This window comes from Dactylosporangium sp. NPDC050588 (assembly GCF_040654975.1).
Taxonomy (GTDB): domain Bacteria; phylum Actinomycetota; class Actinomycetes; order Mycobacteriales; family Micromonosporaceae; genus Dactylosporangium; species Dactylosporangium maewongense.
Window position 1 is genome coordinate 53,528 of sequence record NZ_JBFAJA010000007.1, and the last position, 114,129, is coordinate 167,656.

Sequence of the window (114,129 nt, forward strand, 5' to 3'; positions counted from 1 at the left end):
GGACGAGCATGAGCCGTTCGAGCACCGCGCCGAACGTCACGGTCGCCGGTGGCGCTGCCTGCTGGCGCGGGTTGGGTGATGGGGGCAGCGCGCGGGCGTACTGGCGAATCGGACCCAATTCCTCAGCGGTCAGCCGGCAGGCTTCCTGGAGCACATGCCGGACCTGGCGTTTCGCGGTGGGGTCGGCCGGCATCAGCTCGCCTGGTATCGGCAGGCCGGCGATCGCAAGCATGTCGGCGAGGCGCCATCCGAGGTCGTCCGCAAACTCGGGTAGCCGCTCCTGGTCCGGCACTGCGACGCCGCGGTGTGCTGCCAGCCGACGCAGTAGCACGCTTTCCACGTCGGCACGATAGCCGAACACTGCCTCGACAGCGCCACGACTGCTCATCGGCAGCTCAGTGAACGCCGGTCGTCCCCGGGCTTGCGCTCCCAGACGGAGAGTCACACCGGCGCGGCTGGCGGCGCGCCCGCCCGGCGGCCCAGATCCGGACGTCAGCGACGGTCGTCGAGAGGTCGCGGCGCGGATCGTTCGTATCTGCAGACCGACTCGATGAACGCTGTCAGCGCAGGTACCTGGGCGCCTGCTGCGGCTGTCACCGCTTCAGCGGTTCGTGCGGGTGTCTGCGCGTGTTGCTGGGCAAAGCGACCAGCGCAGGAATCGGTTCCGGCTCTCGGTGCAAGCCGAACACCACCTCCAACGGTCCAACGCCGCTTGCCAACAGCCAGAGGTAGTCGCTCAAGTTGCACGCGATGACGTCGATCCCGCCCTCTGAGCTGAGAAACACGATCGGTTGGGTCTCGACAGGCGCCTCCGGCTCGCGGAGCCAGAACGCAGACAGCCCGCCGGAGGCATCACGCCCGAACACCCTGAACGGGGCGACGTCCGCCACTGGATTGTTCGTATTCTCGCGTCACCACTCAGTGGTCTCTGCTGAACTCTCAAATATGTCGCCGGGTTCAAAGTCGTGCCAGTGGTGAAACTCCTGTAGCCAGATCAGGTGGGCTTGTACAAGCATGACCGGAAGCGCCCGGTCTTCGTCAACCACCGAAAGATCGTACGCGCACCGGCATCCCGGTGGCGGATGGCACCGAGGAGGCGTACCGGCGCGGTGTGTACGTGGTGTCCGTGGGCGATGATTGGATGCTCGCTCACGGAGTCCAGCATCTGCGCGGGCACGGGCTGGACGGTTCGATGGACGGGTTCTCCGAGACAGGTACAGCGAGACTTGGTCCGTCACGATTCTCGGTGATGCTGGTGAATACGATGCATCAACCGGTCCCACCCACAGGTCACCCGCCTGCACGGCCCTGACCGTGAGTCACCACATTGGCCGCACCACCGGCTTTGGTCTGAATATGGGCGCACCGGATCGGCCGGGTAGGCCAGACGCGTTGGTGCGCCGGCGGTCAGGTGGGTTCGGGCGGGGCGTCGGTGCGGTGGCGGGCGAGGAAGGCGGCGATGGGGAGCGCGGCGACGACGCCGCTGAGGAGGATGGCGGCGAGGGCGCCGAGGATGGCCGGGGAGTTGTCGAAGGCGAGGCTGACCGCGGCCAGGGCCGGACCGATGTTGCGGACCGCGGCGACGCCGCCCATGGTGGTGCGCCGGCGCGGGGGGCCGGTGGACAACAGCGTGCCGAGGCCGAACGACGCGGCGGCGAACAGGAAGCCGGCGAGCAGGGTCCGGGTGCCGAGCAGGGCGACGACGTCGGCCCAGTTGCCCAGCAGCATGCCGGCGAGGACCATCAGGAACGTCGTGTCCGACACCTTGACCGAGGCGGGGTGCCAGGCGAGGGCGGTCAGCGGCGCGTACCGGCGCAGCGTCAGGCCGACCGCGAACGGCACCAGCTGCAGGAGCACGACGCTGCGCACGAGCGCGCCGACGTCCAGCGCGGCGCCGGTGCCGACGTGGGCGAACCTGAGCAGCGCGTTGGCGGTGAAGCCGAAGGTGACGCTGCCGACCGCGGCGAGGAGGACCTGCATCGCGGCGGCGGTGATGACGTCACCGGCCTGGATCATGCCGAGCTTGACGGCGAACGGTCCGCCGGGTGACGACGCGGTCAGCAGCAGGGCGACGAACGGGGCGGTGGCCAGGCCGAACAGCGCCGCCAGGCCCCAGCCGAGCAGCGGGACGACGACGAGGTTGGCCAGCAGCACGAGCAGCAACAGCGGCACGTCACGGAACACGGCGAGCAGCGCGGGAAGGGTCGCCCGGAGGCCGGCGGCGAACATGGTCGCGGCGATGAAGATGACGGTGACGGCGTTGAGGAGCTGATGCAGGTCCACGGCCGCGCCCTCAAGCCCGCCGCTCGCCGAGCCAGCGCAGCGCGGTGAGGCTGGGCAGGAACGCGTACTCGCCGCCGCGGGTGGTGACGAAGTTCGGCACGCCGCGCAGCTTGCGGCGCACGGGCCGGCGCGGGATCGGGTAGTCCGCCGCGCCCGGGCCGCCGGTGGCGGCGATCGGGTCGCGGGCGTCGCCGGCGCCGAAGAAGACGCCGTTGTTGAGCCACTCGGTCTGCACGAACTCGAACTGGCGCCCCAGGTGCGCGCCGACGAACGCGAACAGCAGGCCCCGGTCCGCGCCGTCGTCGTCGAGGACGCCGTCGGGCAGGGGCGGGCCGTAGGCGGTACCGCGGCGAATCATGCGATGCAGCCGGACCTCTCCCGCCACGGCCGAGTCGCGGGGGTTGGCGCGGCGGATGTGGGTGCCGCCGGGCGTCGTGAACCCGTCGGGGTCCTTACCGGCGAACAGGAAGGCGTTGGCGCGGCGCGGCGCGGGGTCCTCGCGTTCGGGGGCGAGCGCCAGCGGCGCGCCGCTGCGCCACCGGCCCATGAGCTTGGCGGCGACGAACTCCTCGTCGTCCGTGTCCGCGCTCTTGCGCAGGAAGCGGCGGAACGCGGCCACGTCCTGCCGGAGCTTACGGAACGCGACGTAGCTGCCGTTGCGGCCGAGGACGTCGGGGGTGGTGGTCTGCACGCCGCCGAGCTCGTCGGGGTACCCGAGGACGAACTCGCCGGCCTTGAGCGGCGACTCGAGCGGGTTCGACCCGGGGATGCCGCTGCCCTCGACCGCGGGGTGGCTGATGCCGTCGCGGTGGCCGAACGGCTCGGTCCCGGCCGGCGGCGCGTGGCAGTCCTGCCGCCAGATCGCGGTGACGCCGGGCAGCCGCTCGTACGCGGGACGGGCCCGGTCGATCGTGGCGTCCAGCAGCGCCGTGTCCGGCGCGACGGCGACCAGGACGACGTGCACGTCCGGTGACCCGAGGGGCGTCTCCCACGCCTCCGGCGCGCTCGGCCCGGTGTCTCCGAGCGCGGTCGCGCGGGCCGCCATGCCCTGGCGGAACTCCCACGCCATCGAGTCGAGGGATTGCTCCGGTACGCCCAGCGCCCGCAACCCGTTACAGGTGACGGCCGCGCTGACCCAGGTCTCGCCGAGCGGGCCGGCCGGTTCGGCGGCGGAGGTGACGACGGCCGCGGCGCGGCGCATCAGCTTCCGGCCGGCGGCGCGGTCGTCGATGCGGAACGCGAGGTACGCCGCCGCGTACGGCGAGGGGCGCGGGCTGAGCACGCCGCGCTGGATGTCGTGCAGGTCCATGGTCGCGGTCTCCCGTTACCTGGTGACGACGTTGCGCCAGAAGTTGCGGAGGCTCTCGTCGGCACCGAAGAGCGTGCTGAAGATCGTCGAGTCGGCCATGAGGATGTGACCGGCGCGCGGGCCGGCCGGCGGGAGCCATACGAACGTGGTGAACTCGGTGTTGCCCGCCTCGGCCGGGCAGCTCCACGCCACATAGACGCTCACGCGGCGTTGTCCCGTCGTGTACGGGCGCCAGTGTTGTAGACCCGTTGCCCATTCACTGCAGCCGGTCAAGCATCTTGGAGCAGGCGGCTTTCACCCGCTGCGCCTCGGCGTGCCCCGGCTTCACGTCCGCGATGATCGTGAACCCGTGACACGCGGGCGTGCGCGGAAAGACCGGACCGTACCTGCCCTGCTGGAGGTGACAGGTGTCCTTCGGCAGCACCACCGCCGCCGGCCCGATCTCCATGCGTCCCTCCGGTCACGTCCCCCCGGCTTCCCGAGCGCGACCACTGCCCCCGACCGCCACCCACAAACCCGCGACACCGCGCTTCGCCCCCTGCCCCACCACGTTGTGCCTGGCTGGTCGGCGCGAAGGCGTCCTTTTGCCGGATGGCGTCGGAGCGTTCCGTCCGTACGCTTGGCGCATGCCGCGCCCTGAGCAGATCCCGCCGCCCGCTGAGGACGCTGTGACGTTTCGCCCCGGGTTCTGGCGCGCGTTCGGTTTCGGCCTGGCGATCTCAGCGGCGGCATGGGTGGTGCTCTCGCTCATCATGCTGGCCGTGGCACCCCCTCCGCCGCCCGCCCGGAACCTGTTGATGTTGGGCGGCAACGCCGTTGTCTCAAGTTGCGTCTACGGCGCATGTTTCGCCTTCTTCCGGTGGCGGTGGTGCCGGGACTGGGTGCGCATCTCCAGCGCGGGCCTGGAGCTGGCCTCCCGGGGCTCGTCCCCGATGATCGTGCGCTGGCCGGCGGTCGAGTCGGTGCGCTTCACCCGCCGCTGGGGCACGCCGTTGCTGGAAGTGACACCGACCGGGCCGCACGGCGTCGCGGTGCTCACCGCCGGCGCGTCGATGCCTCCGATCCGGACCCGCGACGGACGCGACACGTTCGAGGTCGAGATCTGGCTCACCCGCCCCGGCCGCGTCGTGCTGCGCTCAGCCTTGGCGGATCACCTGCCGTCCGAGCATCCTGTACTGGCCGTGGCCGGCCCGACCCGGTAGGTCCGCTTGCCGACGCCGCGCTTCCCAGCCGCCGCCGTGCCCCCTAGGCTGCCCGGATGATCTCCGCGATCCTCGCCGGCGTCGCGCGTCACCCTCGCCGGGTGCTCGGCGCCGCGGTTGCCCTTGCCGGCGTGCTCGTGGGCGCGCACCTGCTGTCGGCGCCGGACAGCGACCTCAGGTACGCCATACCGGTGTTGCCGCCCCTGCTCGGCCTCGCGGCACTCGTCCTGGCGGTCGTCGCGATGACCCGGCGGCGACCGGCGGCGTTCACGGTCGACGCCGGCGCGTTCCGTGCCCCGTCACCGCCGAACCACGTCCTGCAGGCCGCCGGCGCGGCCTTCATGGGCGCGACCATCATCATGATCGCGGTCAACTCCCGTACGCTGCAACCCGACCGGCCGGCCGAAGACCCGGCAGGCTGGTTCATGGGTGACGCGTTGCTCGTCCTGGCCTGCCTGGTCGTCGTGTTGAGCGTCGTGCAGATCGCCGCGGCGTGGCGGGGCGTCGGTGTGCAGCTGGGACCGGACGGCGTGAAGGACCGGGGCCCGCTCGGCACGCTCACCGTTCCGTGGGACGCCCTGACGACGGCCTCGCTGCCGCCCACCACACCGACGGCGCTGTCGCTGCGGCTCACGTACGCCAGGCCCGACCTGGTCCGCGCGGCCGGCCTGCCGTTGACCCGGACCCGGATCCGCACCGACACCATAGACGCGCTGTTCCTGGCCCACGCGGTCCACCACTACCTCGTGCATCCCGAGCGTCGCCAGGGCATCGGCACGGCGGCCGGATACGCCGAGTTGATGACCGTGCTGTACGGGGCGCCACCTGATCTCAGCCGTTCCTGAGGTCCCGCACCAGCCGGCGGTACATCGGCCGCAGCTCGACGTCCGTCGCCGCGGACTCGTCAGGATCGGCCGCCGGCGTCGCCGGTGTCCCGGTGAGCGTCTCGATGCGCCGGCCGAGCGGGGGCGTGACCGCGAAGGGTGACGCGGCGCGTGCCACGTCGGCGTCGCACAGCTCGGGCATCGACGGCGCGTACTTCGCCACGACGCCGGCGGCGAGGGCGGGCCAGCCGGCGACGACCACCTCGGGCTCGTCGCGCCGGACCACGCCGGAGCGGTCACCGGCCCGCGCGTCGCGGCGCAGCACCGTCACCATCGGCTCGACGAGCAGCCGCGTGGCGAGGACCGACCGGACCTGTGGCGTGCCCGCCACCGCCGCCGCGCGGGTGTCGGCGGCCAGGACCGCCCGGAGCGCCTCGGGTTGCAGCAGCGTCAGGTAGCCGAGCCGTATCAGGCCGAACACGCCGTGCAGGAGCGCCACGAACGGCCGTACCAGGTCGCCGGCGAGGTTCGTGTACGACTGCGCGTGCTGCTGGCCGATCCGCGTCGGGTTCGCCGCCATCATCTTGGTGACGTCCTCCTCGCGGCCGGCGTGCAGCAGTTTGTCCGCGCCGGGTTCGAAGATGGCGACCATCGTCGCGAGGGTGCGTTCGACGGTGCCGGTGAGCACGGCGCGGCTCGGGTCGCCGCCGCCGAACCGGGCCAGCTCCAGAGCCACCAGCGCGGTGCGCTGCGCGGGGTCGAGCACCGCCCAGAGCGGGGCGCCGATGCGCAGGTACCGGCGCCGCAAAAGCCCGGCGTGGCCCGAGCCGGCGGCGAACCGGTCGTCCAGCACCACGAGGTGGGGCCGGGGCACGCCCAGCGCGGCGGCGACCCGGTCGACCATCGCGTGCAGCGCGGGCATGTCGGCGCGGCGGGCGGTGACGACGTCGCGGGGCAGGGTCGCGGGGCGGGGCAGGGTCAACACGCCGAAGAGGACCAGCACGGCACCGGGCAGCAGCGCGACGCTGGGGAACCGCACCGTGCACAGCCAGACCCCGCACACCAGCGTCGCGAGGGCACCGGCCTGCACGACAGCGGCGACGGCCGCGGTGGCGGCCCGGCGCAGGCGGCTCGGTGCAGGCAGGGCGCGGACCAGCCGGCGCGCCCGCCGCTGCAGCCGCACGTCGAGCCATCGCCATCCGACGATGCCGTCCGCGCTGTCCGTCATGCGTAAATTATGTGCCGTCGCCGTCAGAAGCGCTGCCCCGAGCATCACGACGGTCGTGGGCGCGGCACTCGGGGTCGTGAGCGTGGACGACCACGACGGTGCGGTTCGCGTCGTCCTGCGCCGCGAGGAGCCTGGTTGGCCGTCGCGGTGCGCGGCGTGATCCCGTAAGATTGCGGCTGGTGTGCCGGGAAGTCTGGTCGGCGTCGTTGCCCGACCGACCCTGGAGGACTGTTCATGACCGGCCTCACCAGCCGTTCGTCTCGCCGTGTCGGCGAGATCCTGCGCACCGAGACCGCCGGTGGCGTGCTGTTGCTCGCCGCGGCCGTGGCCGCGTTCGCCTGGGCGAACTCGCCCTGGGCCGGCGCTTACGAGGATCTGGCCGCTTGGCGGATCGGGCCGGCTGCCTGGCATCTGGACCTGACACTGGGCATGTGGGCCGCCGACGGGCTCCTGGCCGTCTTCTTCTTCGTCGCCGGGCTTGAGCTCAAACGCGAGTTCGTCGCCGGCGAGCTGCGCGATCCGCGGCGGGCGGTGCTGCCGGTCGCCGCCGCCGTGGGCGGCATGACCGTTCCGGCGTTGATCTATGTGGCGGTGAACGCGCCGGCCGGCGGCGCCCTGCGGGGCTGGGCGGTGCCGACGGCGACCGACATCGCTTTCGCCCTCGCGGTGCTGGCGATCAGCAGCTCGCGGGCGCCGGCCGCGCTGCGGACGTTCCTGCTGACCCTCGCCGTGGTCGACGACCTGCTCGCGATCGTCATCATCGCCGTCGCGTACACGGCCGGGCTGGCGCTGCTGCCGCTGCTGGCCGCGGCGGTCCTGCTGGCCGGGTTCGCCTGGCTGGTCCGCCGCGCCGGGACGGGGAGCGGTTGGTTGCTGCTGCCGGTGGCGGTGGCGGTGTGGGGGCTGGTGCACGCGTCCGGCGTGCACGCCACGGTGGCCGGGGTGTTGCTGGCGTTCACGGTGCCGGTGAGCCGCACGGGCGGCGATGATGCAGCCGGGCGGCTGGAGCATCGATGGCGGCCGGTGTCGGCCGGGGTGGCGGTTCCGGTCTTCGCGTTCTTCGCCGCAGGCGTGTCGCTGGCCGGTGGTGCCACCGTCGTCGGGGCGTTGCGGGATCCGGTCACGGTCGGGATCGTGGCTGGGCTCGTGGCCGGCAAGCCGATCGGGGTCCTGGGCGCGACGTGGCTGGCGCGGCGGCTGACCGGGGCCGGCCTGCCGGCCGGGATGCACCGGCGGGATCTGATGGCAGCGGGCCTGCTGTCCGGGATCGGCTTCACCGTGTCGCTGCTCATCGCCGAGCTGGCGTTCGCCGGCGCAGGCCCGGCCGGCGAGCATGCCCGGCTGGCGATCCTGCTCGCCTCCGGGATCGCCGCGGTCGCGGCCACCGTCCTGCTGCGGAGCGGCCGAGCATCGGCCACGGCCGCCGTGGCGAGCGGCCGGTCCGATGCGCACGCCGGTGCCGGTGGCTGAGATGCCGACCTGAGCGGCCAGGCTGCCGGTGGTCAGGTGTGATCTGGGCGCCGAGGTGCTGCTGGCGGAGGCGGCAGACCAGCCCGGCCCGTGATGGCCGCTGCTCGGCACGGTGCCGGCCGGGCAGCCTGGCCGGGACGCCGCGATTCGGCTGATTGTCGAACGAGGCCGCCGGCGGGGTGGTGAGGATGGTGCCGAGGCCGACGCCGGCGAGCAGCAGGCCCGGTACGGTGCGCCAGATGCCGGTGCCGCCGGCGACCAGCGCGAGCAGCGTGACCACGCCGGTCATGGTGAGGATGAAGCCGGCGAGGATCAGGGTGCGTTGGCTGCGGTGGAGGAGGCCAGGATTCCGGCCGTGGCCGGGGAGGGGCGGCGAGCGCGCCCTGGATGGTGAGCAGGGTGTTGCCGATCGCGACGGGACCGTGTAGCCCAGCACCGGCACGCGGCTCTTGGCGGTGTCACAGATGGCGCCGATCGAGGCGGTCGTGGTGCACGTCCCAGCTGTGACGCCGAGGTTCGCGGCGGCCGGGAGCCGCGAGTGTCAGGTCGCCAGGTCTTCCTGCTGGTAAACGTCAGGGATGCCGTCGGCGTCGAGATCGAGTTCCTCGATCTTGCGCAGGCGCCGGTAGTGGGCGTTGCGGATGCGCAGCACGACCGCGGCGAGGGCCGCGGCGGCCAGCGACCCGAGCAGGATACCGATCTTGGCGTCGGCGTCGCGTTGCGTGCCGACACCGAACGCGAGTTCGCCGATCAGCAGCGACACCGTGAATCCCATCCCGGCGAGGATCGACAGTCCGAAGACGTCCCACCAACTCAGCTCCGCCGCGAGCCGGGCGCGGGTGAACCGTTGTACCACCCAGGTCGTGCCGAGCACGCCGACGGTCTTGCCCAGCACCAACGCGGCGATCACGCCGAGGGTGACCGAGTTGGCCAGGCGGGCGCCGATCGGGCCGTGGCCGACGACGGTGACCCCGGCGGCGAAGAACGCGAACACCGGCACGGCGACGCCGGCGGACACGGGCCGCCAGCGTCGCTCGAACTGTTGCGCCATCTCGCAGCCGGTCCCGTCGGCGCGGCGCCGCACCGGGACGGCGAAGCCGAGCAGGACCCCGGCGATGGTGGCGTGGACGCCGGAGGCGTGCATGAGCATCCAGGTGGCACCGGCGAGGGGCAGCAGCACCCACCACGCGCGGACCTGCCGGTGGGTGAGCCACGCGAACAACCCGAGCGGGACCAGCATCAGCACCGCCGGGACGATCCGCAGGTCGTCGGTGTAGAAGACGCCGATGACCGTGATGCCGAGCAGGTCGTCGACGATCGCGAGGGTCAGCAGGAACGTCCGCAGCGCCGCCGGCAGGTGGGTGCTGATGACACCGAGAACGGCGAGCGCGAACGCGACGTCGGTCGCGGTCGGCACCGCCCACCCGGCGAGTGCCCCCGGCACGCGGGCGTTGACAGCCACGAAGATCAGCGCGGGGCCGATCATGCCGCCGACCGCGGCGAGGACCGGCAGCATCGCCCGCCGCGGGTCGCGCAGGTCCCCGGCGACGAACTCCCGCTTGAGCTCCAGCCCGGCCACGAAGAAGAACACGGCGAGCAGCCCGTCGGCCGACCACTGCGCCAGGGACAGGTCCAGGTGCAGCGAGTGCGGGCCGACCGTGACCGCGCTCAGCGTGTGGTAGGCGCCACGCCACGGCGAGTTCGCCCAGGCCAGTGCCACGACCGCCGCGACCAGCAGCAGCGCGCCGCCGACCGTCTCGGTGCGCAGGATGTCGCCGATCCGGCTGACCTCGCCCCAGCTGCCACGGCCGAGCAGCAGCAGTCGCGGTCGGCGGCGGTCCGGTGCGGGGTGCATGCGGCTCCTGCGGGAAGGGTCGGCAAAACCATCGCCGACCAGACTTCCCGGCACACCTGACGCAAGAGTACGCGAGCGTCCGGCGCGGCGAGGTCGCCGTCCCACGAACGGCAAGATCCTTCCCGGGCCGGGCCGAAGGGCTTCGCCTCCGTCGTCTACGGCCCGCTCGTCCCCGCCGCCGGCATCGCCGCCGCGCAGGAGGCGTTGAGCCGCGGCCCTCACCCAGGTGCTGCCATAGCATCGGCACAAGGCGCAACGCTGCCCGCCGGCGCGCAAGCCCATACCGCTCGCTCCGGGTCCACGGCATCGAACGACATCATGACGTCACGTACCGGACCGGCGTTGCCGGGTTCCGGCAACGCCGGTGGTCGATTGTCCGCCGGATCCCGACCTGGAAGTGCGGGGCGGCGACGGCGACGATGTCGGTATGACGAGCGACATCGCCGTGCACACCGAGGGCTTGACGAAGTTCTACGGTGCGCGTCGCGGCATCGAGGGCCTCGACCTGGAGGTCCGGGCCGGGGAGGTGATGGGGTTCCTCGGCCCGAACGGGGCGGGCAAGACCACCACCATCCGGCTGCTACTGGACTTCCTGCGCCCGACCCGCGGCCGGGCCGTCGTGCTTGGGCTCGACCCGCGCCGCGACAAGGCGGTCCTGCACCGCCGGATCGGGTATCTGCCCGGCGAGCTGGCGTTCCCGGGCCGGGGCCGGGCCGACGAGCTGCTGCGGTTCTTCGCCGACGCGCGCGGCGGGGTCGCCTGGTCCCACGTGACCGAGCTGGCCGACCGCCTCGAACTGGACCTGTCCCGCCCGGTGCACACGTTGAGCAAGGGCAACAAGCAGAAGGTCGGCCTCGTCCAGGCGTTCATGCACCAGCCGGCGCTGCTGATCCTCGACGAGCCGACCAGCGGACTGGACCCGCTGGTGCAGCACGAGTTCCTCGGCATGGTCCGCGACGCACGGGCGGCCGGCCAGACGGTGTTCATGTCCTCGCACGTGCTGGCCGAGGTGCAGCAGAGCGCGGACCGGGTGGCGATCGTGCGCGACGGCCGGCTCGCCGCAGTGGAGCGGGTCGAGTCCCTCGGCCGACGCGCCGTACGCACCGTCGAGATCCACTTCGACGACCCGGTCGACGCCGCGGAGTTCACTGTGCTGCCGGGCGTCAGCGACGTCGTCGTGTCCGGTCCGGTGCTGAGGTGCACCGTCGACGGCCGACTCGATCCGCTGGTCAAGGCGGCGGCCCGGCATTCGGTCGTCGACCTGCTGTCGGCGGAGCCGGACCTGGAGGAGACCTTCCTGTCGTTCTACTACCATTCGGAGCCTCACGGTGAAGGAGCAGTCGATGCTGCCCGCGCTGGTGCGTAAGACGTGGCGGGACGACCGCCGGGCGATGCTCGGCTGGGCCGTCGGCGTCACGGTGTTCACCGCCGTCTACACCGGGTTCTACCGCAGCTTCCAGGGCGCGGCCGAGCTCAAGCAGCAGGCCCTGCCGAAGGGGATGCTGGATTTCCTCGGCATCGCCGACATGCTCTCCCCAGCCGGGTACCTGCAGGCGACCGTATTCAGCCTCATCGGGCCGCTACTGCTGCTCATGTGCGCGGTGACCTTGACGGCCCGCACGATCGCCCGGCCGGAGGAGGACGGCGGGATGGAGCTGCTGCTGGCGAACCCGCTGTCGCGGCGTTCGTTCGCCCGGCAGCGACTGGCCGCCGCAGGCGTGGCCGTCCTCGCGGTCGCGGCGATCCCGTGGGCGGTGCTGATGGCGCTCGTCCCCGCGATCGGCATGCACATCAGCCTGTCGAACGTGGCCGCCGCCTGCGCCGGGCTGGTCGCGCTGGTGTGGTGCTTCACCGGTGTGGCGTTCCTCGTCGGCGCCGCCACCGGTAATCGGGGCACCGTTCTGGCCGTCACCGGGGTCGCCGCCGTCGCCACGTACATGCTCAACGCGCTCGGCGGCATGCTGGGCGGCTGGCACTGGCTGCGCTGGCTGTCGCCGTTCCACTACTTCATCGGCACCGACCCGCTGCACACCGGCTGGCACCCGATCCAGCTGCTCGCGCTCGCCGTCGTCGGTACGGGTACCGCCGCCGCCGGGATCATCATGTTCGACCGCCGCGACGTCGGTGTCTGATCCGCAGCCCGGCGGCTGGCTGGCGGACGGGTGCGCCGCGATCCTGGACCTGCCCCCCGGCGTCCGCCGGCTGCGTGCTGCCACCGACCTCGGCGGTCGGGCCGCCGACGCCGGGCTACAGCCACCGGACCTGGTCAACGGGTTCCTGCACGCCATCGCGGCGCACTGGCAGACGACCACGACCGGCCCCGTGGACACAGCAGCCGGTGTGCACGCCCGCGCGGCCGCCCTGCTGACCGACACACAGACGATCGTGACGGCGGCATTGCACGGCCACGCCCGGCAGACCCACGCCGAACTCGCCCGCCATGACCAGGCCCGCACCGCGTTCGTCAACGACCTGCTCACCGGCCGCGCCGACCCCGGACGGCTGGCCGAACGCGCCCAGCGGTACGGCATCCGCATCTCCGCCACCCACGTCGTCCTCGTCGCCCGTGCCACCAACCCCCGCAGCCGCGCCACGCTCACCGCCGACGTTGCGCACCGCGTCGACGCCGCACTCGCCCGCCGGTTCGGCGACGGCAACACCCTCACCACCCTCCGCGACACCGACCTCGTCTGCATCAGCGCCGGGGGCCTGCGCGGCATCGCCGCCGAGATCGCCCACCTGCTCATCACCGAGCTCGGCACCGACGGATGGCAGCTCGCCGTCGGCCGCGCCCACCCCGGCCTGCCAGGACTGGCGACATCACTCGACGAGGCCCGCAACACCCTCGACCACGCCGCGAAGCTCGGCTTCACCACCCCGGTACTCAATGCCGCCGATCTGCTCGTCTTCCCCGTCCTGCTCCGCGACCGCGACGCGATCACCGACCTCGTCGACACCGTCCTCGGCCCGCTCACCACCGCCCGCGGCGGCGCCCGGCTCTACCTCGACACCCTCACCGTGCTGTTCGACAACCAAGGCAACTACACCGCCACCGCACGGCAGATGCACCTGTCGGTCCGCACCGTCACATACCGCCTCGACCGCATCCAGCAACTCACCGGCTACCACCCCGGCGAACCCACCCAACGCTTCACCCTGCAGGCCGCCGTCCTCGGCGCACGACTGCTCGCCTGGCCACCCACCGACACTTGAGCCTCCCCCTCGCCCGACGCGGCTATGTATGGTCATCAGCGGAGCGCCGGGAAGTGGTGGGCACCTTCGCGCCGATGCTCAACCCGCGGCGGCGCCGGGCCTCGGCGCGGTGTTCGCCTGGAGGCAGAGCGCGGCGATGTGGTCGATCGCGACGCCCGGCAGGTGGGCGGTGGGGGTGAGGTCGTCGGGCAGGTCGGGGCCGACGAACACGGACATGCCGCAGGCGCGCAGCATCGGCACGTCGCCGTGGCTGTCGCCGACCGCGGCGACGTCGGCCAGGGACCAGCCGCGGGACGCCGCGTACCGCTCGAGCAGCACCGGCTTGGACGACGGGAACACGTGCCGGAAGCCGCCTCCGGCGAGGATCTCGGTCGCGATGACCGTGCCGACGCCGAGCTGTTCGGCGAAGTGCGTGACGTGCGGGGCGAAGCCCAGTGACACGATCACCACGTCGATCCCGGCGGCGTGCAGGGCGGCGATGCCGGCCGCGGCGCCCGGGGCGAGCGGGATGTCGGCCAGGGGAGCGGTCAGCTGCTCGAGCGTCCAGCCGCGCAGCAGCGCCCAGACGGCGTCGCGGATCTCGATGATGGCGTCGTCGCCGCGGGCCCGTTCCCAGATCGCCATCTGCTCGGCGAAGCCGTGCCTGGCCGCCGTCGCCTCCAGGCAAGTCGGCCCGCGGGTCAGCGTCCCGTCGAGATCGAACGCCACCAACCGCACCGTCATGCGGACCAGTCTGCCGGACCGCCGCCGGAAGGCGCCGCCCCCGGAGAAACCGTCGCGGGGGAAGAACGCCGCGTCCGATCGCCGCCAGACGTGGGCGGCGCGGCGCGGAAGGCTGGTCCGCATGACGACGAGCACGCTTGAAGGCAAGGTGGCCCTGGTGACCGGCGGAGGGCGCGGGATCGGCGCCGCCGTGGTGCGGCGCCTGGCAGCCCAGGGCGCCGATGTGGCGTTCACGTTCCAGCACGACGAAGGGCGGGCGAAGGAGACCGCCGACGCTGTCACCGCGACCGGGCGCCGGGCCGTCGCGATCCAGGCCGACAGCGCCGACCCGGCCGCGGTCGTCGGCGCCGTCGACCGCACCGCCGCGGAGCTCGGCCGCCTCGACATCCTGGTGAACAACGCGGGCGCCTTCCTGCTCGGCCCCATCGAGGAACTGGGCCTGGAGGCGTTCGAGGAGACGGTCGCGGTCAACGTGCGGGCGCCGTTCGTGGCCAGTCAGGCCGCGGTGCGGCACATGGCGGCCGGCGGCAGGATCGTCAACATCGGCAGCAACATGGCCGAGCGTCTCGTGTTTCCCGGGTTCAGCCTGTACGCCATGAGCAAGACCGCACTGGTCGGCCTGACGAAGTCGCTCGGCCGGGAGCTGGGCCCGCGCGCGATCACGGTCAACCTCGTGAACCCGGGTGCCACGGACACGGACCTGAACCCGGCCGACGGCCCGAACGCGGCCACCATCAACGGTTTCACCGCGCTCGGGCACTACGCCGACCCGGACGACGTCGCGGCGACGGTCGCGTTCCTGGCGGGCCCCGACAGCCGGTACATCACCGGCGCCACCGTCAACGTCGACGGCGGTTTTACGATCTGAACGTCAGGAGTCGAAGCCGAGGCCGAGCCGGTCCAGGGTGCGCAGCCACAGGTTGCGGCGGCCGTCATGCGCGTCGGCGCGGGCGATCGACCAGCGGGTCAGCTGGATCACCCCGGACCGGACCGGCTCCGGCGGGAACGGCACCGGCTTCGAGCGCACCATCCGCAGCCGGGTCAGCGGCGTCGGCTCGCCGGACAGCAGGTCCAGCATCACCTGCGCGCCGAAGCGGGTCGCGCCGACGCCGAGGCCGGTGAAGCCCGCCGCGTACGCGAGCCGGCCGCCGTGTCCGGTGCCGAAGAACGCGCAGAACCGCGAGCACGTGTCGACGACACCGCCCCACGCGTGCGTGAACCGCAGCCCTTCCAGTTGCGGGAACGTCTCGAAGAAGTGGGTGGCGAGCTTGTCCGATGTGGACGGTCGCTGGTCGTACGCGGGACGGATCGCGCCGCCGTTGTGGTAGACGGCGTCGTAGCCGCCCCACAGGATGCGGTCGTCGTCGGTGCGGCGGTACTAGTGGAACTGGTTCGCGGCGTCGGCGATGCCCTGCCGCCGGGCCCAGCCGATCGACGCCAGCTGCCCGGCGGTGAGCGGCTCGGTCATCAGCGCGTAGTCGTACACGGGGACGATGAACGGCCGGACCCGCCGCAGCGGCGACCGGAACGCGCCCGTCCCCAGCGCGACCTTCGCCGCGGTGACCGAACCGTCCGGGGTGCGCAGCCGCAGCCCCGCGCCGGCAGGGGAGACGCCGGTGACGCGGGTGCCCTCGTGGAAGCGCACCCCGAGCGCGGCGCACGCGTCGGCGAGCCCCCACGCGAGGCGCGCCGGGTCGAGCAGCGCCGTGCCGTCGCGGTCCCAGACGGCGGCCTCGTAGGTCGCGCCGTGGACCTCCGCGCGGATCGCGTCCCGGTCCAGGAGCTCGGCCCGCCGTCCCAGCCGCTCGGACAGCCGTTGCTGCTCGAGGAGCCCCGGCACCTGCCAGGGGGCGGTGGCGACCGACAGCTCACCGGTGCGTTCGAAGCCGCAGCGGATCGTGTACCGCTGGAGCGTGTCCTCGATGCCGTCGAGATTCTCCCGGCCCAGCGCCTCGAGGGTCTCGATCTCGTCGGGGAAGCGCTCGGCGCCGTTGGCGAGGCCGTGGGTGAGGCTGCCCGCGCAGAACCCGCCGTTGCGCCCGCTGGCGGCCCACCCGATCCGGCGGCCCTCCAGCACGACGACGTCGAGCCCCGGGTCGCGCTCCTTCGCCAGCAGCGCCGTCCACAGCCCGCTGAACCCGCCGCCGACGACCGCCAGGTCCGCCTCTGCCGCCCCGCGCAGCGGCGGGTGCGGTGGCCTCTGTGGCCGGTCCAGCCAGAACGGCGTGCCGGCGGCGTCGCGTAGCGCGGGGTGCCTCATCGCCGCACTGTACCGGCGCTTCACCCGGCGCCGGTGGTGTTCGTGCGCGTGGGTCGCCGGGCGCGTCGATACACTGGCGTCGTGGCCGCGGACGACCTGCTGTTCGTCGTGCTCGACGGTGCCGGCGGCTGTCTCGTGGCGCTCGACGAGCCGAGCTTCACCGAGCCGGTGTCCCGCACCGGCCGCGACGGCATCATCCACCTCATCCCGGCCCGCGCCGGCGCCCGTCCCGGTCCGCCCCGCCGCACCTCGCTGCGGCTGGCGACGGGCACCGCCGCCGGCGCGTCCGCCGCCGCGACCGTGCTGCTCACGCCGCTGGCCGGCGCCGCACTCGGCGCGGCCGCGCTCGCCCTTGGCACCGCCGGCGGGCGGGTGAGCTGGGAGGACCGGCGGGTGGCCCTGCACCGGCCCGCGGACACCGCCGTGTTCGCCGAGGCGTTCAGCGCCGTGCAGGCGACCCTGCTGGTGTGGCCGCGCCTGCGTGACCTGGTCTCCGTGCCCGCCCCGAGCGAGCCGCTCGCCGGGTCGCTGTGGACCCTCGCCGGTCTCCTGCACGACCGCGCCGCCGCCGGCCGGCGGCTCATCGACCTGACCCGTGCCGCGGCAGGCCTGCCCGCCGGGCCCGCGTCGGCGGCGCTGCACGCGTCGCTCGCCGACCGGCGCGCCCGCCTCGGCGAGACCCTGACCGGCCTCGACGCCGAGATCGGCCGCCGGGTGCGGGCCCTGGAGTCCCTCGCCGGGGAGTGCGTCGACCTGGTCCGCGACGAGCGGGCCGTCCGCGCCGCCGTCGACGCCGTCCGGCGGGCCGACGGCCTGCTCGACCGGCTGCACCCGGCCCGTGACCCGGGCGTCGAGTTCGCGGAGCTGACCAGCTCGATCATCGGCGCGTACCGGGACCTGACGCACCTTCCTTGACCTTGACACGGTGACAAGCCGTTCACTGTGTCGCAGGAGGTGGTCGAGATGACCATGCAGGCCGTCCAGGCACTGGAGCACCGGAGTTCGTCGGTACGGTTGAAGGCGGCCCTCGCCGTCGGCACCGCCCCCGACCCGTCGCTCGTCGACACCCTGGTCACCCGGTGCGCGGTCGAGCCCGACTTCTTCGTGCGGGACATGCTCACCTGGGCGCTCACCCGCCACCCGGCGGCGGCGACGGTCCCCAGGCTGATCGGCGAGCTGCGGTCGGAACGGGCGCAGGCGCGCAGCCAGGCGCTGCACACCCTGTCGAAGATCGGCGACCGGCAGGCGTGGCCGGCGATCACCCGCGAGCTGCTCACCGACGCCGACGACACGGTGGCGCGCACCGCGTGGCGGACGGCGGTCGCCCTCGTCCCGTCCGGCGCCGAGGGTGAGCTGGCCGGCGTGCTGGTGACCCAGCTCGGGCGCGGCGACCGCGAGACGCAGCTGAGCCTCAGCCGGTCGCTGGTCGCGCTCGGTGAGATGATCGAGCCGGCCCTGCGTGCCGCGGCGTCGAGCCCGGTGCCGCTCGTGCGGCAGCACGCCGCCGCCACGGAGCGGCTGCTGCGCGACCCGGACGCCGGCTTCGCGCTCGCGGTCGAGGAGGCGAAGCGCGTCAGGGCCCTCGGTCCTGCCGCCGCTGCCCAGGAGGAGTGACCCGCTTTGCTGATCGGTGACGTGGCCCGGCGGTCCGGCGTGAGCGCCCGCATGCTCAGGCACTACGAGTCGCTCGGCCTGGTGCGGCCGACCGGCCGGACCGTCGGCGGCTACCGCGAGTACTCCGACGACGACATCCGCCGGATCTTCCACATCGAGAGCCTGCGGACCCTGGGCCTGTCGCTGCGTGAGGTCGGCCGCGCCCTGGACGACCCCGGCTTCACCCCGTCGGACCTCGTCACCGACCTCATCCGGCAGACCACGGACCGCATCGCGGCCGAGACCGACCTGCTCACCCGGCTGCGCCGGATCGACGCCGCGGAGCCCGCCGCCTGGGACGACGTCCTGCAGATCGTCGCCCTCTTGCAGGCGCTGGGCTCCGACAGCGCCGGCCGCCGCCAGCGCGCCGCCCTGACCGCGGCCCCGGACGCCCCGACGGACGCGCTCGTCGAGGCCGCCCTGAGCGAGTCGGACCCGAACGTCGCCGGCGCCCTGCGCTGGGCCCTCGCCCAGTCGGGCGACGGCGGCCTCACCCTGCTCGCCGAGGGCCTCACCGCCCCGGACCCCGCCGTGCGGGACCGCGCCGTGCAGTCCATCGCGGAGATCCCGGACGCCGCGGCGACCACCCTGCTCCGGTCCGCCCTAGCCGACCCCGACGGCATCGTCCGCCGGCGCGCGGCCCTCGCGCTCGGCCCCCGCGGCGCCGCCGACGCGGTCCCGACCCTCATCGACATGGTCGTCGACGGCGCGAACGACGTCGACGCCGCCGACGCTCTCGCCTCCCTCGCGGCCGACCCCGAGCTGGCGGAGCGGATCGCGACCGGCCTCACCGCCCGCATCACCCCCGGCGCGGACGCGGCACCGGCCCGCCGGCGCCTCGCCCAGGCCCTCGCGGACATCCCGGGCCCCACCGCCTCGGCCGCCCTGACGGACCTCGCCGGCGACGAGGACCGCGGCGTCGCCGTCACCGCGACGTACGTCCTGCGGCTCCGCACCCGCTGACCGGCGGTGCTCAGTCCGGGCGGTCGAGGTCGGCGACGAGGCGGTAGAGCAGCGCCGCGGCCCGGGCGGGCGCCGTGTCGACGAACCCGCGGGCGCGCGCCACGACCGGGTGATCCTCACCGGCGAGGGTCTCCGCCGTCGTCAGCAGCTCATGTACGAACAGCGCCGGCGCGGGCGGAGCGACACCGGACGTCAGTCGCGTCGCCAGGGTCAGGGCGTCGACGGCGTGCAGCGTGTCGTGCCAGTTCGGCGCGTAGCCGGCCGGGAACAGCGGCAGATGCTGCCACAGCTGGTCGGCGAGGTCCTCGAACCCGGTCCGCAGCGGACCGTCGTCGACCGCGGTGGCGGCGCGGACCGCCACGCGGAACAGGATCGGGACGGTGGCGACGGCCCGCTGCGTCGTGCCGGGCAGGCCGGGACACGGGCAGCGGTGCTCCGGCAGCACCGCCGGGGGCGGCGCGGCGAGCGGCGGGCGGGCGACGCCGTGCCGGGCGGCCAGGCCGGCGAGGACCCGCAGCAGGTACGCGTACGGCAGCTGCTGGTTGCCGCGCCGGGTGCCGAGCTCCACGCTGGTGAGCGCGGCGACCACGGCGCTGTTGTGCAGCGACTCGTCGCCGTCGGCGGTGCGCCACGGGACGCGCTCCAGCGGCCAGCGGTGCTCGCCGAACGTGGCGACCCAGGCCCAGTACGCGCCGGTGAGGTCCGAGCGCAGCTGCAGTGCCCGGGCCAGGCGCTGCTGGTCCTCGGTGAGCAGGCCGAGGATCCTGGTGCGTTCCGTGAACAGCTCGTCGACGGCATGGAGCGCGAGGAGCGTGCTGTACAGCTGCGGCGCCATGGCGGGACCGGACCGCTGCGTGATCACCACGCCGTCCGGCAACGGATCGAGGTCGACGGACAGGGCGCCGGCGACGACCGTCCATGCCCAGCCGCATTCGAACCAGGCGCCCCGGTAGACGGCGTCGTGGTCCGGCAACGCGCCGATACTGATCTCCCGAAGGCCCGCCTGCACCTCGACGAGTCCCGCCGCGAACTCGTCACGGACGGCCTGCTCGTCACGCGGGCCCGGCCGCACGAGGTGCCGCAGGTGCGTGTCGTCGGCCGACGCGCGGACCGAGTACGCGCGCAGCAGGCCCGTCATCGCCACGGTCAGCCGAATCTCGGCGAGCCGCTCGACGTCGGCGGTCTGCTGCCGGTACACGCGGCAGAACCCGAGCATCGCGAGACACAGCCGCAGGTCGGCGCTGAACCCGGCGACCGTTTCGACGGCTGGTGCCGGCGGCTCCAGCGACGGGCCGCCGGGGAAGACCGGCGCGCCGGTGCCGTCGCTGTACCGGGTGAGGTACTCGCGCATCGCGACGACGAGCCGCTCGGGGATCTCGAACCGGTCCCCGAGCGCCCGCAACGCCCCGGCCGCGTCGTCGGCGGTCTCGCCGGGCACGTCCAGGCGCAGCCCGGGCAGGTTCGCGGCCGGCCCGAGGATGCACAGCAGCTGGTGCGCGTCCTCGAGCGCGTCACCGGTGGCCGGGTCGCCCCAGAGGAACCCGCCGTCGCGGAACGAATACCGCGCCACGGCCTCCCAGACGCGCAGCAGCTCCGCCCTAGGGTCCAGGCGCATGCGTCAGCCTCCCTCGGCAGGCGGTAGGTTGGCGTGCTCGCGCTCCTGGGCGGTCAGGCACCGCCGGTGGTGCCGTCCGGCGATCCGGGTGAGCCGGGCCGCGTCGAGGGCGGGCCGGATCCGCACGGTGTCGTCCAGGTGCGCGACCGCGAGGCCCGCTGTGCTCCAGGCGACGGCGGTGACGGCGACGCGGCCGGGGATGCGCTCGATCGGGGTGCCATCCGCGTCCCACAGCCGCACGTCGCCGGCGATCGAGCCAGTGACGAGACGGCCGTCCGGGGCGTAGGCGAGGGCCGTGACCGCATCGCCGTGCCGGCCGATGGGGCGCCGGATCCGGTCCGGCCGATCCCACACTGTGACGGTGCCGGCGTCACCGGCGGCCGCGAGGCGTCCGCCCGGTCCGGCGGACAGGAACTGTGCTTCGTTGTCCGTCGGCACGGTGGTGACGCCATCGGGGGTGACCGCGGCGAGCCGGTCGACGGCCGCGAACACCAATGCCTCGCCGGCGCAGGCGAGGTCGGACAGGCGGCCGGACTCGGCGGCCCGGCTCCATCTGCAGCGGCCGTCGAGGTCCCACAGCCGGACGACGCCGTGCATGTCGCCGGTCACGAGCCACTCACCGTCCGGCGAGAACGCCATCCGGGTCGCCTGGCCGGCATCGCCGACGATCCGCGGAGCCGCGTCGACGGTGTCGTACAGCAGCAGGCTGCCCGACTGGGAGACGACCGCCACCGGCCCGCGCCGCGACAGGGCGAGTGCCCGGATCTGGCCTGGTTCGCCCGGGACCGCCGTGACCGGCAGCCCCGGCGCGGACCAGACGTGCAGTCCTTCGGAGCTGCCGATGACCAGCCGCCCGTCGGGTGTCCAGCCGAGGTTGCGGGTGGGTCGGGACGCCAGGACGTGCTCGGTCCGGCCATCGAGGTCCCAGAGGCTCGCGGTCGAGTGGGCGGTCCCGACCGCCAGCCTGCCGTCGGTGGCGGTGGCCACCGAGGTCGCCGCCGCACCCGGCTCGCCGGGCCGGCCCGTCAGCGTCCCGTCCCGGCCGAGGACGACGATCCCGGCGAGTGTGCCGCAGACGAGCGAGCCGTCGGGGGCGACGGCGAGCGCGTTGACGGCGGCGGTCTGTTCGCGCCAGACGATCGCGGCCGAGGGCAGGTCCCACACGGTGATCGAGTTGTTGCGACCACCGGCGGCGAGCCGGCCGTCGGGGCCCGCCGCGACCGCCAGCACCCGATTGTCGGGGACGTCGCCGGCGAGCCTGTTCGCGATGCGGCCGGCGGCGTCCCACACCAGGACGCTGCCGTCGCCGCGGCCGGCGGCGAGGCCACCACCGGGCACGGCGCACATGGCGTACACGGGGACCTGGCCGTCGGACAGGACGCCGACCTCGCGCATGGTCGCGTCGAAACGGCGGATCCGGCCCTGCTCGTCGGCGGTGGCGAGCACGGCGTCGTCGGTCCAGCAGACGGCGGTGACCCGGCCGGCGCCGGTGTCGGCCGTGCCCTGCGGGTTGCCGGCGGTGTCCCAGACGTGCACGACGCCTCGGGCGACCGTGGCCAGGCGGCCGTCGGGGGCGAACGCGACGGGGCCGTCGCCGTCCGCGCGGAACACCAGACTGCCGTCGAGAGCCCAGACGTCGGTGACGTCCGCGGCCGTGGCGAGGCGGCCGTCGGGGGCGAAGGCCACGTGCACGGGGCGCCGCTCGTAGCGGATGGCGCGCAGCAGGCCGCTGGCCAGGGCCGACGAGACGGCATGGGTGGCGAGGGGGGTCGGGGCGAGCTCGCGGTAGGCGGCCCAGGCGAGCGCGAACGCCAGCTCCGGGTCCGCGTCGAGGGTGTCGAGCGCCTGGCGGGCGACGGTGTTGGCGCGGCGTTCGAGGGCACCGGCCTGGTTGCGCTCCGACGCGTCGAGGAAATCCGTGACCTCCGCGGCGACGGTACGGCCGGACCGGGCCCAGGTGAGGGCGTCGGCGAGGCGGGCGCCGCCGATGAGGTAGTCAGGCATCCGGCCGGAGCGGATCCACGCACGGGCGAGCGGCGCCAGCTCGGTGAGGCGTCGCAGGCTCTCCTCGTGCAGGAGGATGTGCTCGGCGAGGGGGCGCCACTGGCGCAGCAGGGCCTCGTGCGCGATGTCGAAGACGGGGCTGCCGCTGGCCTCGTCGCTGGTGAGCAGGCGGGCATCGACGAACGCGGCGACGACGGCGCGCTGCCGGTGGTCGAGGATCGCGGCGGGGACGCGCTGGCGGGTCGCGCCGCCCGGGCCGAGCGTGACGAACAGCAGCAGGGTGTCCAGGCACAGCGGCAGGCTGCCGTCGCCGAGGTCTCGGACCGCATCGTCGGCGCGCCGGCCGATGGCGCCGGCGACGCCGCCCGAGGCGTGGTACTCCCGCCGGGTGATCCGGCGGTCGGTGGCGGCGCCGCGGTAGAGGTCGTTGAGCAGGTAGCTCAGCAGCGGCAGGGCGTCGCCGCCGCCGGTGTCGCGGACGATCTCGTCGACCAGGCCGTCGTCGAACGTCACCGCGGCGAGGCGGGCCGGCTCATCCACGACGAGCCGCAGCTCATGCGGGCCCATGACGTTGACCATGAGCGGGTCGCGGAACAGGTCCCGGCCCGGCCCCTGCTGAAACTCGCCGATGGTGTCGGAGCGGACAGTGGCGACGACCCGTAGCCGCGGCTCGTGCTCCAGCAGCGCCTGGACGACCGCGAGCAGCCCGTGCCGGTCCTCCTCGACGCCCTGCGTGACGGTCTCCTCGAGCTGGTCGACGACGATCAGGACCCGGTGGGCGCCGTCGCGGCGGGCGGTGAGGGCGGCGATCGGCGCGTCGAGGCGGGGCGGCGGGCTACCGGCGCGGGCGGCGGCGAGGGCGGTCGCGGCGGCGGCGGTCAGGTCGGTGCCGAGCGCAGCGCCGAGCTCCCCGAGTGCGTCGGTGCCCGGCGTCAGCGGCGGCAGCACGCGGTACCCGTCGCCGAGGGCCGGCAGCAGACCGGCGAGGACGAGCGACGACTTGCCGGACCCGGACGGGCCGAGGACAGGCACGAACCGGCGGGTGGCCGAGCGGGCGTCCCGGATCCGGGCCAGGAGCTGTTCCGTCTCGCTGGTCCGGCCGAAGTAGACGCCGGCCCAGCGCGACGTGTACGCGGACAGGCCGGGCCACGGGTTGCCGTCCGTCCATGTCGGACGCCGGATGCCGGCCCGGCGGACGTCCCACGCCGCCTTCGCGCCGACGGCGACGACCAGCCCGGCGCCGATCGCGGGGGAGTACGTCGCGACCGGCTGCAGGACGGCCGGCCAGCCCGATGGGTCACCGGTGATCAGATTCGTGATCATGCCCATGCCGGTGCCGAGCAGGAACGTCCCGTACCCCGTGGCGCCCCACCGGCCCATGCCGCAGATGGTAGCGATCGGCGTCCAGAACGTCAGCCCACCGCCACGGGCTCGGGACGTGGAGTCGCCTCGGCAGGCCTGGTCAGGCGACCGGTGACGAACAGGGCGGTGGAGACCAGCAGGGAGCCGACGGCGAGGATGCCCATCGCGGTCGCCGGTGGGGTGTGCTGGGCGATGAGGCCGCCGAGGGTGGCGCCGACCGCCTGCATGGCGAGCAGCCCGGAGCCGAACAGGCCGAGGGCCTGGCCGTGCAGCGACTCGGGGGTGGTGGCGAGGAGGCGGTCCTGCAGCAGGAGCGTCGCGCCGTACCCGACTGAGGCGACGGCGGCGATCGCCACCGCGACCGGCAGCGGCGGGTCGAGGAAGAACAGCAGGTACGGGGCGGCCAGGAGCCAGCGCAGCGGGCCGCTGAGCCGGTAGCGCAGCCGCGGCGGCACGAACCGGCCCGCGATCGCGTCGCCGGCGAGCATGCCGATCGCGGCGGCGACGAAGAGGATGCTGGCCGCTGCGGGGGAGTACGGCACGAACAGCGCCTCGCAGCCGACGATGAGGCCGTTGGGCACCCACATGGCGATGTAGGTCGCGGGCCGCCACACCTTGCGGTTGCCGTGCCAGGTCGCCCGTACCGACGGCCGGTCCGTCGCCCGCGGCGGCCGCGCGGTCAGGCCGAACCGGGCGATGAGCGCCGACACCGCCTGCAGAGCCGCGCCGGCGACGAGCGCCCCGCGCGGGGACACGGCCGCGACGAGGGCACCGCCGGCGGCGAAGCCGAGGATCTGCATCGCGCCGATCGACATGTTCAGCAGCGAACGGCCCAGGATGTAGCCGTCCGCCGGGAGGATCTCGGCGAGCAGCCCGTACCGGACGCCACCGCCGACCGACGCGGCGAGGCCCTGCGCGAGCACGACCGCGAACACGGCGGCGATCGGCAGGCCCGGCACGGCCAGGACGGCGGTCGTGACCGCGGCGAACACGGCGAGGCCGGTGAGCGCGGCCCGCGGCGGCACCCGGTCCGCCCAGGACAGCAGCGTCGCCGCGCCGATCAGCTGCGCGAACGACGCGCCGAACATGCTCAGCGCCGACAGCAGCGGCGAGTCGGTGGCCGCGAAGACGAGGGTGCCGAGCCCGATGCCCGCCACGGTCCCCGCCGCGACCTGCCCGGACAGGGTCGCGAACAGGGCGGGGAACTCGGGCGTGCGGAACAGTTGCCGGTACGTGCGCATGATCGGCATCGTGCTGCGCCGGCACCGCCGCACGGTACAGTTTCGGGTGGAGGCGAAACGTGGGGTTCTGGCAGATCGGCACGGACGTGCTCGCCGGCAGCCGGTTCGTCGTGTCGCCGCTCGCCGAGACGGTCGCGTGCCTGTCCGCGCTCGGCGGCCAGCACGCGGTGTCGGCGCCGCAGCGGGAGTGGCTCGCCGCGCACCGGCCGGCGTTCGACGCCCACTACGTCGGCGACCCGTTCGTGCGGCCGTTCCTGCGCGCCGCGATCCGCCCGGGCTGGATCGCCGACTTCCTGGTCACGCCGCCGCAGACGCCCGGCGAGACGTTCCAGACCGAGCTCGCCCGGCTGCGCGCCACCCCTCCCGCGCTCGCGCAGGAACACCTCGGCCTCGGCGACGCCGTGCCGGACGTGCTGCGCGCCGGTGATATCGCCGACCGCGCCGCCGACCTCGTCGAGTTCGTGTGGTCGCAGCTGGTACTGCCGGGCTGGCCCCGCCTGCGCCGCGTCTTCGAGGCGGACATCGTGTCCCGCACCGACCGGCTCAGCACCGGCGGGTGGGCCGCCGTCCTGGACGGGATGCGGCCCGGCATGCGCTGGCTCGGCGACGGGCGCCTGCAGATCAACACGTACGACTACGCGCCGCTGGACGTCACCGACGCCGCGCTGCTGTTCATCCCCACGACCGCCGCCCGCGGCTGGGTCGGCTGGGACGAGGCGGCCACCTCGTACTCCGTCATCTACCCGTGCACCGGCTGGCTCGCCGACACCGGCGCGACACCCACCGACGCGCTCGCCCGCCTCCTCGGCCCGCTGCGCGCCACCGTACTGACGCTGCTGGCCGCACCGCTGAGCACCACCCAGCTGGTCGCCCTGACCGGCACCGCCCTCGGCTCCGTCGGCGGCCACCTCCGGGTGCTCCTCGACGCCGGCCTCGTCACCCGGCGCCGCTCGGGCCGCTCCGTCCTCTACTACCGCACCCCGACCGGCGATGCCCTCCTCGCCGCCGCGAAAACCCCCGGCGGACGCTCGCACGCGTCTGGATGATGGTGCCGTGACATGGACCGAAGAGACGCGGATCGGCCTCGAGGTGGCACTGAACGAGGCCGACGTGCTGGGGCTGCGGGTCTCGCCCGCGGACGCCGCGGCGGAGCTGCTGCTGCACGTGTGCGCGCAGTCGGAGCAGACCGCGTCCGATCCGGATCCCCGGCGGGTGCTCCGGCTGCTGGGCGCGACCCGGATCCGGGTGCTGCTGCGCGAGGACCCGCACGGCGGGTACGGCCCGATGATCCCCCTGGCGGGCCTGGACGACGTGGAGGCGTTCTACGCCGCGCTCGGCGGCTGGCACTCGATGTACGGCTGGGAGTTCCTCGACCGCCCGGCCCGGACCGCCGGCTGGCCCGCCGAGCCGAGCCTCACCGTCGACCTGCGCCCGGGCCCGGCGCCGCACACGCTGTTCTGGTTCACCGAAGGCTGGAAGGCCGGCGAGGGCACCGGCTACTGCATCGAGGGCACCGTCGAGTTCGCCGGCCTTGAGGTGACCCGCGCCGACGGCACGCCCGTGCCCGTCGAGGAGTGCATCGCCGACGCGCGCCACTACTGGGACGTGCTGTTCGGCCGGCGCGGCGCGCCCCCGCAGCCGCAGGTGGTCCCGGCCGCCGCCCCCTCCTGGCGCCAACCCGTCCCCTTCGACGACGAGGACTGAGTCCGCCGGCTTCCGCCGTAAAAACGTGGCCGCGGATGCATCCCCCCAGCAGGTGGCGGGTAGAGGGCCACTCCGGAACCCGTATCACGAGGAGGACGAGATGGGACTCATCGACAAGGCGAAGGACCTCGCCGGCAAGCACGACGACAAGGTCGACGAGGGCATCGAGAAGGCCGGCGAGCAGGCCGACAAGGGCACCGGCGGCAAGTACACCGAACAGATCGAGAAGGGCGTCGACGCCGCGCAGCAGCACACCGGTCAGGGCGACACCCGGCGGTGAGCCGGGCACCCTGATCGCGGGGCGGGCGCGGGAGTCACCGCGGCCGCCCGGCGCACGCCGCTGGACGAGCCGGGCTGCCCGGTCGGGATCCGGGTCCGGTGAGGTGCGTGGCACCGGTGCCGGCAGACACCGGTGCCACGCGCGCGTCATGCCGTCCGGGGTCCTGGCTCCGGGTGGCCCGCCGGAGGGGGACGGCGGTGACGGATCTCAGTGAACGCCACAGGACTTGCGAGCCGATTGCGCCAGGCTGTCGGCGATCCGTCACGGCGCGAAGGTCCGGCCACCACACCGCCCCGTGCTCCGGTGGTGGTGTGTCAGAAGTCGAACGCCTCGAACGCCTCGTCCGCCGGGACTCCGGCCCGCCCGGCCAGCACCGCGACGGCGTCGCCGACCTGCTCGCGCCGGAGTGTGTCCAGGGCGAGCAGCGACGCGTGGATGGTGTTGAAGCGGCCCACCATGGTGAGCAGGATCTGCCGCGGGTCTGCGGTGTTCGCCGCGATCGCCCGTGCCGCATCGGCGTATGCCTTGCATGCGACGGTGGCGGCGCGCGGGTGGTCGTCGGCCCAGTCGCGGAACGGGTTGTCGAGGTTCGCCGCGAGCCACGTGTCGGACTTGGCCCCGCGCAGCGTCAGCCGCACGCCGCCGCCACGGTGCCGCCGCCGTAGCTCGGCCGCCGCCGAGGTGCGCAGCCCGTCGGCGGTGAGCACCCGCAGTCCGGGCAGGTCCGGCAGCGTGTCGGCGTGCAGCCCGTACGCGCCGGAGAGCTCGACGACGGTGAGCCCGTCGAGCCCGGCCAGACCGGCGGCCCCATGGAGGTCTCCCGGCGGTCGCTGCCACCGTACGCGCAGCGACCGCAGCCCGGGCAGCGCTTCGCGAAGTCCCGCCACCGACACCGTGCCCGCACCCCGGAGGTCCGCCACCGGCACCTGGTCGAGACCGCTCGGCAGCACCGTGCCGACGCCCGCACCGTCGACCGCGAGCCAGAGCCGCCCCGGCGCGACGATCCTGCCGGGCAGGCCCGCGCCGTCGAGCATGAGGCGCTGCAGCGCGGCCGGAAGCCGCACCAGCGAGACCGCCGGGCCGGTCACCCGCAGCTCGGCCAGCGCGGTGCCGCTCAGGTCCACTGTGGACGGCGCGTCCGTCCACACGAGCGTGTCGATGCACGGCCTGGCGGCCAGCGCCGCGGCGAGCCCGCGGTCGGCGCCGGACCAGGCCAGCTCGGTGCAGCTGGGGAAGCCGTCCAGTGCCCGCCAGTCGACCGCGCCGGTGTGCGGCACGGCGCCGGGGGCGGTGAGGTCCAGCCGGCGGGCGTTCGTGCTGACCTGCAGCAGGCCGGCGCCGAAGTCGCCGAGCACGCCGGAGCGGCCCGACAGGTACGCCGCCCGCGCCGCAGCGGGCACGAGCGCGTCCCACCGCCGCTGCGCCGCGGCGGCATGCTGCAGGGTGGTCCAATCCGCGTAGGTCGCCGGCGGGTCGCGGAGTTCGGCGGGGACCGGGAGGTGGCCGAGCCACTCGAACTCGGGTGGGATCGGGTGGAGGGTGGCGTGGAGGTGCATGAGGAGGCCGCCCTGTCCGTGGTGGGTCGGCTCCAGGGGGCGGGCGGTGCGGAGGTCGTCGAGGGTCGGCGGGTCGTGCGACCACCAGGCCAGCGCGGCCACCGCGGAGCCGGACGTCACCTGGCACGCGCCGTAGCCGCCACCGGGCAATGGCATGGCCGCGACGCTGCCCGCGTCGCGTTCGGGCTCGTACATCCCGGCGATCCTAAGGAGGGCGGCGGCGGGGTCAGCCGGTCGGGTCCAGGGCGGCGGGGGGCGGTCATGTTGTGTTCGCGGATGAGGGCGAGGGCGCGGTGCTCGTCGCGGGCTGCGATGGCGTCGACGAGGGTGGCGTGCAGGTCGTAGCGGCTCTGGATGTACTCGGGGAGGGGCTGGTCGCCGAGGGGCTGCACGGCGAGGGTGTGCGACTCGGCCGATGCCGTCGATGCCACTGTACTTCTGGCGGAACCCCGACGGGTCGCGGTACCGGGAGGCGTACTTCGACGCCTTCCCGGGCGTGTGGCGGCACGGCGACTGGATGCTGACCACTCCGCGGGGCAGCGTCGTGGTGTCGGGGCGCTCCGACTCGACGCTCAACCGGCACGGCGTGCGCCTCGGCAGCGCCGACATCTACGCCGTCGTCGACGGCCTCCCGCAGATCCGCGACTCGCTCGTCATCGGCGCCGAGCTCGGCGACGGCGCCTACTGGCTGGTCCTGTTCGTCGTCCTCGTCGGCGACGCCCCGCTCACCGACGTGCTCGTCGCGCGGGTGAAGGCCGCGATCCGGGCCCAGGCGTCGCCGCGGCACGTCCCCGACGACGTCATCGCCGTGCCCGCGATCCCGCACACCCGCACCGGCAAGAAGCTCGAGGTGCCCGTCAAGCGGCTCATCCAGGGTCATCCGCTGGAGCAGGTCGCCGCCCGGGACGCGGTCGACGACTTCGCCGCGCTCGCCCGGTTCACCGCGTACGCCAGCGGTCGCCACTGACTGGAGTCGTTGTATATTGATCCGATAGGAATAGGCGGGTTATTGTCTGCGGCATGCAGACATCGATGCTCTCCCGCCGCCTGCTACTCGCCTCCGCGGGCGCCGGCGCCGTCGGCGCGCTCACGCTGCCCGGCCGCGCCGAGGCCGCCGGCGGTCGCGTGGACACCCTGCTGGAGTGGTACGACCTGACCGCCGCGACCATCGGCGTCATCACCGGCCCGCAGCAGGTCACCAACAGCCGCACCTGGGCGGTCGCCTGGATCGCCGCCGGCCGGGCGGTCGCCGCCACGCGCAGCGAGCTGGCGCTCGCCGCCGCCGTCCACCACACGCTCGTGACGATCACGCCGGCCGCCGCCGCGACCCTCGACGCGGCGCTCGCCGCCACCGTCGCACGGATCGGCGGCCGGCACGCCGACCGGGCGGTGCGTGCCGGGGTCGACGCCGCCACCGGCGTGCTCGCCGAACGCACCGGCGACGGGCTCGACCTCGCCTCGGTCAACCGGCCGTTCACCGTGCCGCCGGCCGCGCCGGGCGTGTGGCAGCCGACGCCGCCCGCGTTCGCCGCGCCCGTCCAGTCCGGCCAGGGCGACGGCCGGCCGTTCCTGATCCGCGACGTCGAGCCGCTGCAGCCCGGCCCGCCGCCGGCCCTGGCCGGCGCCGTGCACCAGCGCGACCTGGCCGAGATCCGAGCGGTCGGCGCCGCCGCGAGCACCGTGCGCACCTCGCAGCAGACCGCCGTCGCCAGGTTCTGGGCGCAGACGTCGCTCAACGGGTACACCGGCGCGCTGCGCACCACGCTCGCGCCGCAGGGCTCGCACAGCGCCGCCCGCCGTTCCCTCGCCGACCGGATCGCGCTCGTCGCGGTCTTCCACGCCGCCACCATCGACGCGCAGATCACCACGTACCGCGCCAAGTACCGCTACCTGGCCTGGCGCCCGGTCACCGAGATCCGCACCGGCGCGGTCGCCCCCGATCCGGCGTGGACGCCGCTGCTCGCCACGCCCGCGCACCCCGAGTACCCGAGCGGCCACACCACCTACGCCGGCGCCGCGCAGGCCGTCCTCGACACCCTGGCCGGCCCGCCCCGCGCGGCGTTCGACCTGACCAGCACCGCCGCGCCCGACGTGACGCTGCGCTACACCTCCTGGCACCAGCTCACCCGCGACAACATCGACGCCCGCGTCTGGGAAGGCGTCCACTACCGCACCACCGACGAGACCGGCGCCACCGTCGGCCGCCGCGCCGCCCGCGCCGCCCTGTCCCGCTGGCACGGCCGCACCCTGTAGTGCCCACGGTGTGGGCGCCGCCTCGCGGTGCCCACACCGCTATCTTGCGGTCGGCGAGCCGTCCACGTGGGTGCGCGAGGCAGGTGGGGCGTAGTTGTCGGCCAGGTGCTGCCGGAGCGCGTCCGACGCGTTCGCCGGCATGATCCTGTTCCTGCCGCTGCGCCCCGACCCGCTGCTGATCTCCCACACCCTGTCTGCCCCGGCCGCGCCCGCCGCTCATCCGCCCGCAACCCGGCCGGCGTCCGCGACCGTGACCGCCGGGGCCGCCACCATGGTCCACACCCGGCTCGTCATGGTCGCGGCCATGACCATGACTCCGGTCCACCTGCGGCCCACGACCTCGCCGTCACCGGCCTCGTCTCGGCCACCGCCCGACGACTCCGTCCCGCTGCTCGCCCTCGCCGTGATTCCGCTCGTCCTCATGCGCACCCGCACGTGACCACGCGCACTCCTCCCACGGCGCGGTGTGATGCAATCTCGAAGTGGCGCGTCAGAGTCAGGACCACGGCGTTCTCATCGGTCGCATGGCCCGGCTGCGCCCGGTCACCGAGGAAGACCTGGATCTTCTCGCGGGCTGGTTCGGCGATCCAAGCTTCATCGACCACTGGGGGGATGCGCCCCTCACGCGTGAGCAGGTGGCCGCGAAGTACATCGGACGGCGCCGGCCCGAGGTCGAGTCCTTCATCGTCCTGGCCGTCGACGCGCCGGTCGGGTACGCCCAGTACTGGCACGCCGGCGAGTTCGAGGGCGGGATCGACCTGATCCTCGAACCGCACGGGCGTGGACGCGGCTACGGACCGGACGCTGCCGACACGCTGGCGCGCCACCTCCTGCAGCACCTGCACTGGACACGCGTCACCGTCGACCCGGTCGCGACCAACGCCCGCGCGATCCGCGCATGGGAGAAGGCCGGGTTCCGCCGCGTCGGCCAGCACGGCGAGGCGCTCATCATGGAACGCCGACGTCAGTCGACAAGCACCGACCACTTTGGAATGTAGGTACAGGATGATCGCACGGACATGGCGGGGCTGGGCTTCGCCGTCGACGGCCGACGACTACCAGCATCACTACGAGACCGATGTCGCTGAGCACCTGGGGCAGGTGCCGGGATTCCGCGGCGCGCGGCTGTTGCGCCGTCGCGACGGCGGGGAAGTGCTGTTCACCTCCATCACGTTCTTCGCGAGCATGGACGACGTGCGTGCGTTCGCGGGCGAGGAGCCCGAGCGGGCCGTGGTGGAGCAGACCGCCCGCCGTGCTCTGACACGGTGGGACGAGTTCGTGACACACGACGAGGTCGCCGTCGTCGTCTGACCATCACGCTCGCTGCTGCCGCGGCGAAGGAGGCGCTGACGGCGAGGTGGTGCGTGGACGGTTTTCCGGCTGCCGTGCGAGTACGTTGCGGGCGCGCTCGTGGGAGTGCCGGCAGGGAGGACGGAGACCGGATGGCGCAGGTGTGGGCTCTGCTTGTGGGGTTGGTTGCGGTCGGGGTGCGGGAGGCCTTCGTAACGGTGCGGCATGTCTCGGCGGTGCGGGCCGCCGAGCGGGTGGCGCTGCGATCGCGGGGGAGGTGCGTGGTCAGGTGGAGTTGCACGGCCCGGGGCGCTGAGGTGGTCGTGGCCAGGCCGGAGCGGTGAGCCGGTACGAAGGTTACGAGACGTTCTACAAGGAGGCGTTCGCCCGGGTGCTGTTCCGGGCGTTGTGCATCACCGGCAACAAGGAGCTGGCCTGGGACGTCGCTCAAGAGGCCATGTTGGTGATGCTGGAGAAGTGGGACCAGCGTCGCGCGCGCACGTTCGATGACAACCTCAGGTACGCCGCCGGAGTCGCCGGGAAGCAGGCGCTGAGTGCTCGGCGGCGCATCGCCGTCCAGGTCAAGGCCCTCGTCCAGCTCGGCGGGCGGCGGGAGACGTCCGCGGCGCCCTTCGACGTCGAGGTGGAGTTCGCGCATGACCTGATGGCCGCGTTGGAGGGGATGAGCGTTCAGGAGCGGGCCGTGGCGGTGTTGAGCGCGTCCGGGATGAGTACCGGCGACGTGGCGGACGCGCTCAGGATCACGCAGTCGACGGTGCGCAGCCATAAGCAGAGGATCCGGCGGGGGCTGCACCTGCCGTCGGTTGTGCTTGCCCTGGGGGAGGGGGACGCGTGAAGGAGTTCGGAAGGCTGGCCCGCGAGGCCGAGGATCGGTTCGTCGAGGCGGCGTCCATCGACGCGGCGGCCGGGATCGCCGACGTCATGCACCGGCGTGCCGCGCACCGGCGCGCTGAGGCGTTCAAGAGGGTCGCGTGCCTGGTGTTGCTCGCCGGCACGCTGCTCCTGCCGGGAACGCGCCCCGCCCCGGGCGCCGCTGCCGACGTGCAGCGCAAGGTGGACCTGTACCTCGCCGCGAATCCCGGGGGACGGCAGACGGGTCCGGGACAGGTCAGCTACAACGGCGGTGCGGTGGTGATCACCGTGGCCGGCGGCAGGGCGGTCGACTGCCCGCTGGGCTCGGTGTGCTTCTACGATCGGCCCGACTTCGGGTTTCCCCGGGGCGAGGTCCACGATTGCGGATGGCAGGACCTGTCGACGTTCGGCTGGCAGGACCGGATCGAGTCCGCGGTGTTCAACCGCTCGCACGGGCTCGCACAGTTCTTCGACTCGGGAACGCCGCTGTTCTCAGTGGGCGTCGGGCATCGATCGCTGCCAGATGCGGGTACCGAGGCCAGGAACAGGGCAACTCAGGTGTATGTCCACTGCTGATGAGGCCACGCAACTCACAAGGTGATCGGGCGGGCTCGTCGCAGGACCGTGTGCGCTTCCACATCTGGTACATCGCGCAACCGCCCGTCCGCCGATGCGCCGGAGAGTCGCACGATGAAGCGGGTTCAGGGGCTGGTCAGCCATGCGACGATGGCGTCGGTGTCGGTCAGATCGCTCCATGCGGTGACAGCACCGGTGGTTTGGAGCTGCTCGACTGACTCGCCGCCTGAGGCGACACCGACGGCGTGCGCGCCACCCAGCAGCCCGGTGCGGATGTCGTGGCTGCTGTCGCCGATCACGATGGTGTTGTCCCGGTCGAACACCGTCCCGTACGTGGCTGTCGCCCGGCGTTGCGCGATGGCGACGAGCTTGGGCCGGTCGGTGTCGTCGTCGCCGTAGGCGCCGACGTCGAGATCGACGTACCGGTCAAGGTCGAACACCTCGAGTTTGATGCGGGCGACCTGCCGCAGGTTGCCGGTCAGTACCGACTGCACGATCTGCGGCTGCGCGGCGACGGCAGTGAGTGTCGCGGTCGCTCCGGGCAGGACCCTGCCGCGGCGGGCGAGGTCGTCGCGATGGCGGTCGTACTCGACGGGTAGCTCGGCCTGGTACCGCGACAGATACGGTTCGTCGGAGTCGATGCCGTGCAGCCGTAGTGTCGCGGTGAGGATCGACGGTTCGGTCTGCCCGGTCACCTCCGCCTTGTGCATCATGCGGACGCCGGTGGCGGTGTGGAACGCGTTCGCGTAGAGCTCGCCGCCCAGCCCGCGGGTCTCGATGAGCGTGTGGTCGACGTCCCAGAGGAGCAGCCGGCGGGCGGCTCGAGGCAGGATCATCACCCGAGTCTGCCAGGCGGCGGCGTAGCCTGCGGAGTACAACCGGTCACGATGCGCACGAGGGGTGGCGGCATGGAGATCGACGAATGGGCGATCGGACAGCGCATCGCCCAGTATCGTCAGCGGCGCGGTCTCACCCAGGACGAGCTCGCCGGCCTTGCCGGCATCTCACTGTCGATGATGAAGAAGATAGAAGCGGGCACCCGGACGGTGACCCGCTTCTCGCAGCTGGTGCTGTTCGCACAGATCCTGCGGGTGTCCGACCTGAGGGAGCTGACCGGCGTGCCGTTGTCCCTGATGCCGGACGGCCGGCGCGGTCATCCGGCGGTTGACGCAGTACGCACGGCGGTTCTGCAACGCGGTCAAGGTGCCGAGCCGGTCGGATTGGCGCGAGTGCAGCGGATGGCAGCTCGGGCATGGAGTACCTGGCAGGAGCCGTCGGCCTTCCGCTATGACGCGGTCGGGCAGTACCTCACCGAAGCGATCGGTCTGGCGCAGGTCCAGGTCGATGCGGCGTCTGGCGAGGAACGACGGCAGGCGCTGGCCACTGCCAGCTCGGTGTATCAACTGGCCCGGACCTGGACCAAGCGCGTCGGCGAGTACGACCTGTCGTGGGTGGTGGCAGATCGGGCCGTCGCCTGCGCGATCGACGCAGACGATCCCGACCTTGCCGCTGCGGCGGCGTGGAACCTCGCCATGATTCTTTCGGCGCAAGGCAAGACGGCGCAGGCCCGTAGCGTGATCCGCCAAGCGATCGTCCGGCTGGCCCGGCTCGTCGATGACCAGTCGGCTCCGGCACGGCTTGCGGTCTACGGCGGCCTGCACCTGCTCGGCGCCACCGAGGCGGCCCGGGAAGACGACGCTCGGGACGCGCAGTGTCTCCTTGACGCGGCAGCGGAGATCGCGGCACGCACAGGTGAGACGAACTATCACCGGATGGCGTTCGGGCCGACCAATGTGGCGCTGCATCGCATCTTCACCGCGATCGAGCTGGGCCGCACGCGGGAAGCCGCCGAACTCGTCGAGCGCACCGACGCCCGCAACGCACCCTCCGTGGAACGACGACTCACGTTCCACATCGACGCAGCCCGCTGCTACACGCGACGCGGCAACGTCGTGGCCGCCGTCCACATGATGGGTCGGGTGCTGCGCGACTCTCGTGACGAGCTGAGGTACAACCCAACTGCTCAGGAGACGCTGCGGCACCTCAGTGCCCGCTGCACGCCGTCGATCCGAGCCGACCTCGACCCGTTGCTCGAAGCCGCCGGTCTGGCACGGTAACCCTGACGCCGCGGCGTGGGGGAGACCGGCAGTGTCCCTCCCTCGCAGTGTCTTCTTCGACCTGTCACGGCACATACGGTCACGGCTGTTGCTGTGCAACGGCCTTTACACGGGTGGCGGCGAACCTGCCTTCGGGACGTGTCACCGTCCTGCGGCAGCCCGCAATGTACTGACGTGGGAGACCAGCAGGAGCGACCACCGACAACCCTTGCGGCTGGGAGGAACGAATGGACATGCAGAGCCATCCGAATTGGTGCACGCGGTCGGCGTGTACCGCCTACGGGGTCGAGGGCGACATCAACGATGCGTTCGAGCGGTGGCACCGCTCCGAACCGCTGCTCGTGCAGACCAGCGACCCGACGACCGGACTGGTTGTGCACAAGTTCGCCGAGGCGGACGGGACCGACGAACACATCGAGTTGGCAGCGGTGGCGCTGCCGGTGACGCGGCCCTGGTATCTCGCCGAACCGCAGCAGGGTCGGACGATCGTGCTCCGTCAGGAGTTCGCCGACGTCCTTGTGCAAGCAGTAGTTCAGCTTGCGTGAACCGATTGTTGACATCGTCGAGACTCCGCTGGACGACATGTGGGAGTGCGATGCCTGACATGGCCGGATGGCGTGCCTCGGGTCGCCTGACTGTGTGGCGCCGGCGGTGAGGGTCAGCGGATCTTCGGGCAGTACTGCTGCGCGGCCTCGACGCCCTTCTCCAGCAGGGTGACGGCGTCGCCGGAGGAGGGCTTGGTGTACCACTCGTCGACCGCGTCCAGGTACTGCTCCAGGGCCGCCCGCTGGCCGGCGTCCGGCGACTTCGCGACCTCGGCGCGGGCCGCCTTGCTCAGCCGCGGGACCATCTCCTCGAGCTTCGCCTTCAGTTCGGCGGCCTTGGTCGTGTCGCCCTGGTTCGTGGCGGTGACGTACTGGCCCCACGTGCTCGTCAGGATCAGCCGCTCTGGCGCGTAGACGTCGTCGATCGCCTGGCACACCGACGCGACGGTGACGCTGGGAGCGGTGCTCGCGGCGGGTGCCGCGCTCGCGGTGCCGGTCGTGCTCGCGGCGGGCGAGGTGACGCTGGGGGTGCCCTCGCAGCCGGCGGCGAGCGTCGCGGCGGCGGCCAGGGCGAGAGCCAGGGCGGTCAGTCTCCGGCGCGTGTGCAAGGCGGGCTCCCCGTGGTTGTGGATCTCGACAGGAGGAGGATGGCACACACGCCTCGATGTGACCGCACCGAAACAACGGCCGACCCGGCGATGGGGTCGGCCGTTGTTGTCGTGACGGTTACCGTCGGGACTTCTCCCACCACGTGAACGCCACTCGATAGGCTGACGGCGTGTCGTCCGCAGCGTGGTTGGCCAGCCCGTTCTTGCCGAAGTAGTAGTCGTGGACCTGGTTGGCCGCCCCTGTGGCCAGGTCGGTGTCGGAGATCGCGACGGCGTGGATGTGGTACGGCCAATCCCCCTGCGACGGGTTGCGCAGCCAGGCGGCGAACCCGACGGTCCGGAGCGCCTGGACGGTCTGCCATCGCTGCGTGGTGCTCAGGCTGGCGACCGAGATGTCCACCGCCCCGCCTGCGTCATGTGTACCGGCCGAGCTCGGGTTCGCCGACGTGTAGGACCCCTGGCTGAGCGTGATGCTCCAGGACAGCTTGGCATCGGCCGCGGCGAGCATGTCGCGGGTCCTGGCGTTGACCCGTTCGCCACCGTACGAGCTGGTCCGCGACCCGGTGCTGATCGGCCTGGTGACCGTGTACCGGCCGCTGCCGAGCGTGGTCAGCGACGACGGCCCCGGATACCCGTTGGCGTCCAGGCCCGAGTATCCGAGTGAGCGCTGCCAGGCCGCGTACGCCGCGACGGTCGAGGTGCCGTAGTGCCCATCGACCGAGGCCGAGGCCAGGAAACCCTTCGCCGACAGGGCCCGCTCGACCTCCAGCACGCTCGCCGCCGCGCCAGGAGTCTGCCCGGTGCCGCTCTTCGGCGGGTCGACCTGCGCGGCGAGCATGACCTGCTCCATGTCGACGACCGGCAGCGCTGCGGCGGCCGGTCCGCCGAAGGGCACGACGACCCCGAGCAGCACGAACACCACCGCCCCACGGGACAGCACGGCGGAAAGGTTCATGGCGAGCTCCGATCCAGGCATCGACAGTACGTGATGAAAAGAAGCTACAGGATCATCGATGCCTATGGAAGAAACCTGCGGAGCGGCGAACCTCCGGGTGATCGTCTGGATCGTCGTTGGAAATTGATCCCGTTGACGGCTGCGAGCAGTCGCCTGTCGGTAGCATCGAGCTATGACGATCGAGGATCGCCTCACGGCACTCGAAACGCTCTGGTCGGTCTGGGCGGAACACGGGCGTGCGCTCACCGACGAGCAATGGTGCCGGCCGACCCGGCTCGGCACCTGGGATGTGCGGAGCCTGTACGCGCACGCCGGTTCATGGCCGTTCGCTTTCACAAGCCTGGTGGACCGGGTCCGGGATGCCGAACCCACGCACCCCACGGCTGCCGCGCTCCTTCGGGACTTCAACACCCCGGACGGGGTCGCCAACCGCGGGCGGGACCGGACCGCGGCCGGTGCCCGCGAAGATGCGGCCACGTACAGTACTGCGCAGATGATCGAGCAGTTCGCCGGCGCCGGACCGCGGGCGATCGCGACCGCGCGCCGGCTCGGCCCCATTGCCGTGGACTACTTCGGGTATGCGATCCTGCGCCTCGACGAAGCCGTCAGCATCGGCATCATGGAGGCGACCGTGCACCTGCTCGACCTTCAACGCGCCCTTGGCCGGCCGCCGAACGTACCTCCCGACGGCTTGGCGCATACGACGGCGCTGCTCGCCGGGATGGCGCCGCCGGTCGACTTCATCGAGGCCGCAACCGGTCGGAGCTTGGTCCAGCTGTTCCCGGTCTTGACCTGAGCGGAACGGGCTGGCACGGCGCACATTCGGTTCGTGTTCCTGGGCGCCTGTCAATGCGCGCCCGGGAACGAGTGATTCACTGCACGGCAAGCCGCCGGTGCGCGTACCCGCTCCACGGGAGGTGGACGAACGGCTCCGCCGCGGGCCAACGCTGAGCGTGATGCGGGTGTATACCTCAAGGCATGCGCTGGTTGATGGGGATCTGGGGCACGTTCCTGGCGGTCGTCATGGGGATGGTGCTGTGGCAGACGTGGGAGGACGCCCACGGCGGCGAGGCCGTTGCCACCGCGCAGCGGGTCGAGCAGCAGCCGCTCACCGTCGGCTCGGTGACCGTCGACCAGCCGCCGCGGTACGCCGCGGTGTTCGTCCTGCCTGACGGCACCCGGTGTGAGGCCACCACCAAGGTCTTCCCGGACCGCGACGACATCTCGGCCGGCGACACCGTCACCGTGCACTACTCGCGTTGGCAGCCATGCGACAACGTCCGGAGGCTCGACCAGTGGCATCCGACGCTGGCCGGGGTGCTCGCCGTGGGTATCGCCGTGCTGGTCTTCAGCGGGACGGTGTTCGCCGCGCTGATCAGCCGCGCCCGGGCCCACGGCAACGACCCGGACGCCACCTCGGAGCACGACGGCCCAGGCTTCGAGACGGGACCCGAGGACCACGGGCCGGCCGGGCTCCTGCGGAAGCTCCCGGGTTGGCGCTCGTAGGGCCGGCCGGCGCCGATGTACCCGAAACGCGGTGCCGCGAGCTGTGGCCGCTGTCGATATTGTTTGCGACGTGGCGACCGACACGTTCTCGACCGCGACCGAGCGAGATGCTCTGTGCGGCTTTCTCGACCAGGCGCGGGATGCGTTGATCCGTAAGGTCGACGGTTTGTCCGACAAGGATGCGCGGGTGGCTGCGACCGTGAGTTCGCTGTCGTTGCTGGGTCTGCTGAAGCACTCGGCTGTCTGGGAGCGCCGATGGTTTCAGATCATCTTCGCGGGTCGAGACTTTCCGGACGAGTGGCCGACGGTGGCGGACGAAGGCCAGGACGCCACGTTCGCTCTCAGCGGCGATGACACGGTGGAGAGTGTTGTGGCGTACTACCTGGAGCAGATCGCGGTGTCCCGGGAGATCGTGGCCGGCGTCGACCTCGACGCGCGATGCGCGCGGTCGGACCTGGTTGACGAGAACCTGCGTTGGGTGGCGATGCACCTGATCCAGGAGACAGCGCGGCACGCCGGCCACGCCGACATCATCCGCGAGGCCATCGACGGCAGTCGCGGACTCTAGAACCGCGGCCGACGCCGGTACGGTCTTCCGATGGTGGCGGCTCTCTGAGATCGCCGACTGCACCGGGCCTGACGTGTTCTCGCCCCGTGACCTTGCCGCACCGCTGAGCGACCTGTTTGTGAGGAGACTCCGACGGGTGCCGCACGAGCGAAGCGTGGACTTTCTCGTCGCGCCGGGGTCGATTCGAGTCCTGACCCTCGGCTGAGTCCCGGTGTGGACGAACAGGAAGAGTGCCGGAGCCGGGAGCCCAGGGCCGGGGGTCAGGTGGCGAGCTGGCGGGAGATGGCGCGGGCGACGGCCTGGACGGCTGGGATGTAGGACGACGTCGTGAAGCCCGGGCTGGGGGCGACGACCGACACCGCGGCGACGACGCCGGACGGGCCGCGGACGGGGGCGGCGACCGTGCTGATCGGCCACGGGGAACTCTGGCGGGCGTACGCGTAGCCGCCGCGGCGGATCTCGGAGAGGGCGCGGCGCAGGTCGGCGGGGGAGTGGATGTCGTCGCCGCCGTCGTCGGGCAGGAATGCGGCGATCGCGTCCTCCTGCACCTGCGGCGGGGCCTCGGCGAGCAGGACGAGCCCGACGCCGGTCGAGGTGAGGGGCAGGCGGCCGCCGATGCGGTACCGCACGGGGCTGGCGTCGCGGGCGGACAGGCGCTCCTGCACCGCGTCACCGGCGTCGTGCGCGCCGGCGCGCACCTGTCCGCGGCGCACCTGGCCGCGACGAAGGACCGCCTCGCCGGGACGGTGGTCACATGAGCGGGCCGGAGCGCGGCGGGGAAGCCGGTCAGGTGGTGCTCCTGGAGCGCCAGGCCCACGACCGCGGCTGGTGGGACCAGATGCGCGCCTGCTACTGGCCGGACTCGACGGTCGCCCTCAGCTGGTACACCGGAGACGGCCCGGGCTTCGTCGACGCCTCCCGGGCCATGGCCGCCGCCGGCAACGCCAGCGTGCACCGCCTGTCGCCGCCGGTCGTCCAGGTCGCCGGCGACGGGGCGTTCGCCGAGGTCCCCGCCGCGATCGAGGTCCGCACCGACGCCGGCGGGACGCTCGCCGACCTGGTCTCCTACACGCGGATCGTCTACCGGCTCGAACGCCGCGGCGGCCGGTGGGGGATCGTGTCGCTCGTCCCGGTGTACGAGCGGGACACGCTCACGCCCGCTGTGCCCGGTCAGCGCGTGCACGTCCCGCCGGAGGAGCTCGCGCTGTTCCGGGCGCCGTACGCCCTCCTCGCCTGGCTCCTCGCCGGCCGTGGCCACCCCGTCGGCGCCGACCTCCTCGGCGACGACCAGCCCGACCGGACCGCGGCCTTCTACGCCGACACCCTGCGCTGGCTGTCCGGCTGACCGCCGGCGGCGGCTCAGCGGTCGGCGGCGGCTCAGCGGTCGGCGGCGGCGGTGAGGGACTGCTGGCGGGCCAGCAGGGCGGACACGCTCTCGGCGGTCATCGGGCGGGCGAGGTGGTAGCCCTGGCCGACGGTGTACCCGAGCTCGCGCAGCACCGCCGCCTGCTCGGCGCTCTCGATGCCCTCGGCGACCGTGTCGAGGCCGAGGGTGTGGGCGAGCTGGACGACGGCGCGGGCGACCGCCTGGCGGGCGCTGGCGGCGGCGGGCTGGCCGTCGTCGATCTCGACGCCGTCGACGAAGGACTTGTCGAGCTTCACGATGGCTGCGGGGAACGCGCGCAGCAGGCTCAGCGACGACTCGCCCGTGCCGAAGTCGTCCAGCGCCAGGCGGATGCCCATGCGGTCGAGGTCGTACAGCGTCCGCGAAACCTGCTGCCCGCGCAGCACCGCGGACTCCGTCACCTCGAGGACGAGCCGCTCGCAGGGCAGCCCGCTGTCGGCGAGGGCGGCGGTGACGTCGGCGACGAAGTCGGGGTCGTGCAGCTGCCGCGCGGAGACGTTGGCGGCGGCCCGCAGCGGCGCGTCCGGCCCGAACTCGGCCAGCCACTTCGCCGCCTGCCGGCAGGTCTCGCGCAGCACGAACCGGCCGAGCGGGACGATCAGCCCGGTCCGCTCCGCCGCCGGGATGAACTCGGCGGGGCTGATGACGCCCCGGGTCGGGTGGTGCCAGCGGACGAGGGCCTCGACCCCGACGAGCCGGCGGTCGTCGAGGCGCAGGATCGGCTGGTACAGCACCCGCAGCTCGCCGCCGTCGAGGGCCCGCCGCAGTTCGCCGCCGAGCTGCATGTGCGCGAGGACGGGCTCGCCCATGCCGTCGACGTAGCGCACGAAGCCGGCCTTGCCGCGTTGTTTCGCGGTGTACATGGCGACGTCGGCGTCGCGCAGCACCGCGTCGACAGTGGCACCGGGTCGCACCTCGGCGATGCCGATGCTGGCCTGCACCAGCAGCCGGTGTTCGCTGATCGGCTGGTCGAGCGCGGCCAGGATCCGGGCGGCGAGGTCCTCCGGGTCGGCGCCGGGGCCGGTGAGCAGCACCGCGAACTCGTCGCCGCCGACGCGCACCGGCAGGCCGGCGGTGCCCGCCTCGGCCTGCAGCAGCTGCGCGACGGAGACCAGCAGCCGGTCGCCGACGCCGTGGCCGAGCAGGTCGTTGACGGCCTTGAAGTCGTCCAGGTCGACCAGCAGCACCCAGGCCGGGTCGGGCGAGGTCAGCGCCGTCGCGATCCGGCCGCGGAAGAGCGCCCGGTTGGCGAGGCCGCTCAGGGCGTCGTGGCTCACCTCGTACCGCAGGCGCTCCTCCTGGTCGCGCATGTCGGCGAGCAGCCGCGTGTTGTCCTGGAACGTGAGGTACTGCCGGGCCGTGACCAGCGCCGTCACCAGCACGGCGGCGATCACGACGACGCGGCCGGGCCACTCCAGCGGCGCGCCGAACGCCATCGCGACCAGCGGCAGGTCGACCGCGACCACCGCCAGGTAGGGCAGCCACTTGCCGCTGCGGGCGCTGTCGCGGCGCAGCCCCAGGTTGGCCCGCCACTGCGCCGCGACGCCCAGCGTTGCCAGCACCGGCGTCAGCGGCATCACGACCGCCTGCGCGGGCACGGCGGCGATGAGCCCAAACCGCACGGCAAGCACCGCGACGATCCCGGCGGTGACGCCGCCGCTGGCCGCGATGAGCCGGATCGCGGTCCGGTCGACGGGGCCGCCGGCGACGTAGGACACCTTCGTCGCGGCGCCGACCGCGGCCACGAACGCGAGCCCGACCAGCACCATCGCCTGCCGGCTCCACGGCTCGCGGGCCGACAGCATGGGCGCCAGCCCCGCGTACCAGAGGACCGCCGCGCAGCCGAGGAACCCGATCGTGCGGTCCAGCAGCATCCGCCACCACTCGGCGCCGCCGGTCGGCATCACCGGCACCCGGGCCACGGCCCACAACGCGGCCAGGAACCCGATCCCGACGCTCACGGCCGCGAGGACCGGCATCGTGCGCGTGTGGGCCTCGTCGGCGTGCGTGAGCATGTCGAGCGCCAGCCACGCGTACCCGATGGTGATCAACGCCATGGCGCCCCGCAGCCCGCGCCAGAACCGCCGTGCGACCGGGTCGAGGCCGCCGCCGAGCAGCATGTGGTGCACGGACGCGGTGGCCAGGACCCCACCGACCGGCACGAAGACGTAGGCGAACGCCTCGGAGTCGACCCACCCCGCCAGGAACGCGGCCCACCAGACGGTCCCGAGCAGCAGGACGACCACGGCCGCCTGCACGTACCGCCACGCGGCCACCCCCGCCACGGGACCGGCCGACGGAAGCGCCTCCCGCGTCACGGGCACGAGACTATCGTGCCGGTTACGTACCTGATCTCACCCGAACGTTCGAGGTTCACCGATTTGCGCCCCCGCCACGGTCAGCCGGTCGTCACCGTGTGGCGGTGGATCCCCGCGCGACCAGCTACACCGTCCCCGGCGGCGCCATCGCCACCCTGACGTGGCCGGCCGGCAGCACGGGCGGCGACACCCAGGCGCCGTCCGCGCCGGGCGGTCTCACCGCGTCCGGCACGACGTCCTCCACGACGAACCTGTCGTGGCAGGCCTCGACAACACCAACCAGCTGTGGCGGTTCCAGCCCACCACGGACGGCTCCTACCGGGTCGTCAGCCGCAACGCGGCCACCGCGGCGTGGGACATCACGGGCGGCCCCGGCAGCACCGGCAACGGCGCCAAGATCCAGCTGTGGACGTACGGCGGCGGCACCAACCAGCAGTGGCGGGTGGTGGCCGGCGCGAACGGCACGTACACCCTGAACCCGCGCAACAACACCGGCCAGTGCTTCGACGTCACCGACGTCTCCACCGGCGACGGCGCCCGCCTGCAGCAGTGGACCTGCTCCGGCGGCCCCGCCCAGTCCTTCCGCCTGGTCGCCCAGCCGTAACACCCCCGCCCTCACCGGGTCGGCCCGAACGTCGGGCGCCGGCTCGGCCGTTCGGTGCCTGACGATGCACGCAACGGACGGTGGTCATCGCCCTCCGTGTCGGTGGCGGCTGGCGATCGGCTGTTTTCAGCGCGCGGTGATCGCGCGTTGGCGGTGCGTGTCGGTACCGTCGCGGCGGAGGTGGCCCGATGGTGGTGGCGGCGTTGGTGCGGGGCGCGAACACGACGGTCGACGAGACGGTCGTGCAGGTGCTGGTGGCGTGGCGGACCGGATCCGACGTGGACCCGTGCGCGCTGCTGCTGGACGCGGGCGGCAAGGTGCGCTCGGACGCCGACTTCGTGTTCTACAACCAGCCGAGCGGGGCCGCCGGGGCGGTCGAGCTGAGCACCGACGGGCAGTGCACGGCCACCGTCGCGGTCGACCTCGGGCGGCTGCCGTCCGACGTGCACAAGGTGGTCATCGCCGGATCCATGGCCGCGGGCACGTTCGACACCGTGCCGGGGCTGAAGGTCACCGTCACCGGGCAGCACGGCCGCGAGCTGGCGAGCTTCCCGATCCAGGACGTCGAACGGGTCGCGGCGGTCGTCTTCGGCGAGCTGTACCGGCGCGGCGACGGCTGGAAGTTCAGGGCGGTCGGCCAGGGCTGGGACTCCGGGCTGGCCGGGCTCGCGACGGGCTACGGCGTCACCGTCGACGAGGACGACGACGGTGACGCAGGTGTACCCGACCATGCGACCGTCCTGCGTGAGTGGCGCACCAAAGCGGGCGGGGTCCTGGCCTCCTCCGGGCCGAGCGGGCCTGACTGGGACGCCCTGTGGGCGGAGCTGCGCCGGCACCGCATCCCGGAGAGCGACGGGCGGGAGGCCCTGCGACCGGCGGCGCTGCACTATCTGCACCGGGTGCTGACGTTCGCGTTCGCCGACGACCTCATCGAGCAGCACGAGATGGACGAGTTCGAGGAGGCGGTCCGGCAGCTCGGCGTCGACGACCCCGCAATCATCGAGATGCGTCGGCGGATGCAGCGCGGGCTGGAGATCGGGCTCATCAGCAACGGCGAGGTGCCAAGGGTGGAGCACGCCAGGCTCAACCTCGAGGACGGCGAGGTCCTGCACCTGGAGGAGCCGGCCGTGTATGTGCGGCAGACAGAGACCGGGTTGCGGCGCAGCACCGGCAAGATCATCGCCACCAGCGCGAAGTTCCGCTTCGTCGGCGGCGCCGGCGCCGACCTGCCCTGGTCGAGGATCATGGAGGTCCGGCCCGAGTACACCAACATCGTGATCTCGACGACCGCCAGGAAGGGCTCCGGCATCTACGAGGTCAGCGACCCCGAGTACGTGGCGGCCGTGCTCACCGGCGCGATGCGGAGGGCGAGACGCACCGCCGTCATACCGGCCCAGCGTGACTCCCGGTCGGTGCCGGCCGCGGTGCGCACGGAAGTGTGGCAGCGCGACGGCGGCGCGTGCGTGGAGTGTCAGGCCACCGAGTACCTGGAGTTCGACCACGTGATCCCGTGGAGCCGCGGCGGCGCGACCAGTGCCGGCAATCTGCAGCTGCTGTGCCGGCGCTGCAACCTCCAGAAAGGCGCCCGCATCTGAGGGACGCGCCGCCACAGGGTGTCGCCATGACCGCCGCGGAGCAGTTCGGCATCTCCCTCAAGGAAGCGGAATCGGCCTGGCGGCGGGCCGCTGCGGACACCGATGCCGCCCTGGCCGCCGGTGAGCCGGCGCCGAGTCTCGTCGACGAGATCCGGCACGGCCTGGTCGTGTCCAGCCTGCTGAGCATGGCCGAGAACGTCCCGGCGCACCTGGTGGAGCGGCTCGTCGCCGCCGGCCTGTGGTCCGCCCCGCGCGGCGTCGCCCACGCCGACCGGCTGAGCTCGCCCGAAGGGCGGGCAGGTCTGCTCAACCGTCTGCTGCCGCACCTGGACCCCGCCGAGCGTCCCGCCGTCGCCGCCCGGATCCTCGACGGCCTGGCCGGCTCGGTCGGCAGCTACCGCGCGGACCAGTACACCGCGATGGCCGCCCACCTCGCCCCGGACGAGCTGGACCGGGTGATCGCCGCCGCCCGCACCGTCGACCCGCCGGACCATCGGGCCCGGGCCCTCGCCGGCGTGGCGCCGTGCCTGCCGGAGCCGCGGCGCGCGGAGGTCGTCGCCGAGGCGTTCGCGTCCGCGCTGCTGGCGCGGTACCCGTCGCAGCGGGCCGACGCGCTGGCCGCGGTCGCGCCGCACCTGTCTCCCGCGCAGCTCGCGAGCGCCCGCGCCGCCGCCGGCGCCGTCGAGGAGGGCGAGCACCGCGTCAGCGCCCTCGCAGGCGTCGCCGCCTACCTGCCTGAGCCCGACCGCACCGCCGTGCTGAGCGGGGCCCTCGCCACCGCCGACGCGCTCGGCGACGCCGGCGCCAGGGCCAGGGCACTGAGCAGCCTCGGACCGTTCGCGCTGGACGAGGCCCTGGACGCGGCGACGGCCACCGCCTCCGCGACGGCACTCGACCGGCTGGTGCCGCACCTTCGCGAGGACCAGGTCGAGGTCGCCTTCGCCGCCACCCTCGCGCTCGACTGGACCGACCGTGCGTTCGTGCTCCGCAGGCTGGCGCCGCGCCTGTCGCCCGGGCAGCTCGACCGGGCGCTCGCCGCGGCCGGCGACATCACCTCGCCGAGGTCGCGATTCGACCTGTACTGCACGCTCGCGCCGAGCCTGCCGCCGCAGCGGGTGGCCCGGCTCCTGGAGGCCGCCGGCGAGCTGCGCGGCGACCACGACCGCCGCGACGCGTGGAGCGGGCTCGCGCCCTACGCGCCGGAGCCGGCCGGCCGCGACGCCCTGACCCGCGCCCTCGCGGTGACGACCGCCATCCACAGCCGGATCCACCACGCGCACGCGGTGGCGGCGCTCGCCCCGTACCTGCCCGAGGAGCGGCGGTCGGCGGCCGTCCGGCGGCTGCTGGGCGGCGACGCTTCCGGCGACCGGTTCCGCGCCGCGGCCGCCGCTACCCTCGCCGCCGCCTTCGCCGAGCCCGGGACCTGGGCCGACGCGCTCGTCGCGCTCATCCCGCACCTGCCGCCCGACCTGCGGGCCGGCACCGCCGCCGATGCGCTGCGCGAAGGCCGCCACCGGCCGGACGTGATGATCCGGCTCCTGCCGCACCTGGCCGCGGACCTGCGCCCCGCCGCGGTGGGCAAGGCGCTCGCACGGGCGCTGCACGCGGCACAGGAGGAGTACGGCAGCGCCGAGTCCCTGCTCCTGCTCGCCCCGCACCTGACCGCCGGGCAGCTGCGCAGTACCGTCGACGCCGCCGCCGCGATCAGGACCGAGCGCGTCCGGACCGAGGTCCTCGCGGGTCTCGCCCCGCACCTGCCCGGCGAGCTGCTCCTCGCCACCGCCGCCACGGCCGGCCGGGTCCGGTCCGCGTCGCTGCGGGCGAATGCCCTGACCGCGTTGGCGCCGCACCTGCCCGCCGGGGCACGCGCCGCCGCGCTGGAGCAGGCTCTCGCCGCCGCCCGGGGCGACCGCTCCGAGGTCGACCTGCTGGCCGGTATCGCCGCCCACCTGCCACCCGGGCAGCGGCCGGCCGTCGCGGCCAGGGCCACGGAGCTGGCCCTCGCCCTCGCCGCCCCCGACAGCCGCGCGAAGGCCCTGGCCAAGGCCGTCCGGCACCTGCCGCCCGATCAGCGGGAGGCGACGATCGCCGCCGTACTGTCCGAGGACGGCCCACGGCCCCCGTCGGTGCTGCTGGCCGCCCTGGCCCCGTACCTGCCCGCCGAACTGCAGCGGCAGGCGGTCGCCGCGGTCGCCGCGATCCGCCATCCGGAGACCCGGGCACAACGGTTCGTCGAGCTGGTGCGGCGGCTGCCGGACGAGCTGCTGCCCGACGCCGCGGCGGCCGCCGGCGCCGATCCGAGCCGGTTCTGGCGCGCCGAGCTCCTGGCCCGGCTCGCCGATCGGCTCACCCCGGAGCTGCTGGCCGCCGCCCTGCCGGCCGTGGGCCGCGGGCACTTCCCCGCGCGGGCGTTCGCCGAGCGGGCGCAGGCGCTCGTCGACGCCGACCCGTCGCCGGAGCGCGTCCGGCTCGCGGTCGAGGTGCTGCGCCGCGCGCTGCCGGAGCACCGCACCTACGGCTCGCTCGCCGCGGTCGGCGCGCTCGCCGGCACCATCGTCCGGGTGGGCGGGCCCGGCGCCGCGCAGGGGGTGCTCGACGCGATCGACGAGGTGCAGGCGCGGTGGCCGTAGCCGAGCCCGCTTAGCGCATCGGCGCCGCCGGCGCAGGCGGACTTGCGACAGACCGCCGCCGCAACCGCGGGGCGGTGCTGGTCGTCTGACCCGACGTCCGTGTAAACGATCATTCGGGTAGGTGTACGGCCATGGCAGATCCGCGGTTCGGGGTCCTGGGACGGCTGGAGGTGACGATCGCCGGCGACCAGGTGGACCTCGGCGGCCTGCGCCCGCGGATGCTGCTCGCGTTGCTGCTCAGCACCGGTGGGCAGGAGGTGCCGTTCCACCGGATCGTGGAGGTGCTGTGGGGCGCCGAGCCGCCCGCGACCGCGCTCGGCACCGTCCACAGCCACCTCGCCCGGCTCCGGCGCGCGCTCGAACCCGACCGGCCGCCCAGGTCGCCGTCGCGGGTCCTGGTGCGGGTCGGCGGCGGCTACGCGGTGCGTCCCGCACCCGGCTCGTTCGACGCCGACATGTTCGGCGCGCTCGCCGCCGAGGGGCAGGACCTCATCGCGAACGGGCAGCTCGAGCCGGGTCGGGTCGCGCTGGACCAGGCCCTCGGGCTGTGGCGCGGCGGCGCGTACGCCGACTTCCCCGACGCCTCGTTCGCCCTGGTCGCCGGGCGCCGCCTCGAAGAGGTGCGGGTCCAGGCCCGGATCGGCCGGGTGACCGCCGACGTGGGTCTCGGGCGGCACGAGGCGGTGATCCCCGAGCTGTCCGGGCTGGCCCGCGAGCACCCCGGCCGGGAGCAGCTCTGGCAGCTGCTGGCGGTCGCGTTGTACCGGTCGGGCCGCCAGGTCGACGCCCTCGACGTGCTGCGGGAGGCCCGCGAGACGCTCGCCGGCCGGTTCGGCGTCGACGCCGGGCCGGGGCTGCGCGGTCTGGAGACAGCGATCCTGCGGCACGAGCCGCTGGCCACCGGCGGTCCGGTCATCGAGGTCACCTCCGACGTACCGCCGCAGGAAACGGACTTCGTGGGGCGCGCCGCGGATCTGGTGGCCGTCGCCGACCTGCTGCGGTCGGCGCGGGTCGTCACCGTGACCGGCCCGCCGGGGGTCGGCAAGAGCCGGCTGGTGCTGGAGTACGGGCAGCGGCATGCCGACCTGACCGGGATCCCCACCGTGTGGTGGCCGGAGGAGCCCGGCCCGGCGACCCGGCTGCTCGTGGTCGACGGCGCCGCCGGCCCGCGGGACGTCGTCGCCGCCCTGGAACGCGCCGCTTCTCCCGGGCTGCGGGTGCTCCTCGCCGCCCGGGAGCCGCTCGGCGTGCCCGGCGAGGCGCTGCTGGAGCTGGCGCCGCTGCCGGTCGGCGAGGCGGTCGACCTGTTCCTCACGCGGATGCCGGGAGGTGCCGCGCGGGCGCCGGGCACCGCGGACCGCCGGCTCGCCGCCGCGGTCTGCGCGGCGGTCGGGTGCCTGCCGGCGGCGGTCGAGCGGGCCGCGACGCTGTCCCGGGCGCTGCCGCTGGCCGTGCTCGCCGCGCACCTGCGGGAGGACCCCACCGCGCTGCTGGGGCCCGCCACCGACCCGCTCGGCGGGGCGCTCACACCGGTGGACGCGACGCTGCTCGGGCAGCTCTCGGTGTTCGAGGGCGGGTTCGACCTCGACGCGATGGACGCCGTCGCACCGGGCCGGCGCGGCCGGCTGCCGGGGCTCGTCGACCGTTCACTGATCCAGGTCCACCGCGACGGCGGGACCGTGCACCGCTACCGCATGGGCCGGCCGCTGCGCCAGTACGCCAGACACCTCCTCGACGAGGACGAAGGCGCCCGCGCCGTCCGCCGGCACCGGGAGTGGGCGCGGCGCATGGCCGCCGAGGCCGCGACCGGGCTGCGGACCGCCGCCGCCGACGACTGGCTGCGCCGCCTGCACGCCGAGCGCCGCAACGTGCGGGCCGCGCTGCGGAGCGCGCTCGCCGACGGGGACGGCGCCGCGGCCGTCGACATCGCCGGCGGGGTCGCCTGGTACTGGTTCCACGACGCCGCCACCGCGGAAGGCACCGCCTGGCTGCGGGCCGCGCTCGCCGCGGGCGGGCAGGACAGGTCGGCGACCGGCCAGTCGGCGCGCAGCCGGGCACTGCTCGGCCTGTCGGCGCTGCGGTCGATCGCCGGTGACGTGCCCGACGCCGTCGCCCAGGCGCACGAGGCGGTGTGGGACGCCGAACGCGCCGGCCACGACTACCTGCGCGCCGACGCGCTGTGCTGCCTGTCGTTCGTGGCGGCGGCGTCCGGCGACGCGACCTTCGCCGGCGAGGCCGCCACCCGGGCGCACCGGGCCGCGGAGCGGGTCGGCTGGCCGGACCTGCTCGCGCAGGGCCGGATGGTGTCCGGGCACGCCCGGTACCTGTCCGGCGACCTCACCGGCGCGGCGGAGCTGCTCACCGAGGCCCGCCACGCCGCCCGCGACTGCGGCTACGGCTGGGTGGTGACCGTGGCCAGCTGGCTCGGCGTCGAGGTCGCCCTCGACCAGGCCCGCTACGACGACGCCCGGCACGCCGCGCTGCGGCTCACCAGCCGCCTCGACGACGCACCGACGGTGAGCTCGTGGCTCGTGACGTCGCTGTCGCTGGCCCGCGCACTGACCCTCACCGGCGACGGCGAGGCGGGCGCACTGCTGTGGGGCGCGGTCACCGGCATCGGCCGGCGCGTCGGCCTCACCGCCCAGGCCATCGGCCGCGCCAACGCCCACCGCAACCGCCACGGCGCCCCGGCCCCCCGCCACGCCGACGCCTACGTCCGCGGCCTGGACATGTCCCGCACCGAGGCCGGCGCCCTCATCGCCACCCTCACCCCATGACAGCCCGGCGCCGGGCCCCGGCAGGTGCGGGCCCGCAGCGCGGCGGGCTCCTCGGTCACGGGCGCCTGCCGGGGCTGTGGTGAGCGGGCCAGCGGGCGACGAACTCGGTCCGGTTGGTGCACTGGGTCTTGGCGAGGATGCTGCGCACGTGTGACTCGATGGTGCGCTCCGACAGCACGAGCCGGGCGGCGATCTGCCGGTTCGTGAGTGCCTCGGCGAGCAGGCCGGCGATCTCCCGCTCGCGGGCCGTCAGCGGATCGGCGCTCGTGGAGGACCCGGCGGCCGCGGCCGGGCCGGGCATGCCCAGGCGGGCGGCGAGGTCCGCCGCGTCCCGGGCGAGACCCGCCGCCTCCGGGCCGGCGGGCAGCACCCGGGCGAGAGCCAGGCCGGTGAGCGCGAGGTCGGCGCGGGCGCCGATCGCCCGGTTGCGGGTCAGCGCCTCGCGCAGCAGCTCGACCGCGCCGGCGGTGTCGCCGGTCACCGCCGCCAGCTGGCCGAGGAAGCGGCTGACCGTGCCGTGGAAGAAGACCGTCGCCGTGCCCAGCGCGCCCGGGAACGGACGGAACGGCAGCAGCTGGCGGTGGACGATCGCGGCGGCCCCGGCATCGGCGAAGTGCTCGATCAGGCCGGTCAGCTGGGTCAGGACGGCGGGCCAGGCCGGGTGATCGGCGGGCAGCGGCAGCTGGGCGCGCAGCCGGTCGTACACCTCCCGGGCGTCGGTGAGGGCGCCGGTCAGCAGCGCCACGTTGGCGCGCTGGACGTCGATGAGCGGGTCGAGGGGCGCGGCCGCGAACGCCGCGTCGAGCCCTTCCGGCAGCGCCGCCGGGTCGCCGCGGAGCACGGCGACGTGCGCGCCGTGGGCGAAGTGCATCACGGTGGCGCTCGGGTCGCCGGACGCGAGCGCGATCGCCGTCGCGTGGCGGCTGTGCGCGACCGCGTCGTCGAACCGGCCGGCGAGCGTCGCCCGGCTGGCCAGCATCCGGTTGTGGTGCCACTGCAGCACGGGCAGCGGCGAGCGGCCCGCCAGGTCCTCGATCGCCGCTGCGGCGGACTCGACGACGTCGAGCCGGCCGGTGAGGTATCCGCACTGCATCCGCCACTCGTGGCCGATGAGCGCCGCCAGGGGCTGCCCGAGCGCCTCGGCCCGGTCGGCGACGAGGTCACCGAGGCGGAGCCGCTCCGGGGTGTCGGCCGGGTCGACGAGGGTCATCTCGCGGGCCCGGGCGGCCTCGATCTCCGCGTGCGGGTCGCCGCACGCCGACGCGAGCGCGAGCGACTCCCGCGCGGGCGCCGCGGCCCGGCCCACCTGTCCGGCGTCCGCGGTCATCACGGCCAGCTGCGCCAGCACCCGGGCCCGCAGGCCGTCGCCGAGGTCCGGGTACGCGAGGGCCCGCTGGCACAGCCGCGTGACGACGCTGCCCGCGTGCGCGTACGTCACCCCCTGCAGCACCAGGGCGGCGGCCGCGACGAGGTCCCCTCGGCCCGCTTCCGCCGCCGACCCGGCCGCGTCCACGCAGTGGTCCAGGCACCGGTCGTAGCGCCCGGCGAGGTACTCCGCCTGCGCCAGTTCGACGAGCAGCTCGGCCCGCTCCGCCGGCGGAAGGTCCACAGTGGACGCGGCGGACAGGTGGGCGGCCGCGTCGTCGTACGCGTGCGCGGCCCGGGCCTGCGCCGCCGCCCGCCGCGACCAGGCCGCCGCCGCACCGGGCACCCCGGCCTGCCGCCACAGCGCCGCGATCCGGGCGGCCGGCACCGCGCCCCGCCAACCCGCCGCGGCAGGCGACCCCGAGGCCGACTCGAGCGCGACGGCTGCCGACCGGGCCAGCTCCCGCAGCGCGGGCGGCTCCAGGCCGGCGACGATCGTGTCGCGGACGAGCGCGTGCGCGAACCGGTACCGGTGCTCCGGCGCGACGACCAGCAGTCCGGCGTGGCGTGCGGCGGTGAGGGACCCGTCCACCGGCGTGCCGGCGACGACCGCGAGCAGGGAGTCGTCGACCTCCTCGCCCAGCACGGCCGCCGCCTCAACGGCGGCCCGCTCCTGCGGGCTCAGCGCGGCCAGCAATGTCCGCACGACGGCGGGCAGGTCGCCCGGCCCGGACCGGGCCCCGACGGCCGCCACCAGCAGCGGCAACCCGCCGGTCCGGGCCAGCACGGCCGGCGCCGACGCGGCGTCGACGAGTCTCGCCACCTCGTCGAGGGTGAAGGGTGACAGCGGCACCCGCACCGCACCGTACCGGGCGAGATCCGCCAGCCGCAGCGCCACCGCGTCGGGTGCGGGCGACCGGACCGTGCCGACGACCGTGACACCCGCACCCGCCGCGCCCTGCGCCACGTGCCGCAGCAGGTCCAGCGACGCCACGTCGGCCCAGTGCAGGTCCTCCAGGAGGATGAGGGGTGCGCCACCCGCGAGGACCGCGTCGCTCAGCTGGGCGAGCGCCGCGAACCGGGCCGAGGCCGCGGCGGTGGGCTCGAAGGGCGCCTGAAGGTCGGGGCTGACGGCGCCGGGCAGGACCGCCCGCCACGGCCACAGCGGCGGCGCCGGCTCGGCGGGGCAGTAGCCGCGCACCGCGGTCGCGCCGGCCTGCCGCAGCGCCCGGTCGACCAGCGTCGTCTTGCCGATGCCGGCCGGGCCGTCGACGAGCACGACACCGCCCGCCTCGAAGGCGCCGGTGAGCGCGGCGAGCTCCCGGTCCCGGCCGACGAACGTGGACACCGGCACAGTATCGCGGTTCAGTGGCGGGTTCAGTGACGGTACGGATGTCCGCCACGCCGCCCGCCGCGATCCTCGACCGTATGAACATCACCGTGCAGACAGTCCCCGACCCGCACCCGGTCGACACCGCCTGGGTCGACGAGGCCCTGGCCACGACGGCGACCGCCGAGGCGATCATCGGACGCCCCGTCGGCGGCGGCGACGGCATCATGATCGCGGCGTCCGGCGAGGGCCCGTTCGAGATCGTCGAGGCCCGTCGCGGCAAGGGCCCGGGGCCCGCCAGGTACATGCAGGTCGTCGCGTTCGACGGGCCGCGGACGGCGCAGTGGGCCGTCGCCGAGGAACGCTCCGCGACCCGCCTGTGGCCCGCCGTCCGCGACCTCCCGGGCATCGTCTGGACGCTGCGGCTGCGCGGCGCCGGCAACGCCGTGACGATCGTGACGCTCGCCGAGTCCGCCGACGCCGTCGACGCCGCGGTCCGCGCGGTCATGTCGACCCCGCTGCTGCCCGGCGAGGACCCGGCGCTGCTGACCGGCCCCGACCGGATCGGCGTCTACCACCTCGTGCACGCCGACCTGCCGCTCACGCCCGTCGGGAGCCCGGCATGACCACCACGACCATGACCGGCACCTGGACGGTCGAGACGCCGCTGCGCGCCGGCTTCGCCGCCCGGCACCTCGGGTTCGGGACCGTGCACGGCACCATCGCGGTGACCGGCGGGACCGTCGAGTTCGACGCCGGCGGGCGCCCCGTGCGGCTGGAGGGCACCCTCGACCCGGCGTCGATCGACACCGGCAACCCGCGGCGCGACAAGGACCTGCGCGGCAGGCGCTTCCTCGACGTGGCGCACCACCCGCGGATGGAGCTGACCGCCGGGCACATCGAGCCGACCGGCGCCGGATGGCGGGCGAACGCCGTGCTCCGGGTGGCCGGCGCGGAAGCTCCACTGTGGATCGACGGCACGCTGGACGGCCTGTCGGTCACCGGCACCGCCCGGCTGGACCTGCGCGACGCCGGGATCCGGGCACCGGGGTTCCTGGTCGGCCGGCACGTCGCGCTGACGATCTCGGCCCGGCTGGTCAGGCCGGACGCCGAGGCGTCGTAACCACCGCACGGAACACCCCGGCCACCGGTCGCGGCGCCGTCGGCACCGCACCGGAGTACTCCGGCCGCCGCCAGATACACGATCCGGCTGGCCGACTGGCGACAGCGCCGCCGCCGGGTTGGCGCCCATAGTGAAGCCACGCAGGCTCGGACCGGGGGGACACAGCAATGGGACAGGTGGGTTTCGCTGCGGGGTTCGCGCAGAACACGACGTACGGGACGGTCGAGGTCATCGTGCCGTGGCCGGCGGGCGGGTTCGCGCTGTACTGGTTCGACCGGGGCGCCGGGCGGTGGAGCGGGCCGTGGCCGTGCGTGCCGCCGTCCGTGGGGGTCGTCGACTCGGTCAGCTGGCACGAGGGCGACTACCAGAGCCAGGACGGCGAGCACAACAACTACGAGCTGGTGACGGTCGAGTCGGGCCGGACCGTGCACTGGTTCCGGGACAACGGGCCGCCGAACCGGTGGACCCGGGCCCGCGTCGGGCTGGGCGGGGACCTGGCCGACGCGGCGAGGGCGACGCTCACCCGGACCCGCTGGGCGCCGGTCGACGGGGACAGCTCTCCGCGGCACAACCTGCTGCTGGTCACCGCGCCCCGCACGGGCGGCGGGATGTATCGGCAGCACCAGCTCATGACGCTGCACTCCACGGTGTACGACTGGACCGGCGGCCCGTTCGAGGAGATCGTGCGGCTGTACGCCGTGAGCACCGACACCGAACCCGTCACCGGCCCGTTCGACGGCGTCGGCTGGGTGCTGGGGACGGTCGGCACCCACGAGACGGACTTCGAGGACAACTACCGGGGCCGGGAGATGTACGTCGCGGTCCGCGGCGACGGCACGCTACGCACGTTCGAGGAGTTCCAGTACCCGCAGGACATCGGCCACGGCGTGCGGGGGCGGCCCGCGATCATCCAGAGCGACCGCGGCCGCTCCGACCCGTGGATCGGCTTCGGCCGGCACGGCAACTACGAGCTGTTCGCGCCGTCGCGGACCGGCGGCATCCGGCACTTCTGGCGGCCGAACCCCGGCTACGAGCACGAGAACAACGACTGGGCCGAGGCCGGCACCGTCGGCACCGGGTTCTACGACGAGGTGTCGGTCGTGCAGCTGCGCGACGAGGACAAACCCGAGGGCGACAGCAGCGCGCCGCTGTGGCTGTTCGCGCGGTGCGACGGCCAGCCGTGGGTGGACCTGTTCCAGCAGCGGCACATCGGCGACGGGTTCCGCTGGGAGCAGCTGCCGACCCTCGGCGACCCGGCCCGCCCGCAGGTGCGGCTCAGCGTCGAGGAGGACTTCGTCGTGGTGTCGCCGCTCAAGCGCGGCGAGGTGCGGCGGATCCGGTACACGTGCTTCGCGGGCAGCCCGATCATCTGGCTGTCCTCGGAGCCCGGTGTCTGGGTGTCGTACACGGGGGAGGCGCTCCGGGCTCAGATGCGCGCGTCGACGGTCCGTACCCGGGGCGAGACCGCGGCGGAGGAAGGCCTGGACACGTTCGAGCGGACCGGCCACCTGGACACGCCGCTGCTGACCGCCGGCACCGTGGTGCGGGTCTGGGGCACCACCGACCCGTCGGCCGACCCCCGTGTGACGCCGCCGCCGCGGGCCGAGGTGGCGTACGTCATCGCGACGGGCCGGCCCGGGAACCTCGTCGACGAGGGCGGCGTCCACGCGTTCCCCGAAGCGGACCGGGTCCGCCTCGAGGTCACAAACGACGCGCGACCGGTCTGTCTCATCGCCGAGATCGGCGAGGGCGCACCGGCCGAGCACCGCCCGTACGGGCACACCTACCACGCGTTCGACACCTGCGCGGGCCGCCTCGTGCTGGGCGAGCTGCGGCAGGCGTGGCAGGAGGACCTCGTCCAGGCGCCCGGTCACGAGCTGCGCCCCGGCGCCACGTACACCGTGATCGTGCGGGTCATGGACACCCGCGGCTACTGGTCGGAGACGGTCGCGCCGGTGACGCTGCGGCAGCGGCGGGTCGACGTCACCGTCGACCGGGTCGAGATCGTCGCGTCCGGCGACTCCGGCGCCGCCGACGGCTGGTTCAGCGCCGAGGTGTACTCGGGGCTGGTCCGGCAGGGCGTGGTCGAACGGGTCCGGCGGTGGCAGTTCGGCGACGAGGACAACTGGGCGGAGCTGGAGGCGGGCGACGTCTTCGGCACCGGCGGCTCGCTGCACGCCGCCGGGCCGCCGTGGACGGCGACGATCGGGCCCGGCCCGGCGGCGGTCCGCCCGTTCGGGGTGCGGCTGGAGATCTTCGACGAGGACGGGCTGTTCGAGCCCGACGAGCACGCCAGCGGCGCCTGGGAGACCGAGGACGACCGCCCGGTCGTCGACGCGCCGTTCACCGTCCGCACCGACCGGGAGCCGTCCTACGCCACGGCGTCGGCGCGCGGGCGGTACACCATCGCCTACGTCAGCCCGCCCGGCCAGCCGGACCGGCTCGACTGGCGGGCCGCGCAGGTCGACACGAGCGCGGACCTGCCCGCCGGCGCGGACTACGACGGCGACGGCGTCCCCGACCGTGGCGTGTGGCGTCCGTGGCCCGGCGCGTGGGTGATCGAGCCGTCCAGCGGCGGTCTGCGGGTGTACGACCTCGGCGGCCCGGGCGACCTTCCCGTGCCGGGCCTGTACGCGGCCACGCCCGAGGCCGAGCCGGCGGTGTGGCGCTCCGGCGTCCTGCGCACCTTGGCGGAGCCGGCCGGGACGCCGCTGGCGGACCTGACGCCGCACCGGGTCGGGATCCTCGCCGCGTCCCTCGCCGCCCTCGTCGCGGCGCTGCGCGCGGACGGCCGCGACGCGTCCGCCGCCGAGGCCGAGCTGGCGCTGGTGGAGGGCGCCGCCTACGCGGCGGCGGCGCTGTGGCTGACCCGCGCCCAGGCGGCCCACCCGTCGGACATCCCGGCGCAGCTCGCCGCCGCCGGCAACGCGTGGGACGTCGCCTCCCGGCTCGCGGCGTCGCCGGCCGTGACCCCGGAGCGGCTGCGGATCCTGGTGGCGCAGCTCGACCTGCTCGCGCGGCTGCTCGCGTTCGGCTCGACCGACTCGTCGGCCGGCGTGCGCGCCGCCACCCTCGCCCGCGAGCTGCACGCCCGGATCGGCGGGCACGAACTGGAGATCGCCCGGTCCTGGTCCAACCAGGCGCTGACCCACCACGAGGTCGCGTTCCACCCCGCCCAGCCGCACCCGCAGGAGGAGCTGGCCGCGCAGCGGGAGGCGGCCGGGCACGCCGCCGACGCCTACGCGGAGGCGCTGCGCGGGCCGCTCGACACCGCGCAACGCCTCGCCGTCGCCCGCGAGCTGGACCGGGTCGCCCGGCTGCGGGTCTTCGGCTCCGCCGACTCCGCGCCGATGACCCCGATCCTCCAGGTGGGCCGCGCGGTCTACGCGGACCTGCCCGGCGACCACCGGGCGGACCTCGGCGCGTCCTACACCAGCGAGGCGCTCACCCACCACGAGATCGCGTTCCACCCGCAGCAGCAGCACGCGGCGGACGAGCTCGCCGCCCAGCGGGGCGCCGCGAGACAAGCCGCCGAGCGCTACTTCGACCTGCTGCCCGCCGCCCTCGACACGCTGCCCGATGGTGACGTACGGGCGATCGCCGGCAACCTGCGGCAGCTCACCGGCCTGCTCGCCTTCGGCCTCGACGACGCCGACACCAGCCCGGCCGCGTCGTGGGCGCGGGCCGCGGTGGGCCGCGCCGCCGACCTCGCCGCCCAGCTCGACCGGCACCTGACGCCCGCCGGGTGACCGCCCGGGGTGCAGTGTCAGGCGGTCACGTGGCCGGCGGTCCAGCAGGCCTCGTGGGTGTGGCAGTCACGCAGCCGCTGCAGCGCGGTGTGCAGGGCCGCGCGCCGCGATGCGGGCAGCTGCGCCGCGATGTTATTCAGCTGGTACGGGTCGGCGAACCGGTCGTAGTACTCGCGCTCGCCGTTGGCGTACTCGACGTAGGTGTAGGACGCGGTGCGCAGCGCCTCATAGGTGGTCGGCCTGCCGTCGCGGGCGGTCTGGGCGTCCGGGTCGTCGGCGGCGGCGTCCGGCCCGTGGTGCTCGATCAGCGAGGCGGTGCGCCAGTTCGCCGCCGGCTGGCCCTGCAGCAGCGGGACGATGCTGCGGCCGTTCACGTCCGAGGCGACGGTGCCGCCGGCGAGGCGCTGGAAGGTCGGCGCCAGGTCGATGTTCTGCACGATCTCCGTGCGGGTGCTGCCGGCGGGGACGGCCGGTCCGGCGATGACGAGCGGCACGCGGACGTCGGTGTCGAACGCGGTCTGCTTGCCCTGCGCCAGCCGGTATTCGCCGAGGTGGAACCCGTTGTCGGAGCTGAACACGAAGTACGTGTCGTCCGCGACGCCGCTGTCCTCGAGGGTTGCCCGCAGCTTGGCGATCAGCCGGTCCACGGCCTGGACCGACTGCGCGCGCTTGCGGAAGTCCGTGTCGATCTTCGTCTTCTCGGCCGCGGTCAGCGGGTCCTGCCCGGCCAGCCAGGTGGGCGCCCCGGCGGGCAGCGCGTCGAACGCCGGGCTCCGCGGCGCCGTGAGGCCGGGGAACGCGTCGAGGTCCTGGGGTGCGGGGGTGAACGGCGCGTGCGGCGCGAACGTCGAGACCTCCAGCACGAACGGGGTGCCGGCGGCCGCGTTGCGCTGGATGAAGGAGCTGCCCTTGCGGGCGAGGACGTTGGTCAGGTAGTCCGCGGGGGTGGAGCCGTAGTGCACGACGGCATGGTTCTCGTTGAGGTCGTAGTTGTACTCGGCGTAGCCGTTGCCGGCGACGTCCCACTCGGACCAGCCCGGCGGCACGTACGGCAGCGCACCGCCCTGCGTGTCCGCGGGCAGGTATCCGTTGAGGTACTTGCCCATCATGGCGGTCGCGTAGCCCCGCGCCCGCAGTGCGGTGGCGTAGGTGCGGTCCTCGTTGCCGCGGCCCTTGAAGACGCCGAAACCGCCGTCGGCGCCGCCGTTGGTGAAGACGCCGGTGTCGTGCGGGAACTTGCCGGTGAAGATCGACGAGCGGGAGGGGCAGCACAGCGAGTCGGTCACCGTGTAGTTGGTGAACGTGACGCCGTCGCGTTGCAGCCGCTGTACCTGCGGCAGGAACTGGACCAGGTTCCACGCCAGGTCGTCGGTGAGGACGAAGACGATGTTGGGCGGCGGGGCAGCCTCGGCGGCCTCGGCGGTGCGGCCCGCGGAGGCGGCCGCGGTCGAGACGGCGGCCGCGAGCAACGCGGTGGCGGCGGCGATCAGAAGCCGTGGACGTCTGGGAAAGAAGCGCATGACGCCATCGTCACGCATGTCCATTAATCCTACCGGCTAGATAGTGTTCGGGTTGTGTAAAGTTTCATTGATCTCGATGCCTTCGGTCAGGTGCGGAACGACGGGAAGGTCACCTCGACGACGAGGCCGCCACCCGGGCGCGGGTTGGCCTTCAGGGTGGCGGCGTGCGCGGTGGCGATGGCGCGCACGATGGACAGGCCGAGGCCGTGGTGGCCGTCGTCGGCGGTGCGCTGCATGCGCTGGAACGGCTCGAAGAGCCGGTCGACCTGGTCCGCAGGGACGACCGGACCGGTGTTGGCGATCGCGAAGCTCACCCGGCCGACGAGCGCCCGGACCGCGACCTCGACCCGGCCGCCGGGCGCGTTGTAGTGGATCGCGTTGTCGCAGAGGTTCGCGACGAGCCGGGCGACGAGCAGCGGGTCGCCGTAGATGCGGGCGGGCTCCAGCGACGGCACCGCGCGCAGGCCGGCGCGGTCGAGGTCGCCGGCCCGCTCGGCGAGCGCCTCGGTGACGATGGCGGCCAGGTCGAAGGGCTCGTCGCGCGGCTGGTCGTGCTCGCTGCTGGACAGGGTGAGCAGCGACTCGAGCAGGCGCGCCCGGCCGGCGCTGATCTTCATCAGCCGCTGGAAGTTGGCCCGGAACGCCTCGACGTCGGCGTCGGGGTCGATGAGCGGCTCCTCCAGCAGTGCGTGCTCGACGGTCAGCGGGGTGCGCAGCTCGTGCGCGGCGTTGGCGACGAACCGCTTGTGCGCGTCCAGCGACGTCTCCAGCCGGCCGAGCAGGCCGTCGACGGTGTCCGCGAGGTCCTTGAGCTCGTCGCGGGGGCCGGTGACGGCGAGGCGCTCGTGGACGTTGCGCTCGGAGATGTGCTGCAGCCGCTCCGCCATCGTGCGCACCGGGCGCAGCAGCCGGCCGGCGATCAGCCAGCCGAACGCCAGCGACAGCGCCGTCATGATGGCCAGGGCGACGGCGGGCACGGTGAGCAGCGAGCTCTGCTCGTGCACCGGGCCGAGGATGTCCGGCCGCGCCAGCGGGCCCTGCCCCGGCACCGGCGGGGGAGCCGGCGCCCTCTGCGGCAGGAAGCCCCGGACGTCGCCGTCGAGGCCCTGGGCGATGCTGTACATGATGACCAGCAGCACCGCGCCGGACACGACGGCGACCAGGCAGATGACCAGGGTGAGGCGCCAGCGGAGGCGGTTGGGGCCGTTGCGCATCTCAGATCCGGTATCCGGCCCGGGGCACGGTCTCGATCAGCGGCGGGTCGCCGAGCTTGGCGCGCAGCCGGTTCATCGTCGCCTTCACCGTGGTTGTGAACGGGTCGGCCGCCTCGTCCCACACGCGGTCCAGCAGTTCCTCAGCCGACACGACCCGCCCGCGGCAGGTGAGCAGGTACTCGAGCACCGCGAACTCCTTGGGGCTCAGCGTCAGCCGCTCGCCGGCCCGCGCCGCGACGCGCTGCGCCGGGTCGAGCCGCAGGTCGCCGTGCGTCAGCACGGGCGGCGTCGCCGGACGTGACCGCCGGCTGACCGCCCGGACGCGGGCGACCAGCTCCGCGTAGGCGAACGGCTTCGGCAGGTAGTCGTCGGCGCCGAGCCCGAGCCCCTCGACCCGCTCGGCGATCGTGCCCGAGGCGGTCAGCATCAGTACCCGGGCGGGGGAGCCCTGCGCGACGAGCGTGCGGCACACCTGGTCGCCGTGCACCCCCGGCAGGTCACGGTCCAGGACCACCACGTCGTAGTCGACCACAGACGTGCGCTCCAGCGCGGCGCCGCCGTCATAGGCGACGTCGACCGCCATGCCCTCGCGCCGCAGCACCCGCGCCACCGAGTCGGCCAGCTCCGGTTGGTCCTCCACCACCAGCACCCGCATCGGCAGAAGGTTAGCCGCGGCGCGGTCACAGCCCGGTCACAGCCGCGCGGACCGTCCCGTGACCGCCCGGCGCCTAGAACTTGACCTCGACACGATCCATCGAGGACTAGGAGCCGGCGATGACAGCGGTCATCGAAACCCAGGCACTCGGCAAGCGCTACGGGCACGTCACGGCGCTCACCGACTGCACCCTCAGCATCCCGGAAGGGCGCGTCGTCGGGCTGGTCGGCCCGAACGGCGCCGGCAAGTCGACCCTCCTCGGGCTGGTCTGCGGGCTGATCGCACCGAGCGCCGGCAGCATCGCCGTGCTCGGCAACCCGCCCGCCGCCAGCGCGGCGCAGCTGGCCCGGGTCGGGTTCGTCGCGCAGGACGCCCCGATCTACGGCAGCCTCACCGTCGCCGACCACCTGCGGCTCGGCGCCCGCCTGAACCCGCGCTGGGACGCCGCCCTCGCCGAACGCCGCATCCGGCAGCGCAACCTCGACCCGCGGCAGAAGGCCGGGCGGCTCTCCGGCGGGCAACGGGCCCAGCTCGCCCTGACCATCGCCGCCGCGAAACGCGCCGACCTGCTCATCCTCGACGAGCCCGTCGCGGCGCTCGACCCGCTCGCCCGGCGCGCGTTCCTGCAGGACCTGCTCGACTTCGTCGGCGAGCTCGGCGTCAGCGTCGTGCTCTCCTCGCACCTGCTCGGCGACCTGGAGCGGGTCTGCGACCACCTCATCGTGCTCGCCTCGGCGCGCGTCCAGCTCAGCGGCGACGTCGCGCAGCTGCTCGCCGAGCACCAGCGGCTCACCGGTACGCTGCCCGGCTTCGACCGGCTGCCCGCCGGCGCCGAGATCATCCACGCCGAGCAGAACACGATGGTCGTCCGCACGGCCACCCCGATCGACGGCGCCGACCGCGTCGACCTCGAGGACCTCGTCCTCGCCTACCTCACCCGCGCCGCCGGCTTCGACGGCGCCCCGATGCTCGCGGAGGCGCAGCGATGACCGGCACGGAGCGGAGCGGAGGGCTGGGCATCATGGGCGCAGTGTGTGGGTCGGGCCGGCGCCGGAGCGCAGCGGAGGTGGCGGCATGACCTGGCTCACCTGGCGGCAGTTCCGCGTGCAGGCCGTCGTGACCGCGGCCGCCCTCGCCGCCCTCACCGTCTACCTGCTGGTGCTCGGGTTCAGCATCCGCGCCGCGTACGACACCGACATCGCCGCCTGCACCCCTGCCACGTGCAGCACGGCGGTCGAGCACTTCACCAACACGTACGACGCCCAGGTCGGACTCGTCGGCGCGCTCCTGCTGGCGATCCCGGCGCTCGTCGGCATCTTCTGGGGCGCGCCGCTGGTCGCCCGGGAGCTGGAGGAGAAGACCGACAAGCTGGTCTGGAACCAGAGCGTTACCCGGACCCGCTGGCTCGCGGTCAAGCTCGGCCTCCTCGGCGCCGTGGCCGTGCTCGCCAGCGGCCTGCTCAGTCTCCTGCTCACGTGGAGCGCCAGCCGCTACGACCAGGTGACCGGCGACCGCTTCGCCGCGCTGAACTTCGCCGCCCGCAACGTCGTGCCCGTCGGCTACGCCCTCTTCGCGTTCGCCCTCGGCGCGGTCACCGGCCTGGTCGTGCGCCGCACCCTGCCGGCGATGGCGATCACCCTGGCCCTGTTCGCGCTGGTACAGGTCGCGGTGCCCAACGGCATCCGCCAGCACATCATGCCGCCGGTCACCGAGACGGTGACGGTGGACGCGGCGGTCATGGAGCGCATCAAAGGCCTTGGCATCAGGGGCTCCGAGGGCGCGTTCCTCACCGGGTACAGCGCGCCCGGCGTGTGGTCGCTCAGCGAGGAGATGAAGCTGTTCAAGCCCGACGGGTCGCCGTACCTCGAGGCCGACGCCGTGCCCTGCATGGCCGCCGGCAGCTTCGCGAAGGCCAAGGCCTGCACGGCCAGCCAGAACCTGCACTTCTCCTACGTCTACCAGCCGGGCTCCCGGTACTGGCCCTTCCAGTGGATCGAGCTGTCCGCCTACCTGGTCCTGGCCCTGCTGCTGACCGCCCTCGGCTTCCTGTGGATCCGCCGGCGCCGCACCTGACGCCTTCGGGACAGGCGGCCGCACGTGGATTGCAGGTGGGCTGCAAGCGGTGCGGTGCATGCTGCCCGAATGATCGAGACGGGTACCGCTGCACCGCACCGCCTGGCGACGATGGGCTGGGTGGTGACCGGCGCGCTCGGCGTCGCCGCACTGGCACACGCATACACCATCGTCGACTCCCTGCGCGGCCCGGTCGCCGGCACCGGCGAGGTCGTCGCGTCCGAGTCCAGCGTCACCCTCGGCATCTTCACCAACGCCGACACCCAGTCGATCGTGCTCAACGCCGCCCGGCTGCTGGTGCTCGCCGCCCTCATCGTCTGGCTGTACCTGGTCCGCGACAACTTCGACCGGCGCGATGAGACCAGCGTCCGCTGGCCCAAGGCCTTCACCGTCGCCGGCTGGTTCATCCCCGTCGCCAACATCGTCATCCCGCAGCAGGTCGTCAAGGAGCTGTACGCCCGCAGCAACCCCGACCGCTCCTGGACCCCGACCGGCGTGGTCAGCTCCTGGTGGCTGCTGCTGCTGGTCAGCCTCTTCGCCTCCACCGAGACGAAGCTCTACGCCGACGGCTTCAAGGACGTGCACACCCCGGTCGAGGTCGCGTACGTCACCGGCGCCGCCGGCATCCTCGCTGCCCTCCTCGCCGCCTTCATCGTCCTTCGCATCACCACCTGGCAGGACAACGCCCAGCCCTGACACCGCACAATGACCCGGTGGAACTCGCCGCACTGCTCGCCGCGTTGCATGGCACCGACGAAGAGGCCTACTGCCTCGTGTGGCGGCGCGCGTTCCACGGCGAGCGGCTCACCTCCGAAACCGCGCCGATCGTCCGGTATCTCCTGACGGCGGTGCACGACCCGGGGTTCGGCGCCGGCGACGAGAGCAAACGCACGGGCATGCTGTTCCTGCTGCGCGAGGTCGCCCGCGTCGACGCCCGCTTCGACCTCCTCCCCGAGGTGTTCGCCGCCCTGTGGCCCATCCCCACCGGCTGGCCCCGGCGTGCGAGGGTGGCGGCAGCTTCCGCGGCGGCGATGCTCGTCCGGCACCCCGCTCTCGGCGACCGCCGCGACGAGGTCATCGCCCACCACGAGGCCGCCGCATTGGACACCGAGGACCGGCTCATGTGCGCCAGCTACATGGTCGGGCTCGGTGAGCTCGGCGTCGCGCCCCGGGCCTGGCTCGACGACCCGAGGCTGGGCGTGCGGACCTGTGCCGCCCTGGCGCCCGCTCTCGCCGCCGACGAGACCGCCCTGTCGGTGCTGGTGCGGGCCGCCGGTCACCCTCGCGCGTTCGACCACGCCTTCGAGGAGCCGTTCGTCGCGCCCCGGTACAGGATGATGTTCCTGTCGCAGTTCGCCGGACGGTCCCGCGACCAGCTCATCGCCACCGTCTGCGAGCGGGTCACCGACTTCCGGCGGCTGTTGAACGCCGCGGTGGCCGCCGTCGAGCTGCGGGACGCGTCGTTCGGGCCGTACCTCCGCGTCGCGTTCCCCTCGGGCCTCGCCGACGACGGCACGGCGTCGGCCGAGCAGGACTGCTTCGTGCGGGCGCTGACGGCGCGTGACGACGTGTGGGAGCCGAGCCGGCGTGGCGTGTTCGCCGCTGCGGGCCTCCCGCACGACCGCGACCGCTGGCGCGAGGTGCACGTCCCGAAGGTGCTCGACGATCGCGGCCGGCCGATCTACGCGTCGGGGACGATCGTGGTCCTCGACGCCACCCGGCAGCTGCGCCGCGCCCCGCGGATGTACCTGGGCCGGGAGCGTTCCGATCCTCGCCTGCTCGGCACGCTGCTGGACGTCATCCGGCGCGACGGGCTCCGGGTCGACGTCGAGGGGCCGCTGCGCTTCACGGTGACAGGTGGTCCGGACGACCCGCGACCCGACCCCGAGGACCTCGTCACCGGCCCGATGCCCTGGCAGCCGCGGCTGCGCGGGGTCAGGGTCGCGGCGGCGTTCAGCCTGTGGGTGACGGCCCACCAGTGGGTCGGCGGCATCGCGTACCGGCAGCAGTTCGTCGACGGCACACCGATGGCCCCTTGCGAGACGCTCGGCCCTGCCGACCACGAGGACGGCTTCCACATCGTGTTCGAGCTCGATCAGGAGTGGCTGCCGGCCGGTGCGCGGCTGCCGGGCTGACGTGGCAGGCCGGGGACGGTGCGCCAGGCGCCCGTACCGGTGGAGGCCAGGGCGAGCAGGGTGGTCATGCCGGCGACGTCCGACCGTGCGGCGCCCGAGCCGTACGTGGTGGACAGCAGCACGCCGAGCACCACGAGCAGCAGGCCGGCGGCGGCCAGCAGCGCGCCCGTCACGTCGAAGGACGGCGCCGGGCGCGCTGCGGGCGGGGGCGGGCAGCCGGCGGATCAGCACGATGATCCACGCTATGCCGAGGACCTGCAGCAGGAACGACGCCCGCCAGCTGAACAGGCTGGTGATGAGGCCGCCGATCAGCGGGCCGGCCGCGCCATTCTCGCGGGATGACCGGACGGCGCGTCCGCGGGCTCCGCGGCGTCTCATCCGACAGGATGAAGCGCAGGAACACGCCCGGTGAAAACTTGAACTGTTCCAGACTAGTGGTCTATGTTGATCGTGTGACGTTCGACTTCGAGGCGCAGTTGCGGGCGGCCTCGTTGCGGGTGACGAAGCCGCGGCTGGCGGTCCTCGCCGCCCTGCACGAGCACCGGCACGTCGACACGGACACGGTGATCACCCTCGTGCGCGCCGAACATCCCATGGTCTCCCACCAGGCGGTCTACGATGTTCTGCGGGCGCTCACCGACGCCGGTCTGGTGCGGCGCATCGAGCCGGCCGGCAGCACCGCCCGCTACGAGTCCCGGGTGGCGGACAACCACCACCACGTCGTGTGCCGTTCGTGTGGCGCGATCGCCGATGTCGACTGCGCCGCCGGCCACGTTCCTTGTCTCACCGCCTCGGACGACCACGGCTACGTGGTCGACGAGGCGGAAGTCGTGTATTGGGGCACCTGCCCCGACTGCGCTTCGAAATGATTCGGTCCGTTCGGACGAAAGACGGAAGGAAGACCATGAGCGACACCCAGGCCACGGCAGGCGGCTGCCCAGTCGCGCACGGCAGCGAGAGCGAAAACCCGGCGATCGACTCGCCGACCCCGAAGACCGGTGGACGTCCGCGCACGAACCGCGACTGGTGGCCCAACCAGCTCGACCTTTCCGTGCTGCACGCCCACTCGTCCAAGGGCAACCCGCTCGGGGCGGACTTCGAATACGCCAAGGAGTTCCAGAAGCTCGACGTCGAGGCCCTCAAGCGCGACATCACCGAGGTGCTGACCACGTCGCAGGACTGGTGGCCGGCCGACTTCGGGCACTACGGCGGCCTCATGATCCGGATGAGCTGGCACGCCGCCGGCACGTACCGGATCCACGACGGCCGCGGCGGCGCCGGCGACGGCGGGCAGCGCTTCGCCCCGCTCAACAGCTGGCCCGACAACGCCAACCTCGACAAGGCCCGCCGGCTGCTGTGGCCGGTGAAGGCCAAGTACGGCCAGAAGATCTCGTGGGCCGACCTGCTCGTGCTCGCCGGCAACGTGGCCCTGGAGTCGATGGGCTTCAAGACCTTCGGCTTCGGCTTCGGCCGCGCGGACGTCTGGGAGCCCGAGGAGATCTTCTGGGGCCCCGAGGACACCTGGCTCGGCGACGAGCGCTACGTCGGCGAGGCCGAGATGGCCTCCGAGGTCGGCGCGGCCGAGATGGGCCTCATCTACGTCAACCCGCAGGGTCCCCGCGGCAACGCCGACCCGCTGAACGCGGCGTACTTCATCCGGGAGACGTTCGCCCGGATGGCCATGAACGACGAGGAGACCGTCGCTCTCATCGCCGGCGGCCACACCTTCGGCAAGGCGCACGGCGCCGGCAACGCCGACGAGCACGTGGGCCCGGAGCCCGAGGGCGCCCCGCTGGAGTCGCAGGGCCTCGGCTGGCTGAGCACGCACGGCAGCGGCAAGGCCGGTGACACGATCACCAGCGGTCTCGAGGTCACCTGGACCGACAAGCCCACCGAGTGGAGCAACCGCTTCTTCGAGATCCTGTTCGGCTACGAGTGGGAGCTCACCACGAGCCCCGCCGGCGCCAAGCAGTGGGTCGCCAAGGACGCCGAGGCGATCATCCCGGACGCGCACGACCCGTCCAAGAAGCACAAGCCCACGATGCTCACCACAGACCTCTCGCTGCGGGTGGATCCGGTGTACGAGAAGATCTCGCGCCGCTTCCTCGAGAACCCCGACGAGTTCGCGCTCGCGTTCGCCAAGGCCTGGTACAAGCTGCTGCACCGCGACATGGGTCCGGTCAGCCGCTTCCTCGGCCCGTGGGTCGCCGAGCCGCAGCTGTGGCAGGACCCGGTCCCGGCCGTCTCGGGCCAGCTCGTCGGCGACGCCGACGTCGCCGCGCTCAAGGCGAAGGTCCTGGACTCCGGCCTCAGCGTCGCGCAGCTGGTCTCCACCGCGTGGGCGTCGGCGGCGAGCTTCCGCTCCACCGACAAGCGCGGCGGTGCCAACGGCGCCCGCATCCGCCTGGAGCCGCAGCGCAGCTGGGAGGTCAACCAGCCGGCGCAGCTCGCCGAGGTGCTCGGCAAGCTCGAGGGCATCCAGCAGGAGTTCAACGCCGCGGGCGGCGCGCAGATCTCCCTCGCCGACCTCATCGTGCTGGCCGGCTCGGCCGCGGTGGAGAAGGCGGCCCGCGACGCGGGCGTCGAGGTGACCGTGCCGTTCCGGGCGGGCCGCACCGACGCGAGCCAGGAGGAGACCGACGTCGAGTCGTTCCGCGTCCTGGAGCCCCGCGCCGACGGCTTCCGCAACTACCTGCGCCCCGGCGAGAAGACCCAGCCGGAGATCCTGCTCGTCGACCGCGCGTACATGCTGGACCTCACCGCACCCGAGATGACCGTCCTCGTCGGCGGCCTGCGGGCGCTGGGCAACAACGTCGGCGGTGCCGCGCACGGTGTCCTCACCGACCGCCCCGGCGTGCTCACCAACGACTACTTCACCAACCTGCTTTCCCCGGGCACCAAGTGGAAGGCGTCGGAGTCGCAGGAGCACGTCTACGAGATCCAGGACGTGACGACCGGCGACGTGAAGTGGACCGCCACCGCGGTCGACCTCATCTTCGGCTCCAACTCGCAGCTGCGCGCCCTCGCCGAGGTCTACGCCAGCGCCGACGCCCGCGACAAGTTCGTCACCGACTTCGTCGCGGCCTGGACGAAGGTCATGGAGCTGGACCGCTTCGACCTGTCCTGATCCTGTACTGAACCCTTGTCGGGCCCGGTCGCCGCGTGCGGCCGGGCCCGGCTTTTCATGGGCGGCGCAGGTGGTTCGGGTGGTGCTCCGCCAGCTCCAGCAGCGACGTGAGACGCGCGCCCAGGACGAGGTCCATCGCACCTTCGACGCGGACGGCGACGGTCGGGCTGCCCGGGGGCTGCGCCAGCCGGACCAGCAGCGGCGGCGAGCCCGCAAGGGGGTACTCGAAGCCGTCCAGCGCCGTGTGCAGCGCCGCCGCGTCGAGATCGTCGTAGCGGTACCCGATGAGCAGGCTGATCTCGTGCAACAGCCGCGCCAGGTGGTCCTCGTCCGCCGACCCCGCGACACACCCGACGTCGTCCACGGCGTCCGGCGCCGGCCCGTCCGGCGGGGCCGGTATCAGTGCGTCGCATTGCGGGTCGTAGCAGTCGAGGCCGTACGCGCCGGCGAGCGTTGGCAGCGCGTCGGTCGCCGGCCAGCCGAACGCGAGGGTCAGGACCACGTAACGGTGGGCCTCGTCGGTCGGCCCGGACCACCGCGGCGCGTCGACGTCGGTGTGCCACGGCTCGATCCTGCTCGCCAGCTCCGGCCACCGGCGCAGCAGCTCGGCGCGGAACCGCAGGACCCGCGGGTCGGGCTTGAGCCGCCCGGGCCTGCCCTCCGCGAGCCGGTCGGCGAGCCGCCGCGCGTTCTTCGCGGCGCCGGCGGGCCAGAAGTACAGGTCGTAGGTCACTGTCCGCAGCCTAGAACGGCACGTCGGTCGCGATACACGGACCGTCGGCTTTCACCTTGACGGACACGGCCAGCCGCACGGCGAGGACGGGCAGGCCGCAGAACAGCACGGCGCCGCCCACGACGAGCAGCCGCGCCCGCCGCCGCCTGCTGATCTTCACGACTGGGGATCGCATCCGTCTACCGGTGACGCCGCGTCGTCCGGTTGTGCAGCTTGTTCAGCGCCGGCCCGGCGGCGGAGCGGGGCGCCGTCGGTGGTGGCGAGCCGGTGGGCGAAGATGCCGCCGCCGGCCGTGACGGCGAGGATCAGCGGCACCGAGTACATCAGGCCGGGGAACATGCCGACCTCCTGCAGGGTCGCGGCGATGCCCGCGTTGAGGCCGCCCAGCGCCGCGACCGCGGCCACGACCGGCAGCGCCCGCCAGGCCCGCTTGCGTGCCATCGGCACCAGGCCGAGCAGGAGGATGACCGCGGCCGCGCCGGCGCCGGCCAGCAGCGGCAGGCCGGTGAGCGACGGGGCGGCGAGCGACGGTGGCGGCTCGTAGTAGCAGCAGCCCTCGCCGGAGTCGGGCGAGCCGAGCCGGTGCCACGCGCCCCGCACGTCCCGGTAGAGCAGCCCGTCGCGCCCGTCGGCGACGAAGACCACGTGCCCGCCCGGCACGGCGTGCACGACCAGCGACCGCGACGACAGGTGCTGGGCCGGGTCGCCGAGCCGCGGATACTTCGCGGCGAGTCTGGTGTGCGCGTCGCCGCTCACCTCCCACACCGTGCCGAACCTGGTGCCGCCGTCGGTGCTCTGCTCGACCCGCAGCGCGTCACCCGGCACCCGGTAGCAGAGGTCCTGCTGGCATTGCCGGGCCTGTGGCGTGCCGGCGGCGACCCCGCCCTCGATCCACTCGACGGCCGCACCGGAGTCGTCGACCCGCCACGCGGTCGTGCGCTCGCGCCGCAGCACGTGGACCACCACGGTCCCCGGCGCCGAGTCCAGGACCGCGGTCACCTCGCCGAGCTCGTCCGCGTGCTGCCCGGCGGTCCCGGACGTGCACGACCACAGCAGCCCCGACAGCAGCACGCCGCCGAGCAGGACGACCAGCACTTGCCCCCGTCTGTTCATCCGCCCAGAATCCCAGCGATCGACAACGCTCAGGCCACACCCCAGCCACGATCGCGCGCACCAACGATGCCGCCGCGAGCTAGACGGCGGCGGCGACGGCGATGGTCTGCATGGCGCGGACCCAGGACTCCGCGAGGGCCGGGGCGAGGTGGTGGGTGTCGAAGACGATCCGCACCAGCAGGGCGTCAGCGGTGTCCTCGACGTTCACCATGAGCGGCTCGTGCGGGTCGTCGCGGGCGACCGGCCAGTCGAAGCGGGTCGCGGCCAGCGCGGACGCCATCTGCGGCAGGGTCACCGCGGCGGGCGGTGAGGAGCGGTCGCCGGTGCGGCGGTCGTTGAAGAGCACCGACAGGTCGATGGCGGTGCCGCGCTCCCGCTCCACGCCGGCGACGGCGGCTGCGAGCTGCAAGGGGTCGAAGCTGGCGTACTTGTAGGTCGACAGGACCGCGCCACGGACCCGGTCCAGCAGCGTGGGGAACGCGACGCCGAGCGCGTCGACGACGAGCAGGCCGGCCTGGTTGACGGGGCACACCACGTCGGCGAGGCCGGGCCAGAAGCGGTTGCCGACGATCGGGCGGATCACGACCGGGTCGACGCCGGTGACGCGGGCGGTCGCCGCAGCGAACACCGCCAGGAGCACGGTCGCCGAGTCCACGCCGTGCCGGTCGGCCAGGGTGCCCAGCGCCAGCCGGAGTGCGGGGGAGTGCAGCAGCCCCTCGCGGTAGCGTGGCTCGCACCTGTTGGCGGACTCCGGCACGGTACGGGCGGGCACGGTCAGCAGGGTCCGCCGCCAGTACCGCAGTGCCGCCTCGTTCTGCCGGCGGCCGGCGGGGGAGCGCTGTCGCCGCACCTGCTCGAGGGGCTGCATGCCGGCGACCGGGGCGGGCTCCCGCCGGGTCACCTCGTCCATCATGACGACCCCGCCGAGCGCGTCGGTGACAAGATGCGTGACGACGGAGACCTGGTGGGTGAGCGCGCCGCGGTGCCGCACGACGCCGACCCGCAGCGGCCAGTCCTTGACGTAGTCGTAGTCCCAGGCCCGGAACCAGTCGAAGACGGCGCCGGCGAACTCCAGCGGGTCCGAGGCGTCGGGCGCGTCGAACACCTCGATCGTGAAGGATCCGGACGCCGACACCTCCTGCCGCACCGCCCCGTCGGGCAAGAAGCGCAGCCGGGTGCGCATCGTCTGGTACCGCCCGATCGTGTACCGCAGGTCGTCCACGATGTCGTCGAGGGTGGTGCCGGGCCGCAGGGTGCTCGGCCCGCCGATCGGGATCCAGCTGCGCTGCCGCTGCATCGCCAGCCAGATCTCCTGCTGCCCCCACGACAGCTCGTCTTCGCCGGCCCCCTCGCCGGCGAAGTCGAACCGGACCAGCTCCGCAGCCACGAGCTCGGTCATCGCGCGCTCACCGCCAGGCGGGCCCGCAGCCGGCGGTCGGCCGCGGCGGCGTTGCGGTGCAGGCGGTCGGTCTCGGCGCTGAGCAGGTCGAGCCCCGGCGTGGTGAGCCGGTAGTAGCGCCGCAGCCGCGAGGCGACGACCTCCTCGTGGTCCACCTCGATGAGCCCGTCGCCGCGGAGCCGGTCGAGGATGCCGTACAGGGTGCCGGGCTGCAGGCGGACCCGGTCCTCGGAGATGCGCCGCACGTCCTCCAGGACGCCGTACCCGTGCTGCGGCTCGCCCGCCAGCGCGGCCAGGATCAGGAACGTCGGTTCACGCAGCGGCATGACCGGCAACACCTTTCAGCGGGAACGGGGGAGCTGCCCGACGCTAACACCGTCGATGCGTGCGCGGCCGATACAAAAACCGATACAGCGCGCGGCCGTATCGCGGCCCGTAGCGCCGGCCGTATCGCCGGTTCACCTCGCGGTACAAACGCCGCCGCTGAACCAATAGATGCACATCCACATACTGGAGGCATCGCATGCACGTGGGAACCGGAAAGCGTCGAGCACTCGTGGCGGTGGCCGGGCTGGTCGCCGCCCTGCTGCCCGCCGCGGCCGCGCACGCCGCACCGTCCACCTTCACCCCCGCCGCCACGTACAACGGCGGCGGCACCCGCTACCTCAGCGCCCAGGTCACCGCCCCCGAGGGCCAGTACCAGGTGGCGACGAACCTGTGGAACCCGGCCGTCAGCGGCGGGTTCACGATGAACTACGACACCGCCACCACCGGGTTCTCGGTCACCAACTACACCGCCAACTCGTACTTCGGCACCGACCCGAACACCGGCCCGGCCTGCACCAACGGGACCGACCCACTCGACCCGAACTGCGACTGGGCCGGCACCGGCGACCCGTGGGTCAACCCCAACTCCGGCGTGCGCGACCAGTACGCGACGACCGGCGGCACCGCGCCGTTCGTGGCGCAGCAGCCACCGAACGACGGCGTCAACCACACCACCGGCACCGCCAACGAGTTCAGCCACCAGATCCACGCGCCGGCCGCGTACCCGAGCATCATCTCCGGCTGCCACTGGGGCACCTGCTCGCCGTCGGGCACGACCCCGGCCGGTGCGCCGTTCCCGAAGCAGACCGCCGGCGTGGCCCGGATGGACTCGGTCTGGAACATCACCGTCCCGGCGACCCCCGGCGGCAACGAGGCCTGGGACGCGTCCTACGACATCTGGTTCGACTCCAACTGCCGCCCGCAGCCGAGCACCTGCGCGACGCAGGGCAGCACGCTGCCGACGAACCCGCAGCTGCTGAACAACCCGGGCCAGAACGACGGCGCCGAGATCATGATCTGGGTGAACAACCAGGGCTACGTGAACGCCCAGCCCGGCGACGCGCAGAACCCGACGGCGTACGCCGCCCACGCCGGCAAGATCCAGCCCGCCGGCATGCCGCTCCTCGTCGACGTGAAGATCCCCGGCATCCGCACCACGGTGAACGGCGCCGCGACCGACACCACGTTCGACGTGTGGGGCGGCCGCGTCCGCAGCTTCGACAACGGCGTGCGGTGGAACGTCATCTCGTTCGTCGCCCGTACCAAGGGCACCGGGCTCGTCGGTGACCCGGCCGTGCCCGGCACCGTCCCGGCCAACGGCGGCTTCGACAGCCACATCTTCACCAAGTACGCCGCGAGCCTCGACGACATGGGCATCTACTGCTCCACCGACCCCGGCTCGCCGATCACCCCCGAGCAGACGATCTGCCTGGAGCCGAAGTGGTGGGTCACCTCGGTGCAGGCCGGCTTCGAGATCTGGAACCTGCCGCAGACCTCGACGCTCGCCACGACCAAGTTCAGCGTGAACCCGGTCGCGGTCAGCGGCGGCATCAACACCGGCGGCCGGGCCACGCCGGACGGCACGCCGCTCGTGCACTGGGACGACGTGTTCACCATCAACGCGACCGGCTGCACCCCGGCCACGAGCGCCACCTGGACGATCGTCGGGCGCAACTACAACACGACCCCGCCGACGGAAGGGTTCCGGCTCAACGGCACCCTCACCCACGTCGGGTCCGGCAACTACACGGCGACCGGCGTCGGCCCGCTGCGCAACCCGGCCGCCGGCTACGTCCTGCACGACGAGGCGCAGGTCATCATCACGATCGTCTGCAACGGCGTCACGTTCACCAGCACCGGCAACCTCTTCATCGACCCGAGCGGGAAGGTGTCCAACACGGCCGGTGCGCCGATCAGCGGGGCGACGGTGACCCTGTACCGCTCGGCGACCCAGACCGGCACCTACACCGCCGTCCCCAACGGCAGCACCACGATCATGTCGCCGCGCAACCGGGCGAACCCGTCGCTCACCAACGGCTACGGCTTCTACCGGTGGGACGTCTCGCCCGGCTGGTACAAGGTGCGGGTGACGAAGGCGGGGTGCACCGCGCCCGGCAGCTCGCAGACGTTCGTGGAGTCGCCCGCCAAGCAGGTGTCGGCGAACCTGCCGCCGGTGACGAACCTGGACCTGACGATGTACTGCGGTGAGCAGTCCACGCTGCCCACCACGGTCGTCGTCCGTCCGCCGGGCGTCCGCCCGGTCAGCCAGGGCGGCTACTGCGCCGACGTCTACGTCACCAACAACACCGGCGCGGCGAAGGAGTGGTTCGCGACCTTCGCGATCCCGGCCGGCCAGCACATCAGCCAGACCTGGAACATGGTTTTGACCCAGCAGGGCGCGACCGCCGTCAACGCCCACGCCGACCCCGCCAACCCCTGGAACAAGATCCTCCAACCCGGCCAGACGACGAACGACGTCGGCTTCTGCACCGGCCCGTAACACCCTTCGAGCACGGGCCCGTACCCCGGCGTGGGGTACGGGCCTGCCCCGCACGTCGCGCCGGCGGATGCGGTTGAGGTCGCGTGGGCCATGCTCAACCGTCCAAGAACGCGCCCCGTCGTGGCGTCTCCGGCGGGATAGGGTCTCGGCATGACGATGGGTGCCGGTCCCGAGGCGGCCCTGCCGGCCGAGCGGCGGCGGTGGACGTGGGAGCATCCGGTCGGCCCGCGCTGGCTGCTCCTCGGTGACGTCGGCTTCGAGGACACCTACGAGGACGACATCCCGCTGGCGCTGTGCGCGGAGATCGACGGACTGTTCGTGGATCTGCCGCCCCGGCCCCGCGAGGGGTTCACGCTCGTCGGCTGCGCCCCGGGCGGCGCGCTCGCCGACCTCCTCGATCGGCTTCCCGCCGCGGCGTTCGGCACGGACCAGGCCTGGCTGGGCGACGTCCACATCGCGGTGCCGCTGCCGCCGCCGGGCACGTCGCCGCCATGGTGGGGCGAGGACCTCGGCGACGTCGTCGTGCTCGCGCGACGGCCGAGCCTCGCCGTGCCGGGAGCCGTGGACATCGATCTCAGCGGCTTCGTCCAGGTCTACGACCGCACTGACGCCGTGGTGCGTCCGGGCGAGGTGACCGAGTTCGTGGTCCAGGGTCCGGACGAGGAGCCCTACGGCACATGCCGGGACGTCACCGGCGTGTTCCGCGATCAGGCCGCACCACCCGTGCCGCAGATCCGGCTGCTCGGCTGCCGGCCGGAACCTCCGCTGCTGACCGCGCTCGGTGCGCTCGGCCAGTCGACCAAGGCAGGGCTGCGTCGCCGTCGCGTCCGCGCCGAGGTGCACGTGGTTGCCGCCGACGGCTCGGCCGACCGGGTCATCGGTGTCGGGGTGTCCGGAACGGTCGTCGCGAGCGGGCCGTCACGGTTCGGTGCCGGGCTCGTCGACGTGACGGTCGACAGCGATCCGCAGGAGCCGCTGCCGACGGGCGTCCTCGGCATCCTGGAGCGTTGGCACACCGGACGGCCCGCCGGGAAGAACCTGTGGGCCGGCTACGACCGGGACCTGCGCCATCACTGGGCCGGCCTGGCGCTCGTCCACCTGTCCGGTGCACCGGACCGGCCGGCCGGCACCACGTATGACCTCGACGGCCGGTTCGTGACCGACATCGAGGGGTTCTACTGCGCGATCGGTGAGGCGATCAACGGCCCGGGTGGATACTTCGGGTGGAACCTCGATGCCCTCGACGACTGTCTGTGCGGGAAGTTCGGCGCGCGGACACCGTTTCGTCTGGTGTGGCACGACTCCGCCGTCGCCCGCGCGCACCTCGTCGCCGGCTACGATCGGCGCAGGCTGGGTCCGGCTGTCACCATGGAATATCTGCTGGACATGCTCACGGCGCGCCAGGTTGAGATCGACCTGCGATGAGCCGCAGGCCGACGCCTACAGCTGCTGCCTATCGGTGGTGCAGCGTCACTCGCAGGCCTTCGGCGGTCAGCCGGCGCGCCAGCAACGCCGCTTCGGCGGGCGTTCCGGTGATTCCCGCGTCGGTGAGGGCGGCGTAGTCGTGCGCCGCGCCGGTGATCGTTGCCCCGTGTCTGCGGTACATGGCGAGTGCGCGCAGCCGGAGCGGCCGGTTCGCGACCGGATCGGCATGGACCCGGGTGAGCCCGACCCGGGCGACGAGGGTCTGCCGGATCGTCGCGTCCAGGGCGTCGAACATTCCCGGACGGTCCTGGATCACGTCGGTGTAGCGACACTCCACGCACTGCGACGTGACGGTCCAGATGACCGCGTCGCCGTCGACGGCTTCCGCGACATGGAGTGAAACCGCGTCCCCGCAGCGGGGGCACGGACCGTTGAGATCACCGCAGTAGAGCACGAACACGTCGCTGTCGCTCACAGACCACGACGGTAGGCCCACCGGACGGAACCGGCATCCACGTTTCATCCGGGTGCGCGCTCGTGCCGCGGGTCGCGCGCCGGCGTCCAGTGGGCTCAGACGAGCAGGGTCAGCAGTTCGTCGGCGGCGGCGGTGGCGGCGGGGCGGTGGATGCGGGCCAGCGCATCGAGTGCGGTGGTCGCCGGGCCGTCGCGCAGGGTCTCGGCGATCAGGTCGGCGCACGACGGGTGTTCGGGCACCGTCTGGATGAACCGGAGCAGGGCGGCGGCGTGCTGGTCCGGGTCGTCGATCGTGCGAACGGTGTCGACGACGTCGTCGACGAGGGCGCCGATGAGGTCGAGCCGCCCTCCGGTGCGGGCCCGGGCGATGACGTTGAGCAGGGCGGTGAGGCGGGGCAACGGTTCGGTCACCGCGTGCGCCGCCGCCTCGGCTCGTCCCAGGTCGTCGTCCCCGCGCCGCGGTGACCGGCCGGCCCGCCCGGCCGCCGCTCTGGCCTTCGACTCGGTCGCGATGATCTGCTGCGCGAACCGCCGGCTGGCCGGCTCGTCGATCCGGGCCGCGAGGCCTGACAGCACGTCGAGGTCGCCGTCGGCGGCCGCGTGTCGCACCGTGGCGAGCACGGCCGCCGCCCTGCCGAACGGGACGGTGATCAGCGCGGCCGCTCGCTGGGCGATGCCGAGGTCGCCCTTGGCAGCGGCCAGGCCGGCCACCTGGACGAGCGCGTCGGTCTGCCGGTCCGGAATCCCGATCACGGCCGAGACCTCCAGCGCCCAGTCGAACCGGCCGGACTCGGCGCCGGCCCGGGCCACGTCGATGAGCGAGTACGCCAGCTGGTCTGGATGCTCGATCGACCGTGCGGCCGCCAGGGCCTTGTCCAGCTCGCCGCCGCCGATCGCGGTCTCCACCGTCGTCTGTGCCGCCCGGACCCGGTCGTGCGGGTTCGCGATCACCGACACCAGCTGGGTGAGCCGGTCCAGGACCCGGTTGAGGTGCTGCGGGTCGCCGGCCCGGGCGGCGATCGCCTCGGCCCAGGTGCACGGGATCGTCGTGAGGGCCGCTGCCTCGTCGAGCAACGCGGTGGCCCGCGGCGCGTCGGCGACCGCGGCGATCTCGACCAATGCGGCGGCCTGCGCCGTCGGGTCGCTGATGCGGCGGGCGGCGTGCTCGGCGGCAGACGTCAGGGCGAGCATCCGGTCGAGGTCGGCCGTCAGCGCCCACGCTGCGGTCGTGAGTGCTCTGACCTGCCATTGGGGGTCGGGCGCCGAGCGGGTCCCGGTCTCCGCCTCTTCGAGCAGCACCCGGGCCCGCTCCGGGTCGCCTCGTTCGATCGCCTCGTCGGCGACCGGGATCAGCAGTTCCGGCTTGCCGGTGCCACGGGCAAGGTCGGCGGCCGCACTGAGATCGCCGTTGTCCAGCGCCGCATGCATCGCGGTGCGGACCGTGCTTTGTCCCTCGCCGAAGCGCTCGGCATAGGCGACCGCGGAGGCGTAGTCACGGTTGTCGAGATGCGCGCTGAGAATGCGCTGTCGTGCCTTCGAACGATCGAACGAGACTCCCATCAGCGCCTCCACGCGAGCTGCCTCGTCGAGTCGCCCGGCGCGGACCGCCCCGTCGACAACCGAGGCCAGCGCCGCGTCTCGTCGCCAATAGTCGTGGGCCCGTCGAGCCGCCGCGCTCGCCTGGTCGACGGCGCCGAGTTCCGCCAGCGACCGGAGCGCATCGTTGAGCACGTCGCGCCGGCCGTGCGTCGGCGGCAGCGCCGCCACATCGACAGCGTCCGCCAGGGACGCGCGGGCGCCGGCAGGGTCGCCGCGCTGCATCTTGACGGCTGCGACCGCGACCAGCGCCTGCGCGTCCCCGCCCGGCAGGGCGAGCCGCGCCGCGGCCTCGGCCTCGACGACGCCGCCCGACGCCGCCAGGGTGCGCACCGCGCCGACCCAGGCGTCCCACTCCCAGCTGTCGCGGGTGACCGGCCACACCATCGCCGCCGCAAGCGCCGCACGGGTCGTGTCGTCGGAGTTTCGACTCGCTGCGACGGCCGCGACAGCGCTCATCCGGCGTACCGGATCGGGCACGGTGAACGCCAGCGCCAGTCCCTGTTCGACGCCGTCGAGCTCTGCGAGTGCCGGCATCAGCGCCGTGAAACGCTCCCAGGAGCCCGCATCGGCGGCGTGGGTGACCGCGTCGGTGAGGATCCGCCGGCCCCACCGGGCGTTGCCGTGCTCGTGTGCGGTCCGTGCCACATCGACGAGGACACCGGGCTCCTGCACCGCGGCGATCCGCTGCGCACGGCGAAGGTCGCCGTGGATGACCGCGGCTGTGGCGATGTGTCGCAGGGTCAACGCTCGTCCGTCGTCGGTGGTGATCAGTTGGGCGAGCCTCTCGGCACGGTCCAGTTGAGCGGCGTCGACGAGGTGACGGGCGATCGACGCGTATGTCTCGGATCTGTCGCGGCGGTCGTGGATCGAAGCGGCGAGCGCCTCCGCGCGGTCGAAGGCGCCTTCGGCTGCGGCGGCCTCGGCGAGGAGTTTGAAGGTGAACCGGTCAGCGGTGAAGCGGTCGACCAGGTCGGTGCTCGGTTCGGCCGCGCGTCTGCGTGCGGTCTTGCGTGCGGCCTTCACGAGCTTCCGCAGTTCCGCTCGCTGCCCGGGGTCGGTGCTGGTGTCCGCGGCTTCCTCCGCCGCTGTCAGCAGCTCCGCTGCCCGGGCCCGCGCGCCGACATTGAGCGCCTCGCCGGCGGCCTCTATCAGGAGCTCGACGTCCGCGCGGGGGTCCGGCTCGAGCGTGTCGAGGACCGCGTCCTCGGCGCCGGTCGGGCGCGACGGCGCCGCGACGTCGGCGACGGCGTCCAGTGCCGCCTGCCGTTGCTCACGATCCGGGATCGACTGCGCCAGCGCCTCGGCCCGCACGAACAAGCCGAGGCGGGCCCACAGGGCGGGAAGTTCCACGGGGATGTTGCGGTTGCGCCGGGCCAGAATCTCGTGGTGCACCGCCAGCCGGGCCAGGGCGACGAGGTTGCGGCGCCGTTCGGTGAGCAGCGCCTCCTGCGTCATGGCGATCTCCGTCAGGGCCGCGCTGTCCGCGCCCGAGCGTGCCAGCAGCCGCGCGTGCCGCGCCGGACTGGTCGCCAGCTCGACCAGCTGGTCCACCTCATGCGTCGTGCGGAGCAACGCGAAGTACCCCTGCAGCAGGTACGACGGTGTGTCGGCGGGCCAGTCCCGGTGGTGATAGCCGTCGGCCCAGGCGGTCAGGCGCTGCCGGTAGCCGTCGATCGCCCGTGGCCCGAGCAGCGCGATCGCGTCGAGCTGGAGTTCCTCGTGACCGAGCACGTAGGTTTCGGTCGCGGTCTCGGCGTGCCAAGTACCCTGGCGCACGGCGAACGTCCGTCCGGGCACCGCGCCGAGCCGGTCTCGTACCTGCCACTCCTCGAGGTCGGTCAGCTCGGCCAGATCGCCGGCGCTCAGCCCGCCGCCGGCCGCGGCGACCAGCGCCAGCAGGTCACGGTCGGGACCGTCGGCGGTGAGCAGCCGTTTGAGCTCGCCCTGCGCCCGCTCCCGGATGCCGGCCGCGTGTGGTGACTGCGTCAGCGTGACGACGATCGCCGGGTCGCGCAGCGCGTGCCTGGGCGGCACGTCCGGCGGCAGCGGTGGGTGCGGCCGGCCGGTGACCACGACGCGGAGGCCGGCGACCGGGCGCGCGGGCAGCAGGGCGGCGATGCTGTGCCCGTCGGGTCCGGCGGTGCCGCGGTCCTCGTCGAGGCCGTCGACGACCAGGACGAGCCGTTCGCCGCGGGCCTGGCAGACCGCGGCCGCCTCGTCGAGCTTCGTCAGCAGGAACGACTCGCGGGTCGCCTCCGTCAGCAGCGGTGGCACCGGATGGCCCAGGAGGGTGAGGAGCTGCTCCAGCACGACGTCCGCGAATGCCACGCTGTCGTCCTGGCGGGCCAGCCGCGCGGTGACGAAGAACGACACGATCCGGACGCCCTGCGGCGGGTGCAGCACGAACCAGGCCATGAGCGCCGACTTGCCGACCCAGGCCGGGGCCCGCAGCCACAGGTACGGTCCGCGCCCGGGGGCGACGCAGAACTCCCGCAGGTCGGTGAGCTCCTGCTCGCGGTCGAGCAGCTCGGTCGGCGCGATCCGCGCGACCTGCGCGAGGTAGGCAGAGCTGGTCGCTCCGAGCCCGGCCGTGCCGGTGAGCGTCGACAGGTCCCCGATGCCGGTCACCCCGAGTCGCGACCACCATCCGGCCGGGTCAGCGACGCCCGGGCCCCATCGTGGGTGGCCCGGGTCGGCCTCGAGCGCGGTCAGCGGCACCACGGTGACCGCCGACGAACCCTCGAGCCGGCCATGTTCGACCACGACGCCGAACAGTCGGCCGTGGGCGATGACCGGCGCACCGGACATGCCCGACCAGGGCGAATCGTCGGGCCCGGCGAGCCGCGGGTCGAGCTCGGCCGGCGTGATCGTCACGACCATGCTCAGCAGCCCGCTGGCCAGCTTCGACAGCGGCGCCACGACGCCGACGGCGTCGACGGTCTCGCGGATCACGTCGTCACCCGTCACCTCGGCGAAGCCCGGGTACCCGTAGGCGTGGCACCCCTCGATCACCGTCGGTGCCGGGGCGTCGCGGTCGACGCGGGCCAGTCCGACAGGCTCCAGCTCCGGTGCCCCCGTCGCCGCTTCGAGCAGGGCCAGGTCCGGTCCCGGACCGTAAGGATCGCCGGTGAACCGCGGATCGACGAACGCCGCATAGGTGATCTTACGAACGTCCCGGATGGTGACGCTGACGGCGCCGGCAACGACGTGCGCCGCGGTGAGGACGGTCCTTCCGGCCACGATGCAGCCGGAACCGTACCGGGGGCGACCGTCACCCAGCTCGGCGATGACCTCCACCAGCCGGCTGGCGAGCGGGACGGCGGTCACCGGTTACCCCTTGACCTGATCCTCCGTGCGCGCGACCTTGACCGGTCTGCCCTGCCGGTCGACGGGGGCGCCGAAGACCACCGTCACCCGCTGCTCGACGCCGTGGGCCCGGCCGGCACCACCGCCGAGGTCGACCTCCACGAACGGGACCTTGAACCCGGCCTTGCCGTTCACCGACCGCGACGCGGTGACCGTCAGCTCCACGGTGATGGACTCCACCGGCAGCTGGACTGCCGCGTCCGCCCCGGCGGCCCGCGCGCGCAGGACCTCCTCGCGGAGCACTTCGATCGCTTCGGCGAGCCCCAGACCTTCGACCGAACCGGTGTCGTTCACGGTGAATGGTCCTCCACGGATCGAGGTTTCAGCAGACGTTTGCCGCGCACTATAACGCAGCGCTGCCACCCGATCACGATGGCGATCGTTCACGTCGGCCGGGACCGGTACGTCCATGTCGGCAGCGGCGCTGACTGCCTCAGGGTGGTCGCCTTCGCCCGCGAGCATGGTCTGTTCGCGGAGCCGGTCTCCGGCTCGCCGTACGCCTTCGGGCGGGCATAGCCTGCAATTTTCACGGTTGGTCGCGCCGATAAACGGGTGATACCGGACACCCGATTGCCCCGGCATCGACTCGTACCTACGTTCCCAGGAAAGCGCTTTCCCGCCATGGTCGGGGAGCGGTCCACTCTCGGAAGGTGAGGCACGGATGAGACGACCAGTCGCCGTACGGTGGCTAGCTGCGGGAGCCGCCGCGGTCGCAGCCGCCGGTGTCACGCTGACGCTGCAGATGCCCCAAGCCGCGGCAGCCGACAACCTGAGCCTCAGCGCCGGCGCCGACGGCTCCAGTAAGGCCAGCGGCACCAGCTACGGCAATGTCAAAGACGGCAACACCGGCACCTACTGGTCGCCGGACGGCTCAACCGGATCGATCTCGATCAAGTGGGGCAGCGCGACGACGGTGGCCTCGGCGGTCATCCGGCAGGCATCGGGCGGTGGGTCCATCGGCGCCTGGCGGATCCTCAACCACGACACGAGTGCCGTCCTGGCCAGCGGCAGCGGCAGCCCGAGCACCATCAACTTCTCCTCGGTCTCGCTGAAGAAGATCACCTTCGAGATCACGAGCGCGTCCGGCGCGCCGCGGATCGCCGAGTTCGAGACGTACTCCGGCGGCGGCTCGAACCCGACGTCGAACCCCACCGGCAACCCGACGCCCACCTCGACCGGTGGCGGTGGCGGCAACCCGACCACGTCGTGGCCGGCATCGCAGGGCAACGTGAAGATCTCCGGCACGGTCAACGTCTCCGGCACGTTCGACGGCGGCATGAAGACCTACTGCTGCATTGGTGACGGTGGCCAGTCGGAGAGCCAGGACCCGATGTTCAAGATCGCCAACGGTGGCACGCTGCAGAACGTGATCCTGGGTTCGCCCGCCGGCGACGGTGTGCACTGCGAAGGCACCTGCACGCTCAGGAACGTGTGGTGGAACGACATCGGTGAGGACGCCGCCACGTTCAAGGGCACCGGCGGCGGCACCTCGTACGTGATCGGCGGCGGCGCCCGGTCGGGCTCCGACAAGACGTTCCAGCACAACGGCAACGGCACCGTGAGCATCAGCGGCTTCTACCTCAAGGGCACCGGCAAGCTGTACCGGGCGTGCGGGAACTGCTCCAGCTCGTACCAGCGGCACGTGCGGATCGACAACGTGATCGTCGACGACGTGGACATGGTCGCCGGCATCAACTCCAACTGGGGCGACACCGCGACGATCACGCGGGTCACGGTCTACAACGGCTCCAGCACCACGGTGTGCGGCAAGTACAAAGGCGTCAGCAAGGGTTCCGAGCCGACCTACCTCGGCGAGGGCTGGAACGACGCCAACTGCAAGGTGAACAAGAGCGACATCACCTACAAGTGACCTGACCGGCGAAGGGGCGCCCACCGGATCCAGGGGGCGCCCCTTCGCCATCGACGACCGGTCAGGCGTCGGTCTTCGTGAGTTCGACGTAGTCGAGTTCGGCGTAGCCGACGCCCTTCTGCAAGCGGATCCGGTTGGTTGCGGTCGGTGGCGAGCGGGTCGACCGTCCACACCGCCGAGTCGACGCGTACCCGTACGCTGCCGGCGAGCAGGATGTCCCTGTACCACTGCATGGAGCGCATACGAACCTCACCTTGGCGGAGGTGGGAAACCAGCCCATGCCGGACCGGCACCTGGGAGCGCTCCCAAGTTGTCCGCGATGGTCCTCCGGTACCCACACCACCGTCGACCGTTTCGAAACCCCTGCCAACGATCGGCACGAACGTCCCGGGCGGCGCCGCCGGGGTGGAGGTGGTGGGCACCGGCGGGTCAGCCGGTACCCACCTGTTCGTGCTGGGCGTCCAGTCCGCCCGCCGCGCCCCGCGCCCACGCCCGGGCGACGCGCTCGTCGCCCAGGTGCCGCCGGACCACGGCGAGGTCACGCGCCTGGCAGGCCCGCTCCACCGGGTCCATGAGCACGCGTGACACCGCGGAGATCGCGCCGAAGAGGCCGGCCGCGCGTTCCAGGTCGTGTTCCACGATCGCCACGCCCGCCAGGCCGGCGAGCGAGCGCACGACGCCGTCACGGTCGGCCTCCGCACGGTTGAGGGCCAGGCAGCGGCCGAAGCACTCCCTGGCGCGTTGCAGGTCGCCGGCGGCGAGGGCGGCCCGGCCGAGGTGGGCGACCGCGGTCGCCACGCCCCACGTGCTGCCGAGCTCGCCGAAGAGCTCCAGCGCCCGCGCGAAGCGCTCCTCGGCCGCCGCGTGGTCGCCCTGGACCAGGCCGGCGAGGCCGAGGTGGTCGAGGGTGATGACGGCGCCCCACGCGTGGCCGAGGCGGCCGAAGATGGTGTGCGCCGCCTCGAACAGCGCCTCCGCGCCGGCCGGGTCGTCGAGCGCGAGCCGGCCCTCGCCCAGATGGTCCAGCGACCAGGCGATGCCCTCGTCGTCGCCGAGCCCGCGGTACAGCTCCAGGCTCTCCTCGAACAGGGTGAGCGCCTGCCGGCCGGAGCCGGACGCCTGCAGCATCACGCCGACGCCGTGCAGCGCCTCCGCGATCCCGCGCGGGTCGCCGAGCCGCCGGCACAGGTTGAGGCTCTCGCCGAAGCAGGCGCGGGCCAGGAGGTGGTCGCCGCGGTCGACGGCGATCCAGCCGGCGCCGTAGAGCACGCGCGCGCGGACCGCCGGGTCGTGCTCGCCGGTCAGGTGCAGCGCCAGGGTCGTCCACCGGCCCGCCTCGGTGTGGTGGGAGCGGATGTGCCAGAACTTCCACAGCGCCGCCACGAGCCGCAGCCCGCCCTCGGCGTCGTCGCTCTGCACGTGCCACTCCAGGGCGGCGCGCAGGTTGTTGTGCTCGGCGTCCAGACGGCTCAGCCACTGTTCCTGCGCGGCGCCGCCGAGCTGCCCGTAGGCGATCTCGGCCAGGTCGAGGAAGTAGCGGGCGTGCGCGGCGCGGATCCGGTCCTCCTCGCCGGACGCGGCGAGCCGCTCCAGGGCGTACTCGCGGATCATGTCGAAGAAGACGGCGTAGCGTTCGCCGTCGCCGCGGACCTCCTGCCGGACGAGGTTCTTGTCGGCGAGGCCGGTCAGCCCGTGCAGGATCGCCCCGGGCCGCTCGCCGTCGAGGCCGGCGACCTGTTCGGCGCTGGCGACGGTGCAGCCGCCGGTGAAGACCGCCAGCCGCGCGAAGAGCCGCTGCTCCGCCGGGCCGAGCAGGTCGTAGCTCCAGTCGATCGTCCGCCGCAGCGTCTGCTGCCGCTCCGGCAGGTCCCGCGGCCCGTCGGTGAGCAGGGCGAGGCGGTCGGAGAGGCGGGACAGGATCGCCGGCGGGCTCAGCAGCGTGATCCGCGCCGCGACCAGCTCGATCGCGAGGGGCAGTCCGTCGACGCCGGCGCAGATCGCGGCGACGTCGGCGGCGTTGGCGTCGGTGAGGGCGAAGTGCGGGTCGACGGCGTGGGCGCGTTCGACGAACAGCTCGACGGCGGCGGCGCGGGCGGCCGTCTCCGCGGTCAGCGCCGGCCCGTCGTCCGCCAGCCGCAGCGGCGGCACGGGAAACAGACGCTCGCCCCGCAGGTGCAGCGGCGCCCGGCTGGTCGCCAGGACCCGCAGCTGCGGGCCGGCCGACAGCATCTCCGCGACCAGCCGCGCCGCGCCCGGCAGGTGCTCGCAGTCGTCGAGCAGGAGCAGCAGCCGCCGGGTCCGCAGGTGGTCCAGCAGCGCCGTGCCCAGCGGCGTGCCGGGCACCTCACGAACGCCGAGGGCGGTGGCGATGCTCGGCACCAGCAGCGCCTCGTCGCCGAGCGGGGCGAGCGCCACGAAGTGCACGCCGTCGGGGAACAGCGGCCGTACCTCCGCCGCGACCTCGACGCTGAGCCGGCTTTTGCCGATCCCGGGCGGGCCGACGAGCGTCAGCATCCGGCTGTCCTGCCGCAGCAGCTCGGTGCGCACCGCGGCCTGCTCGTGGCCGCGGCCGATGAGACGGGTCGGCGGCGTCGGCAGGTTGGTGGGGGTGTCGCGGTCGTCGACCCAGTCGGCCTGGCGGCGGGCCAGCCCGATGAACGCGCCCTGCCGCTCGGGCGCGATGTGCAGGCACTTCGCGAGCCGCTCGGCCAGTTCGCGCGACGGCCGGCGCTCGTCGGTCTCCACCTTGCGAATGGTGATGACCGAGTAGCCGACCTGGCTGGCGAGGTCCTGCTGGGTCAGGTCGAGCGCGCGCCGCCGGGTCTTCACGAGCTGCCCGAACGTCGCGTCGACGGTCACCGTCCGCCCCCAGATGTCATCGTTTCGTCGCCGCGCGGCCGGCCCGCGCGGTGGCGCGGTCAGGCAGCACGACGAAACATGCTCGGCACACAGTGGCTGTACAGTATGCGCAGCGTCATGAGTGGCGGCCACTCAGATTCGCGGTGGCGCACCACTCAGTTCGTTGCGGCCGTGCAGGCCGAGCTTGAGGTAGACGCGGGCCAGGTGGTTCTCGACCGTGCGGAACGACAGCGTCAGCCGCTCCGCGATGTCCCGGTTGCTGAACCCGGCGGCGGCGAGCGAGGCGATCTCCCGCTCCCGCGGGGTGAGCCGGTGCTCGGCGTCGACCGCGGCCAGCAGCGGGGTGCGCAGCCCCGGGCAGCGGGCCGTGTAGGCGGCGACGGCGGCGGCGAGCCGGTTGACGTCCCGGACGGAGCCCTTCACCGCCCAGGCGGCCGCCGCCGCGTCCGCCGCGTACACGGTGAACCCGAGCTCGTCGAAGCGCCGGGCCGCCGCCTCCAGCCCGGGGCCGTCGCCGCCGGCCATCGCCCGCACGAACGCCGCGACGGCCTCGCCGAGCGGCCATCCGGACGGAACGTCGCCGAGGATCGCCGCGGCCTGCCGGGCGCCGCCGAGCCTGGCCAGGTCGTTGCAGAGCACGACGCCGGGCAGCAGCGCGCCCCGGTCCCACCAGTGCCTGGCCCGCGCCGCGAGCCGGTGCCGGGCCCGTTCCGGGTCGCCGGTCAGCGTCTCGTGCCAGGCGAGCGCCCGGTCGATCTCGTAGTGGTACAGCTGCACCTGCCGCTGCTCGGGCCGGGTCGCGGCCAGCTCCGCCGCGATCGTCGCCGCCCGGGCCGGGTCGCCCTCGTGGACGGCGACGAGCAGCCCGATGGCGAGCACCCAGCCGAGCCCGATCGGCGAGCTGACCTGCCGGAAGTAGGCGGCGGCCTCGATCGCGTGGCCGCGGGCGGCCTCGAGGTCACCGGCCGGCAGCTCGAGGCTCGCCAGGCCCGCCGTGATCCAGGCGAGGCCGTGCGCGTCGCCCTTGCCCGCGGCGGTCCGCAGGACCGTCTCGCCGAAGCGGCGGGCGTCGGCGACGTGGCCCGCGTCGGTCGTCACCCGCACGCACAGCCCGGCGAGACCGGGCAGGACGCCGATGTCCTGGTGCGGGCGCTCGGCGCTGGTCGCGAGCCGGTGCGCGCGGCGGGCCAGGCGGATCGCCTCCGGGAACCGGCCGGCCAGCATGTACGCCAGACCCCCGGCCGCCGACGCCTGGAGGGAGAGGGCACCGTCGGCGCCGAGGACCGGCTCCAGCAGGGCCAGTGCGTCGTCCGGGGCGCCCGACGCGGCGAGCAGCATGCTGCGCTGCGTGGTGAGCGCCGCCCGCCACTGCGGGTCGGTGACCACCGTCCCGGCCCGCTCCAGGGTGGCGAGGGCCTCGTCGAGCCGGCCGGCGCCCCACCCGAGGTAGAACGCCCGGGCGAGCGCGGCACCGGCCCGGTCCTCGTCGGTGCCGGCGGTCGCGGCGATCCGGTCGAGGACCGCGTAGCCGTCGCCGGACCGTCCCGCGTCGAACTGCGCCGCCGCGAGCAGCAGCCCCGCCTCCGCCGCGCCGGTCGCCCGCCACGCGTGCCTGGCCAGGCGCTCCCGGACGGCGACCCGGGCCCGCAGCAGGGTGGCGAGGCGGGCCGCCTCGGTCATCCACGCCGCGTTGACCGGCCCGCCGCCGGTGAGCCGCCACACCGCCCAGCGCAGCAGGTCCTCGCGGCGCCGCGCGCCGGTGCGCTCCCACAGGTCGGCGAGGGTGCGGCTGTGCCGCAGACGGACGGACACCGGCAGGGTCGTGCGCAGGATCTCCCCGTAGAGCGGGTGCGCGAGCGCGGCATGCGTGCGCCGGCCGTCCTGCCGGACGGTGATCAGCCCGCGCCGTTCGAGCCCTTCGACGGCGTCGTGGTCGCTCAGCCCGTACACCTGCGAAAGACCGAGCTGTCCGGCGATCGCCAGCAGCTCCAGGGCCAGCCGCTCCCGCCGGCTCGTGCTGCGCAGCCGGGCGTTGAGCAGGTCCGTCAGCCGGGGCGACGCGGCCGGCAGCTGCCGCAGGTGCCACAGGCCGTCGACGACGGCGAGCGCGCCCGACTCGACCGCGTCGGTCAGCAGCTCGTGCACATACAGCGGGTTGCCCGCCGACAGCCGCTGCACGTGCGCGACGGTGATGCTGGAGACCGGCCCGTCGAGGACGGCGGCGACCAGCTCGGCGACGCCCGCCGCGGTCAGCGGGCCGAGGTCGACGCGCTCCAGCCGCCCGGTGCGCATGAGCGCGGTGACGAACGCGGGCAGCTCGACGCCGGCGCGGACGGTGGCGACGACGTCGAGGAGACCGTTGGCGACGATCTGGTGCACCGTGGCCGCCGACATCGGGTCGAGCAGGTCGACGTCGTCGACGAACAGCAGCCCCCGCCCGTGCCCGGGGACCAGCGCCCGCAGCACGGCCGCGACGTCCTTCGGCGGCTGCGCCGGCAGCAGCGGGCCGAGCGCGCCGAGCGGCAGCTCCCGCGCCGCCTCCGACGCGTGCACCCGCATGGCGTGGTGCCCCTGCCGGCCGGCGGCGGTGACGACCTCGTCGGCGAGCCGGCTCTTGCCGATGCCCGCCGGGCCGATGAGCAGCGCCCCGCCGGGCTCCGCGCCGGTGATCGTGCGTTCGACGACGGCCCGCTCCGGGTCGCGGGCCACGAACGGCCGGCGCATCGTCCTACCTCCCGCTTGTCACTTCCCTGTGAGGCAAGCTCCCCCGTGAGCGAAGTGTGCCACCCGGCTTCAAGCCCGGCCGCCACCAGTTCGCGGTGCCGAGCAGCGACATGGTGGCGGGCAGCAGCAGCCCGCGGACCACGGTGACGTCCAGCAGCACGGCGACGGTCATGCCGACGCCGATCTCCTTCACCGCGATCAGGTCGCCGAGCGCGAAGCCGAGGAAGACGATGCCGATCGCCAGGGCGGCCGTGGTGACGACGGGCCCGGTCGCGGTGATCCCGGCGAGCACCGCACGGTCGTTCGCGGCCCGGTCGTCGCCGGCACGGGCGTCCCATTCCTCCTTGATGCGGGCGAGGAGGAACACCTCGTAGTCCATCGACAGGCCGAAGATGAACACGAACAGCAGCAGCGGCGTGGTGATGTCCAGCGCGCCCCACGGCTCGAACCCGAGCAGCGCCGACCCCCAGCCCCACTGGAAGACGGCGACGAGCACGCCGAGGGTGGCGACGAGCGTAAGGACGTTCATGCACAGCGCCTTCACCGGCACCACGACCGAGCGGGTGAGCGCGAACAGCAGGATCGCGGTGGCGACGACGATGACCGCGATCGCGATCGGCAGCCTGGACCGGGTCGACTCCCGCGCGTCGATGAGCTCGGCGGCGGGGCCGGCCACGAGCACCGGCACCTTCGTGTCGATGGCGCGCACCTGGCCGACGAGGCGCTCGCCGGACCCGGCCGGGTGCAGGTCGACCACGGTGACGCCGGCGGGCAGGCCGGTGCGCAGGTCGAGCTCGGCCTCGCCGGTCAGGGCGCGGATCCGCTCCAGCACCGGCACCACCGGCGCGTCGCCGGCGCCGCCCTCGATGAGGACCGTGACGGGCTGGGTCGTCCACTTGGCGAAGTCGCGCTCGACCGCCTCGTATGCGAGCCGCTCCTCGCTCTTCGTGGGCAGCGACCGGGCGTCGGAGTTGGCGAGGGTGAGGTGCAGCAGGGGCAGGCTCAGCAGGACCAGCCCGGCGGTCACGCCGAGTGCCACGGCCGCGGGGCGTCGCTGCGCGGATGCGGCGAGCCGCGCCAGGACTCCGGGTCGCTGTTTCCGCGTCGGTACCGCCAATGCCGGGATCCTCTGGTGCGCGACCGCGATCAGGGCCGGGACCAGCGTGAGGCCGGCGGCGGTGGCGAGACAGACGACGAGCGCGCCACCGAGCGCCATCGCGGCGAGCAGCGGCTCCGCGAACGCGAACAGCCCGGCCAGCGCGGCGCCCACGGCGAGCCCGGAGACGAGCACGGCCCGCCCGGCGGTCGCGACGGTGGTGGCGAGGAGGTCCGGCAGCGCCGCCTTGCGGTGCGCGGCGCGCTCCTCCCGGAACCTGGTGAGGACCAGCAGGCTGTAGTCGACGGCGAGGCCGAGCCCGAGGAGGGTGACGACGTTGACCGCGTACTCGCTGACCGGCACCGCGCCGGCGAGCCCGGCCAGCGCGAGCAGCGTCGCGGCGACCGTGCCGAGCGCGGCGACCAGCGGCAGGCCGCCAGCCACGATCCCGCGGAGGATGACGGCGAGGACCCCGCACAGCACGACGAGCGCGACCCCTTCGCCGATCGCGGCGTCCTTGACGGCCTGCTCGCCGAATGTCCGCTCGGCGAGCAGCTCCCCGCCGACGAGCACCCGCGGCGCGTCGATGCGGCGCAGCGCGGCCTTGACCTTGTCCGCGACGGCGAGCGCCTCCTCGTCGCTGAGGCCGGGTTTCAGCTCGACGGTGACGAGGGAGCTCTGGTTGTCGCTGGAGACCTGGCCGGACCCGGCGGTGTAGGCGTCGGTGACCTTCGCGACCCCGGGGATGGCCCGGATGTCGAACATGACCCGGCTGGCGTTGCCGACGAGCCCGGTCGCGTTGAAGTCGCGCCCCGAGATGACCGCGACGACGCGTTCGCCCTCCGGCGCGAGCCGGTCGACGCGTTCCCGCGCGACCGACGACTCGACGTCGGGGCGCAGCCCGTCCACCGACTGGGTCCGGTCGTAGACCGTGCCCCCGAACACCGCACCGGCCAGGGCGATCACGGCCCAGACGGCGAGGACGAGCATCCGGTGGTCGGCGGTCCACCGGCCGAGCAGTGCGAGCACCGCAGCCTCCTTGCGCTGCCGACATCCAACATCGACATCGACCGAACCGCAATAGGCGGATCACACGCGGTGCGCGCCGGCCAGGGTCTCGGCCCGCTCCGGCGGCATCGGCTCCTCGACGACCGCGTGCCGCCCCTGCGACGCGTGGATCAGGTGTCCGGGCGTCACCACGATGCCGACGTGGTGGGCAAGGCGGCCGGGGTGGGCGAAGAAGTACAGGTCGCCGGGGCGCTCCTCGCCGGCCGGCACCGCGACCGTGGCGGCCTGCTGCTGGTGGGCGTCGCGGGGGAGGCTGACGCCGAGGCGCCGCCAGACGAGGTGGACGAGGCCGGAGCAGTCGATGCCGTGCGCGGACAGGCCGCCCCACACGTAGGTAACGCCCAGCAGGCGCCGGGCCTCGGCCAGGACCTCCTCGCCGGTCGGGGCCTCTGCCGCCGGAGCGGGGGCCCGGTCGTCCGTGGCGGGTGCGGTGGTCAGGTGGGCGGTGCGGATCCAGCCGGGGTAGTCGTGCTGGCCGGGGAGCGTCACCCTGGACCAGCCGTCGGGGCGGCGCTCCTCGACGACGACCCGGTCGCCGAGGAGGGCCTGGGTCACGACGTCGCTGCTGGTCTGCTCGTCGGGGGTCATCGCCGCGACCCAGCCGGCGAGGTCGGGCTCGTCGCGTAGGGCAAGCGCGTCGCAGGGGCGGGTCTTCGACGGCTCGGCCCACAGGGTGGCGACCGGCACGCGTACCACGTTCAACGCTGCTCCAAGGACAGGCCGAGGCCGGGGGCCTCGGGGAGGTGGACGCGGTCCCGCTCGTAGACGGGGCCGCCCTGGACGGGGGAGGACGACAGCCACCAGGCGGCGTCGAGGTCGGAGACGGCGGTGGTGCCGTAAGCGGCGACCAGCGAGGCGGCCGCGCCGACGCCGACCTGGGTCTCCATCATCGAGCCGACCAGGGTGCCCATGTCGTGGGCGATGGCGAGGTCGAGCAGGGTGCGGGCGGGGCCGATGCCGCCGCACTTCGCGAGCTTCACGTTGACGAGGTCGGCGGCGCGGCGGCGGATCACCTCGACGAGGTCGCGGACGCCGAACACGGCCTCGTCGGCGAGGATCGGCACGCCGACGCGGTCGCTGACCCAGGCGAGCCCGTCGAGGTCGTGCCGGGAGACGGGCTGCTCGATGAGCTCGACGTCGAGGCCGGCGTCTTCGATGCCGCGGATGACGGTGACGGCCTCGCGCGGGGTCCAGCCCTGGTTGGCGTCCAGGCGCAGCACCACGTCCGGACCGACGGCGGCGCGCAGCTCCCGGACGCGCGCGAGGTCCCCGCCGACGCCGACCTTGACCTTCAGCACCCGGAACCCTTCGGCGACCCGGGCGTGGGCGGCGTCCACCAACGAACCGGCGGAGAGGGTGACGTCGGTCGGCACCGACGTGGCGGTGCCCCCGAGGAACCGGACGAGCGGCAGGCCGAGGCGGCGCGCGGCGAGGTCGTGCAGGGCGACGTCGACGGCCGCCTTGGCGCCCTCGTTGCGCTGGGCCGCCCGCTGTACGAGCCGCGTATTGCCGGTCAGGTCGTCGGCGTCGCGGCCGGTGATCAGCGGGCCCAGCAGCTGCTGGACGCACGCCTCGGCCCCGGCGACGGACCCGCCGGTCACCTGCCACACCTGCGGCGCCTCGCCGTAGCCGCTGCGCCCGTCGCCGTCGACGACCTCGACGATCAGCGACTCGGCGGCGGTGGCGCGGCGCAGCGCCGTGACGAACGGCGTGTGGAACGGCGCCGACACCCGGTGCGTGCGCACCTCCTTGATCGTCACCGGCGCTCCTCCCACGCTTCCTTCGAGATCCGGGCGATGACGGCGGCGGCGTCGGGCACGCCGGTCGTGCAGACGGCGAGCACGTAGGGCGGCGCGTCGGGCGGCAGCACCACGCCCGCGCTGTGCCGCACCCCGTCGACCCAGCCGCTCTTGTACGCGACCCGGACCCCCGCGGGCACCCCGAGCGCGAGATCCTCCCGGAGCTCCTGCGCGGCGAGGACGTCGAGCATCTCGGCGCACGCCGCGGGTGAGGCGACGGTCCCGGCGAGGAGCCCGCCGAACAGCAGGGCGAGGTCGGCCGCCGTGACCGTGTTGGTGATCCCGGCCGCCTCGGCGGCGGAGTCCTCGATGCCGCGGCCGGTGACGCTGCCGGTCGCGCCCGCCACCCGCCACGCCTCGGCGACGGCGGGCAGCCCGACGAGGGCGAGCAGCAGGTTGGTCGCGAGGTTGCTGGACCGCACGATCATGCGGCGGGCCAGCCAGCGGGCCGGTGCCGCGCTGCCGAGGCGGTCCCAGACGTCGTGCTCGTTGTCGTAGCCGGGGTCGCAGGAGAACCGGGTGCCGGTCGCCGACGTGAAGGCGTTGACGACCGGCACCGGGGCTTCGAGGTCGAGGGTGCCGGCGTCCGCCGCCCGGTGGAGGGCGACGAGCACCGGCACCTTCATCATGCTGGCCGCGTAGTGCGGCTCGTCCGCCAGGCACAGCCCGCCCGGCGACACGACCGAAACCGTCACTGCTTCACGTAGGCGTTGGTGACCGCGACGCTGCCCCAGATCGAGTCGATGAACAGGCCGCCGACCTTGGAGCCGTGGATGGTGAACATGACGTCGACGTACAGCGGAACGACCGGCGCGTGCTCCAGCATGATCTTCTCGTCGAGCTTGCCCCACTCGGCGCCCTGCTCGCCGACGGGCATCGCCAGGATGCGGTCGAACTCGGCGTTGAGCGCGGGCGCGTTGAGGTAGGACGCGCCGTTGTTGCTGCCGCCGTCCTTGATGGCGCGGCCGTCGTAGAGCACCGGCAGGATCGACGCGCCGCTGGGCCAGTCAGCGCCCCACGAGCCGATGTACAGGTCCCACGGGTTGTCCTTCTTCTTGGTCTCGTCGAGGAACGTGTCGGCGGCGATCGGCTTCAGCGTGATCTTGAAGCCGGCCTTCTCCAGGTTGCTCTTCAGGGTGGTGCTGAGCTCCTGGTTGCGGGAGTCGTCGGGGAAGCCCAGGACCAGCTCGACGCTCTTGCCGCCGAGCAGCTCCTTCGCCTTCTCCGGGTTGCCGCTCTTGCCGGCCGGGTAGGCCTCGTAGTTCTTCCAGCCGATCGTCGCCGGCGGCATGAGCGTGGTGACGGCCCGCGCGACCGTGTCGCCGCCGAGGGTCTTGACGATGCCGTCGCGGTCGATGACGGTGTTGAGCGCCTGGCGGACCTTCAGGTCGGTGACCCGGTTGTTGTTGATGGTCAGCGTGTACTCGCTGGGCGTCGGCTCCTGCAGGGTGCGGGCCTTCAGCGTGGGGTCGCCGACCACCTTGGACACCAGCGAGGCGTCGACACCGTTGAACGACACGGCGGCCGCGTCGGCGCCGCTGTCGGCGATGATGCGGTTGGTCTGGGTGACGATGTTGGCGCCGAACTCGTAGACGTAGCTGTCCGGGTACTGGTGGCGCATCGCGTCGGTCGCCGGGTCCCAGAACGTGTTGCGCTCGAACGTGAGCCGCGTGCCGGCCTCGTTCTTCGTCAGCTTGTAGGGGCCGGAGGAGAACGGCTGCTTGTCGTAGTCGGTGCCGGTGTCCTTGGCCGGCGGCACGGGCGCGGTCGCCGGCAGCGACGCCGCGAACGGCAGGTCGCAGTGCGGCTTGGCGAAGGTGAGCCGCAGCGTCTTGGGGTCCGGGGTGGTGAGGCCGGGCGGCAGCGCCGTCTTGTCCGCGGCGAAGTTGAACTTCGTGTCGAACTGGGGCGAGTCGGCGAGCCACTCCTGGATGTAGGTGGGGCCGCCGGTCAGCGCGAGGTCGAAGGAGCGGGCGATGCCGTAGGCGATCTCCTTGGACGTGATGGCGCTGCCGTCCTCGAACTTCACCCCGTCCTTGATCTTGAACTCCCAGGTCTTGCAGTTCTTGTCGACGTCGGTGCCGGGCGTCTCGGCCAGGTCGCCGACGAGGACGACCTTGCCCTTGCCGTCGTCCTTGTACGTGGTGAGCCGCCGCGCGTAGAGCTGCGACGCGGTGAGGCCGACGAAGGAGTACACGCGCTGCGGGTCGAGGTGGGAGACCTTGCTCTGCCGCAGGACGGTGACGGTGCCACCCTTGCCGGCGCCGGGGATCTCCGCCGCCGGGCCCTTGGAGTCCTTCGGGTCGGTGGCGATCGAGCCGCTCGCCTGCCGGTCGGTGTCGGGCTGGGCGTCGTCGTCGGTCCGCTTGTTGTTGCTGCACGCGCCGAGCCCGGCGATGAGCGTGAGCAGTACCAACGCTGTCAAAGGTTTGCGTGGCATGGTGGCCTCCCTGGTCGTTTCACCGCAACCGGACCCGTGGGTCGATGAAGGTGTAGAGCACGTCGACGACGACGTTGGCGACGACGATGAACGCCGCCGCGAGCAGGACGGTGCCCATGATCGTCGGCAGGTCGCCGTCCTTGACCGCGTCGATCGCGGTGCGTCCGAGCCCGCGGAGCCCGAACGTGGTCTCGGTGATCACCGTGCCGCCGAGCGCGGCGCCAATCTCGACCCCGGCGGTGGTGACCAGCGGCGTGATCGCGGCCCGCAGCGCGTGGCGGCGGATGACGGTGCGGGACGGCAGGCCCTTGGCGTGCGCGGTGCGGACGTAGTCCTCCGACAGCGTCTCCAGCATCTGCGCGCGCGACAGCCGGGCGTAGACGGCGGAGAACAGGAACGCCAGGGCGCACCACGGCAGGATCAGCGCCGTCGCCCAGTCCCACGGGTTGTCGAGGATCGGCGTGTACCGCGGATACGGAAGGATCTTCAGCGTGTAGACGAAGACGAGCAGCAGGACCCCGCCGACGAAGTACAGCTGCAGCGAGGCGCCGGTCAGCGACACGCCGATGGCGAGCCGGTCGAACACGGTGCCGAGGCGCAGCGCCGAGAGCATGCCCAGGCCGATGCCGACGGCGAGCCACAGCACCGACGCGGGGACCACGATGCTGAGCGTCACCGGGATGACCCGCACGATCGTCTCGGTCACCGGCTCGCTGTTGACGTACGAGTACCCGAGGCAGGGCGCGTCGCAGTAGCCGCCCTGCGCGGCGCCCAGGTCCCGTCCGGCGAAGATCCCCTTCACGTAGTGCAGGTACTGCACGTACTTGGGGTCGTTGAGCCCGAGCTCGTCGCGGACGCGCTCGAGGCGGGCCGCGTCGCAGTTCTTCGGGCACATCGCGGTCGCTGGGTCGCGGGGGAGCGCGAAGAACATCAGGAACGTCAGCACGCTCACCGCGAACAGCGTGAGCACCGCGAGCAGGATCCGCCGGATCAGGAAGTTGAGCATCGCGGGCCTACCGGGTCGATCTCGGGTCGAGCGCGTCGCGGACGGCGTCGCCGAACAGGTTGAAGGCGAGGACCAGCACGAAGATCGTCACGCCGGGGAAGAATACGTACGCCGGGTCGGTCTGCAGGTAGTTGAGGCTGCGGAAGATGGTGCGCCCGAAGTCGGGCGTCGGCTCCAGCATGCCGATGCCGAGGAAGGACAGGGCCGCCTCGCTGGTGATGTACGCCGGGATCGACAGTGAGAACACGACGATGATCGGCGCCCACAGGTTCGGCAGCAGCTCCTTGAACAGGATCCGCGGGGTCCTGGCGCCGGTGGCCCGGGCGGCCTCGACGAACTCGCGCTCCCGCAGCGACAGCACCTGGCCGCGCACGAGGCGGGCGGTGCTGGTCCAGCCGAACGCGGCGAACAACCCGATCAGCACGACGACCCGGAACCAGCCCGGCACCGCCTCGCGCGGGCCGTAGAAGGCGAGCTCCAGGGGCCGGATCAGGGCGAGGGTGAAGATGAGGAACGGCAGCGCGAGGGCGACGTCGGTGATCCAGTTGATGATCGCGTCGACCCAGCCGCCGAGGTAACCGGAGATGATCCCGGTGAGCACGCCGAGCGTGGTGGTGACCAGCGCCGCGGCGAACGCGATGCCCAGCGAGGTGCGCATCCCGTAGACCATCTGGATGAACAGGTCCCGGCCGAGGCCGGGCTCGAGGCCGAACCAATGGGTGCCCGTGACACCGCCGGCCACCCCGTACGGCATGCCGAAGCGGTCCAGGTCGTCCTTGAACGAGTCCAGCGGGCCGATCCCGTACACCTTCTCGATCAGCGGCGCGGCGAGGCCCACGACGACGAGCAGTGCCGACACCACGCCGCTGGCCAGGGCGGTGCGGTCGCGGCGCAGGCGCAGCCAGACCGCCTGCGTGAGCGACCGCGCGGCGATCCCGCCGGCCGGCTCGCGGTCCACGGCCGGCGGGTCCACCCGCTCCGATTCCAGTGGTACGACGCTCATGACGCCACCCACCTCCCCGGCATCGACGACATCGACTGTAGGTAACCGTCGACGTGCGACGTACCAGTGAAGGTAATCTACAAACCTTCCGCAGTCACTGGTCCGCTGTAACGGATCTGCATACCTTGCTGCCCGTTCCTGTTCATACTGTTCCGGGCAAATCGGGTGAGATCCCCTCGCGATCCCGTAGGTTCCCTACGCCTTGAGGCAACTCGCCGTTAGGGATTGACGTCAAAGATTGCTATGCGTCACGCTGTGCCCAGCCATCCGCAGTCAGGAGGTTCGATGCGCCTTCGCCGCAGGTCCTTCATGCTCGGCGCCGCGGTCGCCCTGGTGTCCACCGCCACCGTGGTGCCCGCCGCCCCCGCCACCGCCGCGCCGGCCACTCGCCAGGCCGCATACGCCGACGCCTCCGCCACCTGGGGCGTCCCGGTCGGCGTCCTGCTCGCCGTGTCCTATCTGGAGTCCCGGTGGGACACCAACCGCGGCGCGCCCAGCACCAGCGCCGGGTACGGCCCGATGCACCTCACCGACGCCGCGGCGCTCGCCGCTACCGCCCAGCCGCACCACGACACCGGTGACGCGCGCGGCGACGACTCCCGCGCCCCGAAGACCGTCCCGGCCGTCACATCCGGCGCGGGCGGCCCGGCGCTGCAGACCCTCGACCGGGCCGCCGAGCTCACCGGCGCGTCGGAGACGGCGCTGCGCACCGACCCGGCCGCGAACATCAACGGCGGGGCCGCGCTGCTCGCCCAGTACCAGCGCGACGCCGGCGCACCCGGAGGCGCCGCCAGCGACCCGGCCGCCTGGTACGGGGCCGTCGCGAAGTACAGCGGCGCCGACACCACCGACGCCGCGGCCGCGTTCGCCGACGAGGTGTACGCGACGCTGCGGGACGGCGCCAGCCGCACCACCGACGACGGCCAGCTCGTCACGCTCGCCGCGCAGCCCAGGATCAGCCCCGTCACGGCGTGGCTGGACCGGCTCGGCCTGCGCCGGCCGCCGGCCCGCCCGGACGGCCTCGAGTGCCCGGTGGACATCTCGTGCGAGTGGATCCCCGCACCGTACGAACAGTTCGGCGACGGTGACTACGGTAACCACGACCTCAGCGACCGCCCGGCCCGGCAGCGGATCGAGTACATCGTCATCCACGACACCGAGGCCAGCTACGACACCACGCTCGACCTCGTGCAGGACCCGACGTACGTCAGCTGGCACTACACGCTGCGCTCCGTCGACGGGCACGTCGCCCAGCACGTGAAGACCAAGGACGTCGCGTGGCACGCCGGCAACTGGTACGTCAACGCCAAGTCCGTCGGGCTGGAGCACGAGGGCTACGCCGCGCAGCAGGGCGCCTGGTACACGGAGGCGATGTACCGCTCGTCGGCGAAGCTCGTGCGCTACCTCGCGGCGCGCCTGGCCATCCCGCTCGACCGGCAGCACATCATCGGCCACGACAACGTGCCGGGGACCGTGCCGTCGACGGTGAGGGGCATGCACTGGGACCCGGGCCCGTACTGGGACTGGAGCCACTACTTCGACCTGCTGCACGCGCCGTTCGTGCAGTTCGGCACGCCGCGCACCGGCCTGGTCACGATCGACCCGGACTACGGGCAGAACCAGCTGCCGTTCACCGGGTGCACGGGCACGCCGGACACCCCCTGCCCGCCGCACGGATCCTCGTCGGTGCTGCTGCGCACCGCGCCCGCCGCGGACGCGCCGCTGCTCAGCGACATCGGCCTGCGCCCCGGCGGCGAACCGGCCACCATGCAGGTCTCCGACCACGGCGCCCGCGCCGCCGCCGGGCAGACCTACGCCGTCGCCGACCGGCAGGGCGACTGGACCGCGATCTGGTACCTCGGCCAGAAGGGCTGGTTCCTCAACCCGCCGGCGCGCCCCGCGGCGAAGTGGTCGACCGGCCTCGTCGTCACCCCCAAGGCCGGCAAGGCGACGATCCCCGTGTACGGGCGCGCCTACCCGGAGGCGACCGCCTACCCGGCCGGCGTGCCGGTCCAGGCGATCACGCCGCTGCAGTACGCGTTCACGGCCGGCCAGCGCTACACCCTCGGCGGCATCGTGCCCGGCGAGTACTACCGCGCCACGACCTTCGACGGCTCCTCGCCCGGCGACTGGACCGTCATCCGCGGCCAGAACCGCTACGCGCAGGTCCAGTTCGGACACCGAGTCATGTTCGTCAACCTGGACGACGTGCAGATCCTGCCGTCCTTCCTTCCTCAGGGGTCCTCATGAGACGCACCGTCGCCATCGTCGTGCTCGCTCTTGCTGCAGTGCTACCGGCGGCGGCCCCCGCGGTGGCCCACCCCGTGAGCCATGACGAGCAGATCACGTTCCATGCCTGGCAGAGCTTCCCGCAGTGGCTCTTCGGCAAGAGCGAGGGGACCAGGGCCGTCCCGGGCCGCAAGCCCTACCTCACCATGGGCCGCGCCGCCGGTACCGCCGACGGCTGGGACTACGCGACCTGGACCTCGCCGGTGCAGCGCGTCGGCTTCGGCGCCAGCGAGCTCGTCGCGTCCTGGAACGCCGACACCCCGGCCGGGACCTGGCTGCAGGTCGAGCTGGAGGGCACCTACACCGACGGCCGGGCGACCCCGCGGTACGTCATGGGCAAGTGGGCCAGCGGTGACCAGGACATCCACCGCGCCACCGTCGACGGCCAGAGCGACGGCGTCTCGTCGATCTGGACCGACACCTTCTCCATCGACGACGCCTCGGCCGGCGTGCTGCTGCAGTCCTACCGGCTGCGGCTCACCCTGTTCCGCAAGGCGGGCACGACCGCGGCGCCGCGCGTCTACCTCGCCGGGGCCATGGCCTCCAACGTGCCGGACCGCTTCACCGTGCCGGCCAGCGCCGGGCACATCGCCTGGGGCCGGGAGCTGGCGGTCCCGCGCTACTCGCAGAACATCCACGAGGGCCACTACCCCGAGTACGACAACGGCGGCGAGGCCTGGTGCTCGCCGACGTCCACGGAGATGGTCGTCGAGTACTGGGGCAAGCACCCCCGCCCGGAGGACCTCGCCTGGGTCGACCCCACCGACCCGGACCCGCAGGTCGACAACGCGGCCCGCAGCACCTACGACTACACCTACGAGGGCGCCGGCAACTGGCCGTTCAACACCGCCTACGCGGCGACCTACGGCCTGACCGGCATCGTGACCCGGCTGCACTCCCTCGACGAGGCGGAGCGCTTCATCGCGGCCGGCATCCCGGTCGTCACCTCGCAGTCGTTCCTCGCCACCGAGCTGACCGGCGCGAACTACTCCACGTCCGGGCACCTGTTCGTCATCGTCGGCTTCACCGCCACCGGTGACGTGATCGTCAACGACCCGGCGTCCTCGTCGAACGACGCGGTCCGCAACGTCTACAGCCGCACCGAGTTCGAGCAGGTGTGGCTGCGCACGAAGCGGTACCGCGCGAACGGCACCGTCGCCTCCGGCAGCGGCGGCATCGCCTACCTGATCGCCCCGTCCACCGCGCACTGGCCGCGGGTGCCGGGCTCCTCCAACTGGCTCTCGTGAAGGTGACCGTGATGTTCGCCCGTTTCTCCGCCTTACTCTGCCTGGCCGCCGCGTTCGTGGCGACCGCACCCGCGTCCGCCGCGGTGGCCGCCGAACCCTCCGTCGAACCCACGGTGTGCGCGACGAACCCCGCCACGCCGAAGCACCAGATGCGGGCCATGTGGATCGCCAGCGTCGTCAACATCGACTGGCCCTCCGCGCAAGGCAAGACCGAGGCCGAGCTGAAGGCCGAGTACGACGGCTGGCTCGACCTCGCCGAGTCGCTCAACTACAACACCGTCATCGTGCAGGTCCGCCCGCACGCCGACGCGTTCTGGCCGTCGCCGCTGGAGCCGTGGTCGCAGTACCTCACCGGCGTCGCCGGCCAGGACCCCGGCTGGGACCCGCTGGCGTACCTGGTGTCCGAGGCGCACGCGCGCAACCTGGAGTTCCACGCCTGGTTCAACCCGTACCGGGCGAGCATGCCCGCACCCGGCGGCGCCGGCACCGACGTGTCGAAGCTGCCGGCCAACAGCCCGCTGCGGGTCCACCCCGACTGGGCCGTGGCCTACCCGGTGAACAACGCCGCCGGCCGGCTCTACTTCAACCCCGGCATCCCCGAGGTGCGCGCCTTCGTCGAGGACGCCGTCATGGACGCGGTCACGAAGTACGACATCGACGGCGTGCACTTCGACGACTACTTCTACCCGTACCCCGCCGCCGGCCAGGACTTCGGCGACGACGCGACGTTCGCCCAGTACGGCGCCGGCTTCGCCACCAAGGCCGACTGGCGCCGCGACAACATCGACCAGCTCATCCGCGAGCTCGACGGCCGCATCCACGCCGCCAAGCCGTGGGTCCGCTTCGGCGTCAGCCCCTTCGGCATCTGGCGCAACAAGGTCGCCGACCCGCTCGGCTCCGACACCAACGGCACCCAGTCCTACGACGCCAACTCCGCCGACACCCGCAAGTGGGTGAAGGAAGGCTGGGTCGACTACATCGTGCCGCAGGTGTACTGGAACATCGGCTTCGCCGTCGCCGACTACGCGAAGCTGGTGCCGTGGTGGGCGGACGTCGTCGCCGGCACCGACGTGCAGCTCTACATCGGCCAGGCCGACTACAAGGTCGCCACCGCGGGCCAGCCCGCCGCCTGGTTCGACCCCAACGAACTGTCCAACCACCTCACGTTCAACCGCCAGTACCCGCAGGTCCTCGGCGACGTGCACTTCAGCGCCGTCCAGGTCCGGGCGAACCGGCTCGACTCCGAGACCATCCTCGCCGCCGAGCACCACACCCGCCCGGCGTTCCCGCCGGCCTGGGGGCCGGCCAAGCCGCTGCTCTTCCCGGTCATCACCGGCGCCCGGCGCACCTCGGCCGGCGCGGAGCTGCGGTGGCGCCCCACCGCGACCGGCGCCGGCCCGTTCGCCGAGGTCACGTCCTACGGGGTGTACCGCCTCGACGGCACGACCGCCGCCCGCGCCTGCGACCTGGCCGACGCCACGCACCTGATCGCCACGGTCCGCGGCACGACGTACACCGACACCACCGCCGAACCTGGCAAGCACTACACGTACGTGGTGACGGCGCTGGACCGGCGCTGGCACGAGAGCCCCGCCAGCCCGCCCCGCTGGATCTGACCGCACACCGTCAGGCCCGTACCTGGTCGCCGGACCGGGTGCGGGCCTGACGCACCAGCTCATTCTGAACTGATCTCTTAGGCAGTAAGCAGGTCCCTGACCTCGGCGTGCAACCTGTCCCGGTGCTGCCGGTCGGCGAGAGCATCGAGAGTCGCCGAGACGTCGAGTGCCACGGTTCGCAGCCGGGCAACGCGGATGCCTTCGGTGTTGCGGGCGACGAGGCGGTGCGGGCTGCCCGGCGTACCAGGATGGATGATGACGGCGGTAGGAGGCTGCTGGGTCGCGCCGGTCGCGCCGAGTGCCTGAGCGTACAGGAGTGTCTGGTAGACATCGGCACGGTCCAGGGAGCGTTCGCCGATCAGTTTGTACTTGGCGTCGACGACACGCCGCCACATGGTCGCGCCCGCGCCGCGCACCAACAAGAGATCTGGAATGACGGTGCCGAACGGGCGGCCGGTGAGCTCATCGACGATCACTGAGCGGTGCCGTGATTGCGGCCGAACCTCGACGGCGCTGCCCTCGAAGGCGTGTTCCACGAGGCGGGTGACGAAGTCCTCGAAGACGCGGTTCATGTCGAAGAAGAACACTCGGCTTTGACCGTTGCCCGCACGGTACAGATCGCTGATCGCCGCGCCGCGCAACAGGAGCAGACTCCAGCCGTGCGCGGCGCGGTAGTGCTCGTTCTGCCGCGTGTAGTGCAGCCGCGCTGCCACGTCGATCGGGTCGAGGCCGGCGGGATCGCAAAGCGCCGAGAAGTCAGCCGCGACCCGGCGGGCGAGGGCGCGGACCGAGGCGGCCGCGGCAGAGCGCGCGGCGAGGTTGAGTCCGGCCGCCAGCACTTGGTTGTCGAGAATGTCGGTTTCATACTCGTCGTAGCGGCACTCGAGCTGGTCCAGCTGGCCAAACCGGGCGCGCACCTGACGGTCGGCGAGAATCCGGCCGCGCAGCATTGGCAGTGAGCGTTCGCGAGTCAGGTAGCTGCGCGTTGGGCCCTGTCGCAGGATGTCATCGGCGGCGCGGGCGAGCATCTGGCAGACGAGGTCGCGCAGATGCAGCCCGCCAGTCTCGATACGCCGCTGCGGTGGCAGCTGCCGAAGCGCATGAATGCCGCTCGCGTAGTCGAGCATGCGCAGTGCTGAGAGGTCGCCGCCGGCCATTTTGGGCCTGACAGCGACCTGGCACTGGTCGAACGTGACCACACCGACTCGTGCAAATGCGGTGATCTCGGCCTGCTCGTTGCGGAGCCAGCGAATCCGCAGCAGCCTGCTCTTGCCTTCGAGTGACTCAGCGAGCTGCTGATCGGCCGCACTAGGGTCGGGCCACGGTACCCGGACGGTCTGGTATTCGGTGAGCTCGTGTGTCGTCATGCCGGCAGTTGATCGGCCAGGCCGACCTGAAACTCGGCGGAGAGGGCTTCAACCATCTCGTCATCGGTGAGCTCGTGGAGGCGCTGCTGCTCCACATCGACCACCTGGGCGCCGATGAGCCGAGCCAGCAGACCGTAGTCGTCGTACGCATACTCCTGCAGCAGCGGAATCACGTCGCCGCGGATAGCGGCACATAGGTCGGCCTCGGTCGCCAGTGGCCTGCCGTCGCGCAGCAGGAATGCGTGGCCGACCTGCCGCTCACGGCCAAGTTCGGCACGGACCCGGCTGTTGAGAGAGTTGAGCAGATTGTCCAGGTGCAGCCTTCCCACGTAGGCGCCCTCCAACAGCTCGACGTCGGGCAGAAGCTCGTAGAACGCGAAACGCCGACGCAGTGCCGCATCGAGCAGACGAATGCTCCGGTCGGCGGTGTTCATCGTTCCGAGAAGGTACACGTTTCCAGGGACGGCGAACGCCTCGGTGCTTTGGGGAAGACGTACCTCGATGCCACGCTTGTCGACCTCGAGCAGGGTGATCAGTTCACCGAAGATTTTGGAGACATTGCCTCGGTTGATCTCGTCGATGACGACGAGATACGCCCGGTCCGGCTCGTCGGCCGCGGCGCGGCAAACTCGTTTGAAGATGCCCGGCAGTAGCTCAAGGCGGAGCCCATCGTCGGACTTCACCGGCTTGAAGCCCTCGATGAAGTCCTCGTACCCGTACGACGGGTGGAACGTCACTTGGGTAAGCTGCCCGACTTTCTCGCGCGTTTCCGCGGGCCGCGAGGGCGCAGACAACGCAGCCAGCACCCGCCTGAACTCCGACGTACCGAATTCGGCAAGCGGGTCCAGCCCGGCCCGGCCATGCGCCAGCCACCAGACCGCGAACCGCAGCGCCAGATGGGTCTTACCAGTGCCGGGCGGACCGAACAGGATCGCCTGCCCCTTCCGCTCCAATGCCTCGGTCACCAGTCTCAGATGTCGGTCTGACGGGGCCTCGACCTCAGTCGTCCCGACGGGCCCCTCGGCCGTCGGCGTGCCTGCCGACACACCCGCCCTGATCTGCCGCCACAGCGTTGCCGAAACCGGCGCAACGGTCGTGACGCCCCAACGCCGGACGGGCTCGATCAGCGTCTGCGCATACGACTCATCCCACGTGACCGCGACCGTGTGCTTGAACTCCGGCCGCTCCGGTCGGTACACGTACCCCGGCTCGATGACAGTGCCGACCGCGAGCACCTTCGATACGCCCTCGTTGGCAACCACCCGATCGCCGGGCTCCAACTGCGTGAGCCGCCACAGCTCGCGGGCCTTGGTTGTAACTGTCGCGGCGCTGCCGTTGTACGGATAATGGGCGGCGAAGACCGCTCGGAGCTCCTCCTCGGAGCCGAACGCTGTCAAATCCTCGATCGAATCCCAGCCCACGCAGATGAACCCGCCGTCGCGGCAATCTTGCCAGAAGCGTGCGCCTTCGCCGGGCGCGATCTTCATGACCGCACGGCCGGCACGCGGATCCGCCCAACCGTAGAGGAACAGCATCACCTCCATCGGGCTCCACCCCGCGAACCGCTCATCCTCCCGCACCAGCGTCAGCAACCGCCGATTAGCCGTGAGGGGTGTCAGGGCCGGCGCCTTGGTGGGGCGCAACAGCTCCGTGAAGTGCTGGACATGAGCCTGCGAGTAGATCGGCAACAGCTCGTCTGGGAAGTAGACGTACAACGTCTTGGCGGTCAGCGCAGGACCGGTGCGGAGCGCAGTGATGTCGTCGACCTCCGCGATGTTCCCCTGCCCGGCCAGCTCGAAAGCCCGGACGAAGCCCGTGCGCACGTCGTCCCAGGCGCGTTCCTGATCGAGGTATGCCTGGTCGAAGTACCACCCCGAGCCATCGGACTTCGCGTAGATGAGCAGCTTCCTTGAGCTGCCGCCGCTGATGCTGCCGAGCTCGGGCGACTTGAACTCCAACCGGTAACAGAACGACGACTTGTATCCGGCGTGGCCCAGTGCGTACCGATCCAGTGTCAGATTCGGCCACTCATCGAGCGGAAACTCGGCGTTGATCTGCTCGGCCTGCCTGGCGGCGTCCTCAACGCGCGCCGCCAGTGCGTCACGGTCAAAGGTGCGAATCGCCTGGTCCAGCTCGTCACGCTTCGAGTCCACAACCACTCTATCAATTCGTCACGATCACCAACCCGCGACCTTCGCCACGGGCTGGTGACCTGTTCTGACCTTGTCGGAACTTTGTTCTAACTATGTGATCAGGTGCGGCAAGCCGTCCATGCGGCAGCGGTGACCGCTTCCGGCTCCCATCGACCATCGTCGCGGAGGACGATGACGTCGAGGTAGCGCAGGATCTCGGCGGCTCAGCACCGATCCTCGCCGGGTTGGTGTGCCTACTGGTGGCGCGCGAGGCTCCCTGCACTCCCACTGGGGTGGGTCACCTGCCGGTGCGGTGCTACCTGGGGCGGCGCAGGACGACCGCGGCGGCCCCGCCGAGCGGGATGAGCAGCCAGCACGACAGCAGGCGGTAGAGCAGGACGGCGGCGGTCGCGGCGATGGCCGTCGCGCCCGACGCGGTCAGGCCCGCGACCAGGGCGGTCTCGATCACGCCGATGCCGCCCGGGGACAGCGGCACCTGCCGGACGATCTGCACGCCGAGGTAGATGCCGGCCAGCGCGGGCAGCGCCACCGGCAGGCCCAGCGCATACGTGCAGGCGGCCAGGCAGCACAGGTCGGTCACCCAGTTCGCGGCGGCGTAGCCGATGACGGCCCACCAGTCGCGGGCGCGCAGCCCGGCGCCGGCCCGCCACGCTTCCCGGGCCGAGGCGAGGAGGCGCTGCACGTACCGGCGGATCCGGCCCTTCGCCGGGGGCCGCTGCGGGTCGGCGGGCTTGGCGTCGATGAGGCGACGGCCGAGGACGACGACGGCGGCCGTCAGGGCGACGATCCCGGCCACGATCGCCAGAGGACGCCAGGTCAGGGACGTCGTGGTGCCGTACGCGGCCAGGGCGGCGCCGCCCGCGACGTACATGAGCGCGAGGCCGCCGATCGAGGCGAGCCCGGACACGATCGCGGTGACCGCGCCGAGCTCCTTGGGGGCGCCGGCGCGCTCGTACTCGCGGATCGCGTAGCCGGTGGAGACCGCGGCGCCGGCCGGGACCGAGATCGAGATCGCGGTGCGGGCCAGGGTGATCGCCAGCACCCGGCGGCGGCGGATCCGGACGCCGAGCGCCGAGAACAGGTACTGCTGCTGCCCCGCGAACGCCGCGACCGACCCGGCCTGTAACAGGGCGGCCAGGGCGACCCAGCCCCACGAGGCGCCGGTCAGCGAGGTGAGCAGGTCCTGGGGGTCGGGGAGCCGCCCACGCAGGCCGATCGCCGCCAGCACCACCACGGAGACGACGACGAGCAGCAGCCGTAGCCACCGGCTCCGCCAGGTCCCGGCCGCCACCTCCTCGGGCGCCGCCACGTCGTACTTCTGCTCGGGCGCCGCCACGGCGCTGCGCGCCGTCTTCTGGCCGGGTGTCGGGGCCGTCTCCTCGTCGGGTACTGCCAGGTCCTCGGGCGGTGTTGCTTCCTCGGGCGGTGACGACGGCATGATCCGATCTTTGCAAACGGCCCGGCCGGACCTGCCCGCACCCCCGCTGAGCAGCACCGGCGGCCACGATCGTCGCGCGGATGTGTCCGATCAGGCAGCCGCCCACGGCCCGCCCGGCGACCACGGTCCTGTCGAGAAGCCGAGTGTTGCATCGATTTAGCTGAGGTCGCCGGGCACGCCGCCCGCATAGGCTCGCCGCCATGCACATGACAGCACCCGTACGCCGCCGACCGGTGCCATGACGGCGCGCACCTTCGTCGTCGTGCTGGACGAGCAGGACTATCGGTACGGCACCGGTGAGCTGCGCCTCCGGGTCGAAGCCGTCGACCGCGCCGGCCCCATCGAGTTCGACGGCGAGCCATGGCTCCAGGTCCGCGGCGTCCGTCTGCGCCGCGACGGCACCGAGGTGGGCCGGCTCCAGGTCCTCGTCCGCGCCGCGCGACTCCCCGCGGTGTAACGCTTTCGCTCCGTATATCGCTACAGGTCGCGGCCGTGTACAGCCGTCGATCCAGTGATTACCTTCTTTGCATGCGTCGGATACTCGCTGTGCTCGCCGCACTACCCATCCTGGTCACCGCAGTGCTCATCTCACTCGCCCGGCCCGCGGCCGCGGCGGTGACGCCACCGCAGATCTACGGCGCGTGGCACTGCGGCAACGACTTCTGCACGTGGGGCACCGCCCGGACCGTGGCGGCGTTCGACGCCCAGAACCACTGGCTGGTCGACCGCGGCGACGGCCGGCCGTCGGTCAACGTCGTGGTGCTGAGCTTCGTCGACCCGGGGAAGCTGCTGAACCTCACCGACGACGCCACGACGGTGGCCGGCGTCCCACGGGGCATGACCCCGGAGATCGTCGGCTACTTCACCGGCCGCGGCATCCGCGTCATGCTGTCGATCGGCGGCATCACGTACACCGACGCGTGGAACGCGGCCCTCACCTCGAACGCCGCCCAGCTCGGCCGCAACGCCGCCGCCGTGGCCCGCCGCCTCGGCGTCGGCATCGAGATCGACTACGAGGAGAACACCGCCCCCAACCTGACCGGACTGCAGGCCTTCATCGACGCGTACCGCGCGGCCCTGCCCTACGACGCGTCCGGCGCCGACCCGGCGGCCCGCCTGACCATCGACGTCGCGGCCGGCGACCGGTGGCTCATCGCCCTCAACCGCAAGGCCACCGCCGACTGGCTGCGCACCGACCGCCCGGTCCTCGACTACGCCAACGCCATGGTCCCCTCGAAGCAGCCGTCAGCGAGCGCGGCCATCGCCAACTGGCAGGAACACATCGACGGCAAACCCACCTACAACCCGGTGGTCCCGCCGCTCGCCCCCGCCAAGTTCACCGGCGGCCTGTACGTCGCCCAGGGCAGCCGCCCACTGCCCGAGTGCACCAGCTACTCCACCTCGCTGCAACGCTCCACCGGCACCTTCGTCCAGTCAGCCGCCCCGAACGGCGCCGGCACCACCGCCGGCCTGCTCGGCTACATGTTCTGGGCCGCCGAACGCCCAGCCACCCGCGGCATCGGCACCGTCCCCCCGAACACCTGCGAAGGCGGCATCGGCGCCGGCGCCACCGCCTACCAGATCCCCATCCCAATGCCCCCACTCCGCCAGACCTGACCCACGGGGACGGGGGCACGCGCGCGACCGGAGTCACCACCGGAGAGGGGGCCAGGTGGTGCCCCGGTCGCGCCGCGGCCGAGCCGAACGGCGTGGCCGTCGGCATGGGGCCACTGGCCCGGGCCTGGTCGCCGCCGCCGCTGCTGCCGTGGTCGACGTACCAGTCGATGATCAGCCAGGGTGGAGCCGCCCCTGCGAGCCCTCACCGGCCACCCGTCCATCTTCTTCCAGGTGCCCGACAGTCACAGCGAAGCCGAGCAATCTGCGCAGATGTCACCGGATCTGACAGATCACCTGAACGTCGTCGAGGCCGCCGGACGGAACAGCGATGGGTGCGTCGGCTGCACACATGGGAGGCCTGGCATTGTCCGGGAACGTGACGACGTCCGACGAGCTTCCGGTCCGCACGTCGGACGGGCCGCCGACGAACTCGCTCGACGGGTCGTTGAGGACATAGCCACGCGGAGCGCCCGTAGCAATGTACCGCCCCGGCGGGACCGAAAGGTTGAACCGGCCGCCGGTCGCCGCCACCGCCTCCGTCACGGTGCCATCGGCGGCCCGGAGCCGTACGGTGCCGGCAACGCCACGGGGCGGGATGTCCCCGGGGCCTCCGACCTCCAGCAACACGCCGGTCACGGGCACGACGACGCTCGGCGCGGACGGCGCTGTCCGCTCCTTGCGCAACACCGTCGATCCGCCCGCGGCGGCCAGTGCAACGACGACCAGGGCGCCCACGAGAAGCCGGTCCCGTCTCCGGCGCGACCGCACAAGGTCCGCGAAGGGTGGCCGGTGCGCGGGCCGCTGCCGGTCCGCCTCCGCGGCCAGCAACGTTTCGAGGTCAGCCATGGTGTGTCTCCTCTCGCGGTAGCCCGGCCAGCGCGTCCCGCGCGCGGCCCAACCGGGACTTGACGGTTCCTGGAGCCACGTGCGGCGCGTCGGCGATGTCTGGGACGGGCAGGCCGAGCGGGTGGTGCATGACGATCGCCTGCCGTCGACCGACAGGCAGCTGCCGCAGCGCCCGCGTCAGATCCATCCGGTCCGTGCTCGGCGTCTGCCCGGCTCTCCGCAACGAGCGCAACCGGCCGCACGAGGCCGAATTCAGATCTGCGACGGCAGCCAGAACGGCAGGCGGTTGGCCCATACGACTGCATGTCACAGAGCGACGACACGACCTGACGATGCGCGCTCGGTGTCAGCTGATGTACTCGCTGAAGCTGCCCCAGACCACGTCGGGGACCATGCCGGTGGTGAGGTCGCCGTCGTTGAGGTCGTAGACCTTGCCGTACTGGTCCCGGGACCGGTCGCAGCACAGGTAGTGCAGGTGCCGCCAGCCGTACCCACCGATCTCGAGCCAGAAGCCGGCCTTGCGCATCGCCGCGATCGACGCCGCGTGCTCCCAGTCCGGAGCGTCCTGCTGCTCCGTGACGGCCCGCTTGTACAGCCCCGCGGTGGCCGCGAGCGCCGTGGAGAACCGGTGGACCTCCCAGCCGTACGGGTCTGGAGCGCCGTCCCGGTCCAGGGTCCACAGGCCGCCACCATCGGTGCGGACGAATTCGGCGTAGTCGGCGGGGATCTCGACCGCCGCGGCACCATGGATCGCGACGATGAGCGCGGTGAACTCGCCGGGAAGAGCGAGGGACGTCGCCCGCTCGACCGGCTTGTCGTCCCGGACGAGGCGCGGGTTGACGGTGATCATCCCGCCGAGGATACGCCTCGCGGGATGAAGACGAGCGCGAACGGGTTCGCGATCAACGCGGCGCCGAGGCGCAGGACGACTCCTTCGCGCGGGAAGACGGCGGGGAAGCTCGCCGGCACGTCGAGCGCTTCCGTCCGGCCCGGCCACCGCGACGAGGGCGCCCTGCTCCCGGTACACCCACGGGACCACCTTGCCGTAGTCGAACCGCAGCCTCGCAGCCACGCGGCTACTCGACGCCCCACTACCTGATGCCATCGCCCGGCCGGGTCGCGGTGCCTGCCCGCGTTCACGACGCCGCTCGCCGCTGGTCGGTGCGTGCTTGCATGGCCTCGAGCATCGCGTGTGCGCGCGCCTCGTGCTCGTCGATCTGCGCCTCCACCGCCGCGAGGATCACCTCACTCTCCGCGCCGGATCGGGCGTGCCGGAGCACCGCGTAGGCGAGCTGGTCGATGTCCTCCGGATTGAGTGGTAGCCGCCACCGGCGCGCGAACGGCCCCAGCGCTGTCGCGGCGTCGAACATCTCACGTTCGGTCGGCTCGCTCTGCGGGGACGGTTCGGTCGTCACGGCCCCAGGTATACACCGCGCCGCGACTTCCGGCGCATGATGGGTGGATGGCACTGCGGCGCGAGGTCGGCGTGGAGGGTCCGCGTGATGCCGGCGATGTCTGGGACCGTTATGTCAGGCCCGCGCGATGGCCGGAGTGGTCGCCGCAGATCCGCTCGGTCGACTACGCCCGGGAGCGCCTGGCACCGGGGACTTCCGGGGTCGTGCACGGTCCTGCCGGACTGCGGGTGCCCTTCCAGATCGTTGACGTCGACGAGACCGGGCCGGTCCGTGTGTGGTCGTGGACGGTGACGGCGGCCGGGGTCCGGCTGCACCTCCGCCACACGGTCCGGGCCACCGCGCGTGGCACGTGGACGGGGCTCACCGTGGAAGGCTTCGCGCCCGCCGTCCTCGCCTACCTGCCGGTCGCCCGCCTGGCCTTGCGTCGGCTGGTGCGGTGACCGCCCGCCGTCGGCGGCTCGTGTCGCGCCGAGGCGCCAGGCCCGTGGGGATTGCGGGCCTGGCGCGTCGGGCCGGACTCCTACGTGTCCGTGCGGGGGCTGGGCTCGCGTCAGTACCGCAGCGGCTGGGCTGACAGCAGCGTCTGGGTCCAGCCGGTCTCGTCGACCGTGCCGCGGCTGACGATGTCGGTGCCGGTGCCGTCGGAGGGGGAGGCGTCGACGTAGCAGTAGAGGGCGCCGCTGCGGTGGTGGGCGAAGTACAGGCCGCCGCCCGGGGACACCAGGTCGTCGAAGACCTGCCAGGTCGAGGAGCGTAGCTCGAAGCGGGCCCAGTCGCCGCCGGTGATGCGGTACGACAGCAGCTCGCCGGCGGCGGTCGTGCCGAGCAGCAGGTCGGGGCCGGTGGCGGTGAGGGTCTTGAGGGTGAAGCCGGTGCCGATGGTGCCGTTGTGGGCGATGTCGGCGGCGGTGGCGGGTTTCGTGGCGGTGACGGTGTACTTGTGCAGCACCCCGGCCGCGATGCCGTACAGGTGGCCGTGCCCGTCGAAGGTCAGCAGGTCGTCGGTCCAGCCGGCGTCGACCTGCACGGGTGGGTCGAAGACGAGGGAATTGTTGTTGGTGATGATGTCCACCCGGTGCAGGACACCGCCGGGTGCGGTGACGAGCAGTGCGTTGAAGTTCAGTGTCGCGAGGGCAACCGGCGCGAAGCCGAGGGCCGCAGCCGAGACCAGGGTCTTGAGGCGGCGCCCGCTGCCGGGCTCAAGCAGGGTGCTGTCCGCTGTGGATCGCGCGGCGGCTGACGTGCGAGGTGCCGCGGCGGCGACGGTGTGTGTCGTCGTGCTCGACCCGGCGGACGGCACGCTGGTGTACTGCACCGCCGGGCATCCGCCGCCGTTGGTCGTGGATCGGGCCGGTGAGGCGCGGTACCTCGCCGCGACCGGCAGCGGGCCGCTGGGCACGGGGAGTCGTTTTCCGCACGGCGACCGGCGTGCTGGAGCCGGGTGAGCTCGTGCTGCTCTACACCGGCGGGATTCTGGAGCGGCCGGGCCGGGAGCTGTCCGCCGCCACGGTGGAGTTGTCCACGGTGGCGGGTGACGTCGCCGCCGGGCGGGCGCTGCCCGGTGAGGAGGTGACGGTCGAGCGGGTCTGCACCCAGACCCTCGAACTGCTGGTCCGGGTCACCGGTCACAGCGATGACATCACCATGCTGGCCGCCCAGCGGGTCACCGCCCCGGCCGAGCTGC

99 protein-coding genes and 1 pseudogene (2 of these 100 only partly in view) are annotated in these 114,129 nt (G+C 73.1%); 49 read left to right on the forward strand and 51 right to left on the reverse strand.

Annotation, left to right across the window (positions count from 1 at the left end):
• The 7 genes from AB0I21_RS06240 to AB0I21_RS06270 form a co-directional block, all read right to left on the reverse strand.
• On the reverse strand, positions 1-388 hold the 5' portion of the coding sequence (locus tag AB0I21_RS06240) for a hypothetical protein (protein WP_360559349.1). It extends 311 nt beyond the left edge of the window; only the first 388 of its 699 coding nucleotides appear in the window; the start codon lies at positions 386-388; its stop codon lies off the left edge, out of view.
• Positions 389-593: 205 nt separating this feature from the next.
• Positions 594-890 carry a hypothetical protein gene (locus AB0I21_RS06245; RefSeq protein ID WP_360559350.1) on the reverse strand — a complete coding sequence of 99 codons (297 nt, stop codon included), beginning with the start codon at positions 888-890 and terminating at the stop codon, positions 594-596.
• Positions 891-911: 21 nt separating this feature from the next.
• On the reverse strand, positions 912-1,046 hold the full coding sequence (locus AB0I21_RS06250; RefSeq protein ID WP_360559351.1) for a hypothetical protein: 135 nt from the start codon (positions 1,044-1,046) through the stop codon (positions 912-914).
• Positions 1,047-1,407: 361 nt separating this feature from the next.
• On the reverse strand, positions 1,408-2,283 hold the full coding sequence (locus AB0I21_RS06255; protein ID WP_360559352.1) for a hypothetical protein: 876 nt from the start codon (positions 2,281-2,283) through the stop codon (positions 1,408-1,410).
• Positions 2,284-2,293: 10 nt separating this feature from the next.
• The gene (locus AB0I21_RS06260) at positions 2,294-3,592 is read right to left on the reverse strand and encodes a hypothetical protein (protein ID WP_360559353.1); all 1,299 of its coding nucleotides are present in this window, start codon (positions 3,590-3,592) and stop codon (positions 2,294-2,296) included.
• Positions 3,593-3,607: 15 nt separating this feature from the next.
• A complete protein-coding gene (locus AB0I21_RS06265; protein ID WP_360559354.1) occupies positions 3,608-3,796 on the reverse strand; it encodes a hypothetical protein in 189 nt (62 codons plus the stop codon).
• Positions 3,797-3,848: 52 nt separating this feature from the next.
• Positions 3,849-4,040 (reverse strand): hypothetical protein, encoded by a 192-nt coding sequence (locus AB0I21_RS06270; protein WP_360559355.1) that lies wholly within the window; start codon positions 4,038-4,040, stop codon positions 3,849-3,851.
• A gap of 178 nt (positions 4,041-4,218) precedes the next feature.
• Between AB0I21_RS06270 and AB0I21_RS06275 the strand changes: the two genes are divergently transcribed.
• Both AB0I21_RS06275 and AB0I21_RS06280 read left to right on the forward strand, forming a co-directional pair.
• On the forward strand, positions 4,219-4,794 hold the full coding sequence (locus AB0I21_RS06275; RefSeq protein WP_360559356.1) for a hypothetical protein: 576 nt from the start codon (positions 4,219-4,221) through the stop codon (positions 4,792-4,794).
• Between the two features lie 56 nt (positions 4,795-4,850).
• On the forward strand, positions 4,851-5,639 hold the full coding sequence (locus AB0I21_RS06280) for a hypothetical protein (protein ID WP_360559357.1): 789 nt from the start codon (positions 4,851-4,853) through the stop codon (positions 5,637-5,639).
• Here the strand turns inward: AB0I21_RS06280 and AB0I21_RS06285 are convergent.
• Entirely contained in the window at positions 5,626-6,846 is a 1,221-nt protein-coding gene (locus AB0I21_RS06285) for a M48 family metallopeptidase (protein WP_360559358.1), read from the reverse strand. The genes AB0I21_RS06280 and AB0I21_RS06285 overlap by 14 nt on opposite strands.
• A gap of 234 nt (positions 6,847-7,080) precedes the next feature.
• On the opposite strand from AB0I21_RS06285, the gene nhaA (AB0I21_RS06290) reads away from it, so the two are divergent.
• On the forward strand, positions 7,081-8,316 hold the full coding sequence (nhaA, locus tag AB0I21_RS06290) for a Na+/H+ antiporter NhaA (RefSeq protein WP_360559359.1): 1,236 nt from the start codon (positions 7,081-7,083) through the stop codon (positions 8,314-8,316).
• Positions 8,317-8,857: 541 nt separating this feature from the next.
• Here nhaA (AB0I21_RS06290) and nhaA (AB0I21_RS06295) read toward each other — a convergent pair.
• A complete protein-coding gene (nhaA, locus tag AB0I21_RS06295; protein WP_360559360.1) occupies positions 8,858-10,171 on the reverse strand; it encodes a Na+/H+ antiporter NhaA in 1,314 nt (437 codons plus the stop codon).
• 427 nt (positions 10,172-10,598) lie between these two features.
• Here nhaA (AB0I21_RS06295) and AB0I21_RS06300 point away from each other — a divergent pair, with 427 nt between their 5' ends.
• The 3 genes from AB0I21_RS06300 to AB0I21_RS06310 are packed head-to-tail and all read left to right on the forward strand — an operon-like array spanning position 10,599 to position 13,384.
• The gene (locus tag AB0I21_RS06300; RefSeq protein WP_360559361.1) at positions 10,599-11,537 is read left to right on the forward strand and encodes an ABC transporter ATP-binding protein; all 939 of its coding nucleotides are present in this window, start codon (positions 10,599-10,601) and stop codon (positions 11,535-11,537) included.
• On the forward strand, positions 11,515-12,303 hold the full coding sequence (locus tag AB0I21_RS06305; protein ID WP_360559362.1) for an ABC transporter permease subunit: 789 nt from the start codon (positions 11,515-11,517) through the stop codon (positions 12,301-12,303). The genes AB0I21_RS06300 and AB0I21_RS06305 overlap by 23 nt, the downstream gene beginning before the upstream one ends.
• On the forward strand, positions 12,296-13,384 hold the full coding sequence (locus AB0I21_RS06310) for a helix-turn-helix domain-containing protein (RefSeq protein ID WP_360559363.1): 1,089 nt from the start codon (positions 12,296-12,298) through the stop codon (positions 13,382-13,384). Before AB0I21_RS06305 ends, AB0I21_RS06310 begins: the two co-directional genes overlap by 8 nt.
• 78 nt (positions 13,385-13,462) lie before the next feature.
• Here the strand turns inward: AB0I21_RS06310 and AB0I21_RS06315 are convergent, their stop codons facing one another.
• Complete coding sequence (locus AB0I21_RS06315) at positions 13,463-14,107, reverse strand: HAD-IB family phosphatase (RefSeq protein WP_360559364.1); 645 nt, start codon at positions 14,105-14,107, stop codon at positions 13,463-13,465.
• A 121-nt stretch (positions 14,108-14,228) separates the two neighbouring features.
• Here AB0I21_RS06315 and AB0I21_RS06320 point away from each other — a divergent pair, with 121 nt between their 5' ends.
• On the forward strand, positions 14,229-14,975 hold the full coding sequence (locus AB0I21_RS06320) for an SDR family oxidoreductase (protein ID WP_360559365.1): 747 nt from the start codon (positions 14,229-14,231) through the stop codon (positions 14,973-14,975).
• A 3-nt stretch (positions 14,976-14,978) separates the two neighbouring features.
• Here AB0I21_RS06320 and AB0I21_RS06325 read toward each other — a convergent pair whose 3' ends face one another.
• Both AB0I21_RS06325 and AB0I21_RS06330 read right to left on the reverse strand, forming a co-directional pair.
• The gene (locus AB0I21_RS06325; RefSeq protein ID WP_360559366.1) at positions 14,979-15,188 is read right to left on the reverse strand and encodes a hypothetical protein; all 210 of its coding nucleotides are present in this window, start codon (positions 15,186-15,188) and stop codon (positions 14,979-14,981) included.
• Between the two features lie 297 nt (positions 15,189-15,485).
• The gene (locus AB0I21_RS06330) at positions 15,486-16,367 is read right to left on the reverse strand and encodes an FAD-dependent oxidoreductase (protein ID WP_360559367.1); all 882 of its coding nucleotides are present in this window, start codon (positions 16,365-16,367) and stop codon (positions 15,486-15,488) included.
• Between the two features lie 81 nt (positions 16,368-16,448).
• On the opposite strand from AB0I21_RS06330, the gene AB0I21_RS06335 reads away from it, so the two are divergent.
• Genes AB0I21_RS06335 through AB0I21_RS06345 form a run of 3 tightly spaced genes read left to right on the forward strand, consistent with a single transcriptional unit; the run spans position 16,449 to position 18,983 of the window.
• The gene (locus tag AB0I21_RS06335) at positions 16,449-17,282 is read left to right on the forward strand and encodes a hypothetical protein (RefSeq protein ID WP_360559368.1); all 834 of its coding nucleotides are present in this window, start codon (positions 16,449-16,451) and stop codon (positions 17,280-17,282) included.
• 48 nt (positions 17,283-17,330) lie between these two features.
• A complete protein-coding gene (locus AB0I21_RS06340) occupies positions 17,331-17,981 on the forward strand; it encodes a HEAT repeat domain-containing protein (RefSeq protein ID WP_360559369.1) in 651 nt (216 codons plus the stop codon).
• A gap of 6 nt (positions 17,982-17,987) precedes the next feature.
• Positions 17,988-18,983 carry a HEAT repeat domain-containing protein gene (locus AB0I21_RS06345; RefSeq protein WP_360559370.1) on the forward strand — a complete coding sequence of 332 codons (996 nt, stop codon included), beginning with the start codon at positions 17,988-17,990 and terminating at the stop codon, positions 18,981-18,983.
• A gap of 10 nt (positions 18,984-18,993) precedes the next feature.
• Here the strand turns inward: AB0I21_RS06345 and AB0I21_RS06350 are convergent, their stop codons facing one another.
• From AB0I21_RS06350 to AB0I21_RS06360, 3 genes are read right to left on the reverse strand one after another with little or no spacing between them, the layout of a single operon-like run.
• Positions 18,994-20,598 (reverse strand): SCO2524 family protein, encoded by a 1,605-nt coding sequence (locus AB0I21_RS06350; protein WP_360559371.1) that lies wholly within the window; start codon positions 20,596-20,598, stop codon positions 18,994-18,996.
• 3 nt (positions 20,599-20,601) lie between these two features.
• Positions 20,602-23,982: an AAA family ATPase gene (locus tag AB0I21_RS06355; RefSeq protein ID WP_360559372.1), complete on the reverse strand. Its 3,381-nt coding sequence runs from the start codon at positions 23,980-23,982 to the stop codon at positions 20,602-20,604.
• A gap of 32 nt (positions 23,983-24,014) precedes the next feature.
• Complete coding sequence (locus tag AB0I21_RS06360) at positions 24,015-25,205, reverse strand: MFS transporter (protein ID WP_360559373.1); 1,191 nt, start codon at positions 25,203-25,205, stop codon at positions 24,015-24,017.
• A gap of 59 nt (positions 25,206-25,264) precedes the next feature.
• Here AB0I21_RS06360 and AB0I21_RS06365 point away from each other — a divergent pair, with 59 nt between their 5' ends.
• The 3 genes from AB0I21_RS06365 to AB0I21_RS06375 all read left to right on the forward strand — a co-directional run bounded on the left by AB0I21_RS06365 (position 25,265) and on the right by AB0I21_RS06375 (position 27,189).
• Positions 25,265-26,251: a transcriptional regulator gene (locus AB0I21_RS06365; RefSeq protein WP_360559374.1), complete on the forward strand. Its 987-nt coding sequence runs from the start codon at positions 25,265-25,267 to the stop codon at positions 26,249-26,251.
• A 7-nt stretch (positions 26,252-26,258) separates the two neighbouring features.
• Complete coding sequence (locus AB0I21_RS06370; RefSeq protein WP_360559375.1) at positions 26,259-26,909, forward strand: hypothetical protein; 651 nt, start codon at positions 26,259-26,261, stop codon at positions 26,907-26,909.
• A gap of 100 nt (positions 26,910-27,009) precedes the next feature.
• On the forward strand, positions 27,010-27,189 hold the full coding sequence (locus AB0I21_RS06375; protein WP_360559376.1) for an antitoxin: 180 nt from the start codon (positions 27,010-27,012) through the stop codon (positions 27,187-27,189).
• A 314-nt stretch (positions 27,190-27,503) separates the two neighbouring features.
• Here the strand turns inward: AB0I21_RS06375 and AB0I21_RS06380 are convergent, their stop codons facing one another.
• Positions 27,504-28,940, reverse strand: coding sequence for a hypothetical protein (locus tag AB0I21_RS06380; RefSeq protein WP_360559377.1), 1,437 nt, complete (start codon positions 28,938-28,940; stop codon positions 27,504-27,506).
• A gap of 220 nt (positions 28,941-29,160) precedes the next feature.
• Between AB0I21_RS06380 and AB0I21_RS06385 the strand changes: the two genes are divergently transcribed.
• The 7 genes from AB0I21_RS06385 to AB0I21_RS06415 all read left to right on the forward strand — a co-directional run bounded on the left by AB0I21_RS06385 (position 29,161) and on the right by AB0I21_RS06415 (position 33,737).
• Positions 29,161-29,712, forward strand: coding sequence for a hypothetical protein (locus AB0I21_RS06385; protein WP_360559378.1), 552 nt, complete (start codon positions 29,161-29,163; stop codon positions 29,710-29,712).
• Between the two features lie 53 nt (positions 29,713-29,765).
• Positions 29,766-30,998 (forward strand): vanadium-dependent haloperoxidase, encoded by a 1,233-nt coding sequence (locus AB0I21_RS06390; protein ID WP_360559379.1) that lies wholly within the window; start codon positions 29,766-29,768, stop codon positions 30,996-30,998.
• A gap of 139 nt (positions 30,999-31,137) precedes the next feature.
• The gene (locus AB0I21_RS06395) at positions 31,138-31,437 is read left to right on the forward strand and encodes a hypothetical protein (protein WP_360559380.1); all 300 of its coding nucleotides are present in this window, start codon (positions 31,138-31,140) and stop codon (positions 31,435-31,437) included.
• A gap of 85 nt (positions 31,438-31,522) precedes the next feature.
• The gene (locus tag AB0I21_RS06400; RefSeq protein ID WP_360559381.1) at positions 31,523-31,996 is read left to right on the forward strand and encodes a GNAT family N-acetyltransferase; all 474 of its coding nucleotides are present in this window, start codon (positions 31,523-31,525) and stop codon (positions 31,994-31,996) included.
• 7 nt (positions 31,997-32,003) lie between these two features.
• Positions 32,004-32,309, forward strand: a complete 306-nt coding sequence (locus AB0I21_RS06405; protein ID WP_360559382.1) for an antibiotic biosynthesis monooxygenase — start codon at positions 32,004-32,006, stop codon at positions 32,307-32,309.
• A 319-nt stretch (positions 32,310-32,628) separates the two neighbouring features.
• Positions 32,629-33,144 (forward strand): sigma-70 family RNA polymerase sigma factor, encoded by a 516-nt coding sequence (locus AB0I21_RS06410; protein ID WP_360559383.1) that lies wholly within the window; start codon positions 32,629-32,631, stop codon positions 33,142-33,144.
• Positions 33,141-33,737: a hypothetical protein gene (locus tag AB0I21_RS06415; RefSeq protein ID WP_360559384.1), complete on the forward strand. Its 597-nt coding sequence runs from the start codon at positions 33,141-33,143 to the stop codon at positions 33,735-33,737. The genes AB0I21_RS06410 and AB0I21_RS06415 overlap by 4 nt, the downstream gene beginning before the upstream one ends.
• A 125-nt stretch (positions 33,738-33,862) precedes the next feature.
• Here the strand turns inward: AB0I21_RS06415 and AB0I21_RS06420 are convergent, their stop codons facing one another.
• Positions 33,863-34,573 (reverse strand): haloacid dehalogenase-like hydrolase, encoded by a 711-nt coding sequence (locus AB0I21_RS06420; RefSeq protein WP_360559385.1) that lies wholly within the window; start codon positions 34,571-34,573, stop codon positions 33,863-33,865.
• Between the two features lie 72 nt (positions 34,574-34,645).
• Here AB0I21_RS06420 and AB0I21_RS06425 point away from each other — a divergent pair, with 72 nt between their 5' ends.
• Together AB0I21_RS06425 and AB0I21_RS06430 are read left to right on the forward strand one after the other, a co-directional pair.
• Complete coding sequence (locus AB0I21_RS06425; RefSeq protein ID WP_360559386.1) at positions 34,646-35,854, forward strand: helix-turn-helix transcriptional regulator; 1,209 nt, start codon at positions 34,646-34,648, stop codon at positions 35,852-35,854.
• A 227-nt stretch (positions 35,855-36,081) separates the two neighbouring features.
• Complete coding sequence (locus tag AB0I21_RS06430) at positions 36,082-36,399, forward strand: hypothetical protein (RefSeq protein ID WP_360559387.1); 318 nt, start codon at positions 36,082-36,084, stop codon at positions 36,397-36,399.
• A 113-nt stretch (positions 36,400-36,512) separates the two neighbouring features.
• Here the strand turns inward: AB0I21_RS06430 and AB0I21_RS06435 are convergent, their stop codons facing one another.
• Both AB0I21_RS06435 and AB0I21_RS06440 read right to left on the reverse strand, forming a co-directional pair.
• Positions 36,513-37,007 (reverse strand): hypothetical protein, encoded by a 495-nt coding sequence (locus AB0I21_RS06435; RefSeq protein WP_360559388.1) that lies wholly within the window; start codon positions 37,005-37,007, stop codon positions 36,513-36,515.
• A 118-nt stretch (positions 37,008-37,125) separates the two neighbouring features.
• Positions 37,126-37,962 carry a peptidoglycan-binding protein gene (locus AB0I21_RS06440; RefSeq protein WP_360559389.1) on the reverse strand — a complete coding sequence of 279 codons (837 nt, stop codon included), beginning with the start codon at positions 37,960-37,962 and terminating at the stop codon, positions 37,126-37,128.
• Between the two features lie 172 nt (positions 37,963-38,134).
• On the opposite strand from AB0I21_RS06440, the gene AB0I21_RS06445 reads away from it, so the two are divergent.
• From AB0I21_RS06445 to AB0I21_RS06455, 3 genes are all read left to right on the forward strand, one after another.
• Positions 38,135-38,758 (forward strand): maleylpyruvate isomerase family mycothiol-dependent enzyme, encoded by a 624-nt coding sequence (locus tag AB0I21_RS06445; protein WP_360559390.1) that lies wholly within the window; start codon positions 38,135-38,137, stop codon positions 38,756-38,758.
• Between the two features lie 182 nt (positions 38,759-38,940).
• Complete coding sequence (locus tag AB0I21_RS06450) at positions 38,941-39,468, forward strand: DUF3592 domain-containing protein (RefSeq protein ID WP_360559391.1); 528 nt, start codon at positions 38,941-38,943, stop codon at positions 39,466-39,468.
• 70 nt (positions 39,469-39,538) lie between these two features.
• Complete coding sequence (locus tag AB0I21_RS06455) at positions 39,539-40,036, forward strand: DinB family protein (RefSeq protein ID WP_360559392.1); 498 nt, start codon at positions 39,539-39,541, stop codon at positions 40,034-40,036.
• 260 nt (positions 40,037-40,296) lie between these two features.
• On the opposite strand, the gene AB0I21_RS06460 is transcribed toward AB0I21_RS06455, so the two are convergent.
• Complete coding sequence (locus tag AB0I21_RS06460; protein ID WP_360559393.1) at positions 40,297-40,749, reverse strand: IclR family transcriptional regulator C-terminal domain-containing protein; 453 nt, start codon at positions 40,747-40,749, stop codon at positions 40,297-40,299.
• A gap of 41 nt (positions 40,750-40,790) precedes the next feature.
• Between AB0I21_RS06460 and AB0I21_RS06465 the strand changes: the two genes are divergently transcribed.
• Positions 40,791-41,381: a nuclear transport factor 2 family protein gene (locus tag AB0I21_RS06465; RefSeq protein ID WP_360559394.1), complete on the forward strand. Its 591-nt coding sequence runs from the start codon at positions 40,791-40,793 to the stop codon at positions 41,379-41,381.
• Positions 41,382-41,413: 32 nt separating this feature from the next.
• On the opposite strand, the gene AB0I21_RS06470 is transcribed toward AB0I21_RS06465, so the two are convergent.
• On the reverse strand, positions 41,414-43,765 hold the full coding sequence (locus tag AB0I21_RS06470; protein WP_360559395.1) for an EAL domain-containing protein: 2,352 nt from the start codon (positions 43,763-43,765) through the stop codon (positions 41,414-41,416).
• 250 nt (positions 43,766-44,015) lie between these two features.
• Here AB0I21_RS06470 and AB0I21_RS06475 point away from each other — a divergent pair, with 250 nt between their 5' ends.
• The 4 genes from AB0I21_RS06475 to AB0I21_RS06490 all read left to right on the forward strand — a co-directional run bounded on the left by AB0I21_RS06475 (position 44,016) and on the right by AB0I21_RS06490 (position 51,365).
• Positions 44,016-44,363, forward strand: coding sequence for an RICIN domain-containing protein (locus tag AB0I21_RS06475; RefSeq protein ID WP_360559396.1), 348 nt, complete (start codon positions 44,016-44,018; stop codon positions 44,361-44,363).
• 188 nt (positions 44,364-44,551) lie between these two features.
• Positions 44,552-45,958, forward strand: coding sequence for a TerD family protein (locus AB0I21_RS06480; RefSeq protein ID WP_360559397.1), 1,407 nt, complete (start codon positions 44,552-44,554; stop codon positions 45,956-45,958).
• A 26-nt stretch (positions 45,959-45,984) separates the two neighbouring features.
• On the forward strand, positions 45,985-48,588 hold the full coding sequence (locus AB0I21_RS06485) for a hypothetical protein (RefSeq protein WP_360559398.1): 2,604 nt from the start codon (positions 45,985-45,987) through the stop codon (positions 48,586-48,588).
• Between the two features lie 131 nt (positions 48,589-48,719).
• A complete protein-coding gene (locus AB0I21_RS06490; RefSeq protein WP_360559399.1) occupies positions 48,720-51,365 on the forward strand; it encodes a BTAD domain-containing putative transcriptional regulator in 2,646 nt (881 codons plus the stop codon).
• A 55-nt stretch (positions 51,366-51,420) separates the two neighbouring features.
• Here AB0I21_RS06490 and AB0I21_RS06495 read toward each other — a convergent pair whose 3' ends face one another.
• Positions 51,421-54,078, reverse strand: a complete 2,658-nt coding sequence (locus AB0I21_RS06495) for an AAA family ATPase (protein ID WP_360559400.1) — start codon at positions 54,076-54,078, stop codon at positions 51,421-51,423.
• A gap of 44 nt (positions 54,079-54,122) precedes the next feature.
• Between AB0I21_RS06495 and AB0I21_RS06500 the strand changes: the two genes are divergently transcribed.
• The 3 genes from AB0I21_RS06500 to AB0I21_RS06510 all read left to right on the forward strand — a co-directional run bounded on the left by AB0I21_RS06500 (position 54,123) and on the right by AB0I21_RS06510 (position 58,932).
• A complete protein-coding gene (locus tag AB0I21_RS06500; RefSeq protein WP_360559401.1) occupies positions 54,123-54,686 on the forward strand; it encodes a hypothetical protein in 564 nt (187 codons plus the stop codon).
• Entirely contained in the window at positions 54,683-55,183 is a 501-nt protein-coding gene (locus AB0I21_RS06505) for a YceI family protein (RefSeq protein ID WP_360559402.1), read from the forward strand. The genes AB0I21_RS06500 and AB0I21_RS06505 overlap by 4 nt, the downstream gene beginning before the upstream one ends.
• Positions 55,184-55,359: 176 nt before the next feature.
• On the forward strand, positions 55,360-58,932 hold the full coding sequence (locus AB0I21_RS06510; protein WP_360559403.1) for a hypothetical protein: 3,573 nt from the start codon (positions 55,360-55,362) through the stop codon (positions 58,930-58,932).
• A 17-nt stretch (positions 58,933-58,949) separates the two neighbouring features.
• On the opposite strand, the gene AB0I21_RS06515 is transcribed toward AB0I21_RS06510, so the two are convergent.
• The 3 genes from AB0I21_RS06515 to AB0I21_RS06525 all read right to left on the reverse strand — a co-directional run bounded on the left by AB0I21_RS06515 (position 58,950) and on the right by AB0I21_RS06525 (position 62,321).
• Positions 58,950-60,470 carry a sulfatase gene (locus tag AB0I21_RS06515; protein ID WP_360559404.1) on the reverse strand — a complete coding sequence of 507 codons (1,521 nt, stop codon included), beginning with the start codon at positions 60,468-60,470 and terminating at the stop codon, positions 58,950-58,952.
• 68 nt (positions 60,471-60,538) lie between these two features.
• Complete coding sequence (locus AB0I21_RS06520; protein ID WP_360559405.1) at positions 60,539-61,666, reverse strand: HAMP domain-containing sensor histidine kinase; 1,128 nt, start codon at positions 61,664-61,666, stop codon at positions 60,539-60,541.
• Between the two features lies 1 nt (position 61,667).
• Complete coding sequence (locus AB0I21_RS06525) at positions 61,668-62,321, reverse strand: response regulator transcription factor (protein WP_344506965.1); 654 nt, start codon at positions 62,319-62,321, stop codon at positions 61,668-61,670.
• Positions 62,322-62,440: 119 nt separating this feature from the next.
• On the opposite strand from AB0I21_RS06525, the gene AB0I21_RS06530 reads away from it, so the two are divergent.
• The 4 genes from AB0I21_RS06530 to AB0I21_RS06545 all read left to right on the forward strand — a co-directional run bounded on the left by AB0I21_RS06530 (position 62,441) and on the right by AB0I21_RS06545 (position 66,529).
• Positions 62,441-63,310, forward strand: coding sequence for an ABC transporter ATP-binding protein (locus tag AB0I21_RS06530; RefSeq protein ID WP_360559406.1), 870 nt, complete (start codon positions 62,441-62,443; stop codon positions 63,308-63,310).
• 85 nt (positions 63,311-63,395) lie between these two features.
• Positions 63,396-64,394, forward strand: a complete 999-nt coding sequence (locus AB0I21_RS06535) for a transmembrane transport protein (RefSeq protein ID WP_360559407.1) — start codon at positions 63,396-63,398, stop codon at positions 64,392-64,394.
• A 69-nt stretch (positions 64,395-64,463) separates the two neighbouring features.
• Positions 64,464-65,090 (forward strand): DUF4328 domain-containing protein, encoded by a 627-nt coding sequence (locus AB0I21_RS06540; protein WP_360559408.1) that lies wholly within the window; start codon positions 64,464-64,466, stop codon positions 65,088-65,090.
• Between the two features lie 17 nt (positions 65,091-65,107).
• Positions 65,108-66,529, forward strand: coding sequence for a hypothetical protein (locus AB0I21_RS06545; protein WP_360559409.1), 1,422 nt, complete (start codon positions 65,108-65,110; stop codon positions 66,527-66,529).
• On the opposite strand, the gene AB0I21_RS06550 is transcribed toward AB0I21_RS06545, so the two are convergent.
• A complete protein-coding gene (locus AB0I21_RS06550) occupies positions 66,490-66,702 on the reverse strand; it encodes a hypothetical protein (protein WP_360559410.1) in 213 nt (70 codons plus the stop codon). The genes AB0I21_RS06545 and AB0I21_RS06550 overlap by 40 nt on opposite strands.
• A gap of 279 nt (positions 66,703-66,981) precedes the next feature.
• On the opposite strand from AB0I21_RS06550, the gene AB0I21_RS06555 reads away from it, so the two are divergent.
• A complete protein-coding gene (locus AB0I21_RS06555) occupies positions 66,982-67,398 on the forward strand; it encodes a Fur family transcriptional regulator (RefSeq protein WP_360559461.1) in 417 nt (138 codons plus the stop codon).
• A 35-nt stretch (positions 67,399-67,433) separates the two neighbouring features.
• A complete protein-coding gene (gene katG / locus AB0I21_RS06560) occupies positions 67,434-69,656 on the forward strand; it encodes a catalase/peroxidase HPI (RefSeq protein WP_360559411.1) in 2,223 nt (740 codons plus the stop codon).
• Positions 69,657-69,711: 55 nt separating this feature from the next.
• Here the strand turns inward: katG and AB0I21_RS06565 are convergent, their stop codons facing one another.
• From AB0I21_RS06565 to AB0I21_RS06585, 5 genes are all read right to left on the reverse strand, one after another.
• Positions 69,712-70,389: a hypothetical protein gene (locus AB0I21_RS06565; RefSeq protein WP_360559412.1), complete on the reverse strand. Its 678-nt coding sequence runs from the start codon at positions 70,387-70,389 to the stop codon at positions 69,712-69,714.
• 10 nt (positions 70,390-70,399) lie between these two features.
• Positions 70,400-70,549 carry a hypothetical protein gene (locus AB0I21_RS06570; protein WP_360559413.1) on the reverse strand — a complete coding sequence of 50 codons (150 nt, stop codon included), beginning with the start codon at positions 70,547-70,549 and terminating at the stop codon, positions 70,400-70,402.
• Positions 70,546-71,502, reverse strand: coding sequence for a hypothetical protein (locus tag AB0I21_RS06575; RefSeq protein ID WP_360559414.1), 957 nt, complete (start codon positions 71,500-71,502; stop codon positions 70,546-70,548). The genes AB0I21_RS06570 and AB0I21_RS06575 overlap by 4 nt, the downstream gene beginning before the upstream one ends.
• 79 nt (positions 71,503-71,581) lie before the next feature.
• Positions 71,582-72,901 (reverse strand): condensation domain-containing protein, encoded by a 1,320-nt coding sequence (locus tag AB0I21_RS06580; RefSeq protein WP_360559415.1) that lies wholly within the window; start codon positions 72,899-72,901, stop codon positions 71,582-71,584.
• Positions 72,898-73,227: a helix-turn-helix transcriptional regulator gene (locus tag AB0I21_RS06585; RefSeq protein ID WP_360559416.1), complete on the reverse strand. Its 330-nt coding sequence runs from the start codon at positions 73,225-73,227 to the stop codon at positions 72,898-72,900. Before AB0I21_RS06585 ends, AB0I21_RS06580 begins: the two co-directional genes overlap by 4 nt.
• Positions 73,228-73,424: 197 nt before the next feature.
• Between AB0I21_RS06585 and AB0I21_RS06590 the strand changes: the two genes are divergently transcribed.
• On the forward strand, positions 73,425-75,728 hold the full coding sequence (locus tag AB0I21_RS06590) for a cellulose binding domain-containing protein (protein ID WP_360559417.1): 2,304 nt from the start codon (positions 73,425-73,427) through the stop codon (positions 75,726-75,728).
• A 150-nt stretch (positions 75,729-75,878) separates the two neighbouring features.
• Entirely contained in the window at positions 75,879-77,153 is a 1,275-nt protein-coding gene (locus AB0I21_RS06595) for a barstar family protein (protein ID WP_360559418.1), read from the forward strand.
• 28 nt (positions 77,154-77,181) lie between these two features.
• Here AB0I21_RS06595 and AB0I21_RS06600 read toward each other — a convergent pair whose 3' ends face one another.
• The 3 genes from AB0I21_RS06600 to AB0I21_RS06610 form a co-directional block, all read right to left on the reverse strand.
• Positions 77,182-77,628 (reverse strand): hypothetical protein, encoded by a 447-nt coding sequence (locus tag AB0I21_RS06600; RefSeq protein WP_360559419.1) that lies wholly within the window; start codon positions 77,626-77,628, stop codon positions 77,182-77,184.
• A 95-nt stretch (positions 77,629-77,723) separates the two neighbouring features.
• Complete coding sequence (locus tag AB0I21_RS06605) at positions 77,724-82,553, reverse strand: trypsin-like peptidase domain-containing protein (protein ID WP_360559420.1); 4,830 nt, start codon at positions 82,551-82,553, stop codon at positions 77,724-77,726.
• Between the two features lie 3 nt (positions 82,554-82,556).
• Positions 82,557-83,174 (reverse strand): trypco2 family protein, encoded by a 618-nt coding sequence (locus tag AB0I21_RS06610; RefSeq protein ID WP_360559421.1) that lies wholly within the window; start codon positions 83,172-83,174, stop codon positions 82,557-82,559.
• Between the two features lie 79 nt (positions 83,175-83,253).
• Between AB0I21_RS06610 and AB0I21_RS06615 the strand changes: the two genes are divergently transcribed.
• Positions 83,254-84,462, forward strand: a complete 1,209-nt coding sequence (locus AB0I21_RS06615; RefSeq protein WP_360559422.1) for a pectate lyase — start codon at positions 83,254-83,256, stop codon at positions 84,460-84,462.
• Positions 84,463-84,891: 429 nt separating this feature from the next.
• Here AB0I21_RS06615 and AB0I21_RS06620 read toward each other — a convergent pair whose 3' ends face one another.
• From AB0I21_RS06620 to AB0I21_RS06660, 9 genes are all read right to left on the reverse strand, one after another.
• Positions 84,892-87,321 carry a tetratricopeptide repeat protein gene (locus AB0I21_RS06620; protein WP_360559423.1) on the reverse strand — a complete coding sequence of 810 codons (2,430 nt, stop codon included), beginning with the start codon at positions 87,319-87,321 and terminating at the stop codon, positions 84,892-84,894.
• A 132-nt stretch (positions 87,322-87,453) separates the two neighbouring features.
• A complete protein-coding gene (locus AB0I21_RS06625) occupies positions 87,454-90,045 on the reverse strand; it encodes a LuxR C-terminal-related transcriptional regulator (RefSeq protein ID WP_360559424.1) in 2,592 nt (863 codons plus the stop codon).
• Between the two features lie 4 nt (positions 90,046-90,049).
• Entirely contained in the window at positions 90,050-92,170 is a 2,121-nt protein-coding gene (locus AB0I21_RS06630; protein WP_360559425.1) for an MMPL family transporter, read from the reverse strand.
• 60 nt (positions 92,171-92,230) lie between these two features.
• Entirely contained in the window at positions 92,231-92,905 is a 675-nt protein-coding gene (locus tag AB0I21_RS06635) for a C40 family peptidase (protein WP_360559462.1), read from the reverse strand.
• 2 nt (positions 92,906-92,907) lie between these two features.
• Entirely contained in the window at positions 92,908-93,969 is a 1,062-nt protein-coding gene (locus AB0I21_RS06640; protein WP_360559426.1) for a dipeptide epimerase, read from the reverse strand.
• The gene (locus AB0I21_RS06645; protein ID WP_360559427.1) at positions 93,966-94,703 is read right to left on the reverse strand and encodes a serine hydrolase; all 738 of its coding nucleotides are present in this window, start codon (positions 94,701-94,703) and stop codon (positions 93,966-93,968) included. Before AB0I21_RS06645 ends, AB0I21_RS06640 begins: the two co-directional genes overlap by 4 nt.
• Entirely contained in the window at positions 94,700-96,448 is a 1,749-nt protein-coding gene (locus AB0I21_RS06650) for an ABC transporter substrate-binding protein (protein ID WP_360559428.1), read from the reverse strand. The genes AB0I21_RS06645 and AB0I21_RS06650 overlap by 4 nt, the downstream gene beginning before the upstream one ends.
• Before the next feature lie 19 nt (positions 96,449-96,467).
• On the reverse strand, positions 96,468-97,454 hold the full coding sequence (locus AB0I21_RS06655) for an ABC transporter permease (protein ID WP_344506924.1): 987 nt from the start codon (positions 97,452-97,454) through the stop codon (positions 96,468-96,470).
• A gap of 7 nt (positions 97,455-97,461) precedes the next feature.
• A complete protein-coding gene (locus tag AB0I21_RS06660) occupies positions 97,462-98,457 on the reverse strand; it encodes an ABC transporter permease (protein ID WP_360559429.1) in 996 nt (331 codons plus the stop codon).
• Between the two features lie 285 nt (positions 98,458-98,742).
• Here AB0I21_RS06660 and AB0I21_RS06665 point away from each other — a divergent pair, with 285 nt between their 5' ends.
• The 3 genes from AB0I21_RS06665 to AB0I21_RS06675 are packed head-to-tail and all read left to right on the forward strand — an operon-like array spanning position 98,743 to position 103,609.
• Complete coding sequence (locus tag AB0I21_RS06665; protein ID WP_360559430.1) at positions 98,743-100,707, forward strand: N-acetylmuramoyl-L-alanine amidase; 1,965 nt, start codon at positions 98,743-98,745, stop codon at positions 100,705-100,707.
• On the forward strand, positions 100,704-101,993 hold the full coding sequence (locus tag AB0I21_RS06670; RefSeq protein WP_360559431.1) for a C39 family peptidase: 1,290 nt from the start codon (positions 100,704-100,706) through the stop codon (positions 101,991-101,993). The genes AB0I21_RS06665 and AB0I21_RS06670 overlap by 4 nt, the downstream gene beginning before the upstream one ends.
• 11 nt (positions 101,994-102,004) lie before the next feature.
• Positions 102,005-103,609 carry a family 10 glycosylhydrolase gene (locus AB0I21_RS06675; RefSeq protein ID WP_360559432.1) on the forward strand — a complete coding sequence of 535 codons (1,605 nt, stop codon included), beginning with the start codon at positions 102,005-102,007 and terminating at the stop codon, positions 103,607-103,609.
• 77 nt (positions 103,610-103,686) lie between these two features.
• Here the strand turns inward: AB0I21_RS06675 and AB0I21_RS06680 are convergent, their stop codons facing one another.
• The 3 genes from AB0I21_RS06680 to AB0I21_RS06690 form a co-directional block, all read right to left on the reverse strand.
• Positions 103,687-104,976: a hypothetical protein gene (locus AB0I21_RS06680; protein ID WP_360559433.1), complete on the reverse strand. Its 1,290-nt coding sequence runs from the start codon at positions 104,974-104,976 to the stop codon at positions 103,687-103,689.
• Positions 104,973-107,129, reverse strand: coding sequence for an AAA family ATPase (locus AB0I21_RS06685; protein ID WP_360559434.1), 2,157 nt, complete (start codon positions 107,127-107,129; stop codon positions 104,973-104,975). Before AB0I21_RS06685 ends, AB0I21_RS06680 begins: the two co-directional genes overlap by 4 nt.
• A gap of 295 nt (positions 107,130-107,424) precedes the next feature.
• Positions 107,425-108,567 (reverse strand): lysylphosphatidylglycerol synthase transmembrane domain-containing protein, encoded by a 1,143-nt coding sequence (locus AB0I21_RS06690; RefSeq protein ID WP_360559435.1) that lies wholly within the window; start codon positions 108,565-108,567, stop codon positions 107,425-107,427.
• 238 nt (positions 108,568-108,805) lie between these two features.
• Between AB0I21_RS06690 and AB0I21_RS06695 the strand changes: the two genes are divergently transcribed.
• Entirely contained in the window at positions 108,806-109,024 is a 219-nt protein-coding gene (locus AB0I21_RS06695; RefSeq protein ID WP_360559436.1) for a hypothetical protein, read from the forward strand.
• Between the two features lie 71 nt (positions 109,025-109,095).
• Positions 109,096-110,184 (forward strand): hypothetical protein, encoded by a 1,089-nt coding sequence (locus tag AB0I21_RS06700; RefSeq protein ID WP_360559437.1) that lies wholly within the window; start codon positions 109,096-109,098, stop codon positions 110,182-110,184.
• A gap of 273 nt (positions 110,185-110,457) precedes the next feature.
• Here the strand turns inward: AB0I21_RS06700 and AB0I21_RS06705 are convergent, their stop codons facing one another.
• From AB0I21_RS06705 to AB0I21_RS06720, 4 genes are all read right to left on the reverse strand, one after another.
• Positions 110,458-110,919 (reverse strand): hypothetical protein, encoded by a 462-nt coding sequence (locus AB0I21_RS06705; RefSeq protein WP_360559438.1) that lies wholly within the window; start codon positions 110,917-110,919, stop codon positions 110,458-110,460.
• Between the two features lie 103 nt (positions 110,920-111,022).
• Entirely contained in the window at positions 111,023-111,325 is a 303-nt protein-coding gene (locus AB0I21_RS06710; RefSeq protein ID WP_360559439.1) for a sigma-70 region 4 domain-containing protein, read from the reverse strand.
• A 51-nt stretch (positions 111,326-111,376) separates the two neighbouring features.
• Positions 111,377-111,880, reverse strand: a complete 504-nt coding sequence (locus tag AB0I21_RS06715) for a hypothetical protein (protein ID WP_360559440.1) — start codon at positions 111,878-111,880, stop codon at positions 111,377-111,379.
• Positions 111,881-112,166: 286 nt separating this feature from the next.
• The gene (locus AB0I21_RS06720) at positions 112,167-112,445 is read right to left on the reverse strand and encodes a hypothetical protein (RefSeq protein ID WP_360559441.1); all 279 of its coding nucleotides are present in this window, start codon (positions 112,443-112,445) and stop codon (positions 112,167-112,169) included.
• A 47-nt stretch (positions 112,446-112,492) separates the two neighbouring features.
• Between AB0I21_RS06720 and AB0I21_RS06725 the strand changes: the two genes are divergently transcribed.
• Positions 112,493-112,885, forward strand: a complete 393-nt coding sequence (locus tag AB0I21_RS06725; RefSeq protein ID WP_360559442.1) for an SRPBCC family protein — start codon at positions 112,493-112,495, stop codon at positions 112,883-112,885.
• Between the two features lie 110 nt (positions 112,886-112,995).
• Here AB0I21_RS06725 and AB0I21_RS06730 read toward each other — a convergent pair whose 3' ends face one another.
• Positions 112,996-113,517, reverse strand: a complete 522-nt coding sequence (locus AB0I21_RS06730) for a tachylectin-related carbohydrate-binding protein (protein WP_360559443.1) — start codon at positions 113,515-113,517, stop codon at positions 112,996-112,998.
• On the opposite strand from AB0I21_RS06730, the pseudogene AB0I21_RS06735 reads away from it, so the two are divergent.
• Positions 113,510-114,129 (forward strand): annotated as a pseudogene (locus tag AB0I21_RS06735) (PP2C family protein-serine/threonine phosphatase) (it continues 242 nt past the right edge of the window). The gene AB0I21_RS06730 and the pseudogene AB0I21_RS06735 overlap by 8 nt on opposite strands.

What these genes read in the sequence shown, in the direction of transcription:
- AB0I21_RS06260 (WP_360559353.1), bottom strand. Translation starts at nt 3,592, where the DNA reads ATGGACCTGCACGACATCCAGCGCGGCGTGCTCAGCCCGCGCCCCTCG.
- AB0I21_RS06270 (WP_360559355.1), bottom strand. Translation starts at nt 4,040, where the DNA reads ATGGAGATCGGGCCGGCGGCGGTGGTGCTGCCGAAGGACACCTGTCAC.
- AB0I21_RS06275 (WP_360559356.1), top strand. Translation starts at nt 4,219, where the DNA reads ATGCCGCGCCCTGAGCAGATCCCGCCGCCCGCTGAGGACGCTGTGACG.
- AB0I21_RS06280 (WP_360559357.1), top strand. Translation starts at nt 4,851, where the DNA reads ATGATCTCCGCGATCCTCGCCGGCGTCGCGCGTCACCCTCGCCGGGTG.
- AB0I21_RS06285 (WP_360559358.1), bottom strand. Translation starts at nt 6,846, where the DNA reads ATGACGGACAGCGCGGACGGCATCGTCGGATGGCGATGGCTCGACGTG.
- nhaA (WP_360559359.1), top strand. Translation starts at nt 7,081, where the DNA reads ATGACCGGCCTCACCAGCCGTTCGTCTCGCCGTGTCGGCGAGATCCTG.
- nhaA (WP_360559360.1), bottom strand. Translation starts at nt 10,171, where the DNA reads ATGCACCCCGCACCGGACCGCCGCCGACCGCGACTGCTGCTGCTCGGC.
- AB0I21_RS06300 (WP_360559361.1), top strand. Translation starts at nt 10,599, where the DNA reads ATGACGAGCGACATCGCCGTGCACACCGAGGGCTTGACGAAGTTCTAC.
- AB0I21_RS06305 (WP_360559362.1), top strand. Translation starts at nt 11,515, where the DNA reads ATGCTGCCCGCGCTGGTGCGTAAGACGTGGCGGGACGACCGCCGGGCG.
- AB0I21_RS06315 (WP_360559364.1), bottom strand. Translation starts at nt 14,107, where the DNA reads ATGACGGTGCGGTTGGTGGCGTTCGATCTCGACGGGACGCTGACCCGC.
- AB0I21_RS06320 (WP_360559365.1), top strand. Translation starts at nt 14,229, where the DNA reads ATGACGACGAGCACGCTTGAAGGCAAGGTGGCCCTGGTGACCGGCGGA.
- AB0I21_RS06330 (WP_360559367.1), bottom strand. Translation starts at nt 16,367, where the DNA reads ATGAGGCACCCCGCGCTACGCGACGCCGCCGGCACGCCGTTCTGGCTG.
- AB0I21_RS06340 (WP_360559369.1), top strand. Translation starts at nt 17,331, where the DNA reads ATGACCATGCAGGCCGTCCAGGCACTGGAGCACCGGAGTTCGTCGGTA.
- AB0I21_RS06350 (WP_360559371.1), bottom strand. Translation starts at nt 20,598, where the DNA reads ATGCGCCTGGACCCTAGGGCGGAGCTGCTGCGCGTCTGGGAGGCCGTG.
- AB0I21_RS06355 (WP_360559372.1), bottom strand. Translation starts at nt 23,982, where the DNA reads ATGGGCCGGTGGGGCGCCACGGGGTACGGGACGTTCCTGCTCGGCACC.
- AB0I21_RS06360 (WP_360559373.1), bottom strand. Translation starts at nt 25,205, where the DNA reads ATGCGCACGTACCGGCAACTGTTCCGCACGCCCGAGTTCCCCGCCCTG.
- AB0I21_RS06375 (WP_360559376.1), top strand. Translation starts at nt 27,010, where the DNA reads ATGGGACTCATCGACAAGGCGAAGGACCTCGCCGGCAAGCACGACGAC.
- AB0I21_RS06380 (WP_360559377.1), bottom strand. Translation starts at nt 28,940, where the DNA reads ATGTACGAGCCCGAACGCGACGCGGGCAGCGTCGCGGCCATGCCATTG.
- AB0I21_RS06385 (WP_360559378.1), top strand. Translation starts at nt 29,161, where the DNA reads ATGCCGTCGATGCCACTGTACTTCTGGCGGAACCCCGACGGGTCGCGG.
- AB0I21_RS06390 (WP_360559379.1), top strand. Translation starts at nt 29,766, where the DNA reads ATGCAGACATCGATGCTCTCCCGCCGCCTGCTACTCGCCTCCGCGGGC.
- AB0I21_RS06395 (WP_360559380.1), top strand. Translation starts at nt 31,138, where the DNA reads ATGATCCTGTTCCTGCCGCTGCGCCCCGACCCGCTGCTGATCTCCCAC.
- AB0I21_RS06400 (WP_360559381.1), top strand. Translation starts at nt 31,523, where the DNA reads ATGGCCCGGCTGCGCCCGGTCACCGAGGAAGACCTGGATCTTCTCGCG.
- AB0I21_RS06405 (WP_360559382.1), top strand. Translation starts at nt 32,004, where the DNA reads ATGATCGCACGGACATGGCGGGGCTGGGCTTCGCCGTCGACGGCCGAC.
- AB0I21_RS06420 (WP_360559385.1), bottom strand. Translation starts at nt 34,573, where the DNA reads ATGATCCTGCCTCGAGCCGCCCGCCGGCTGCTCCTCTGGGACGTCGAC.
- AB0I21_RS06425 (WP_360559386.1), top strand. Translation starts at nt 34,646, where the DNA reads ATGGAGATCGACGAATGGGCGATCGGACAGCGCATCGCCCAGTATCGT.
- AB0I21_RS06430 (WP_360559387.1), top strand. Translation starts at nt 36,082, where the DNA reads ATGGACATGCAGAGCCATCCGAATTGGTGCACGCGGTCGGCGTGTACC.
- AB0I21_RS06440 (WP_360559389.1), bottom strand. Translation starts at nt 37,962, where the DNA reads ATGAACCTTTCCGCCGTGCTGTCCCGTGGGGCGGTGGTGTTCGTGCTG.
- AB0I21_RS06445 (WP_360559390.1), top strand. Translation starts at nt 38,135, where the DNA reads ATGACGATCGAGGATCGCCTCACGGCACTCGAAACGCTCTGGTCGGTC.
- AB0I21_RS06450 (WP_360559391.1), top strand. Translation starts at nt 38,941, where the DNA reads ATGCGCTGGTTGATGGGGATCTGGGGCACGTTCCTGGCGGTCGTCATG.
- AB0I21_RS06465 (WP_360559394.1), top strand. Translation starts at nt 40,791, where the DNA reads ATGAGCGGGCCGGAGCGCGGCGGGGAAGCCGGTCAGGTGGTGCTCCTG.
- AB0I21_RS06480 (WP_360559397.1), top strand. Translation starts at nt 44,552, where the DNA reads ATGGTGGTGGCGGCGTTGGTGCGGGGCGCGAACACGACGGTCGACGAG.
- AB0I21_RS06485 (WP_360559398.1), top strand. Translation starts at nt 45,985, where the DNA reads ATGACCGCCGCGGAGCAGTTCGGCATCTCCCTCAAGGAAGCGGAATCG.
- AB0I21_RS06490 (WP_360559399.1), top strand. Translation starts at nt 48,720, where the DNA reads ATGGCAGATCCGCGGTTCGGGGTCCTGGGACGGCTGGAGGTGACGATC.
- AB0I21_RS06500 (WP_360559401.1), top strand. Translation starts at nt 54,123, where the DNA reads ATGTCCGCCACGCCGCCCGCCGCGATCCTCGACCGTATGAACATCACC.
- AB0I21_RS06505 (WP_360559402.1), top strand. Translation starts at nt 54,683, where the DNA reads ATGACCACCACGACCATGACCGGCACCTGGACGGTCGAGACGCCGCTG.
- AB0I21_RS06515 (WP_360559404.1), bottom strand. Translation starts at nt 60,470, where the DNA reads ATGCGTGACGATGGCGTCATGCGCTTCTTTCCCAGACGTCCACGGCTT.
- AB0I21_RS06520 (WP_360559405.1), bottom strand. Translation starts at nt 61,666, where the DNA reads ATGCGCAACGGCCCCAACCGCCTCCGCTGGCGCCTCACCCTGGTCATC.
- AB0I21_RS06525 (WP_344506965.1), bottom strand. Translation starts at nt 62,321, where the DNA reads ATGCGGGTGCTGGTGGTGGAGGACCAACCGGAGCTGGCCGACTCGGTG.
- AB0I21_RS06530 (WP_360559406.1), top strand. Translation starts at nt 62,441, where the DNA reads ATGACAGCGGTCATCGAAACCCAGGCACTCGGCAAGCGCTACGGGCAC.
- AB0I21_RS06535 (WP_360559407.1), top strand. Translation starts at nt 63,396, where the DNA reads ATGACCTGGCTCACCTGGCGGCAGTTCCGCGTGCAGGCCGTCGTGACC.
- AB0I21_RS06540 (WP_360559408.1), top strand. Translation starts at nt 64,464, where the DNA reads ATGATCGAGACGGGTACCGCTGCACCGCACCGCCTGGCGACGATGGGC.
- katG (WP_360559411.1), top strand. Translation starts at nt 67,434, where the DNA reads ATGAGCGACACCCAGGCCACGGCAGGCGGCTGCCCAGTCGCGCACGGC.
- AB0I21_RS06575 (WP_360559414.1), bottom strand. Translation starts at nt 71,502, where the DNA reads ATGAACAGACGGGGGCAAGTGCTGGTCGTCCTGCTCGGCGGCGTGCTG.
- AB0I21_RS06580 (WP_360559415.1), bottom strand. Translation starts at nt 72,901, where the DNA reads ATGACCGAGCTCGTGGCTGCGGAGCTGGTCCGGTTCGACTTCGCCGGC.
- AB0I21_RS06585 (WP_360559416.1), bottom strand. Translation starts at nt 73,227, where the DNA reads ATGCCGCTGCGTGAACCGACGTTCCTGATCCTGGCCGCGCTGGCGGGC.
- AB0I21_RS06590 (WP_360559417.1), top strand. Translation starts at nt 73,425, where the DNA reads ATGCACGTGGGAACCGGAAAGCGTCGAGCACTCGTGGCGGTGGCCGGG.
- AB0I21_RS06595 (WP_360559418.1), top strand. Translation starts at nt 75,879, where the DNA reads ATGACGATGGGTGCCGGTCCCGAGGCGGCCCTGCCGGCCGAGCGGCGG.
- AB0I21_RS06610 (WP_360559421.1), bottom strand. Translation starts at nt 83,174, where the DNA reads ATGCCGGGGCAATCGGGTGTCCGGTATCACCCGTTTATCGGCGCGACC.
- AB0I21_RS06615 (WP_360559422.1), top strand. Translation starts at nt 83,254, where the DNA reads ATGAGACGACCAGTCGCCGTACGGTGGCTAGCTGCGGGAGCCGCCGCG.
- AB0I21_RS06625 (WP_360559424.1), bottom strand. Translation starts at nt 90,045, where the DNA reads ATGCGCCGGCCGTTCGTGGCCCGCGACCCGGAGCGGGCCGTCGTCGAA.
- AB0I21_RS06650 (WP_360559428.1), bottom strand. Translation starts at nt 96,448, where the DNA reads ATGCCACGCAAACCTTTGACAGCGTTGGTACTGCTCACGCTCATCGCC.
- AB0I21_RS06655 (WP_344506924.1), bottom strand. Translation starts at nt 97,454, where the DNA reads ATGCTCAACTTCCTGATCCGGCGGATCCTGCTCGCGGTGCTCACGCTG.
- AB0I21_RS06660 (WP_360559429.1), bottom strand. Translation starts at nt 98,457, where the DNA reads ATGAGCGTCGTACCACTGGAATCGGAGCGGGTGGACCCGCCGGCCGTG.
- AB0I21_RS06665 (WP_360559430.1), top strand. Translation starts at nt 98,743, where the DNA reads ATGCGCCTTCGCCGCAGGTCCTTCATGCTCGGCGCCGCGGTCGCCCTG.
- AB0I21_RS06670 (WP_360559431.1), top strand. Translation starts at nt 100,704, where the DNA reads ATGAGACGCACCGTCGCCATCGTCGTGCTCGCTCTTGCTGCAGTGCTA.
- AB0I21_RS06675 (WP_360559432.1), top strand. Translation starts at nt 102,005, where the DNA reads ATGTTCGCCCGTTTCTCCGCCTTACTCTGCCTGGCCGCCGCGTTCGTG.
- AB0I21_RS06680 (WP_360559433.1), bottom strand. Translation starts at nt 104,976, where the DNA reads ATGACGACACACGAGCTCACCGAATACCAGACCGTCCGGGTACCGTGG.
- AB0I21_RS06690 (WP_360559435.1), bottom strand. Translation starts at nt 108,567, where the DNA reads ATGCCGTCGTCACCGCCCGAGGAAGCAACACCGCCCGAGGACCTGGCA.
- AB0I21_RS06695 (WP_360559436.1), top strand. Translation starts at nt 108,806, where the DNA reads ATGACGGCGCGCACCTTCGTCGTCGTGCTGGACGAGCAGGACTATCGG.
- AB0I21_RS06700 (WP_360559437.1), top strand. Translation starts at nt 109,096, where the DNA reads ATGCGTCGGATACTCGCTGTGCTCGCCGCACTACCCATCCTGGTCACC.
- AB0I21_RS06710 (WP_360559439.1), bottom strand. Translation starts at nt 111,325, where the DNA reads ATGGGCCAACCGCCTGCCGTTCTGGCTGCCGTCGCAGATCTGAATTCG.
- AB0I21_RS06715 (WP_360559440.1), bottom strand. Translation starts at nt 111,880, where the DNA reads ATGATCACCGTCAACCCGCGCCTCGTCCGGGACGACAAGCCGGTCGAG.
- AB0I21_RS06725 (WP_360559442.1), top strand. Translation starts at nt 112,493, where the DNA reads ATGGCACTGCGGCGCGAGGTCGGCGTGGAGGGTCCGCGTGATGCCGGC.